At 70.1% G+C, this 112,785-nt stretch carries 103 protein-coding genes and 3 pseudogenes (2 of these 106 only partly in view); 68 read left to right on the forward strand and 38 right to left on the reverse strand.

Features of this window, described 5'->3' with window-relative positions:
* Window positions 1-10 carry the end of a TetR/AcrR family transcriptional regulator gene (locus AB0E02_RS02135; protein WP_362134969.1) on the forward strand. The gene continues 578 nt to the left of window position 1, outside the view, so 10 of the gene's 588 nt are visible here — the last part of the coding sequence; the start codon falls outside the window, past its left edge; the stop codon is at window positions 8-10.
* A gap of 39 nt (window positions 11-49) precedes the next feature.
* Window positions 50-1,207 (forward strand): acetyl-CoA C-acetyltransferase, encoded by a 1,158-nt coding sequence (locus tag AB0E02_RS02140; RefSeq protein ID WP_362134971.1) that lies wholly within the window; start codon window positions 50-52, stop codon window positions 1,205-1,207.
* 12 nt (window positions 1,208-1,219) lie between these two features.
* On the opposite strand, the gene AB0E02_RS02145 is transcribed toward AB0E02_RS02140, so the two are convergent.
* Genes AB0E02_RS02145 through AB0E02_RS02165 form a run of 5 tightly spaced genes read right to left on the reverse strand, consistent with a single transcriptional unit; the run spans window position 1,220 to window position 5,671 of the window.
* On the reverse strand, window positions 1,220-2,155 hold the full coding sequence (locus AB0E02_RS02145; protein WP_362134973.1) for a tyrosine-protein phosphatase: 936 nt from the start codon (window positions 2,153-2,155) through the stop codon (window positions 1,220-1,222).
* 30 nt (window positions 2,156-2,185) lie between these two features.
* Window positions 2,186-3,235: a nitronate monooxygenase gene (locus tag AB0E02_RS02150; RefSeq protein WP_362135553.1), complete on the reverse strand. Its 1,050-nt coding sequence runs from the start codon at window positions 3,233-3,235 to the stop codon at window positions 2,186-2,188.
* Between the two features lie 29 nt (window positions 3,236-3,264).
* Window positions 3,265-4,032, reverse strand: coding sequence for a CoA-transferase (locus AB0E02_RS02155; RefSeq protein WP_362134976.1), 768 nt, complete (start codon window positions 4,030-4,032; stop codon window positions 3,265-3,267).
* Window positions 4,029-4,895: a CoA-transferase gene (locus AB0E02_RS02160; RefSeq protein ID WP_362134978.1), complete on the reverse strand. Its 867-nt coding sequence runs from the start codon at window positions 4,893-4,895 to the stop codon at window positions 4,029-4,031. Before AB0E02_RS02160 ends, AB0E02_RS02155 begins: the two co-directional genes overlap by 4 nt.
* On the reverse strand, window positions 4,892-5,671 hold the full coding sequence (locus AB0E02_RS02165) for an enoyl-CoA hydratase family protein (RefSeq protein ID WP_362134980.1): 780 nt from the start codon (window positions 5,669-5,671) through the stop codon (window positions 4,892-4,894). Before AB0E02_RS02165 ends, AB0E02_RS02160 begins: the two co-directional genes overlap by 4 nt.
* Window positions 5,672-5,749: 78 nt before the next feature.
* Here AB0E02_RS02165 and AB0E02_RS02170 point away from each other — a divergent pair, with 78 nt between their 5' ends.
* The 8 genes from AB0E02_RS02170 to AB0E02_RS02205 all read left to right on the forward strand — a co-directional run bounded on the left by AB0E02_RS02170 (window position 5,750) and on the right by AB0E02_RS02205 (window position 12,786).
* Complete coding sequence (locus AB0E02_RS02170) at window positions 5,750-6,526, forward strand: SDR family oxidoreductase (protein ID WP_362134982.1); 777 nt, start codon at window positions 5,750-5,752, stop codon at window positions 6,524-6,526.
* Between the two features lie 21 nt (window positions 6,527-6,547).
* Window positions 6,548-7,459 (forward strand): SDR family oxidoreductase, encoded by a 912-nt coding sequence (locus AB0E02_RS02175; RefSeq protein ID WP_362134984.1) that lies wholly within the window; start codon window positions 6,548-6,550, stop codon window positions 7,457-7,459.
* 146 nt (window positions 7,460-7,605) lie between these two features.
* On the forward strand, window positions 7,606-8,388 hold the full coding sequence (locus AB0E02_RS02180; protein WP_362134986.1) for a 2-keto-4-pentenoate hydratase: 783 nt from the start codon (window positions 7,606-7,608) through the stop codon (window positions 8,386-8,388).
* 14 nt (window positions 8,389-8,402) lie between these two features.
* Window positions 8,403-9,308 carry an acetaldehyde dehydrogenase (acetylating) gene (locus tag AB0E02_RS02185; protein WP_362134988.1) on the forward strand — a complete coding sequence of 302 codons (906 nt, stop codon included), beginning with the start codon at window positions 8,403-8,405 and terminating at the stop codon, window positions 9,306-9,308.
* Window positions 9,305-10,330, forward strand: coding sequence for a 4-hydroxy-2-oxovalerate aldolase (gene dmpG, locus AB0E02_RS02190; protein ID WP_362134990.1), 1,026 nt, complete (start codon window positions 9,305-9,307; stop codon window positions 10,328-10,330). The genes AB0E02_RS02185 and dmpG overlap by 4 nt, the downstream gene beginning before the upstream one ends.
* Window positions 10,331-10,351: 21 nt before the next feature.
* Complete coding sequence (locus AB0E02_RS02195; protein WP_362134992.1) at window positions 10,352-11,497, forward strand: Rieske 2Fe-2S domain-containing protein; 1,146 nt, start codon at window positions 10,352-10,354, stop codon at window positions 11,495-11,497.
* A gap of 1 nt (window position 11,498) precedes the next feature.
* A complete protein-coding gene (locus AB0E02_RS02200) occupies window positions 11,499-11,726 on the forward strand; it encodes a hypothetical protein (RefSeq protein WP_362134994.1) in 228 nt (75 codons plus the stop codon).
* Window positions 11,719-12,786 (forward strand): ferredoxin--NADP reductase, encoded by a 1,068-nt coding sequence (locus AB0E02_RS02205; RefSeq protein WP_362134996.1) that lies wholly within the window; start codon window positions 11,719-11,721, stop codon window positions 12,784-12,786. The genes AB0E02_RS02200 and AB0E02_RS02205 overlap by 8 nt, the downstream gene beginning before the upstream one ends.
* 22 nt (window positions 12,787-12,808) lie before the next feature.
* Here AB0E02_RS02205 and AB0E02_RS02210 read toward each other — a convergent pair whose 3' ends face one another.
* On the reverse strand, window positions 12,809-13,687 hold the full coding sequence (locus AB0E02_RS02210) for an IclR family transcriptional regulator (protein WP_362134998.1): 879 nt from the start codon (window positions 13,685-13,687) through the stop codon (window positions 12,809-12,811).
* Window positions 13,688-13,856: 169 nt separating this feature from the next.
* Between AB0E02_RS02210 and hsaA (AB0E02_RS02215) the strand changes: the two genes are divergently transcribed.
* The 10 genes and pseudogenes from hsaA (AB0E02_RS02215) to AB0E02_RS02260 all read left to right on the forward strand — a co-directional run bounded on the left by hsaA (AB0E02_RS02215) (window position 13,857) and on the right by AB0E02_RS02260 (window position 25,269).
* Window positions 13,857-15,026 carry a 3-hydroxy-9,10-secoandrosta-1,3,5(10)-triene-9,17-dione monooxygenase oxygenase subunit gene (gene hsaA, locus AB0E02_RS02215; protein WP_362135000.1) on the forward strand — a complete coding sequence of 390 codons (1,170 nt, stop codon included), beginning with the start codon at window positions 13,857-13,859 and terminating at the stop codon, window positions 15,024-15,026.
* Between the two features lie 142 nt (window positions 15,027-15,168).
* Entirely contained in the window at window positions 15,169-16,335 is a 1,167-nt protein-coding gene (gene hsaA / locus AB0E02_RS02220; RefSeq protein WP_362135003.1) for a 3-hydroxy-9,10-secoandrosta-1,3,5(10)-triene-9,17-dione monooxygenase oxygenase subunit, read from the forward strand.
* Window positions 16,336-16,347: 12 nt separating this feature from the next.
* A complete protein-coding gene (gene hsaD, locus AB0E02_RS02225; RefSeq protein WP_362135005.1) occupies window positions 16,348-17,217 on the forward strand; it encodes a 4,5:9,10-diseco-3-hydroxy-5,9,17-trioxoandrosta-1(10),2-diene-4-oate hydrolase in 870 nt (289 codons plus the stop codon).
* 17 nt (window positions 17,218-17,234) lie between these two features.
* Window positions 17,235-18,128, forward strand: coding sequence for a VOC family protein (locus AB0E02_RS02230; protein WP_362135007.1), 894 nt, complete (start codon window positions 17,235-17,237; stop codon window positions 18,126-18,128).
* A complete protein-coding gene (locus AB0E02_RS02235; protein WP_362135009.1) occupies window positions 18,116-18,631 on the forward strand; it encodes a flavin reductase family protein in 516 nt (171 codons plus the stop codon). The genes AB0E02_RS02230 and AB0E02_RS02235 overlap by 13 nt, the downstream gene beginning before the upstream one ends.
* Before the next feature lie 110 nt (window positions 18,632-18,741).
* A complete protein-coding gene (locus AB0E02_RS02240) occupies window positions 18,742-20,403 on the forward strand; it encodes an FAD-dependent oxidoreductase (protein ID WP_362135011.1) in 1,662 nt (553 codons plus the stop codon).
* A 38-nt stretch (window positions 20,404-20,441) separates the two neighbouring features.
* Window positions 20,442-21,224: an SDR family NAD(P)-dependent oxidoreductase gene (locus AB0E02_RS02245; RefSeq protein ID WP_362135013.1), complete on the forward strand. Its 783-nt coding sequence runs from the start codon at window positions 20,442-20,444 to the stop codon at window positions 21,222-21,224.
* 50 nt (window positions 21,225-21,274) lie between these two features.
* Complete coding sequence (locus AB0E02_RS02250; RefSeq protein WP_362135015.1) at window positions 21,275-22,042, forward strand: glucose 1-dehydrogenase; 768 nt, start codon at window positions 21,275-21,277, stop codon at window positions 22,040-22,042.
* A gap of 41 nt (window positions 22,043-22,083) precedes the next feature.
* Window positions 22,084-23,601 (forward strand): annotated as a pseudogene (locus AB0E02_RS02255) (FadD3 family acyl-CoA ligase); the annotation flags it as partial.
* Window positions 23,602-23,688: 87 nt separating this feature from the next.
* Entirely contained in the window at window positions 23,689-25,269 is a 1,581-nt protein-coding gene (locus tag AB0E02_RS02260) for an NAD(P)/FAD-dependent oxidoreductase (RefSeq protein ID WP_362135555.1), read from the forward strand.
* Window positions 25,270-25,357: 88 nt separating this feature from the next.
* On the opposite strand, the gene AB0E02_RS02265 is transcribed toward AB0E02_RS02260, so the two are convergent.
* On the reverse strand, window positions 25,358-26,272 hold the full coding sequence (locus AB0E02_RS02265) for an alpha/beta hydrolase (protein WP_362135017.1): 915 nt from the start codon (window positions 26,270-26,272) through the stop codon (window positions 25,358-25,360).
* Window positions 26,269-27,033: a glucose 1-dehydrogenase gene (locus AB0E02_RS02270; protein ID WP_362135019.1), complete on the reverse strand. Its 765-nt coding sequence runs from the start codon at window positions 27,031-27,033 to the stop codon at window positions 26,269-26,271. Before AB0E02_RS02270 ends, AB0E02_RS02265 begins: the two co-directional genes overlap by 4 nt.
* A 289-nt stretch (window positions 27,034-27,322) precedes the next feature.
* Between AB0E02_RS02270 and AB0E02_RS02275 the strand changes: the two genes are divergently transcribed.
* The gene (locus AB0E02_RS02275; RefSeq protein ID WP_362135021.1) at window positions 27,323-28,687 is read left to right on the forward strand and encodes an alkaline phosphatase; all 1,365 of its coding nucleotides are present in this window, start codon (window positions 27,323-27,325) and stop codon (window positions 28,685-28,687) included.
* A 45-nt stretch (window positions 28,688-28,732) separates the two neighbouring features.
* Here the strand turns inward: AB0E02_RS02275 and AB0E02_RS02280 are convergent, their stop codons facing one another.
* Entirely contained in the window at window positions 28,733-29,410 is a 678-nt protein-coding gene (locus AB0E02_RS02280) for an alpha/beta fold hydrolase (protein ID WP_362135023.1), read from the reverse strand.
* 224 nt (window positions 29,411-29,634) lie between these two features.
* Between AB0E02_RS02280 and AB0E02_RS02285 the strand changes: the two genes are divergently transcribed.
* Both AB0E02_RS02285 and AB0E02_RS02290 read left to right on the forward strand, forming a co-directional pair.
* Window positions 29,635-30,333: an ATP-binding cassette domain-containing protein gene (locus AB0E02_RS02285; RefSeq protein ID WP_362135025.1), complete on the forward strand. Its 699-nt coding sequence runs from the start codon at window positions 29,635-29,637 to the stop codon at window positions 30,331-30,333.
* Window positions 30,330-32,273, forward strand: coding sequence for a YhgE/Pip domain-containing protein (locus AB0E02_RS02290; protein ID WP_362135027.1), 1,944 nt, complete (start codon window positions 30,330-30,332; stop codon window positions 32,271-32,273). Before AB0E02_RS02285 ends, AB0E02_RS02290 begins: the two co-directional genes overlap by 4 nt.
* A 14-nt stretch (window positions 32,274-32,287) precedes the next feature.
* Here AB0E02_RS02290 and AB0E02_RS02295 read toward each other — a convergent pair whose 3' ends face one another.
* Entirely contained in the window at window positions 32,288-33,184 is an 897-nt protein-coding gene (locus AB0E02_RS02295) for a helix-turn-helix transcriptional regulator (protein WP_362135029.1), read from the reverse strand.
* A 216-nt stretch (window positions 33,185-33,400) separates the two neighbouring features.
* On the opposite strand from AB0E02_RS02295, the gene AB0E02_RS02300 reads away from it, so the two are divergent.
* Window positions 33,401-33,814, forward strand: a complete 414-nt coding sequence (locus AB0E02_RS02300) for a cupin domain-containing protein (protein WP_362135031.1) — start codon at window positions 33,401-33,403, stop codon at window positions 33,812-33,814.
* Between the two features lie 104 nt (window positions 33,815-33,918).
* Window positions 33,919-34,953, forward strand: coding sequence for an alcohol dehydrogenase catalytic domain-containing protein (locus AB0E02_RS02305; protein ID WP_362135033.1), 1,035 nt, complete (start codon window positions 33,919-33,921; stop codon window positions 34,951-34,953).
* 69 nt (window positions 34,954-35,022) lie between these two features.
* Here the strand turns inward: AB0E02_RS02305 and AB0E02_RS02310 are convergent, their stop codons facing one another.
* Window positions 35,023-35,907: a sigma-70 family RNA polymerase sigma factor gene (locus tag AB0E02_RS02310; RefSeq protein WP_362135036.1), complete on the reverse strand. Its 885-nt coding sequence runs from the start codon at window positions 35,905-35,907 to the stop codon at window positions 35,023-35,025.
* Between the two features lie 425 nt (window positions 35,908-36,332).
* Between AB0E02_RS02310 and AB0E02_RS02315 the strand changes: the two genes are divergently transcribed.
* From AB0E02_RS02315 to AB0E02_RS02330, 4 genes and pseudogenes are all read left to right on the forward strand, one after another.
* Window positions 36,333-38,753, forward strand: coding sequence for a LuxR C-terminal-related transcriptional regulator (locus AB0E02_RS02315; protein WP_362135038.1), 2,421 nt, complete (start codon window positions 36,333-36,335; stop codon window positions 38,751-38,753).
* A 182-nt stretch (window positions 38,754-38,935) separates the two neighbouring features.
* Entirely contained in the window at window positions 38,936-39,667 is a 732-nt protein-coding gene (locus tag AB0E02_RS02320) for a dioxygenase (protein WP_362135040.1), read from the forward strand.
* 40 nt (window positions 39,668-39,707) lie between these two features.
* Window positions 39,708-40,871, forward strand: a complete 1,164-nt coding sequence (locus tag AB0E02_RS02325; RefSeq protein ID WP_362135042.1) for a hypothetical protein — start codon at window positions 39,708-39,710, stop codon at window positions 40,869-40,871.
* Between the two features lie 118 nt (window positions 40,872-40,989).
* A pseudogene (locus tag AB0E02_RS02330) lies at window positions 40,990-41,239 on the forward strand (lasso peptide biosynthesis B2 protein); the annotation flags it as partial.
* A 30-nt stretch (window positions 41,240-41,269) separates the two neighbouring features.
* Here the strand turns inward: AB0E02_RS02330 and AB0E02_RS02335 are convergent.
* Window positions 41,270-42,454 (reverse strand): DUF6596 domain-containing protein, encoded by a 1,185-nt coding sequence (locus AB0E02_RS02335; protein WP_362135044.1) that lies wholly within the window; start codon window positions 42,452-42,454, stop codon window positions 41,270-41,272.
* 46 nt (window positions 42,455-42,500) lie between these two features.
* Window positions 42,501-42,908 carry a YciI family protein gene (locus AB0E02_RS02340; RefSeq protein WP_362135046.1) on the reverse strand — a complete coding sequence of 136 codons (408 nt, stop codon included), beginning with the start codon at window positions 42,906-42,908 and terminating at the stop codon, window positions 42,501-42,503.
* Window positions 42,909-43,171: 263 nt separating this feature from the next.
* On the opposite strand from AB0E02_RS02340, the gene AB0E02_RS02345 reads away from it, so the two are divergent.
* The 6 genes from AB0E02_RS02345 (at window position 43,172) to AB0E02_RS02370 (ending at window position 49,386) form a co-directional block, all read left to right on the forward strand.
* The gene (locus AB0E02_RS02345; RefSeq protein WP_362135557.1) at window positions 43,172-44,110 is read left to right on the forward strand and encodes an NAD(P)-dependent oxidoreductase; all 939 of its coding nucleotides are present in this window, start codon (window positions 43,172-43,174) and stop codon (window positions 44,108-44,110) included.
* Window positions 44,111-44,118: 8 nt separating this feature from the next.
* The gene (locus AB0E02_RS02350; protein ID WP_362135559.1) at window positions 44,119-45,042 is read left to right on the forward strand and encodes an RNA polymerase sigma-70 factor; all 924 of its coding nucleotides are present in this window, start codon (window positions 44,119-44,121) and stop codon (window positions 45,040-45,042) included.
* A 30-nt stretch (window positions 45,043-45,072) separates the two neighbouring features.
* Complete coding sequence (locus AB0E02_RS02355; protein ID WP_362135048.1) at window positions 45,073-45,651, forward strand: NAD(P)H-dependent oxidoreductase; 579 nt, start codon at window positions 45,073-45,075, stop codon at window positions 45,649-45,651.
* A gap of 22 nt (window positions 45,652-45,673) precedes the next feature.
* Window positions 45,674-46,432 (forward strand): NAD(P)H-binding protein, encoded by a 759-nt coding sequence (locus AB0E02_RS02360; RefSeq protein WP_362135050.1) that lies wholly within the window; start codon window positions 45,674-45,676, stop codon window positions 46,430-46,432.
* Between the two features lie 282 nt (window positions 46,433-46,714).
* Window positions 46,715-48,445, forward strand: a complete 1,731-nt coding sequence (locus AB0E02_RS02365; protein WP_362135052.1) for a mycolysin — start codon at window positions 46,715-46,717, stop codon at window positions 48,443-48,445.
* Window positions 48,446-48,762: 317 nt separating this feature from the next.
* Window positions 48,763-49,386: a hypothetical protein gene (locus tag AB0E02_RS02370; protein ID WP_362135054.1), complete on the forward strand. Its 624-nt coding sequence runs from the start codon at window positions 48,763-48,765 to the stop codon at window positions 49,384-49,386.
* 73 nt (window positions 49,387-49,459) lie between these two features.
* Here the strand turns inward: AB0E02_RS02370 and AB0E02_RS02375 are convergent, their stop codons facing one another.
* Window positions 49,460-50,800, reverse strand: a complete 1,341-nt coding sequence (locus AB0E02_RS02375) for a hydrolase (protein ID WP_362135056.1) — start codon at window positions 50,798-50,800, stop codon at window positions 49,460-49,462.
* Between the two features lie 986 nt (window positions 50,801-51,786).
* Here AB0E02_RS02375 and AB0E02_RS02380 point away from each other — a divergent pair.
* The 5 genes from AB0E02_RS02380 to AB0E02_RS02400 all read left to right on the forward strand — a co-directional run bounded on the left by AB0E02_RS02380 (window position 51,787) and on the right by AB0E02_RS02400 (window position 58,554).
* Window positions 51,787-54,162, forward strand: a complete 2,376-nt coding sequence (locus AB0E02_RS02380; RefSeq protein ID WP_362135058.1) for a HAMP domain-containing protein — start codon at window positions 51,787-51,789, stop codon at window positions 54,160-54,162.
* A gap of 13 nt (window positions 54,163-54,175) precedes the next feature.
* Window positions 54,176-55,513, forward strand: coding sequence for a poly-gamma-glutamate synthase PgsB (pgsB, locus tag AB0E02_RS02385; RefSeq protein ID WP_362135060.1), 1,338 nt, complete (start codon window positions 54,176-54,178; stop codon window positions 55,511-55,513).
* A complete protein-coding gene (locus AB0E02_RS02390; RefSeq protein WP_030410105.1) occupies window positions 55,510-55,992 on the forward strand; it encodes a poly-gamma-glutamate biosynthesis protein PgsC/CapC in 483 nt (160 codons plus the stop codon). Before pgsB ends, AB0E02_RS02390 begins: the two co-directional genes overlap by 4 nt.
* A gap of 76 nt (window positions 55,993-56,068) precedes the next feature.
* Window positions 56,069-57,967 (forward strand): glycosyltransferase family 39 protein, encoded by a 1,899-nt coding sequence (locus tag AB0E02_RS02395; RefSeq protein ID WP_362135063.1) that lies wholly within the window; start codon window positions 56,069-56,071, stop codon window positions 57,965-57,967.
* A 296-nt stretch (window positions 57,968-58,263) separates the two neighbouring features.
* Window positions 58,264-58,554: a hypothetical protein gene (locus AB0E02_RS02400; protein WP_362135065.1), complete on the forward strand. Its 291-nt coding sequence runs from the start codon at window positions 58,264-58,266 to the stop codon at window positions 58,552-58,554.
* A 69-nt stretch (window positions 58,555-58,623) separates the two neighbouring features.
* Here AB0E02_RS02400 and AB0E02_RS02405 read toward each other — a convergent pair whose 3' ends face one another.
* The gene (locus AB0E02_RS02405; protein ID WP_362135067.1) at window positions 58,624-59,808 is read right to left on the reverse strand and encodes a helix-turn-helix domain-containing protein; all 1,185 of its coding nucleotides are present in this window, start codon (window positions 59,806-59,808) and stop codon (window positions 58,624-58,626) included.
* A gap of 257 nt (window positions 59,809-60,065) precedes the next feature.
* On the opposite strand from AB0E02_RS02405, the gene AB0E02_RS02410 reads away from it, so the two are divergent.
* Window positions 60,066-60,731 (forward strand): carboxymuconolactone decarboxylase family protein, encoded by a 666-nt coding sequence (locus AB0E02_RS02410; protein WP_362135069.1) that lies wholly within the window; start codon window positions 60,066-60,068, stop codon window positions 60,729-60,731.
* Window positions 60,732-60,735: 4 nt separating this feature from the next.
* Entirely contained in the window at window positions 60,736-61,545 is an 810-nt protein-coding gene (locus AB0E02_RS02415) for an SDR family oxidoreductase (RefSeq protein ID WP_362135071.1), read from the forward strand.
* Window positions 61,546-61,582: 37 nt separating this feature from the next.
* On the opposite strand, the gene AB0E02_RS02420 is transcribed toward AB0E02_RS02415, so the two are convergent.
* The 3 genes from AB0E02_RS02420 to AB0E02_RS02430 all read right to left on the reverse strand — a co-directional run bounded on the left by AB0E02_RS02420 (window position 61,583) and on the right by AB0E02_RS02430 (window position 63,911).
* Window positions 61,583-62,023, reverse strand: coding sequence for a DUF6086 family protein (locus AB0E02_RS02420; RefSeq protein ID WP_362135073.1), 441 nt, complete (start codon window positions 62,021-62,023; stop codon window positions 61,583-61,585).
* A gap of 139 nt (window positions 62,024-62,162) precedes the next feature.
* Window positions 62,163-62,798 carry a DUF4429 domain-containing protein gene (locus AB0E02_RS02425; protein WP_362135075.1) on the reverse strand — a complete coding sequence of 212 codons (636 nt, stop codon included), beginning with the start codon at window positions 62,796-62,798 and terminating at the stop codon, window positions 62,163-62,165.
* Window positions 62,799-62,870: 72 nt separating this feature from the next.
* On the reverse strand, window positions 62,871-63,911 hold the full coding sequence (locus tag AB0E02_RS02430; protein ID WP_362135077.1) for a hypothetical protein: 1,041 nt from the start codon (window positions 63,909-63,911) through the stop codon (window positions 62,871-62,873).
* A 307-nt stretch (window positions 63,912-64,218) separates the two neighbouring features.
* Between AB0E02_RS02430 and AB0E02_RS02435 the strand changes: the two genes are divergently transcribed.
* Window positions 64,219-65,046 (forward strand): sugar nucleotide-binding protein, encoded by an 828-nt coding sequence (locus AB0E02_RS02435; RefSeq protein ID WP_362135079.1) that lies wholly within the window; start codon window positions 64,219-64,221, stop codon window positions 65,044-65,046.
* Window positions 65,047-65,117: 71 nt separating this feature from the next.
* Here AB0E02_RS02435 and AB0E02_RS02440 read toward each other — a convergent pair whose 3' ends face one another.
* Window positions 65,118-65,726, reverse strand: coding sequence for a helix-turn-helix domain-containing protein (locus tag AB0E02_RS02440; protein WP_362135081.1), 609 nt, complete (start codon window positions 65,724-65,726; stop codon window positions 65,118-65,120).
* Between the two features lie 83 nt (window positions 65,727-65,809).
* Here AB0E02_RS02440 and AB0E02_RS02445 point away from each other — a divergent pair, with 83 nt between their 5' ends.
* A complete protein-coding gene (locus AB0E02_RS02445) occupies window positions 65,810-67,171 on the forward strand; it encodes an FAD-dependent oxidoreductase (protein WP_362135083.1) in 1,362 nt (453 codons plus the stop codon).
* 131 nt (window positions 67,172-67,302) lie between these two features.
* Here the strand turns inward: AB0E02_RS02445 and AB0E02_RS02450 are convergent, their stop codons facing one another.
* On the reverse strand, window positions 67,303-67,920 hold the full coding sequence (locus AB0E02_RS02450) for a VC0807 family protein (RefSeq protein ID WP_362135085.1): 618 nt from the start codon (window positions 67,918-67,920) through the stop codon (window positions 67,303-67,305).
* A 1,030-nt stretch (window positions 67,921-68,950) separates the two neighbouring features.
* Here AB0E02_RS02450 and AB0E02_RS02455 point away from each other — a divergent pair.
* The 5 genes from AB0E02_RS02455 (at window position 68,951) to AB0E02_RS02475 (ending at window position 76,064) form a co-directional block, all read left to right on the forward strand.
* The gene (locus tag AB0E02_RS02455; protein WP_362135087.1) at window positions 68,951-70,795 is read left to right on the forward strand and encodes a multicopper oxidase domain-containing protein; all 1,845 of its coding nucleotides are present in this window, start codon (window positions 68,951-68,953) and stop codon (window positions 70,793-70,795) included.
* A 116-nt stretch (window positions 70,796-70,911) separates the two neighbouring features.
* Entirely contained in the window at window positions 70,912-71,880 is a 969-nt protein-coding gene (locus AB0E02_RS02460) for a LysR family transcriptional regulator (protein WP_362135089.1), read from the forward strand.
* Window positions 71,881-72,141: 261 nt separating this feature from the next.
* Window positions 72,142-73,650, forward strand: coding sequence for an FAD-dependent monooxygenase (locus tag AB0E02_RS02465; RefSeq protein WP_362135091.1), 1,509 nt, complete (start codon window positions 72,142-72,144; stop codon window positions 73,648-73,650).
* Between the two features lie 103 nt (window positions 73,651-73,753).
* Complete coding sequence (locus tag AB0E02_RS02470; protein WP_362135093.1) at window positions 73,754-74,953, forward strand: MFS transporter; 1,200 nt, start codon at window positions 73,754-73,756, stop codon at window positions 74,951-74,953.
* Between the two features lie 376 nt (window positions 74,954-75,329).
* Window positions 75,330-76,064: a carbonic anhydrase gene (locus AB0E02_RS02475; RefSeq protein ID WP_362135095.1), complete on the forward strand. Its 735-nt coding sequence runs from the start codon at window positions 75,330-75,332 to the stop codon at window positions 76,062-76,064.
* A gap of 188 nt (window positions 76,065-76,252) precedes the next feature.
* Here AB0E02_RS02475 and AB0E02_RS02480 read toward each other — a convergent pair whose 3' ends face one another.
* The gene (locus AB0E02_RS02480; RefSeq protein WP_362135097.1) at window positions 76,253-76,549 is read right to left on the reverse strand and encodes an antibiotic biosynthesis monooxygenase; all 297 of its coding nucleotides are present in this window, start codon (window positions 76,547-76,549) and stop codon (window positions 76,253-76,255) included.
* Window positions 76,550-76,755: 206 nt separating this feature from the next.
* Between AB0E02_RS02480 and AB0E02_RS02485 the strand changes: the two genes are divergently transcribed.
* From AB0E02_RS02485 to AB0E02_RS02500, 4 genes are all read left to right on the forward strand, one after another.
* Window positions 76,756-77,844, forward strand: coding sequence for a MerR family transcriptional regulator (locus AB0E02_RS02485; protein ID WP_362135099.1), 1,089 nt, complete (start codon window positions 76,756-76,758; stop codon window positions 77,842-77,844).
* 409 nt (window positions 77,845-78,253) lie between these two features.
* Window positions 78,254-78,406 (forward strand): hypothetical protein, encoded by a 153-nt coding sequence (locus AB0E02_RS02490; RefSeq protein ID WP_362135101.1) that lies wholly within the window; start codon window positions 78,254-78,256, stop codon window positions 78,404-78,406.
* A 265-nt stretch (window positions 78,407-78,671) separates the two neighbouring features.
* Window positions 78,672-79,349, forward strand: a complete 678-nt coding sequence (locus tag AB0E02_RS02495) for an AIM24 family protein (RefSeq protein WP_030410120.1) — start codon at window positions 78,672-78,674, stop codon at window positions 79,347-79,349.
* A 254-nt stretch (window positions 79,350-79,603) separates the two neighbouring features.
* Window positions 79,604-80,644, forward strand: a complete 1,041-nt coding sequence (locus tag AB0E02_RS02500; RefSeq protein ID WP_362135104.1) for a vWA domain-containing protein — start codon at window positions 79,604-79,606, stop codon at window positions 80,642-80,644.
* A 93-nt stretch (window positions 80,645-80,737) separates the two neighbouring features.
* Here AB0E02_RS02500 and AB0E02_RS02505 read toward each other — a convergent pair whose 3' ends face one another.
* From AB0E02_RS02505 to AB0E02_RS02515, 3 genes are all read right to left on the reverse strand, one after another.
* The gene (locus AB0E02_RS02505; protein ID WP_362135106.1) at window positions 80,738-81,313 is read right to left on the reverse strand and encodes a hypothetical protein; all 576 of its coding nucleotides are present in this window, start codon (window positions 81,311-81,313) and stop codon (window positions 80,738-80,740) included.
* A gap of 51 nt (window positions 81,314-81,364) precedes the next feature.
* The gene (locus AB0E02_RS02510) at window positions 81,365-81,616 is read right to left on the reverse strand and encodes a hypothetical protein (RefSeq protein WP_362135108.1); all 252 of its coding nucleotides are present in this window, start codon (window positions 81,614-81,616) and stop codon (window positions 81,365-81,367) included.
* Between the two features lie 97 nt (window positions 81,617-81,713).
* Complete coding sequence (locus AB0E02_RS02515) at window positions 81,714-82,289, reverse strand: hypothetical protein (protein WP_362135110.1); 576 nt, start codon at window positions 82,287-82,289, stop codon at window positions 81,714-81,716.
* Between the two features lie 313 nt (window positions 82,290-82,602).
* On the opposite strand from AB0E02_RS02515, the gene AB0E02_RS02520 reads away from it, so the two are divergent.
* On the forward strand, window positions 82,603-84,627 hold the full coding sequence (locus AB0E02_RS02520; RefSeq protein ID WP_362135112.1) for a phosphocholine-specific phospholipase C: 2,025 nt from the start codon (window positions 82,603-82,605) through the stop codon (window positions 84,625-84,627).
* Window positions 84,628-84,773: 146 nt separating this feature from the next.
* Window positions 84,774-85,427, forward strand: a complete 654-nt coding sequence (locus tag AB0E02_RS02525) for a class I SAM-dependent methyltransferase (RefSeq protein WP_362135114.1) — start codon at window positions 84,774-84,776, stop codon at window positions 85,425-85,427.
* A gap of 59 nt (window positions 85,428-85,486) precedes the next feature.
* Here the strand turns inward: AB0E02_RS02525 and AB0E02_RS02530 are convergent, their stop codons facing one another.
* Both AB0E02_RS02530 and AB0E02_RS02535 read right to left on the reverse strand, forming a co-directional pair.
* Complete coding sequence (locus AB0E02_RS02530) at window positions 85,487-85,966, reverse strand: SRPBCC family protein (RefSeq protein ID WP_362135116.1); 480 nt, start codon at window positions 85,964-85,966, stop codon at window positions 85,487-85,489.
* A gap of 165 nt (window positions 85,967-86,131) precedes the next feature.
* The gene (locus tag AB0E02_RS02535) at window positions 86,132-86,929 is read right to left on the reverse strand and encodes an SDR family oxidoreductase (protein ID WP_362135118.1); all 798 of its coding nucleotides are present in this window, start codon (window positions 86,927-86,929) and stop codon (window positions 86,132-86,134) included.
* A gap of 445 nt (window positions 86,930-87,374) precedes the next feature.
* On the opposite strand from AB0E02_RS02535, the gene AB0E02_RS02540 reads away from it, so the two are divergent.
* From AB0E02_RS02540 to AB0E02_RS02550, 3 genes are all read left to right on the forward strand, one after another.
* The gene (locus AB0E02_RS02540) at window positions 87,375-87,977 is read left to right on the forward strand and encodes a TetR family transcriptional regulator (protein ID WP_362135120.1); all 603 of its coding nucleotides are present in this window, start codon (window positions 87,375-87,377) and stop codon (window positions 87,975-87,977) included.
* Between the two features lie 323 nt (window positions 87,978-88,300).
* Window positions 88,301-89,440, forward strand: a complete 1,140-nt coding sequence (locus tag AB0E02_RS02545) for a serine hydrolase domain-containing protein (RefSeq protein ID WP_362135122.1) — start codon at window positions 88,301-88,303, stop codon at window positions 89,438-89,440.
* A gap of 386 nt (window positions 89,441-89,826) precedes the next feature.
* Window positions 89,827-90,765 (forward strand): L,D-transpeptidase, encoded by a 939-nt coding sequence (locus AB0E02_RS02550; protein ID WP_362135561.1) that lies wholly within the window; start codon window positions 89,827-89,829, stop codon window positions 90,763-90,765.
* A gap of 22 nt (window positions 90,766-90,787) precedes the next feature.
* Here AB0E02_RS02550 and AB0E02_RS02555 read toward each other — a convergent pair whose 3' ends face one another.
* Entirely contained in the window at window positions 90,788-91,024 is a 237-nt protein-coding gene (locus AB0E02_RS02555; protein WP_362135572.1) for a hypothetical protein, read from the reverse strand.
* Here AB0E02_RS02555 and AB0E02_RS02560 point away from each other — a divergent pair.
* Window positions 90,986-91,345: pseudogene (locus tag AB0E02_RS02560) on the forward strand (aminotransferase class III-fold pyridoxal phosphate-dependent enzyme); the annotation flags it as partial. The gene AB0E02_RS02555 and the pseudogene AB0E02_RS02560 overlap by 39 nt on opposite strands.
* Before the next feature lie 49 nt (window positions 91,346-91,394).
* On the opposite strand, the gene AB0E02_RS02565 reads toward AB0E02_RS02560, so the two are convergent.
* Window positions 91,395-92,309: a LysR family transcriptional regulator gene (locus AB0E02_RS02565; RefSeq protein WP_362135124.1), complete on the reverse strand. Its 915-nt coding sequence runs from the start codon at window positions 92,307-92,309 to the stop codon at window positions 91,395-91,397.
* Window positions 92,310-92,502: 193 nt separating this feature from the next.
* Here AB0E02_RS02565 and AB0E02_RS02570 point away from each other — a divergent pair, with 193 nt between their 5' ends.
* Window positions 92,503-93,903, forward strand: a complete 1,401-nt coding sequence (locus tag AB0E02_RS02570) for a M20 family metallopeptidase (RefSeq protein ID WP_362135126.1) — start codon at window positions 92,503-92,505, stop codon at window positions 93,901-93,903.
* A 128-nt stretch (window positions 93,904-94,031) separates the two neighbouring features.
* Window positions 94,032-95,351 carry an MFS transporter gene (locus tag AB0E02_RS02575; RefSeq protein ID WP_362135128.1) on the forward strand — a complete coding sequence of 440 codons (1,320 nt, stop codon included), beginning with the start codon at window positions 94,032-94,034 and terminating at the stop codon, window positions 95,349-95,351.
* A gap of 112 nt (window positions 95,352-95,463) precedes the next feature.
* Here the strand turns inward: AB0E02_RS02575 and AB0E02_RS02580 are convergent, their stop codons facing one another.
* The 4 genes from AB0E02_RS02580 to AB0E02_RS02595 form a co-directional block, all read right to left on the reverse strand.
* Window positions 95,464-96,276, reverse strand: coding sequence for a serine protease (locus tag AB0E02_RS02580; RefSeq protein WP_362135130.1), 813 nt, complete (start codon window positions 96,274-96,276; stop codon window positions 95,464-95,466).
* Window positions 96,277-96,298: 22 nt separating this feature from the next.
* Window positions 96,299-97,102: a serine protease gene (locus AB0E02_RS02585; protein ID WP_362135132.1), complete on the reverse strand. Its 804-nt coding sequence runs from the start codon at window positions 97,100-97,102 to the stop codon at window positions 96,299-96,301.
* Between the two features lie 253 nt (window positions 97,103-97,355).
* On the reverse strand, window positions 97,356-97,757 hold the full coding sequence (locus tag AB0E02_RS02590; protein ID WP_362135134.1) for a hypothetical protein: 402 nt from the start codon (window positions 97,755-97,757) through the stop codon (window positions 97,356-97,358).
* Between the two features lie 102 nt (window positions 97,758-97,859).
* The gene (locus AB0E02_RS02595) at window positions 97,860-98,423 is read right to left on the reverse strand and encodes an RDD family protein (protein WP_362135136.1); all 564 of its coding nucleotides are present in this window, start codon (window positions 98,421-98,423) and stop codon (window positions 97,860-97,862) included.
* 419 nt (window positions 98,424-98,842) lie between these two features.
* Here AB0E02_RS02595 and AB0E02_RS02600 point away from each other — a divergent pair, with 419 nt between their 5' ends.
* The gene (locus tag AB0E02_RS02600; RefSeq protein WP_362135138.1) at window positions 98,843-99,721 is read left to right on the forward strand and encodes a hypothetical protein; all 879 of its coding nucleotides are present in this window, start codon (window positions 98,843-98,845) and stop codon (window positions 99,719-99,721) included.
* A 151-nt stretch (window positions 99,722-99,872) separates the two neighbouring features.
* Here AB0E02_RS02600 and AB0E02_RS02605 read toward each other — a convergent pair whose 3' ends face one another.
* From AB0E02_RS02605 to AB0E02_RS02615, 3 genes are all read right to left on the reverse strand, one after another.
* On the reverse strand, window positions 99,873-101,369 hold the full coding sequence (locus AB0E02_RS02605) for a HAMP domain-containing sensor histidine kinase (protein WP_362135140.1): 1,497 nt from the start codon (window positions 101,367-101,369) through the stop codon (window positions 99,873-99,875).
* A complete protein-coding gene (locus AB0E02_RS02610; protein WP_362135142.1) occupies window positions 101,366-102,028 on the reverse strand; it encodes a response regulator transcription factor in 663 nt (220 codons plus the stop codon). The genes AB0E02_RS02605 and AB0E02_RS02610 overlap by 4 nt, the downstream gene beginning before the upstream one ends.
* Before the next feature lie 400 nt (window positions 102,029-102,428).
* Window positions 102,429-103,691, reverse strand: a complete 1,263-nt coding sequence (locus tag AB0E02_RS02615) for an MFS transporter (protein WP_362135144.1) — start codon at window positions 103,689-103,691, stop codon at window positions 102,429-102,431.
* A 121-nt stretch (window positions 103,692-103,812) separates the two neighbouring features.
* On the opposite strand from AB0E02_RS02615, the gene AB0E02_RS02620 reads away from it, so the two are divergent.
* The 3 genes from AB0E02_RS02620 (at window position 103,813) to AB0E02_RS02630 (ending at window position 107,186) form a co-directional block, all read left to right on the forward strand.
* Window positions 103,813-104,355 carry a helix-turn-helix domain-containing protein gene (locus AB0E02_RS02620; protein WP_362135146.1) on the forward strand — a complete coding sequence of 181 codons (543 nt, stop codon included), beginning with the start codon at window positions 103,813-103,815 and terminating at the stop codon, window positions 104,353-104,355.
* 54 nt (window positions 104,356-104,409) lie between these two features.
* Window positions 104,410-104,994: a GNAT family N-acetyltransferase gene (locus tag AB0E02_RS02625; protein ID WP_362135148.1), complete on the forward strand. Its 585-nt coding sequence runs from the start codon at window positions 104,410-104,412 to the stop codon at window positions 104,992-104,994.
* A gap of 206 nt (window positions 104,995-105,200) precedes the next feature.
* On the forward strand, window positions 105,201-107,186 hold the full coding sequence (locus tag AB0E02_RS02630; RefSeq protein ID WP_362135150.1) for an FAD-dependent oxidoreductase: 1,986 nt from the start codon (window positions 105,201-105,203) through the stop codon (window positions 107,184-107,186).
* Between the two features lie 113 nt (window positions 107,187-107,299).
* Here AB0E02_RS02630 and AB0E02_RS02635 read toward each other — a convergent pair whose 3' ends face one another.
* Complete coding sequence (locus AB0E02_RS02635) at window positions 107,300-107,521, reverse strand: ferredoxin (RefSeq protein WP_362135152.1); 222 nt, start codon at window positions 107,519-107,521, stop codon at window positions 107,300-107,302.
* A complete protein-coding gene (locus AB0E02_RS02640) occupies window positions 107,518-108,717 on the reverse strand; it encodes a cytochrome P450 (RefSeq protein ID WP_362135154.1) in 1,200 nt (399 codons plus the stop codon). The genes AB0E02_RS02635 and AB0E02_RS02640 overlap by 4 nt, the downstream gene beginning before the upstream one ends.
* 409 nt (window positions 108,718-109,126) lie before the next feature.
* Here AB0E02_RS02640 and AB0E02_RS02645 point away from each other — a divergent pair, with 409 nt between their 5' ends.
* Together AB0E02_RS02645 and AB0E02_RS02650 are read left to right on the forward strand one after the other, a co-directional pair.
* Entirely contained in the window at window positions 109,127-109,627 is a 501-nt protein-coding gene (locus tag AB0E02_RS02645) for a hypothetical protein (protein ID WP_362135156.1), read from the forward strand.
* A gap of 589 nt (window positions 109,628-110,216) precedes the next feature.
* Window positions 110,217-111,533, forward strand: a complete 1,317-nt coding sequence (locus AB0E02_RS02650; RefSeq protein ID WP_362135159.1) for an NAD-binding protein — start codon at window positions 110,217-110,219, stop codon at window positions 111,531-111,533.
* Window positions 111,534-111,765: 232 nt separating this feature from the next.
* On the opposite strand, the gene AB0E02_RS02655 is transcribed toward AB0E02_RS02650, so the two are convergent.
* Window positions 111,766-112,191 (reverse strand): nuclear transport factor 2 family protein, encoded by a 426-nt coding sequence (locus AB0E02_RS02655; protein ID WP_362135161.1) that lies wholly within the window; start codon window positions 112,189-112,191, stop codon window positions 111,766-111,768.
* Between the two features lie 87 nt (window positions 112,192-112,278).
* On the opposite strand from AB0E02_RS02655, the gene AB0E02_RS02660 reads away from it, so the two are divergent.
* Window positions 112,279-112,785: the 5' portion of a TetR family transcriptional regulator gene (locus tag AB0E02_RS02660; RefSeq protein WP_362135163.1), read on the forward strand. The gene runs 60 nt beyond the window's last position; only the first 507 of its 567 coding nucleotides appear in the window; the start codon lies at window positions 112,279-112,281; its stop codon lies beyond the right edge, outside the window.

A 112,785-nucleotide genomic window follows, 5' to 3' on the forward strand; every position in this document is an offset into this window, starting at 1 on the left:
CCGGGAATGAGGGACGACCCGAGAACGTAGACAAGAAAGAGGAGTGGCCATGGCCGAGGCATACATCGTCGAAGCGGTCCGCACCCCGGTCGGCAAGCGGAACGGCGGGCTGGCCGCCGTGCACCCGGCCGACCTCGGCGCGCACGTCCTGAAGGCGCTGATGGAGCGCGCCGGAGCCGACCCGGCGGCCGTCGAGGACGTCGTCTTCGGCTGCCTCGACACGGTCGGCCCGCAGGCGGGGGACATAGCCCGCACCTGCTGGCTGGCCGCCGGACTGCCGGAGGAGGTCCCCGGAGTGACCGTGGACCGGCAGTGCGGCTCCTCCCAGCAGGCCCTGCACTTCGCCGCCCAGGGTGTCCTCTCCGGCACCCAGGACCTGGTCGTCGCGGGCGGCGTGCAGAACATGTCCCAGGTGCCGATCGCCTTCGCCAGCCGCCAGGCCGCCGAGCCGCTCGGCCTCACCCAGGGCCCGTACGCCGGCTCCGAGGGATGGCGAGCCCGGTACGGCGACCAGCCCGTGAACCAGTTCCACGGCGCCGAGCTGATCGCGAAGAAATGGGACATCTCCCGCCGCGCCATGGAGGAGTTCGCCCTGCGCTCGCACCAGCGGGCCGTCCGCGCCATCGACGAGGGCCGCTTCCACCGCGAGACCGTCCCGTACGGCGAGGTGACCACCGACGAGGGCCCGCGCCGCGACACCACCCTGGAGAAGATGGCCGGCCTCCAGCCGCTGATCGAGGGCGGCCGGCTCACCGCCGCCGTCTCCTCCCAGGTCTCCGACGGCGCCTCCGCCCTGCTCCTCGCGAGCGAGCGCGCCGTGCGGGAACACGGGCTGACGCCGCGCGCCCGCATCCACCACCTCTCCGTCCGCGGCGAGGACCCGATCCGGATGCTGTCCGCACCCCTGCCCGCCACCGCGTACGCGTTGAAGAAGGCCGGGATGACCCTCGACGACATCGACCTCGTCGAGATCAACGAGGCCTTCGCCCCGGTCGTCCTCGCCTGGCTGAAGGAGACCGGCGCCGACCCGGAGAAGGTCAACGTCAACGGCGGCGCCATCGCCCTCGGCCACCCGCTGGGCGCCACCGGCACCAAGCTGATGACGACCCTGCTGCACGAACTGGAGCGCACGGGCGGCCGATTCGGTCTGCAGACGATGTGTGAGGGCGGCGGCCAGGCCAACGTCACGATCATCGAGCGGCTCTGACCGTCGAATTCCTCACCTCACCAGCTGAACGTGGAGCCTGACCAGGGTCGCGGTGTCCAGGCCGAGGCCCTGGCGCAGATAGCCTTCGAGGCTGCCGTAGTCCTTCTCGGCCTGGTCGAGCGCCGCCCGTAGGTAGTCCTCGCGGACCTCCTGGAGCGGGATGAGAAGGTCGGGGTTCTCCATCAGGCCGGCCTTCTTCAGCGCCTCCCGGGTCGCGCGGTCCGGCTCGGCGCGCAGCTCGTTGGAGAGAAGGTAGTCGCCGGTCGCGGTGCGGTCCGGGACACCGAGGGCGCGCAACAGCAGATAACTCACCCAGCCGGTGCGGTCCTTGCCCGAGGTGCAGTAGTACAGGAGCGGGGACCGCTCGTGGTCCGCGATGTCGCGGAGGGTCTGCGCGAAGCTCTCGCGGTTCTTGTCGTCGGTGACGAAGTTGCGGTAGATCGACCGCATCAGCTCCTCCGCCTTGCCGTCGCCGAGCAGCTCCTGCTGCTTGGCCGGGTCCTTGGTGGCGATGGCCGCCATCGTCTTCGCGTACAGGCCGAGGTCGTCCGCGGGCCGTGCGGTGGCGGACAACCCGGCGGGCAGGCGGTCCGCGCCGTCCTGCCGGACCTCCAGCGGAACGCGGAAGTCCACCACGGTCCGCAGATGCAGCGCGGACAGCTTCGCCACATCGGCGTCGGTCAGCTTGCCGAGCCCGTCGGCCCGGAACACCTGGCCGTAGCGGACGTATCGCCCCAGGCCGGTGCGGTAGCCGCCCAGGTCGCGGACGTTCACCGCGCCCTGCAGCACGATGCGGTGGACGGCTGCGCCGCCCTGCTCGTGCTGCGGGGCGGCGGCGACGGCGACCTGCGCCGGGGCGTCGGCGACGGCGCAGGGCGCAAGGACGCCGAGGGTGACCATGGCGGCGATCGCCACCGGAGGGGCCAGCCGTACAGGGGTAGTGCGCATCACATCAACTCCCTGTGGTGGAGGGGGAATTCAGCTTGCGAGGGGAAGATTGTGGAGGGTGTGCTGTGCCTCGGTCATGACGCGGTGGACGAGCTCGGCGCAGGACGGCAGGTCGTCGATCAGCCCCGCGACCTGGCCCGAGGCCATCACCCCGAGATCGGTGCGGCCCTCGACCATCGAGGCCTTGAGCAGCATCGGGGTGTTGGCCGCCAGCAGCACCTGACTCCACGTCAGGTCCTTGCCGTGCTTCATGGCCAGGCCGTCGCGCACCATCTGCGCCCAGCCCATGCCGGAGTCGCGTCGGAACGCGGCGGCGTGCCGCAGCGCCCGCAGCAGCGCCGCCCCCCGCCCCGAGCGCTCCAGCGTGTCGACCAGCTCGCTGCGCAGCATCCGGTGCGGCAGGCCGTCGACCTTGGTGGTGACGGTGATGTCCTGGACCGTGGCGGCCAGGTATCTGGCCTTGACCGCGTCCGGGACGGTGCTGTCGGAGGTGAGCAGGAAGCGCGTGCCCATGGCGATCCCGGCGGCGCCGTAGGCCAGCGCGGCGACCAGGCCCCGGCCGTCGTGGAAGCCGCCGGCCGCGATCACCGGGATGTCCACGGCATCGACGACCTGGGGGAGGAGGACCGTGGTGGCCACGTTCCCGGTGTGGCCGCCGCCCTCGCCGCCCTGCACCACCACCGCGTCGGCGCCCCACGCGGCGACCTTCTCCGCGTGCCGCCGGGCGCCGATCGACGGGATGACGACCACCCCGGCGCCCTTGAGCCGGGCGATCAGTTCCAGGGAGGGGGCCAGGGCGAACGAGGCGACCTTCACGCCCTCGTCGACGATGATGCGGACGCGTTCGGCGGCGTCGCCCGCGTCCGCCCGCAGATTGACCCCGAACGGCGCGTCCGTGCGGGACGCGACCTCGCGCACGGCCGAACGCAGCTGGTCGGTGGTCATGGTGGCGGAGGCGAGAATGCCCAGCGCGCCCGCGTTGGCGGCGGCCGAGACGAGCCGGGGGCCGGCCACCCACCCCATGCCGGTCTGCACGATCGGGTGCCGCACCCCGACGAGCTTGGTCAGCGGGGTCTCGATCCCCGCGTCCGTCATACGGCGCGCCTCGCTCATGCCGGCACCTCGCGCTCGCGCAGACCCTTCGGGTCCACCACCTCGCGGATCAGCCGCAGCTCCTCGGCGGTGGGCTCGCGGGTGTACGGCACCCCGTCCGGGACGGTGAGCGCGAAACCGGTGGCCTCGGCGACCTGCTCGACCGTGACCCCCGGGTGCAGCGAGCGCAGCCGCATCGTGCGGTCCGGGGTCTCGAAGTCGAAGACGCCGAGGTCGCTGATGACCTCGGGGATGTGGTGGTAGCGGCTCGCGGACGGGCCGGCCGCGGCGGCGCGGTCGTAGCCGACGCCCGACACCATGTCGACCCGCTCGACGAAGACGCGCGGGGAGTGCCGCGGCACCCAGTAACTTGTCGGATTGTTGAGCGTGTTGATCGGCGCCCCGCGGACCCCCAGCAGTTGGCGCTTGGGCCGGGCCCAGTCCCCGATGCAGCTGATGTTCTGGTTGCCGTGCCGGTCCAGTTGACTGGCGCCCATCATCACGTGCCGTCGTCCGGTGGCCACCAGCGCCAGGTGCTGACGGTACGGCAGCCAGCCCTCGACCACCTCGGCCTTGGCGCCCACCGCCGGTACGTCGGCGATGAGCAAGGCTTCGCCGTCCGTCAGCAGCAGGTCGGGGGAGAAGGTGAGCTTCGCCAGCCGGGCGCCGATCATCGGGATCGTGCCCATGGGGCCGGCCAGCACCTCGCCCGCGTCCCGCCAGGCCTCGGCGCAGGCCACCACGCAGTACTCGGCCCGGGTCGCCGTCGTCGTGCCGCCGCTCATGCTTCCTCCTCGTGGAACGCCGCAACGGCGGCCTGGTACGCGGCCTCGTCGCCCGACAGGAACCGCGCGCTGAAGGCCCGCCAGGCCTCGGGGTCGCGGGCGGCCCGGGCGTAGGCGCGCTGGAACGTCTCGTCGCGGTCGTGGTCGGGTGCGCAGGAGGTGAAGTGCGCGCCGTTCGGGGTCTCCACCACGCCGTTCACGAACGCCCGCTTGACCAGCAGTGACTGCGGGCCTTGCGCCTTGAGCAGATCCGCGGTCGCCACGATCTGCTCGCAGGAGAGGTACGCCTGGTCGGCGGCCTGGCAGAACAGATCGTCGAAGTACGGGTCCGGGCCCAGGTACTGGCCGTTGCCGTGCACGTCCGCCCGGTTCAGGTGCACCAGCGCGGCGTCCAGCCGCAGGGCCGGTACGGCGACGAGCTCCTCGCCGTCCTCGTAGGGGGACCGGACCGTCCGCAGCTGTGGGTTGACGGTCATCACGTCCGAGGCGATGCCGGCGCGGATCGGCATGAACGGCAGCCGGTGCGCGGCCGCGGTCAGGCCCCACATGAACATGGCCTCGTCCAGCTCCACCATCTCGAACGCGGCGCGCTGCCGGGCCGCCCCGAAGTGGGGCTCCAGCGGGATCGAGTCCAAGGTGGCGAAGGCGGCGACCAGTTTGCGGATCTTCCCGGCGGCGGCGAGCAGTCCGACGTCGGGTCCGCCGTAACTCACCACGGTCAGATCGGTGAGGTCGGACCGCAGCAGCGCGCGGACCAGTGCCATCGGCTTGCGGCGCGAGCCCCAGCCGCCGATGCCGAGGGTCATGCCGCTCGCCAGCCGGCCGACCACCTCCTCGGCGGTCATCGTCTTGTCCCTGCTCATGGCTGCCGCTCCTTTCCGGTGGGGGTGCCGGTGCCGGCGTCGGTGCCGAACGTGTCGCGGAGCCGGTCGGCGACGCCGCTGAGGTTGGCCTCGAAGGTGAAGCCCTGCTCGAAGCGGTAGCTGCGGCGGACGTCCACCGGGTCGATACCGTTGATAGCGGCCTTGGCGAGGCGGATCAGAAAGCCGTCCTTGGCGGCGATCTCGCGGGCCAACTCCAGTGCCGTGTCAAGGAGTTGTTCGTGGGGCACCACCCGCCACACCGAGCCGTGCCGGTGGAGCTCCTGCGCGGTGGCGGTGCGGGAGGTGTAATACAGCGCCCGCATCAGGTGCTGGGGAACGAGCCGGGCCAGATGGGTTGCCGCGCCGAGCGCGCCCCGGTCCAGCTCGGGCAGGCCGAAGGTGGCGTCCTCGCTCGCCACGATCGCGTCCGCGTTGCCGACCAGCCCGATCCCGCCGCCCAGGCAGAAGCCGTGCACGGCGGCGACCACCGGCACCTCGCAGTCGTAGACGGCGGCGAACGCGACGTAGCAGCCGCGGTTGGCACCGATCAGGGCCTGGTGGCCGTCCGTGCGCTGCATTTCCTTGATGTCGACCCCGGCGTTGAAGCCACGGCCGGCGGCGGTGAGCACCACGCAGCGCACCTTCGGGTCGGTCCCGGCGGCGCGTACGGCGGCGGCGAGGTCGTACCAGCCCTGCACGGGAAGGGCGTTGACCGGAGGGAAATCCACGGTGACGACGGCGACGCCCTCTTCCGGGGCGGAGGTGGAGACACCCATGAGCAGATCAGCTACCTTTCCACCAAACATTTGTTAGGCGCAAGGTAGCAGCGGTCCGCTCGCTGCGGGAGGTGTGCATTGGCAGCGATCCTCGATCTGTCCGGACATGTCGCCGTCGTCACCGGGGGAACCCGGGGCGTCGGCGCGGGAATCACCCGCGCCCTGCTCGCCGCCGGCGCCGAGGTGGTGACCTGCGCACGACGCCCCCCGGACCGTCCCGTCGAAGCGGCCGGGCGCACCGCCCGCTTCCTCCCGCTCGACCTGCGCGACCCGGACGCGGTCGGCGCGTTCTTCGACCGGGTCCGCGACGACCACGGCCGGCTGGACACCCTGGTCAACAACGCCGGCGGCACCCCCTTCCGGCTGCTCGCCGACAGCGACCCGCACCACGCGGCCCGGCTCGTCGCACTCAACCTCGTCGCCCCGCTGACCGCCTCGCTCGCCGCGTACGAGCTGATGCGCGGTCAGGAGCGCGGCGGGTCGATCCTCATGATCGGCAGCGTCAGCGGGACCCGGCCCTCACCCGGCACCGCGGTCTACGGCGCCGCCAAGGCGGGCCTGGACAACCTGGCCCGCTCCATGGCCGTGGAATGGGCGCCCCGCGTACGCGTCAACACCCTCGTCCTCGGCATGGTCCGCACCGAACTGTCGCATCTGCACTACGGCGACGAGGACGGCATCGCCTCCGTCGGCCGCACCGTCCCGCTCGGCCGGCTCGCCGAGCCCACGGAGATCGGCGACGCCTGCGTCTTCCTCGCCTCGGACCGGGCCGCGTACATCAGCGGCGCGAGCCTGCACGTCCACGGGGGCGGGGAGCGGCCGGCGTTCCTCGACGCCGCGACGGTCAACCACTGATCTCCACCGAGAGGATCCACCATGACCGGAATCTGCACCGGACGCGTCGCCGCCGTCACCGGAGCGGGCCGCGGACTGGGCCGCGCGCACGCCCTCGCCCTCGCCGCTGAGGGAGCGAAGGTCGTCGTCAACGACCTCGGCGTCGGCCTCGACGGCACCGGAGGGGCCGCCGGCCCCGCCCAGCAGGTCGTCGACGAGATCCGCACGCGGGGCGGCGAGGCCGTCGCCCACGGCGGTGACATCGCCACCGCCGACGGCGCCGCCTCCCTCGTCGCCACCGCCCTGGAGACCTTCGGCCGCCTGGACACCCTCGTCAACAACGCCGGATTCCTGCGCGACCGCATGCTGGTCAACCTCGACGAGGACGACTGGGACGCCGTCATGCGGGTCCACCTCAAGGGCCACTTCCTGCCCCTCCAGCACGCCGCCGCGCACTGGCGGGCCGAGGCGAAGGCCGGCCGCACGCCCGAGGCCCGGGTGATCAACACCAGCTCCGGGGCCGGTCTGCTGGGCAGCGTCGGCCAGGGCAACTACTCCGCCGCCAAGGCCGGGATCGTCGGCCTGACCCTCGTCGCGGCCGCCGAGCTGGGCCGCTACGGCATCCAGGTCAACGCCATCGCCCCGGCCGCCCGCACCCGGATGACCGAGCAGGCCTTCGCCGACACCATGGCCGCCCCCGAGGGCGACGGCTTCGACGCGATGGCCCCCGAGAACGTCTCCCCGCTCGTCGTCTGGCTGGGGTCCGGCGCCAGTGCCGGGGTGACCGGGCGGGTCTTCGAGGCGGAGGGCGGGCGGATCACCGTCATGGAGGGCTGGCGGCCCGGCCCCACCGCCGACCGGGGCGCCCGCTGGACCCCGGCCGAGGCGGGCGACACCGCCCGCACACTCCTCGCCGGTGCCGAGCCCCCGCAGCCGGTGTACGGAGCGCAGTAGCAGCCGCTGGACCCGCCGCCGCCCGGCCGGGCGGCGGCGTACGGGGTCCCGGCGCACCTTTCCCGGTCAGCGGGATTTCGCGCTCCCCGGGCGGCAGGCACCCCCCATAGCCTCCCGGGACAGCCCGACGCCCCGCAGAGGACCCCATGCTCACGGACCCCCTAAGGCAGCGCGCGGCGGAGATCCTGCGCTGCGCCGAGCACAGCCGCTCGCCGGTCGCCCCGCTGACCGAGACGTTCCCCGGGATCGACACCGACGACGCGTACGAGATCCAGCTCCTCAACATCCGGCACCGCCTCGACGCCGGGGCCGGGGTGCACGGCCACAAGGTCGGCCTGTCGTCCCCCGTCATGCAGCGGATGATGGGGGTGGACGAGCCCGACTACGGTCATCTGCTCGACGACATGGAGCTCACCTCCGGCGTCCCGGTGCCGGTGAACCGCTACTGCTTCCCGCGCGTCGAGGTCGAGGTCGGTTTCGTCCTCGGCGACGACCTGCCGGGCGAGGACTGCACCCCGGCGGACGTGCTCGCGGCCACCGAACGGGTCGTCCCGGCCCTGGAGTTGATCGACAGCAGGATCCGCGACTGGCGGATCTCGATCGCCGACACCATCGCCGACAACGCCTCCTCCGCCGGCTATGTCATCGGCGAGGGCCGCGAGCCGCGCGGGAGGGACCTGACGGCGATCGACGCGCGGCTCTTCAGTGGCGGTGAGCTCCTCGCCGAGGGCCGCAGCGACGCCGTGCTCGGGGACCCGGCCGTCTCCGTCGCGTGGCTGGCCCGCACCGTGGCCCGCTTCGGCGTGCCCCTGAAGAAGGGGCACCTGGTGCTGCCGGGCTCGTGCACCCGGGCCGTCGATGTGACGGCCGGCGCGACCTTCACCGCCGAGTTCACCGGGCTGGGCCCGGTCTCCCTCTCGTTCATCTGAGGTGATGCAAGGAAATGACGCCCCCCAAGACCAAGGCCAGTGCCGCGATCGTCGGATCCGGCAACATCGGCACCGATCTGCTCTACAAGCTGCAACGCTCCGAACTCGTCGAACCCCGCTGGATGATCGGCGTCGACCCGGACAGCGAGGGCCTGGCCCGTGCCCGCCGCGCCGGACTTGAGGCCAGCCACGAGGGCGTCGACTGGCTCCTCGCGCAGGACGAGAAGCCCGACATCGTCTTCGAGGCCACCAGCGCCGCCGTCCACCGGGCCAACGCGCCCCGCTACGCCGCGCTCGGCATCAAGGCGGTCGATCTCACCCCGGCGGCCGTCGGCCCCGCCGTCGTACCGCCCGCCAACCTGGACGGGCACCTCGACCGCCCCAACGTCAACATGATCACCTGCGGCGGTCAGGCCACCATCCCGATGGTGTACGCGGTCTCCCGGGTGGTCCCCGTGGCGTACGCCGAGATCGTCGCCTCGGTGGCCTCCGTGTCGGCCGGGCCCGGAACCCGGGCGAACATCGACGAGTTCACCCGCACCACCTCCCGCGGCATCGAGACCATCGGCGGCGCCGAACGCGGCAAGGCGATCATCATCCTCAACCCGGCCGAGCCACCGGTCATCATGCGCGACACGGTCTTCTGCGCGATCCCCGAAGACGCCGACCGGGCCGCGATCACCCAATCGGTCAAGGAGATCGCCGAGCAGGTCGCCGGCTACGTGCCCGGCTACCGGCTGCGCACCGAGCCGCAGTTCGACGAGGCCCGTCCCGAGAACGGCGGCATGGCGCGCGTCGCGCTCTTCCTGGAGGTGGAGGGCGCGGGCGACTACCTGCCGCCGTACGCCGGAAACCTCGACATCATGACCGCCGCCGCGACCAAGGTCGGCGAGGAGTTCGCGAAGGGCATGCAGGCATGAGGACCTACTCCGACACGCTCGACATCCGCATCACCGACTCCTCGCTGCGCGACGGGTCGCACGCCAAGCGGCACCGGTTCACCGGCGAGGACGTACGGTCCGTCGTCGCGGCCCTCGACGACGCCGGGGTCCCGGTCATCGAGGTCACGCACGGCGACGGACTCGGTGGCTCGTCGTTCACCTACGGCTTCTCCAAGACCCCCGAGCAAGAGCTCATCAAGATCGCGGTGGACACCGCCCGGCGGGCGAAGATCGCCTTCCTGATGCTCCCCGGCCTGGGGGTGAAGGACGACATCCGGGCCGCCCACGCCAACGGCGCGCGCATCTGCCGCATCGCCACCCACTGCACCGAGGCCGACATCTCCGTCCAGCACTTCGGGCTCGCCCGCGAGAGGGGCCTGGAGACCGTCGGGTTCCTGATGATGGCCCACTCGACCACGCCCGAGAAGCTGGCCGAGCAGGGCCGCATCATGGCCGACGCCGGCTGCCAGTGCGTCTACGTGGTCGACTCGGCCGGGGCGATGGTCATGGACGACGTCACCGCCCGGGTCGAGGCCCTGGTGGACGTGCTCGGCGACGACGCCCAGGTCGGCTTCCACGGGCACGAGAACCTCGCCCTCGGCACCGGCAATTCGATCGCGGCCATCAGGGCCGGCGCCCTGCAGATCGACGGCTCCACCCGTCGCCTCGGGGCCGGCGCGGGCAACACAGCCGTCGAGGCGCTGGTCGCCGTCTGCGCCAAGATGGGCATCCGCACCGGCATCGACGTACTGAAGATCATCGACGCGGCCGAGGACGTGGTCCGCCCGGTGATGGACGACGAGTGCCAACTCGACCGGCCGGCCCTGCTGATGGGCCACGCCGGGGTCTACTCCAGCTTCCTCAAGCACGCCTACCGGCAGGCCGAGCGCTACGGCGTCTCCGGCGCCGAGATCCTGCTGCGCGCGGGCGAGCGCCGCCTCGTCGGTGGCCAGGAGGACCAGCTCATCGACATCGCCGTGGAACTCGCCGCACAGAACTGAGCGGCCGGAAGGAGGAACGACATGACTGCTCTCGACGACGAGGTCCGGGTCATCGACGCGGGCCGGCCGCCCACCCGCTTCGCGCGGGGCTGGCACTGCCTGGGCCTGGCCGACGGCTTCAAGGACGGAACGCCGCACGAGATCGAGGCGTTCGGCACCAAGCTGGTGGTCTTCCAAGGCGGGACCGACGGACAGCTGCACGTGCTGAACGCCTACTGTCCGCACATGGGCGGCAACCTCGCCCACGGCACGGTCAAGGGCGATGCCGTCGCCTGTCCGTTCCACGACTGGCGCTGGGCGGGCAACGGCCGCTGCGCCGGGATCCCGTACGCGCGCCGGGTGCCGCCGCGCGCCCGCACCCGCGCGTGGATCACGCTGGAACGCAACAAGCAGCTCTTCGTCTGGAACGACCCGGAGGGCAACCCGCCGCCGGCCGACGTCACCCTCCCCGAGATCGAGGGCATCCACGGCCCGGACGCGGGGGAGTGGAGCGAATGGACCTGGAAGACGCTGCGGGTCGAGGGCTCCCACTGCCGCGAGATCGTGGACAACGTCGTGGACATGGCGCACTTCTTCTACGTCCACTACGCCTTCCCGGAGTACTTCAAGAACGTCTTCGAGGGGCACATCGCCACCCAGTACATGGAGAGCAGTCCGCGCGGTGACATGGACCTGGGCACGCTCAGCTCCGGCCGCCTGCGGTCGGACGCCTCCTATTACGGCCCCTCGTACATGATCGACCACCTCTACAGCGACGTCGGCGGCGGTGTAGAGATGGAGATCGTCCTGATCAACTGCCACTACCCGATCGACGAGAACAGCTTCCAGCTGCAGTACGGGGCGATCGTCAAGAAGCTCCCCGGCATGACGGACGAGCAGGCCGCGGAGGCCGCCCGGCTCACCGCCGAGGGCGCGACCGCCGGCTTCGAGCAGGACGTGGAGATCTGGAAGAACAAGACCCGGATCGACAACCCGCTGCTCACCGAGGAGGACGGCCCGGTCTACCAACTGCGCCGCTGGTACGAGCAGTTCTACGTGGACGCCGCCGACGTCAAGGACGAGATGACGCGTCGGTTCGAGTTCGAGATCGACACCGAGCGGGCCAACAAGGCCTGGCGCTCGGAGGTCGAGGACAACCTGGCCCGCCGGGCGGAGACCGGAGCCTGACATGCAGCCGGTGACGTGCGCGACCTGCGGCAACCAGGTCCACTGCGAGAAATTCAGCCCGGCCCACACCTCCGTGCAGTGGACCGCCGACGCGGCCGTCGTCTGCTTCGAGTTCCGTGACCGGGTGGCCGCCGGCGCGATCAGCGCCCGGATACGCACCTGCCGGGCACTGCGGGCGAGCATCGACGACGCCGTCGAGAACGGCACTCTGGAGGTCCTCGATGCCTGAGCCGACGACCGGGCCGCGCCCCCACCGGCTGCGCGTCCTCGACGTGATCGCCGAGACGGCCGAGGCCCACTCCCTGGTGCTCCAGGCACCGCCGGAGAGCGCCGACCGCTTCGCGTACCGCCCCGGGCAGTTCCTCACCCTGAAACTGCCCGGCGCGGACGGCCGGCCGGCGGCCCGCTGCTACTCCCTCGCCAGCTCACCGCACACCGGTGAACCGATGAAGATCACCGTCAAGCGGGTGGCCGGCGGCCACGGTTCCCACTGGATGTGCGACCACGTCACGGCGGGGCAGGAGCTGGAGGTACTGCCTCCGGCCGGCACCTTCACCCCGCGATCCCTCGACCGGGACCTGCTGCTCGTCGCCGGAGGCAGCGGCATCACCCCGGTACTGTCCATCGCCAAGTCGGCCCTGGCACAAGGACGGGGCCGGGTGGCGCTCCTGTACGCCAACCGCGACGAGCCCTCGGTCATCTTCCGCGACGAGCTGCGGCAACTGACCGAGCGCCACCCGGACCGACTGCTGGTGATCCACTGGCTGGAGTCGCTCCAGGGCCTCCCCGCCGCGGACCGGCTGAGCACCGTGCTCGCGCCGTACGCCGACCGCGAGACCTTCGTCTGCGGGCCGGAGCCGCTGATGGACGCCGTCGAACAGGGCCTGCGCGCCCTCGGCACCCCGGGCGACCGGATCCACCGGGAACGGTTCTTCTCCCTGAGCGGCGACGTCTTCGACACACCGGCCGCGGTGGAGGGTACGACGGCCGGGGCGGACAGTACGACGGTCCGGGACGACAGCACGGCCGAGGTGGTGCTCGACGGCGAAACCCGCACGGTCCGCTGGCCGTCGGGGACACCGCTGCTCGACGTCCTGCTGGCCGCCGGAGTGGACGCCCCGTACTCCTGCCGGGAGGGCGCGTGCAGCGCCTGCACCTGCCGGGTCGTGGCCGGCGAGGTGAAGATGCTCCGCAACGACGTCCTGGACGACCAGGACGTCGCCGAGGGATACGTCCTGGCCTGCCAGGCCGTGCCGCTGACCGGCCAGGTGGGGATCACCTACACCTGACGGTCGGCCCGCGGCGACCGCCTCACATCCATTCGCTGAAGCGCAGCCAGGACATCATGTTGTCCATCGCGGGCTGCGGAACACCGGCCGCGGGCAGGGCCGGGGCCGACTGCGCCCGCTTCTTCGCGCGCTGCCCCGGCCCGAACATCGCCTGCCACACCGACCGGGCGCAGCCGAGCACCGCCGGTGCGATCCGCTCCAACTCCCGGTGCGCGCCGTTGCCGCACACCGAGATCGAGGCGATCGCCCGGCCCGCGCCGCGCAGGGGAGCAGCCACGCAGAAGACCCCCTGGAACCCCTCTTCGTAGTCGAACGCGACCCCACGCTCCCGCACCCGCGCCAGCTCGCCGCGGAAGGACTCGGGGCGGGTGATGGTGCGCGGTGTCCGTGGCCGCAGCCCGTTCCGGATCACCGGCTCGACCAGCCCGTCGTCGCTGAAGGCCAGGATCGCCTTGCCCGCCGCCGTGCAGTACGCCGGCTGCCGCCCGCCCACCCGCGACGGCACGCCGTGGTCGTGCGACCCGCCGATCCGCTCCAGGTAGACCACCTCGGTGCCGTCGAGCACCGTGAGGTGCACCAGATGGCCGGTGGACTCGTGCAGCGCGTGCAGATGAGGCAGCGCCGCCCGGCGCAGCCGGTTGTGGTGCGCGGCCATGGCACCCAGCTCCAACATGCCCATGCCCAGCCGGTAGTCGCGGCCCTCCCGCTCCAGCCAGCGTTGCTGCACCAGCTGGTCGAGGATGCGGTGCGCGGAGGACCGGGGCAGACCGGAGCGCTGCACGACCTCGGTCAGGGTGAGCCGGGGCTGCGCGGTCTGGAACGCGCTCAGTACCTTCGCCGCCTTCTCCAGCAGGGACAGCGGCGGACCTCCGGACTCGACGGCATGCGTCGTCAACGGCACCTCCCACACGGACGGCCGGCAAGCCCCTGGTCGCGGCCGTGATCTGCGGTATTGCTTGGATGGTGCAGTGGATTCCGGCCGGCGGATAGAGGGTGTTCCGTTTCGGAACGGTAAACGCGTAGGTTCCCTCCCGTCACCCCGGGACGACGTGTGGACATGAGGGATACGCATGCGCGACGACCGCGTTCTGGCAGCGGTCCGCGACCTCGTCCCCGCCCTCCGTGAGCGGGCGGCCGAGGCCGAGGCGCTGCGCCGGGTGCCCGCATCCTCCGTCGAGGAGCTGGCCCGGGCCGGCTTCTTCCGGCTGCTCCAGCCCAGCGCGTACGGGGGTCTCGCCGCCGACCCGGCCGTCTTCTACGCCGCGGTGAAGGAGATCGCCAAGGCGTGCGGGGCGACCGGCTGGGTCGCCGCGGTTCTCGGTGTGCATCCGTGGCACGTGGCCCTCTTCGACCCACGGGCGCAGGAGGAGGTGTGGGGCGAGGACCGCTCCGCCCGGATCTGCTCCTCCTACGCCCCGACCGGGACCGTCACCCCGGCCGACGGCGGCTTCCGCCTCTCGGGCCGGTGGCGTTTCTCCTCCGGCTGTGACCACGCCCGGTGGGCCCTGCTCAGTGGCCTCGTCGCGGACGCCGAGGGCCGGCCCGTGGACATGCGCACCTTCCTCGTCCCCCGATCCCAGTACCGCATCGACGACGTGTGGGACACCGTCGGCCTGCGCGGCACCGGCAGCAACGACCTGGTCGTCGAGGACGTCTTCGTGCCCGATCACCGGACCCTCGGCTACGGCCCCATGAGCGCACTGACCTGCCCGGGCCACCGCCGCAACCCCGAGCCGCTGTACCGGCTGCCGTACGCCGTCGTCTTCACGACCACCATCTCGACCGCGATCGTCGGCATCGCCGAGGGCGCCTACGAGGACCACCTCGCGACGGCCCGCGAGCGCTTCGAGGTCTCCCACGGCCAACGGGCCGCCGAGGACCCCTTCGCGCAGGTGCGCATCGCCCGCGCCGCCAGTGACATCGACGCGGCCTGGCTCCAACTGACCCGCAACGTCGACGACCTGTACGCCCTCGCCCGGAGCGGTGCGGAGCTCCCGATGGAGCTGCGCGTCCGCGCCCGCCGGGACCAGGTGAGGGCCACCGAGCGGGCGGTCGCGGCGGTCGACCTGCTGATGGAGAACGCCGGCAGCGGCGCCCTGCGCACCGGCGACCATGTCCTGCAGCGCGCCTGGCGGGACGTGCACACCGGTCGCGGGCAGGCGGCCAACGACGCGGAGCGGGCGCTCGTCCTCTTCGGCCGGCACGCGCTCGGCCTCGATGTCCAGGACCCGATGCTCTGATTTCCCCCCTCTCCCGAAGGAGAGGGACTCCTGCTCCCGCTCAGTGGGAGCAGCGCATTTCGCCGCCGAAGGGCGCAGCGTACGGTCCTGCCACTTCCTCACCGAGAGCTTCCACCACGACGAACCGAGAAGGGGTGCTCCCATGGCCGAAGATGTGCTGGCAGCGATCCGAGCCCTCGCCCCGAGCCTGCGCGAGCGCGCGGCCGAGGCGGAGGAGCTGCGCCGCGTGCCGGACACCTCCGTCAAGGAGCTGGAGGACACCGGCTTCTTCCAGCTGCTGCAGCCCAAGGCCTTCGGCGGCCGGGCGGCCGACCCCCTGGTCTTCTACTCGGCGGTCAAGGAGATCGCCAAGGCGTGCGGCTCCACCGGCTGGGTCGCCTCGGTGGTCGGTGTCCACCCCTGGCACGTCGCCCTGTACGACCCGCGGGCCCAGCAGGAGGTGTGGGGCCGGGACCCCAAGACCCGCATCGCCTCCTCGTACGCCCCCACCGGCAAGGCGACCGCGGTCGACGGCGGCTTCCGGCTGTCCGGCCGGTGGCACTTCTCCTCCGGCTGCGACCACGCCCGGTGGGCCCTGCTCGGCTGCCTGGTCCCGGACGGCGAGGGCCGGCCGGTGGACATGCGCACCTTCCTGGTGCCCCGTTCCGAGTACCGCATCGACGACGTGTGGGACACCGTCGGTCTGCGCGGCACCGGCAGCAACGACGTCGTGGTCGAGGACGTCTTCGTGCCCGATCACCGGGCGCTCAGCTTCGGCCCGGTGACCGCCCTGAAGGTGCCCGGCCACGAGCTCAACCCCGAGCCGCTGTACCGGCTCCCGTACGCCGGCGTGTTCACCACCACGATCTCCACCCCGATCCTCGGTATCGCCGAGGGCGCCTACGAGTCCTATGCCGAGGCCACCCGGCAGCGCTTCCGCGTCTCCTACGGGCAGAAGGTCGCCGAGGACCCCTTCGCGCAGGTGCGCATCGCCCGCGCGGCCAGTGACATCGACGCGGCCTGGCTCCAACTGAGCCGCAACATGGGCGAGATGTACGCCCTCGCTCGGAGCGGTGCGGAGCTCCCGATGGAACTGCGCATCCGCACCCGCCGGGACCAGGTGAGGGCCACCGAGCGGGCGGTCGCGGCGGTCGACCTGCTGATGGAGAACGCCGGCGGCAGCGCCATGCGCACCGCCCCCAACCCGGTCCAGCGCGCCTGGCGGGACGCCCACACCGGCCGCGGCCACGCCGCGAACGACCCGGAGCGGGCGCTGGTGATGTACGGGCAGTGCGCGCTCGGCATCGACACCCAAGACACCATGGCCTGAAAGGCGCCGCAGATGGCAGAGCTGACCTACGAGTCGACCTCCCGCACCGGCAAGGCGGCGGGAATCACCCTCCACCACCACGAGGCCGGGCCGGACGACCGGCCGGACGCACCCGTCGTGATCATGCTGCACGGCGGTGGCCCCGGCGCCTCCGCCTGGAGCAACTTCGGCCGCAACCTCCCCGTCTTCGCCAGGCACTTCCGCACCCTGCTGATCGACCAGCCCTGCTTCGGCCGCTCGGACAAGCCGGAGCTCGACAAGGACTACTTCAGCTACAGCGCGGACGCCGTCGCGGCGCTGATGGACGAACTGGGCATCGACCGCGCGCACTTCGTCGGCAACTCGCTCGGCGGCGGCACCGCCGTCCGCATGGCCCTGAACCACCCGGCCAAGGTCGCCAAGCTGCTGCTGATGGGCCCCGGCGGCGTCTCCGTCAACCTCTTCGCCCCGGACCCGACCGAGGGCATCAAGCGGCTCTTCGAATTCAACACCGCACCGGAACCCACCAAGGAGCAACTGCGCGCCTTCCTCGGCGTCATGGCCTACGACCGGTCGATCGTCACCGACGAACTGGTCGAGGAGCGCTGGGCCTCGGCCACCGACCCCGACACCAGGCTGGGCAGCGCCCGGATGGGGGCCGCCTTCGCCAACCCGGCCTGGGCCGAGGACTGGATGCTGTGGCGGGAGGCCCACCGCATCACCCAGCCGGTGCTGCTCACCTGGGGCCGCGAGGACCGCGTCAATCCCCTCGACGGCGCGCTGGTCGCCCTCAAGACCATCCCGGACGCCCGCCTGCACGTCTTCCCGCACTGCGGCCACTGGGCCCAGGCCGAGCAGGCCGACGAGTTCAACCGCCTCGCCATCGACTTCTTCTCGCACTGACCGACGAAAGGCTGACCATGGACATCCGTGCTCTCGGCTATCTGCGCCTGGAGACCACCAAGCTCGCCGAGTGGCGCACCTACGCGCTCGACATCCTCGGCATGGTGGAGGCCGCCGGCACCACCGAGGACACCCTCTGCCTGCGCATGGACGACCGCTGTCACCGCATCGTCGTCCAGGCGGGCGGGAGCGACCGGCTGCTGGCGGCCGGCTGGGAGGTGGCGAACGCCGCCGCACTCGCCCGGGTCGGCGAGGAGCTCGCGGCGGCGGGCGTCGCCGTCAAGCCCGCCGTCGCCGCCGAACTCGCCGAGCGCCGCGTCCAGGGCATGCTGCACGTGACGGATCCCGGCGGAAACCCGTTGGAGATCTACTGGGGCCAGGCCCAGGACCACACCGCGCTCGGCACCCCGTACGGCAACCGCTTCGTCACCGGTGACCTCGGCCTGGGCCACGTGGTGCTCCCGGTGTCGGACCCCGAGGCGGCGCTGGACTTCTACGAGAACCTGCTCGGCTTCCAGTTGCGCGACTCCATGAAGCTGCCGCCGCAGGCCGTCCCGACGGCCGCCGAGCAGCGGGACTTCCACTGGATGCACTTCCTGAGCCCCAACCGGCGCCATCACAGCCTGGGGTTGTACCCCGGCGCCCTGCCTCCCGGCATCGTGCACTTCATGGTGGAGCTGGAGACCCTCGACGACGTGGGTCGCGGCCTGGACCGCATGAACGCCGCGGGCATCCCCATCGCCTCCACCCTCGGCCGCCACACCAACGACCACATGGTGTCGTTCTACGCCCAGGCTCCCGGCGGCTTCCAGGTCGAGTACGGCTGGGACGGCCTGCTCGTCGACCCGGCCACCTGGGTGGCCAAGGAGATCACCGCCGACAGCTTCTGGGGCCACCAGTGGAACGGCTGACCGACGACCGGGTGACGGCCCGTCAGATCGATGCGGACGGCTTCCGGGACGTCCTCGGCCGCTTCGCCACCGGCATCACGGTCGTGGCGGCACTGGACGGCGCGGAGCCCGTCGGCTTCGCCTGCCAGTCCTTCGCCTCGCTCTCCCTCGACCCGCCGCTGGTCATGCTGGCCGTCGGCAAGTCCTCCACCAGCTGGCCACGGATCGAGCGGGGCGGCCGCTTCTGCGTCAACATCCTCGCCGAGGATCAGCAGGACACCTGCGTCGCACTCGGCCGCAGCGGCACCGACAAGTTCGCGGACGTGCCCTGGCGCACCTCGCCGCACGGCACCGTGCAGATCGACGGCGCCCTGGCCACCGTGGACTGCCGCTTGGCGGCGGTCCACGAAGCCGGCGACCACTCCATCGTCACCGGCGAGGTGATCGACCTCGCCGCCCAGGAGAACGGGCGGCCGCTGCTGTACTTCCGCAGCCGCTACGCCACCGGCACGTTCTCGCGCTGAGTACCCACCGCGTACCGCGGGCGTCCCCGGGACCGGCAACGGGACGAGGGCGGCGACCGCCACCAGCTGACGGCCACGGCCGGACGACCGACACGACGAGGTAGAACGCGATGAACAACACCTGGGACCACACCTACGACGTGGTGGTGGTCGGCTCCGGCGCGGCGGGAATGGCCGCGGCCCTCACCGCCCGCCTGCGCGGACTGACCGCCCTCGTGGTCGAGAAGACCGACGTCTACGGCGGCACCACCGCCCTGTCCGGCGGCGCGGTCTGGGTGCCGAACAACTTCCACCTGGACGCCGCCGGGCTCGGCGACACCCCCGAGAAGGCCCGGGCCTACCTCGACGCCACCGTCGGCGACCGGGTCCCCGCCGACCGCAAGGACGCCTACCTGGAGCACGGACCGCGGATGGTGCGGGAGTTCCACGACCGCACGGCCGTGAAGTTCGTCTACACCCCCGGCTACTCCGACTACTACCCCGAGCGGCTCGGCGGCCACCCGCAGGGCCGCTCCATCGAACCGCGGATCTTCGACCTCAAGAAGCTCCCGCCCGAGCAGCGCACCACCCTGCGCCGGGCCGGGCTGCCCACCTACGGGCTGACCATCACCTCCCAGGACTTCCGCCACCTGAACATGGTCGGGCGTACCTGGGCCGGCAAGCGGACCTCGGCCAAAGTCGGCGCCCGGGCGGTCAAGGCCCTGCTGACCGGACAGAAGCTGCTCGCCCTCGGCGAGGCGCTGATCGCCCGGATGCGGCACTCGCTGGACCTCCTCGGCGGCGACCTGTGGCTGTCCGCACCGCTGACCGGCCTGGTGGAGGAGAACGGCCGGATCACCGGCGTCCGGGTCACCCTCGGCAACCGGGAGCTGGCCGTCCGGGCGACCGGGGGAGTGGTCCTCGCCTCCGGCGGCTTCTCGCACCACCAGCAACTGCGGGAGAAGTACCTGCCCGCGCCCACCTCCACCGAGTGGAGCGCCGCGGCCGAGGGCCAGACCGGAGACGCCCTGGAACTGGGCCTGGCCGCCGGCGCCGCCGTCGACCTGATGGACCGGGTCTGGGGCGCGCCCTCCGTGGTACCGCCCGAGGGCAAGCCGTTCTTCCTCGTCGCCGACCGCGGCGTTCCGGGGATGGTCATCGTCAACTCGGCGGGCGAGCGCTACGCCAACGAGGCCGCTCCATACCACGAGTTCGTCGACGCGATGTACGCCCACGACCGGCCCGAGGCGACCGCCGTGCCGTCCTGGCTGATCCTCGACGCCACCTCGAAGTCCCGCTACCTGTTCATGGGGCTGTTCCCGGGCCAGCCGTTCCCCAGGCCGTGGGTGGCGAGCGGATTCGTCAAGAAGGCCGGTTCGGTCGAGGAGTTGGCGACCCACCTCGGCATCGCCCCGGACCGGCTGCGCGCCACCGTGGACCGCTTCAACGGCTTCGCCCGGGCCGGCCGCGACGAGGACTTCCACCGCGGCGACAGCGTCTACGACCGCTACTACGGCGACCCCACACTGCCCAACCCCAACCTGGCGCCGCTGGAGAAGGGGCCGTACTACGCGATCCCGGTGCACCCGGGCGACATCGGCACCAAGGGCGGTCTGGTCACCGACGCCACGGCCCGGGTGCTGCGGGAGGACGGCACGGTCATCGAGGGCCTGTACGCCTCCGGCAACGTCTCGTCCGCGGTGATGGGCGAGACCTACCCAGGGCCCGGCGCGACCATCGGCCCGGCCATGACCTTCGGCTGGCTCGCGGCCCACCACATCGCCCGCACCTGACCCGTCCCACCCAGCGACAGAAGAGAAGGAGAAGACACATGCCACGCTTCGACGGACGGCGGGTCCTGGTCACCGGCGGTGGCTCCGGCATCGGCCGGGCGACCGTTTCGCGGCTCCTGGACGAAGGCGCGGCCGTCGTGGCCGCCGACGTGTCGGAGTCCGGGCTGAAGGAGACCGCCGCCCTGGTCGCCGGCCACGCCGACCGGCTGACCACCGCCGTGGTGGACATCGCCGACGAGGCGTCCGTACGAGAGGCGGTCGGCGGTGCCACCGCACAGCTCGGCGGTCTCGACGTGCTGGTCAACGCGGCCGGCATCCTGCGCTCCGCACACACCCACGCCACCACGCTGGAGTTCTGGAACACGCTCGTCGGGGTCAACCTCACCGGCACCTTCCTGATGACCCGCGAGGCACTGCCCGCGCTCCTGGCCACCGGCCGGGGCGTGATCGTCAATTTCAGCTCCACCTCGGCCGGCTTCGCCCACCCCTACATGGCGGCGTACGCGGCGACGAAGGGCGGCATCCAGTCCTTCACCCACGCCCTCGCGGCCGAGTACGCCAAGCAGGGGCTGCGGGCGGTGTGCGTGGCTCCGGGCAGCATCGCCAGCGGGATGACCGGCAACCCGGGGCTGCCCGAGGACACCGACCGGGAGCTCCTTGCCAAGCTGCGGCCGGCGCTGGTGGGGGAGGGCTTCGCCGACCCGGAGACCGGCTTCGCCGGACCGGAGGCCGTGGCGGGCGTCGTCGCGATGCTGGCCTCCGAGGACGGCGCCTTCATCACCGGGACCGAGATCCGCATCGACGGCGGCACCCACATGTGACCGCCGACAGACGCGACGACTTCACCGACCCACAAGAGGAGAGGACTTCGATGGCGGATCTGCAGGGCAAGACGGTGATCATCACCGGCGGGGCGCGGGGGCTCGGCGCGGAGACCGGCCGGGTCGCGGTCGCGGCCGGCGCCCGGGTGGTGCTCACCGACGTACTGGAGGAGGAGGGGCGGACCCTCGCCGAGAAGCTCGGCGAGAACGTCCGGTTCCTCCGGCACGACGTCACCTCCGAGGAGGACTGGCGCGAGGTCGTGGACGTCACGGTCGCCGCCTTCGGCCGGGTCGACGGGCTGGTCAACAACGCGGGCATCTCGGGCGGCTCCCACCCGCTGGAGGAGCAGTCGGTCGAGGGCTTCCGCCAGGTGATCGACATCAACCTCACCGGGGTCTTCCTCGGCATGCGGACGGTGATCCCGGTGATGAAGGAGAACGGCGGCGGCTCCCTCGTCAATATGTCCTCCGCGGCCGGACTCATGGGCCTGGCCCTGACCGCCGGGTACGGGGCGGCCAAGTGGGGAGTGCGCGGCCTGACCAAAGTCGGCGCCGTGGAGCTGGGCACCTCCCGGATCCGCGTCAACTCGGTCCACCCCGGCATGGTCCACACCCCGATGACCGCCCAGGTCGGCATAGCCCAGGGCGAGGGCAACTACCCCCAGACCCCCATGGCCAGGGTCGGCGAGCCCCCGGAGATCGCGGAGGCGGTCGCCTTCCTGCTCTCGGACGCCGCCTCCTACATCACCGGCGCCGAACTGGCCGTCGACGGCGGCTGGACCACCGGCCCGACGGTCCAGCAACTCATCGGCCGGTGAGCCGCCGAGGTGGGACGCGGGCCGGTGGGAGGGAAGCATCGATGAGCGACGCACAGACGATCGCCCGGCTCGCGGACTGGGCCGCTGAGCGGTACGGGGACGAGGAGGCCCTCGTCTTCGGCGAGGCCCGCTGGACGTTCGCCGAGCTGCGCGACCGGGTGGCCCGGACGGCACGTGCAGTGATCGCGCAGGGGGTGCGCCCCGGCGACGCGGTCGCCGTGTGGGCGCCCAACAGTGCCCGCTGGGTGGTGGCCGCGCTGGGCGCGGTGGCGGCGGGCGGGGTGCTGGTGCCGGTGAACACCCGCTACAAGGCGGCCGAGGCCGCAGACATCCTGCGCCGCTCCCGCACCCGTCTGCTCTTCACCGAGCACGACTTCCTGGGCACCGACTACCGGGCGTTGCTCGCGGACTCGGGCGAGCAACTCCCCCTGCTGGAACGGACGGTGGCCCTGCACTCCCCGGACTGGTCACGGTTCCTGTCAGGCGCGGAGCGGGTGACCGCACAGGAGCGGCTCGCCCGCACTCACTCCGTCCGCCCGACCGACACCGCCGACATCCTCTTCACCTCCGGCACCACGGGCCGCCCCAAGGGCGCCCCCGCCACCCACGCGCAGAACCTCCGGGTCTACGACGCCTGGGCCCGCGCGGTCACCCTCCGCCGAGGCGACCGCTACCTCCTGGTGAACCCGTTCTTCCACACCTTCGGCTACAAGGCCGGCATCATCGCCTGCCTGCTGCACGGGGCCACGATCGTCCCGGAGCAGGTCTTCGACGCGGGAACGGTCCTCCACCGGATACAGCACGAGCGGATCTCCGTCCTGACCGGCGCCCCCACGGTCTTCACCTCCCTCGTCCGCCACCCCGGGCGCGAGACCTACGACCTGACCTCGATGCGCACGGCGGTCACCGGCGCGGCCAACATTCCCACCGAACTCATCGAGCAGATAAGGGAGTTGCTCGGCGCCCGGAACGTCAGCACGGCGTACGGGCTGACCGAGGCGACGGGCGTGGTGACGATCTGCCCACCGCACGAGTCCCCGGAAACCCTGGCCCGTACCTGCGGGACCGCTCTTGCGGGCACCGAGCTGCGCATCGACGCACCGCCCGGGGAACCCGGCGAGATCCTCACCCGCGGCCACCACGTGATGCCCGGCTACCTCGACGACCCCGAGGCCACCGCCGAGGCCGTCGACGCGGACGGCTGGCTGCACACCGGGGACGTCGGCGTGCTGGACGAGCGCGGCTTCCTGCGGATCACCGACCGGCTCAAGGACATGTTCGTGGTGGGCGGGTTCAACGTGTACCCGGCGGAGGTGGAGCAGGTGCTGCGCGGCCATCCGGCCGTCGCGGACGCGGCGGTCGTGGGCACGCCGGACGGGCGGCTCGGGGAGGTCGGCGCCGCGTACTGCGTGCCGGCGGCCGGAGCCCGGATCGACGCGGCGGAACTGACCGCCTACACGCGTGAGCGCCTCGCCAACTTCAAGGTCCCGCGCGCCTTCCACCGGATGACCGAACTCCCGCACAACGCGGCGGGCAAGGTCGACAAGGACGCTCTGCGACGGCTGGTCCGCTCCGCCGGACGGCCACTGGATGAGGAGGGCACGAACGTGAACGACAGCAACCGCAGCACCGAATCCGTCGACGTCGTGGTCGTCGGAGCGGGCGTCACCGGCCTGTACGCCGTGCACAAGCTGCGCGGTCTCGGCTACCGCGTGCGCGGCTTCGAGCGCGGCGGCGACGTGGGCGGCGTCTGGTACTGGAACCGCTATCCGGGAGCCCGCTGCGACGTGGAGTCCGTCGACTACTCGTACTCCTTCGACGAGGACCTCCAACAGGAGTGGGACTGGAGCGAGAAGTACGCCACCCAGCCCGAGATCATGGACTACCTGCGCCATGTCGCCGACCGCTTCGACCTCCGGCGCAGTTACACCTTCGCCACCTCGGTGACCTCGGCCGAGCTGGACGAGGAGAGCCTGCGCTGGACGGTGCGCACCGACCGCGGCCAGGTGGTCTCGGCCCGGTTCTGCCTGTTCGCCGTCGGCTGCCTCTCCAGCACCCACCTGCCGGACATTCCAGGAGCCGGCGAGTTCACCGGCGCCACGTACCACACCGGTCAATGGCCCCACGACGGCGTGGACTTCACCGGGCTGCGCGTCGGCGTCATAGGCACCGGCTCCTCCGGCATCCAGTCGATCCCGCTGATCGCCGAGCAGGCCGCGCAGCTGACCGTCTTCCAGCGCAGCGCCAACTACAGCATCCCGGCCGGCAACGAGTCCCTGGACGACGAGGCGCGCAGCCAGCAGAAGGCCGGCTACCCCGAGCGGCGGCGGCTGTCCCGGCTCAGCGGTGGCGGCTCACCGCACACGGCACACCCGTCCAGGGCGTTCGAGGTCTCCGAGGAAGAGCGGCGGGCGGCGTTCGAGAAGCGCTGGGAACTGGGGGGCGTCCTGTATGCGAAGACGTTCCCCGACCAACTCTCCGACCTCCGGGCCAACGAGGCGGCCCGCGCGTTCTGGGAGGAGAAGGTCCGTGCCCTCATCGACGACCCGGAGGTCGCCGACCTGCTGGTCCCCACCGACCACCCGATCGGCACCAAGCGGATCGTCACCGACTCGGACTACTACGGGACGTTCAACCGCGACGACGTCCACCTGGTCAGCCTGCGTGAGAACCCGATCGAACGGATCGAGGGCGCCGGGATCGCGCTGGCGGACGGCACCGTGGTGGAGCTGGACGCGATCGTCTTCGCGACCGGCTTCGACGCGATGACCGGCGCGGTCGACCGGATCGACGTACGCGGCCGCGGCGGCCGGAGGCTGAAGGACGTCTGGGGAGAGGGCCCCCGCACCTACCTGGGCCTGGCGGTCGACGGCTTCCCGAACCTGTTCAACCTCACCGGGCCCGGCAGCCCGTCCGTGCTGGCCAACGTGGTCCTGTGTGCCGAACAGCACGGTGACTGGCTCGCCGACTGCCTGCGCCACCTCGACACCCACGGCTACCGCGCGATCGAGGCGCGCGGGGAGGCCGTCGAGCAGTGGGTCACGGAATGCCGCGACCGGGCGGCCGCCACCCTGTACCCCTCGGCGAACTCCTGGTACCTGGGCGCCAACATCCCGGGAAAGCCACGGGTGTTCATGCCGTTCATCGGCGGGCTCGGGGCGTACGGGGAGATCATCGCGGACGTGGCGGCCACCGGGTACCAGGGGTTCGACCTGATCAAGGGCTGACCGGTCCCTGATGCGGCGGCGCGCCCCGGCCCCCACCACAGTCGGTGCGGGCCGGGGCCGCGTCCCTCTGCACCCGACGTCCGCGCGGTCAGTCCACCTCAAGTGCCGTGCCCAGGGCGGCGAATGCGCGCTCGCGGGCCACGGCCGCCTCCGACAGAGCGCCGGCCATGGACAGGAAGCCGTGGAACATCCCGGCATAGTGGTGGGCCTCCACGGGCACCCCGGCCACGGTGAGAGCCTCCGCGTACGCCAGGCCCTCGTCCCGCAGGGGGTCGAGACCGGCGGTGACGACATACGCCGGCGGGAGCCCGGACAGGTCGGCGCAGGCCAGGGGAGCGGCACGGGGGTCGGCCGCGTATGCCGGCTCCGGCAGATACGCCTCCCAGTACCAGCGCAGATGGTCGGAGGTGAGGAAGTAGCCCTGGCCGTTCTCGCGGTGCGAGGGCCGCGAGCGGGTGGGGTCGAGCATCGGATAGTAGAGCGCCTGGAAGGCGATCGGAGGGCCGCCCCGGTCACGGGAGAGCAGGGTGAGGACGGTGGCGAGGTTGGCCCCCGCGCTGTCCCCCGCGACGGCGATCCGGCGGCCCGGGTACCTCGTCGCCGCCCACAGCAGCGCCGTGTACGCGTCCTCCGGGGCGGCGGGGAAGGGGTGCTCGGGGGCGCGGCGGTAGTCCACGGAGACCACGACCGCGCCCGTGGCGTCCGCGAGCGCCCGGCAGAAGCCGTCGTGGCTGTCGAGGTCGCACAGGACGAAGCCGCCACCGTGGCAGAACAGGACCACGGGGGCGCCCTCAGGGGAACCGCCGTGGTAGACGCGCACCGGCACGCCGTCCGCGTCCTCGTCCGACACGTGGGCAACGGCGAGCGGGCGCTCGGCCGGCCGTGGACGGGCGGCGAAGAAGGCCCGCACCTCGCCGATGTCCGTCATCTCCGTCCCCAACGGCGGGAAATGGGCGGTGGCCAGCTCGATCACCGCCCGCACCTCGGGACCGGGCCGGGTCATGAGCCCGCCCCCTCGTGGGGGAAGACCGGCATCCGGCCCGCCGACGCCCCGCCGTCCACCGCGAGTTCGGCACCGGACAGGTACGACGCGTCGTCGGAGGCGAGGAACGCAACGAGCCGGGCGACCTCCTCGGGCTCACCCACCCGCCCGAGCGGAGCGCCCGGATGGTCCTTGGTGCCCAGGTGAGCGGTCATCGCCGTGGCGATGGCCCCCGGGTGGACGGAGTTGACGCGGATGCCGTCCGCGCCCAGCTCCAGCGCCGCCGTCCTGGTCAGGCCGCGCAGCCCCCACTTCGCGGCGCCGTACCCGCCGTGCCCCCACATGCCCTGCAGACCGGCCTGCGAGGAGATGTTGACGATCGACCCGCCACCACCGGCTCCCATCACCCCCGCGGCGGCGCGGATACCGAGGAAGGGCCCGATCAGATTGACCCGCAGCAGCGCCTCCAGGCGGGCCGGGTCCTCCTCGACGATGGGCGAAGTGGTGTAGATCGCCGCGTTGTTGACGAGCACGTCGAGCCGGCCGAAGCCGTCCACGGCGGCGGCCACGGCAGCCTCCCAGGACGTCTCGTCGGTCACGTCATGCCGTACGAAACGGGCGGCGGAGCCGAGGGACGCGGCCGCCGCCTCGCCCTCGTCCTCCCGCAGGTCGGTCAGGACGACCCGCGCCCCGAGAGCGACGAACAGCCGTGCCTCGGCCTCGCCCATGCCGCGTGCCGCGCCGGTGACGAGCGCGACCTTCCCTGTCAGATCGACGGACATCAGCGGTCCTCCTGGTTACGGACGCTCGGAAGAAGCCCCGTGTCCCGCCGACACGGGGCGCCCCGAGCCTGCCCCTACCAGGCCCTTCGGCGGCACCGTCCGTTCCCGCTGAGTGGGATCTCCCCGCCCCGTCGGGCCCTGCCGGCAGGCCCGGGCACCGGCTCACGTCATGACCTGGCAACCACGGCAGCTCCGGAACGTCACACTCGATTCACCCTGGACTGGTGATCTGACTCCGCCCGTTGACACCGCATCCGCTCGTCGGACGCCTCAAGGAGTTGCTGCTTCCATGCACAGACCCGGTCGCCGTCACGTCACCCTCGCCACCGCCCTTGCCGCCGCCACCGCTGCCGCCGTGGTCGTCACCACCACGGCCGGTGCGTCCGGCCCCGAGGAGCAGGCCCGGAACGCCATCAAGAGCGGGAAGGCCAAGAACGTCATCCTGCTGATCGGTGACGGCATGGGCGACTCCGAGATCACCCTCGCCCGCGACTACACGGTCGGCGCGAACGGCCGCCTGAACATGGACAAGTTCCCGCTGACCGGCGCGTACACCACGTACGCCGTGCACGCGGACGGCACTCCGGACTACGTCACCGACTCCGCCGCCAGCGGCAGCGGTTGGGCGACCGGCGTGAAGACGGTCAACGGCCGTATCTCCAAGACGCCCGGCACCGACAAGGCCGTCCCGACCCTGCTGGAACTGGCGCAGAAGAACGGCTACGCCACCGGCAGCGTCACCACCGCCGAACTCACCGACGCCACCCCGGCCGTGCTCGCCTCGCACGCCACCGACCGCTCCTGCCAGGGCCCCGCCGACATGGCCAAGTGCCCGTCCGACACGATCGCCCGGGGCGGTCCGGGTTCCATCGCCGAGCAGTCGGTCAACCACCGGGCCGACGTGCTCCTCGGCGGCGGCAAGCAGCGCTTCGACCAGAAGGTCACCGACGGCGCCTACAAGGGGCTCACCGTCACCGAGCAGGCCCAGAAGCTCGGCTACCAGGTCGTCACCGACAACGCCGGCCTGAAGAACGTCAAGGCAGACAAGCCGGTGCTGGGCCTGTTCGCCTCCGGCAACGTTCCCACCGAATGGACCGGCAAGCCGGCGGCGGTCGGCGGCACGGACCCCCAGCGGTGCGTGACGTCCAACCCCAACCGCCCGGCCGCCACCCCGAGTCTCGCCGACTCCGCGACCAAGGCCATTCAGCTGCTGGCGGCCAAGCAGAAGCAGCGCCACTCCCGGCAGGGCTTCTTCCTGCAGATCGAGGGTGCCTCGATCGACAAGCAGGACCACGCGGCCGACCCGTGCGGTCAGATCGGCGAGACCGCCGCGTTCGACCGTGCCGTCAAGGTGGCCCGCGCCTACGCGGCCGCGCACCCCGACACCCTCGTGGTGACCACCGCCGACCACGGCCACACCAGCCAGATCGTGCCGTTGGAGGCCACTCCGCCCGGTATGTCCGCCACTCTCGTCACCGACGAGGGCCAGCAGCTGAAGGTCAACTACTCGACCAACACCCCGGGCCGGTCCCAGGAACACACCGGCACCCAGGTCCGCATCGCCGCCCAGGGCCCGCAGGCCTACCGCGTCCTCGGCGTCACCAACCAGACCGACCTGTTCACGACCATCCGCGAGGCCCTGCGCCTGCGCTGACCGCAGCAACCCGCACCGGCCGACCGCAACAGCCCGCCCAGGGGCTCACGGCCGGTGGGCGGCGAGCATGGCATGGGTGAGACGGGCGGTGGTGCGGTGCCACCGCCCGGCATCCCGCAGCATGGTGTGCCGGCCCCGGGCCATGGTGAGGAATTGAGCCTGCGCGCCTGCCTGGCGCGCACGTTCGCTGAAGTCGCGGGAGCCCTGGTAGTCGGTGATCCGGTCGCGGGCATCGTGGAGCAGCGCGAGAAGCTTCCCCCGCAGATGGGACACCGGCTCCCCGGGCGGGCACCAGGGCGCCAGCGCGACGACGCCGCGGACCGCCGGATGACCACCGGCGTGCAGCGCTGCCCGCCCGCCCATGGAATGACCGACGAGAACGATCGGCACGCCGGGGCAGTGCGCCACCAGCTCGTCGAGTGCCTGACCGGCGTCACGGGCGGCGTCGGCAGCCTCGCCGTTCCAGCCGCGACAGCGGTAGCGCACGGACGCGAGCAGGATGTCCTTCCCCTCCGCCGCCCGCGCGACGGCCCCCAGGAAGGGCCGCATGCGCAGGGCGGGGAGATTCAGCAGCGGCAGCGGGTCGGTGCTGTCGGCCTGACCACCGTGGAGGAACAGCACGGCGGACCGCGGCGCGGTGGGGCCGCGGTGGATGACGAGCCGCCGGCGCGCGGGATCCCGTCGCGGACTGCCGTCATCCGCAGCGTCGCTGCCGGTGATCATCGGTCGTGATCCTTTGCGTTGTGGGACGAGGGGATGACCGGGGAAGGCGCCCGCCCCGGTGGCCGGCCCCGCCAACTACGCCGCACAGCGTAACGCCATCCCGTAAGGCCATTCCGAGACGCCCTTCGGGGCCCGGGCGGTGGCGTCGCCCGGGCCGACGTGAACATCGTCACAACTGCCGTGTCACAGGGGTGCGTTGGCCACTCGCGGCTAGGACTTGCTGCATGACAGGGGCTGGAGTGGACGTGATCGCCCGTGGGGCGAGTGTGCACGGTCCGAGAGGGCCGGTGTTCGAGGGTGTGGATCTGGATGTGCCGGCGGGCGGGCTGCTGGCCGTGCACGGACCGGCAGGTAGCGGGCGTACGTCGCTGCTGCTCGCCCTGGCCGGGCGGATGCGGTTGTCCGGCGGGGCCGTCCGGGTCGGCGGGTACGTGCTGCCCGCGGAGGGCCGGCGGGTGCGCGCGGCCGTTGCCGTCGCCCGGGCGGCGCCCGCCGTCGCTCTCGAAGGGCGGCTGCGGGTGCAGGAGGTGATGGCCGAGCGGCGCCTCACCGGCGCAGGGGTGACCGAGCGGCGCATCCGCGAGGCGTTCGAGACCGTAGGCATCGGCCCACGCGGGACCGAGCTGGTGGAGGACCTCGACCCGGTCGACGCGCTGCTGCTGGCGACCGCGCTGGCCCTCGCCGAGCGTCCCGGCGCCCTCGTGGTCGACGATGTCGACGACGGCCTGCCGCCCGAGGCGCACGGCCGCGTGTGGCAGGCGCTGGACCAGGTCAGGAACGCCGGCCCCGGGCACACCGTACTGGCCGGGTGCCTTCGCACCCCGCCGCCCACCCCCGGCCTCGTCGCGCTGTCCCTTCCGCGGCGCAGCCGCGACCGCCTCCCGGCCCGGACGGCCGCCACGCGAGAGGACACCGACGCATGAAAGCCGTCAAGCTGGCACTGCTGGAACTCCGGCGTTTCCGCGGCCCGGTTCGCCGTCTGGTCCCGTTACTGCTGTGCCTGGTGCCGCTGCTGTACGGGGCCATGTACCTCTGGGCGAACTGGGACCCGTACGGCAAGACCGACCGGATGCCGGTGGCCGTCGTCAACCACGACCACCTGGCCCACGCCAAGCAGGGCCGCCGGGTGGACGCCGGTGATCAGCTGGTGAAACAGCTCAAGGCGTCCGGCACCTTCGACTGGCACTTCGTCGGCCAGGACGAGGCGCGGGACGGGCTGGAGCACGGCCGCTACTTCTTCACCATCGACATCCCGTCCGACTTCAGCCGCAAGATCGCCACCGGCGCCGACACCCGCCCCCAACAGGCCGGCATCCGGATCGAACTCAACGATGCCAACAACTACATCGCCGGCATCATGACCGAAGTGGTACAGACCAAGTTGCAGGACCAGATCAACTCCGCCACCCATGCCGCCTATGTGCGCAGCATCTACGGCGAACTCTCGGACGTACGCGGCAAGTTGACCACCGCCTCCGACGGCGCGCACCGGCTGGTGGGGGCCACCCGCGTGGCCCAGCAGGGCACGTCCACGATCACCTCGGCCACCGCCACCCTGCACGACGGGGCCGCCGACGTCGCCTCAGGGGCCCAGCAGATCGCCCGGGCCACCGGACAGATCGACGACCTTACGGGCCGTCTGGACCAGGCCGCCGCCGACCGGCTTCCCGGCGCCGCCTCCGCCCTTGTCACCACCGCCCGGCTGACCACCGACGGCCTGGACGCCGTGCACACCGCCACCACCGCCACCCGCAAAGGCACCTCCCGGGCCGTGGCCGACCTCACCGATCTCGCCGACAACCACCCAGAACTTCGCGACGACCCCGTCTACCGCACGGCCCTGAGCCACGCCCGCAGTCTGGACTCGACCGCCACCGCCCTCGACGGACGGGCCGCCGCCGCGGAGAACAACGCCCGCCGGGCCCTCCACGACGCCGAACGCCTCCAGGACGATGTCGGCTCCCTCCGGCGCGACGTGCTGGCCCTGCACACCCCGCTCCGCCTCGTCGACACCGGTTCGCACCGCGCGGCCGACGGCGCACACGGCCTCGTCGAGGGGCTCGCCACCCTGGAAAAGGGCTCCGGTGCCCTGCACACCGCCGCCGAGCAGGCGCACGGCGGCGCCTCGGAAGTCTCCCGCACCGTGGACGACGGACTGCACAAGATCCCCCGCACCAGCCCCGACCAGGTCGCCCACGCCGCCGAAGTGCTGGGCACGCCCGTGCACATCGACCGGACGAACCTGCACCCGGCCGGGGTCTACGGACGAGGGCTCGCACCGTTCTTCTTCGGCATCGCCCTCTGGGTGTTCGGCCTCTTCGCCTACCTGCTGATACGCCCCCTCAACACCCGGGCCCTGGCCGGCCGGGTCAGCGCCTTCACCACCGCCGTCGCGGGATGGCTGCCGGCCGCACTGCTCGGCGCCGTGGGAGCCCTGGTGCTCTACGGCGTCGTCGACCTGACCCTCGGACTGAACCCGCTCCACGGCTTCTGGACGCTCGCGCTCCTGGTCACCGCGGCGGGGGCGTTCGTGGCCGTCGACCACTGCCTGCGCACCGTGTTCGGGGTGCCCGGTGACGTCCTGTCGCTGGTCCTGCTCATCCTGCAGCTCACCGCCTCGGGCGGCCTCTACCCGCTGCCCACCGAACCGGCCTTCTTCCAGGTGCTGAACCCGATGCTCCCGATGACCTACCTCGTCGACGGCCTGCGCGTGACCGTCTCGGGCGGCCTCACCGGCAATCTGCTCCGGGACTTCGCGGTCCTCCTCGCCTGCACCGCCGGTTCCCTCGCCGTGACCGCCCTCGCCGTACGACGGCAACGGGTCTGGACGGTCGGGCGCCTCCATCCCGACGTCTCTCTGTAGAGGGCAGGCGACCCTCAGCGGTGCTGCTGGTGGGGGGAAGCAGGTTGGCCGGTGGGCCGGTCGGCTTCGGTGGCGGCCCAGGCGGCGAGGAGTTGCAAGGCGTCGTGGTCGGGCGTGCCGGGGGCGGCGCTGTAGGCGGTGAGGGTCAGACCGGGTTGGGCGGGCAGTTCCATGGCGTCGAAGTCGAGGGTGAGGACGCCGACGGCGGGGTGACGGAACGACTTGCGGCCGGTGTGGTGCAGGCGCACGTTGTGCTTGGCCCAGGCGGTGCGGAATTCTTCGCTGCGGGTGACGAGTTCGCCGATGAGTCCGGTCAGGTCGGTGTCGTTCGGGGCGCGCCCGGCTTCGGTGCGCAGCAGGGCGACGGTGGTGTTCACCGACTCCTCCCAGTGGGGGAAGAAGTCACGGCCGCCCGGGCTGAGGAACTGGGCGCGGGCGATATTGACGGTCCGGGCGGCGGGGTCGGGGAACAGCGGGGCGTACAGGGCGCGGCCGAGGGCGTTGGTGGCGAGGACGTCCAGGCGGCCGTTGCGGATGAAGGCGGGGCAGTCGGTCATGGAGCGCAGGACGCGCAGGACGCTGTCCGGGAGCGGGCCGCGGGCGCGTGGGGTGCGGCGGGCGGGGCGTTTGGCGGCGGCGCGGGCCAGGTCGTAGAGGTGCGCGCGTTCGGCGTCGTCGAGCTGGAGGGCGTTCGCGAGGGCGTCGAGGACCTCCTCGGAGGCGCCGGAGAGGTGGCCACGTTCGAGGCGGACGTAGTAGTCGATGCTGACCCCGGCGAGCAGGGCGACTTCCTCCCGGCGCAGCCCCGGCACCCGCCGGTTGCCGCCGTACGCGGGCAGCCCGGCCTGCTGCGGGGTGATCTTGGCACGGCGGGACGCCAGGAACTCGCGGATGTCGCTCTCCGTACTCACGCATCCCAGGCTAGGCGGGGCGGCACACATGTGGGGGGTTCTGTCAGTACCTGTACCGGCAGACCCTTCTCCACCAGCTTGACCTGCGGTTTCCTCGACAGCGGCGGCTGACGCTCCCGGAACGGACCGGGATGCGCCGACGAGCGCGGCCCCTGACCAGCAGCGCTGTCGCTCCGGCAGCGCACCGCCGGACCAGTTCGATCAAGGAATCCAGTCGTGGAACACGTCACCGACACCCCCACCGTGAAGGCCCCGGCCGAGCGCTTCACCGGCGATGTCTTTCTCCACCCGATCGCGACGCCCGCCGAGCCGGCCCGGCTGGCTGCGGCGCTGGTGCGTTTCACCCCCAGCGCCCGCACCCACTGGCACTCCCACGCCCTGGGCCAGGTCCTGCACATCACCGACGGGGTCGGCCTGGTCGGCACCCGTGACGGCAACGTCGTGCGCGTGCGCGCCGGCGAGACCGTGACGTGCCCGGCCGGCGAGGAGCACTGGCACGGTGCCACCGACACCACCCTCATGGCCCACCTCGCCATGGTCGTCGGTGACGGAAGCGGTGACGGCACCAGCTGGCTGGAGCAGGTCACCGACGAGCAGTACGCCGCAGCCCTGGCCACCCTCGGCCGGTGACGACCCGCCGGCCGCCACCCCACCTCGTGCACCGTGCCTCTCCCACCGACTGCGTACCGCACCGGTGCACTGCACCCCTCGACGAGCAGAAAGAGCGAAGTCCCATGCGGGCAGCATTCCTGTACAAAGCCGGTGACATCCGTGTCCAGGACGCCCCGGACCCCACCATCGAGCAGCCCACGGACGCCCTCGTGCGGATCGTCCGCACCTGCGTGTGCGGCAGCGACCTGCACCCCTACCACTCCCTGGCCGCCGCCGACGGACCCGTACCCATGGGCCATGAGTTCCTCGGCGTCGTCGAGGAGACCGGCTCCGAGGTCAGCGGACTCAGCCGCGGCGACCTGGTGGTCTCCCCGTTCGCCTTCGCCGACAACACCTGCGAGTTCTGCCGCGAGGGCCTGCACACCTCCTGCCTCCAGGGCGGCTTCTTCGCCGCCGGTGTCGGCGGCGCCCAGGCCGAGGCCGTCCGCGCCCCCCAGGCCCAGGGCACCCTGGTCAAGCTGCCGGGGGACGTCGACGAGAAGCTGCTGCCCTCGCTGCTGACCCTGGCCGATGTGTACGGCACCGGTCACCACGCCGCCAAGCAGGCCCGGGTGAAGCCCGGTGACAGCGTCACCGTCATCGGTGACGGCGCGGTCGGTCTGCTCGCGGTGCTGTCCGCCAAGCAGCTCGGCGCCGAACGCATCATCCTCATGGGCCGGCACCAGGCGCGCACCGACCTCGGCATCGCGTTCGGCGCCACCGACGTCGTCGCCGAGCGCGGCGAGGAGGGCATCGCCAAGGTGCGTGACCTGACCGGCGGCCACGGCACCCGCGCGGTCCTGGAGGCCGTCGGCCATATGCCCGCCTACGACATGGCCGTCGGCGCCGTGCGTCCCGGCGGCGTGATCAGCCGGGTCGGCGTGCCCCAGTACGAGGCGGCCCCGGTCGGCTTCACCAGCCTCTTCGGCCCCAACGTCACCCTCACCGGCGGACCCGCCCCCGTGCGCGCCTACATCGACGAGCTTCTGCCCGCCGTCCTGGACGGCAGCGTCGAACCCGGCCGCGTCTTCGACCGCACCCTCACCCTTGAGCAGGTGCCGGACGCCTACCGGGCCATGGACCAGCGCGAGGCCCTCAAGGTCCTCATCACCCCCTGACCCCCACGGGCCCAGACACCGGCAGGAGGCCGGGCGGCCAGGAAGAGGGGAGGCAAGGCGGTCAGGCGGTCAGGCGGTCAGGCCGAGCGTGGGCAGACGGTCAGGGTCGGTGAGGATGTCGAGGCCGGTGATGCGGCCGTCCCGGATGGTGAACGACATGACGGACAACGGCCGCCCCTCGGCGAAGGAGACAACGCCCGGTGTGCCGTTGACCAGCACCAGACGCGCGTCCGCCGCGAAGCGGGCGAAGGCGATCGCCTGGGACGCCACATCGGCCGCCCCGCGCCGCAGGATGCTCGGGACGAGCGTGCCGCCGTCGGAGCGCGCGACCACCTCGGGATCGAGGACGGCGAGGAGCGCTTCGAAGTCGCCACCGCGGGAGGCGGTCAGGAACGCGTTGACGACGTCGCGCTTGCGGGCGAGGTCCGTGTCCGCCGCCGGGGCGGCGCCCTGAACGCGGCGGCGGGCGCGGCTGGCGAGCTGGCGGGTGGAGACCGTGGTCCGGCCGAGGACGGGGGCGATGTCGTCGAAGGGCACGTCGAACATGTCGTGCAGGACGAAGGCGAGCCGCTCGGCCGGGGAGAGGGTCGCCAGCACGATCATGAGCGCGATGCCCACCGAGTCCGCGATCAGGATCTCCTGCTCGGGATCGACGCGGGCCGGCGCGGTGACCACCGGGTCGGGCAGCCGGACCGATCCGTCCTGCTCGGGCAGCGGATCCTCGCGGCGCGAGGTACGCGAGCGCAGCATGTCCAGGCATATCCGCCCGACGACCGTGGTGAGCCAGGCCCCGAGGTTCCGCACCTCGCCCACGTCGGTGCGGCTGAGCTTGAACCAGGCCTCCTGGACGGCGTCCTCCGCCTCGGCGAGCGATCCCAGCATCCGGTAGGCCACCGCGCGCAGCCCCGGCCGCTCCGCCTCGAAGCGGTCGGCCAGAGAAGAGATGTCGCTCACCTGTCATACCCCCGTGTCCGGATCCGTCGGTCCGGTGAAGACGCTAACGGATCACCAGGTAAGCCTCAGAAGAATGCCGTGATCAGCAGCAGTGCCCGGCTGACGCACCCCGCGCCGGTTCCGAGGCGCATGCCGCCCGGACATCGTCGGGCGTCGGGGTGGCCGGGTGGTCGGTGGCCGGCCCGGGATCCGTTGGGCAGGATGCAGGTGTGGCGAAGTCGTGGGCGTGTGAGGCATGTGGGGTGCGGCTTCCGGGGCGCTCGCGGCCCGGGGCGGACGGCAGGCAGCGAGGAGGCCGGCCGGCGCGGTACTGCTCCGACGCCTGCCGCCAGCGCGCGTTCCGGGAGCGGGCGGCCGCAGCGTCGCGTGCTGCCCCACGCGCCGAGCTGCCGGGCCGCGGACTCCCGGTCTCGCTCGACGCATTCGTGGGCCGCGACCGGGAGTTGGCGCGCTTACGGACGCTGCTGCGGTCGTCGCGACTGCTGACGCTGACCGGGCCCGGCGGAGTGGGCAAGACACGGCTGGCGGTCGAGCTCGCGGGCGGTGTGCGCGGCGGACGCGCGGGCCGTGCCCAGTTGGTGGAGCTGGACGGGCTGCACGACGGTGAGCTGCTGCCGCAGACCGTGGCCGCCGCCCTCGGCGTACGGGAGCGGGCCGGCCGGGCGGGGCAGGAGGCGTTGGTCCACGCCTTGGAGAAGCGCAACACCCTGCTCCTCCTCGACAACTGCGAGCATCTGGCCGAGCCCTGCGCAGCGTTGGCCGCGGCACTCCTCGCCCGCTGTCCCGGCCTGCGGATTCTCGCCACCAGCCGAGAGCCGCTGCGGGTGCCCGGCGAGGTGGTCTTCCGCGTCGGCATCTTGTCGCTGCCGCCGGCCCCGGCAGGCGCCGGCGGGGAGCATCACGGGAACCAGGGCGACCATCATGAGGACCAGGGCATCGACCCGCTGCTCCGGTCGGACGCGGTCAGGCTTTTCCTGGAACGTGCCCGTACCTGTGACGCGGGGTTCGACCCAACCCCCGGTGACGTCCGGACCGTGGCCGAGATCTGCCGGCGGCTGGACGGGCTGCCGCTGGCCATCGAACTCGCGGCGGGCCGTACGGCATCGCTCCGGCCGGCCGGGATCCTGCGCGGGCTGGACGATCAGCTGTCGCTCCTGACCGACGGCAGCAGGACAGGGCCGGGGCGCCACCGCCAGCTCGGGGCCACGATCGACTGGAGCCATCGCCTGCTGGATCCGCTGGAAAGGACGGTTTTCCGGCGGCTGTCGGTGCTCGCGGGCGGGTTCGACGCGGAGAGCGCGGCCGCGGTCTGTGCGGATCGCGGTCCGGCCGTCGACCGTGCCGAGGGCGGCGACCGTTCCGGCGACGGGCGGTGCGGCGTACGACGGAGCCAGGTGTTGCCCGTGCTGTGCGCCCTGGAGGCCAAGTCCTTGATCGTGCGGATGCCCGGGGAGGCGCCGGGGACGGCGAGGTTCCGGCAGCTCGCGGCGATCCGGGCGTACGGGATGGACCGGCTCGCCGAGGCCGGGGAGCTGCCGGCCGTCTGGGACCGGGCGATGGACCGGCTGGCCGGGCAGGCGGTCGAGAGCGCCGCCCTGGTGTTCCCCGACGGCGCCGCCCTGCCGCTGGCCCGGGAACAGGAGAACCTCGCGGCAGCCGTGGCCCGCGCCGCCGAGCGGAGCGACCCCCGGCACACCGCGCTCGCCCTCGCGTTGGCCCGGCTCCACTACCAGCAGGAGCAGTTGACGGCCGCCCGTACGCTGCTGGCCGAGGTGCTGGCTCGGACCGCGTACGGCTCCCCGGACCACGGTGCGGCGCTGGCACTGGCCGCCCGCGCGGCCTGTCAGCAGGCCGACCGCTCGGCAGCGCTCACCTTCGCCCGCGAAGCGGTCGCCGTGGCACGCGCCGGCCCACCGCACCCCGGCCGGCTGGCCAACGCCCTGGACGCCCTGGCGGCCGCGCACCTGTGCCGCGGTGCCCACCACGACGCCGTCGCCGTCTTCGTCGAGTGTCTGGCGGTGGTCCGTACGCTGGACCGCCCGCTGGACATCGCCGTGTGCCGGCACCACCTCGCCTGGGCCCTGCTCCAGACGGGCGACACCGCGCAGGCGGCCGCCGTGATGGAGGAGTGCCTCCCCGCCCTGGAATCCGGCGCTCCGCCGGGGCAGGCAGCGGCTGCCCTGCACACCGCGGGCGCGATCCAGATGGCGCAGGGGAACTGGGACGCCGCCGAGAGCAGGTTCGCCGAGGTGCTGGTGAAGGTGCCGGACGGGGAGAGCCTGCATGCGCTCTATCCGGTGGAGGGCCTGGCCATCGTGGCGGCCGAACGCGGCGCTCCCGAACGGGCGTTACGGCTCTACGCCGCGGCCGACGCGGCGCGGCGACGCACCGACACCGAACCGGAAGCGAGCTGGCGTAGAAAGGTGGAGTCGGCCGCAGCCCGGGCCAGACAGCGGCTCCACCCTGCACGGGCCGACGCGGCGATCACCGCCGGCCGCCGCCTGCGCGGGGAACGGTTGCTGTCCTACGCCGTACCCGGCAACGCAGCAGCCGACTGCTTGACGCACCATGCTGAGCACACCGACATCGCGCGCCGGACCTCGACCGAAGCAAGCAACTTGGCGCCCCAACTACCGCTCACCGCACGCGAACTGACGGTCTCCCAGCTCGTCGCCCAGGGAATGACCAACCAGCAGATCGCCACGCAACTGGGCGTGTCCAAGAGCACGGTCGCCAGTCATCTCGACCGGGTGCGGGACAAGCTGGGTGTCCGCTCCCGTACGCAGATCGCCGTCCGGGTCACCGGACGGGCGGATGGGCCCGGCTCCGGGGACGAGCCTGCGTAGCTCCGGCCAGGATCCGCCGGACAAGCTCTCGGCTCCCCGTGGGGTTTCGTCACGCCCGTAACTGGCCGGTCATTCGACGGATGTGCGCGGTCGACCTGACCACGGAGGCTGGCCTGAGCCGGGGGAGCAGCTCATCTTCCCCGGTGCTCTCCCCGACACCACCCTCCCGCAAAGGAGACGCGATGCGGTACGCCGACGAGACCGGCCCGGACGGTGCTGCACCAGGAAAACAGCGCAGTTCGCGCAGGTCCTTCATCAGGTCGACCTCCGTCGGAGTGACGGCAGTGGCGCTCGGTGCGAGCGTGACTGCCGCTGCCGGCCCGCCGGCCCAAGCAGCAGAGGAGGCAGCCCCGGGAGCCCGGCGCGGCAGCCGTCCGCTCGCCGTCACCCCGGCCTGCTCGGGCCACGAAACACCGGCATCCATCGAGGGCCCGCTGTTCAAGCCCAACTCCCCCGAGCGCAGCGATCTGATCACGCCGGCGATCCAGGGCGTACGGCTCGACCTCAGCGGCGTCGTGTACGACACGTCCTGCAAGCCCCTGCCCGAAACGCTCATCGAGTTCTGGCAGTGCGACCAGAACGGTGACTACGACACCTCGGGCTTCTCCCTGCGCGGCCACCAGTACACCGACAGCAGGGGTGCCTACCGACTCCGCACCATCATCCCCCGTGACTACTGGGGCCGTTGGGGCCAACGGGCCCCCCACATCCACACCCAGCTCCAGGCCTCCGGCGGCCCGGTGCTCATCACCCAGCTGTACTTCCCCGACAACACCCAGGCGTACGGCAGGGACTTCGCCGCGCTCAACGCCGCCGACCGACTCCTCAACCGCGCCTGCACGATCAGCCTCACCGGCCCGGAGGACGGCCGCTACACGGGTGCCTTCGACTTCGTCATCACGACAACGGTCTAGGCACCGTCCACCCACCCCCCCATCCGGACAAGGAATGCGTATGCCCTCGCACAGCCCCTCCGCCCGGCGGCGATCCGTCCGGGTCTCCCTGCTGGCCGCCCTCGCCACCACGGTCGTCACCGGGAGCCTGGTCCTGGCCGGCCAGAGCGGTGATCCGACCACTCCGGCCGCGGCCACCGCTCCCGCGGCGTCCCCCGCCGCCCCGCACACCGGGCAGTGGCAGGCAACCCCGGTGCCCGTCAAGAAGGGCGATCTGACCGCCGTCGCCGCACTGAGCGATCAGCAGGCCTGGGCCGTCGGCTACCGGCTCAAGAGCGCCACCTCGGTGGAGGCGATCGCCCTGCGCTGGGACGGGACCTCGTGGACCCAGGAATCCACCCTCCCCGACAACAGCTTCCCGCAGGCGCTCGCCGTCCGCTCGGCCACCGACATCTGGGCGGTGGGCAGCGCCTCGGCCCATTGGGACGGCACCAAGTGGACCGCGTACCAGCTGGCCAACGACCCCTCCGGCCATGTCGTCCCGGACGCCGTGACCACCACCTCCGACGGGAAGGTGTGGACGGTGGGCCGGGCCATGGGCCGGTCGATCAAGGACGGCGTCCCGGCCATCCAGTCCTGGGACGGCAAGGCCTGGCACCGGCAGCCGCTGCCCGATGTCGGCAAGGGCGAACTCAGCGCCGTCACGGCGGTCGCGCCCGACGACATCTGGGCCGCGGGAGCCGCCTACGCCACCGATGACAAGTCCCCACAGTCGGCGCTGCTGCTGCACTTCGACGGCAGCAGTTGGCGGCGCGTCGCCGCACCCGGCCCGCAATCCACCCACAACTGGCTCGGTGCGATCACTGCCCTCTCGGCGGACGACATCTGGGCGGTGGGCGGGAGCACCACCGGCAGCACGGAGCGGCCGCTCGCGGTGCACTGGAACGGCAGCACCTGGACCACGGCCACCACACCGGACGTGGCCGACGGCCGGCTCCGCGCCGTAGGCAAAACCGGCACCGGCGAGCTGTGGGCCCTCGGCGGCAAGGGGGCAGCCCCCGTTGCCCTGCGCTGGAACGACCAGCGCGACCAGTGGGAGAAGACCACCGCCCCGGACCTCGTCATCCGCAGCTCCACCACCGTGCCCCACAGCGCCGGCCTGTGGGCCACCGGAATCTCCCGCCACGGCGACCTCATTCCGACGATCACCCGCCTCGAGAACTGATCGCGGTCAGCAGGCACAGAAGCGGGTTTCTCCCTGCCCGAGGAAGCCCCTCAGGAAGGCTTCGGCCGAAGGGGAGAAGTGATGTGACGCAACTTCGCTCACAGCAAACCCGGCCCTGGCCGCCCGCGAAGCGGTCGTCTCGGTCAGCCTGCGCTGCGCCGGCCAGGGCTGCCTGCAACGCTCCCTCGCCACCGCCCTGCTCTGCCGCTTGCGCGGTGCCTGGCCGACCTGGTGCACCGGTGCGTACCCATCCCTTCGCCGCCCATGCCTGGGCCGAGGCCGAAGGCCCTCCCGTAGGGGTGCCCCACCCCAAGGGTCACTTCAAACCGCTGATCGCCGTCCCACCCCTCTCGCCGGCAGGGGAGTAGCTGAGCACAGACAGCGAGGCCGCGCCCGCCTCACCGGGGCCGATGCGCGTTGAGCCGGGCGGCCTGGCGCGTCAGGTGGTTGCGCTCGGCGAGGTTGGGTGCCTGGTGGGCCGCCTCGGCGTACAGCCGGGCCGCCGTCGTCAGGTCGCCGGCACGCTCGTGGAGGTACGCCGCCACCGCGGTGTGACGGGGCAGTGAGCCGTCCAGCTCCGCGAGCGCCGCCAGACCGGCGTGTGGTCCGTCGGCCTCGCCGACGGCGACCGCACGGTTGAGCCGGACGACCGGGCTGTCGGTCAGGCGCGTGAGCTCGTCGTACCACTCGACGATCTGCACCCAGTCGGTCTCCTCGGCGGTGGGCGCGTCGGCATGGAGGGCGGCGATGGCGGCCTGGGCCTGGAACTCGCCCAGCCGGTCGCGGGCGAGGGCCGCCTGCAGGATCGCGATGCCCTCGGCGATCGACTGCGTGTCCCACCGGCCGCGGTCCTGCTCGGCGAGCGGCACCAGGCTGCCGTCCGGCGCGGTCCGGGCGGCGCGGCGGGCGTGGTGGAGCAGCATGAGGGCGAGCAGCCCCGCCACCTCGGGGTGGTCGACCTGCGCCGCGAGCTGCCGGGTGAGTCGGATGGCCTCGGCGGCGAGGTCGACGTCGCCGGAGTAGCCCTCGTTGAAGACCAGGTAGAGGACGCGCAGCACGGTGGCGACATCGCCGGGCTGGTCGAGCCGCACGCCGGCCACGGTGCGCTTGGCCCGGCTGATGCGCTGCGCCATGGTCGCCTCGGGCACCAGGTAGGCCTGGGCGATCTGGCGGGTGGTGAGCCCGCCGACGGCACGCAGCGTGAGCGCGACCGCGGACGACGGCGTCAGTGACGGGTGGGCGCACAGGAAGTAGAGCTGGAGCGTGTCGTCCACGGAGGGTGTGGGGCCGGGCGGCGGTTCCTCGTCCACCAGGTCCTCACGCCGGCGGCGGGCGGCGTCCGAGCGGGCCTGGTCGAGGAACTTCCGCCAGGCCACGGTGACCAGCCAACCCTTCGGGTCTTGAATGGGGTCTCCCCTGTTCGAGCGAAGCCGAGAGCTTGGGGAAGGGGCGGCCGGCCAGACGCGGACCGCCTCGACCAGCGCTTCCTGCACGGCGTCCTCGGCCGCCGCGAAGTCGGCTCCGCGGCGGACGAGGATGGCGAGCACGCTCGGTGTGAGGCTCCGGAGCAGGGCCTCGTTCATCGGAGCCACCTAAAAGGCACGTGGGGTGTCTGGGGCACCTGAGAGGTCACTCCGTGATGGTGGGCGGGGCGGCCAGGAACGGGCGCACCTCAAGCCACTCGTGGATCGGCTTCCCGCCCGCCCCGGGGGCGGCCGACAGCTCCCCGGCCAGCTCGACGGCGCGCTCATGGCTGTCGACGTCGATCACCATCCAGCCGGCGATGAGGTCCTTGGTCTCGGCGAACGGGCCGTCGGTGACCGGCGGGCGCCCCGCACCGTCGTACCGGACCCACGACCCCTCGGGGGCGAGCGCCTGACCGTCGACGAACTCGCCGGTCTTCTCGAGCCGGGCCGCGAAGTCCTGCATGTACTGCACGTGCGCCGAGACCTCCTCGGGCGTCCACTGATCCATGGGCACGTCGTTGACCGGAGCCGGAGCGCCGCGGTAGTGCTTGAGCAGCAAGTACTTGGCCATGGTGATTCTCCTCGGTGCTGGTGCGACCCATTGTGGTCGCGTTCACCTCGGGGACGGAGCCGGTCCCGGGATCTCGACATCGCCGTCCAAAAAATTTTTGACCCTTGTGGACGAGCCCGGAGGGAACGTCTCGCGGTGCCCGGCTCCCGGGACGCGGGCAGGGGTGGCACGGAACGGGACCAAGTTCTCTCGCCTCCGATGTCACAGACTGCCGGGCCGTCTTGTCTTGAGTAGCGAAGGCAGATGCTCACGACAGGATGGTGATGGTCATGCGGGTGTTCGTGGCAGGCGGGACCGGGGCACTGGGGCGGCGGCTGGTACCGCAACTCCTGGCCCATGGCCACCAGGTGACGGCCACGACCACGAGTGCGGCCAAGCTGGGCCGGCTGGCGCAGCTGGGCGCGGACGGCGTGGTGATGGACGGGTTGGACGCGGCGTCGGTGGGCGAGGCGGTCGCCAAGGCCCGGCCGGAGGTGCTCGTGCACCAGATGACCGCGATCTCCGTGACCCACGCCGGCAAGCCCGACATCAAGCATCCGGACCGTTGGTTCGCCACCACCAACCGGCTGCGCACCGAGGGGACGGACCATCTGCTTGCGGCGGCCGAGGCGACCGGTGTGTCTCATGTCGTCGCCCAGGGTTACGCCTCGTGGAACGGCATCCGCGAGGGCGGATGGGTGAAGACCGAACAGGACCCGCTGGACCTGCTTGAGGGCACGGCGGCGCACATGGGGTTGAAGGCGTTGGGTCGCGTCGAGGACGTGGTCCTCCGGGCCGGCGGCGCGGTGATGCGCTACGGCGCGTTCTACGGGCCGGGAGCCATCGACGATCAGGTCGAGCTGGTCCGCAAGCGGCAGTATCCGCTGGTGGGGCGGGGTACCGGCTACAGCTCGTGGGTGCATCTCGATGATGCGGCGAGCGCCACCGTCCTGGCCGTGGAGCACAAGGCGACGGGCGTGTTCAACATCGTCGACGACGAACCGGCTCCGGCGAGCGAGTGGCTGCCCCACCTGGCGGTGTGCGCGGGAGCGAAGCGGCCGAGGCGCGTCCCGGTGTGGCTGGCCCGGCTGCTGGCCGGGGACCAGGCGGTGGTGATGATGACCGAGGGGCGCGGTTTCTCCAACGCCAAGGCCAAGCGGGAGCTCGGCTGGCAGCTTCGCCATCCGTCATGGCGCCAGGGCTTCAAGGAGGAACTGGCGTGACCGGAAGCATGGCGAAGGCCGAGGAGTTCGAGGAGTTGCGACCACTGCTGTTCTCGATCGCCTACCGGATCCTGGGCAGCGTGACCGAGGCGGAGGACGCTGTTCAGGAGACCTGGCTGCGCTACGAGACGTCCCCGACATCCCCCGTTTCGGCCAAGGCGTTCCTGTCCGCCGTGGTCACCCGCATTTCGATCAACGTGTTGCACTCGGCCCGCGTCCGGCGCGAAGAATACGTCGGGCCGTGGTTCCCCGAGCCGCTGCTCACCGACCCCTACCAGGACCCCGAGCGCTCGGCGGAACTGGCCGACTCGGTGTCGATGGCGGCCCTGCTCCTGTTGGAGCGGCTCACCCCGCTGGAGCGCGCGGTGTTCGTGCTGCGGGAGGTGTTCGAGTTCGGCTTCCCGGACATTGCCTCGGCGGTGGGCCGCTCCCAGGCCGCGTGCCGCCAGCTGGTGGTACGGGCCCGCCGCCACATGCACGCCGGCCGGCCCCGGTTCGAGGCCGACCGGCGCGAGCGCGAGGAACTCGCGGTGCGGTTCTTCGACGCCTTCACCGAAGGGGACATCGACGGGGTACGCGAACTGCTCTCCGCCGATGTGCAGATGGTCGCGGACAGCGGCGGCAAGGCCCCGCAGTGGGCCGGCGGCTTCTTCGGCGCCGACCAGGTGTCCCGGGTGCTCGCCGCCCTCCTCGCGCCGTTCGTCCACATCGGCGGCGCCGTGGAGCCCCACCAGGTGAACGGCCAGCCGGGCGCGATCTTCCGCGACCGCGACGGCAAGGTCATCCACACCTGGACGCTCGACATCCTCGACGGGCAGATCCAGACGATCCGCACGGTGAGCAACCCCGACAAGCTCGGGCATGTGGGCCCCGTAGCGGATGCCTGGGCGGTCCTGCGCGAAGCGCAGCAGGCCCGCCGGGACGCGGACTGACCGACAACACTCAGAACACGGGAATCGGACATGATCAGGATCGGCATCATCATCGGCAGCACCCGCCCGGGCCGCAACGGCGACCGGGTGGCCCAATGGGTACGGGACCTGGCAGCCGAACATGCGGGCGCCGCAGCAGACTTCGAGGTCGTCGACCTGAACGACTACGCGTTGCCGCTGCTGGACGAAGCCGTCCCGGCGGCCAAGGCGCCCGGCCGGCAGCCGCACACCCGGCGCTGGGCCGAGCGGATCGGCTCGTACGACGCCTATGTCGTCGTCACCCCCGAGTGCAACACCGCCCCGCCCGCCGCGCTGACCAACGCCATCGATTATCTCTACGCGGAGTGGGGCGGCAAGCCGGTCGCTTACGTGGGATACGGCGTCTTCGGCGCGGTCATGGCGGTGCAGAAACTGCGTGCCCAGGCGGGCGTGCTGCGGATGGCCGACATCGGGTCCCAGGTGGCGCTGTCGCTGCGCGAGGATTTCGTGGACTTCGCCGACTTCCGGCCAAGGCAGTTGCACACGGCGGAGCTTCACCGGCTGGTCGACGAGCTGCTGGCGTGGGCGCGGGCACTGGCCCCGCTCCGCACGGTTCCCCGGACGGCCTAGCGATCAGGAAGCAGCAGTTGCCATGCACATCACGATCTTCGGGGCCAATGGTCCCACCGGCCGCCGGCTCACCGGCCAGGCACTCGCCGCCGGACATCGGGTCACCGCAGTCGCCCGGCAGCCGCACGCGTTCCCGCTGCAGCACGACCGGCTCGACACAGTCGGTGCCGATGTGCTCGATCCGGTGGCCGTCGACGCCGTCGTGGCGGAGCGGGATGCGGTGCTCTCCACACTCGGCGTCCCCGCCGGAAAGGAGCCCATCAGCACCTACTCGCGCGGAGTGGCCAATATCATCGCCGCGATGACCCGGCATCAGGTACGTCGGCTCACCGTGGTCAGCTCAAGCGGCGTCGATCCGCACCCGTACTCCGACGGCGGACTGCTGTTCAACCGGGTACTTCTGCCCTACGTGACGCGGGTGCTGGGCAAAACGCTGTACGACGACATGCGGCGGATGGAAGCGCTGGTCCGGGCCAGCGATCTGGACTGGACGATCGTGCGCCCGAGCGGTCTGTTCCACCTGTCGTCGGTCACCGACTACACCCTTCTCGAGAGCCACGCCGACGGCAGGTTCACCGCCCGTGTGGACCTGGCCGCCAGCATGCTGGCCCTGCTGGCCAACGACCGGATCTGCGCACCACCGTCAGCGTCATCACCACGGTCGACAACCCCACGCTGCTCCACTGGATTCGCCACGAAGCACTCTCCAAGAGCTGAGCGGATGCGTGCTGTTGGGTTCGCAGTCGCTATCGCTGCCGCTGCCTTTGCCTCGGGTGCGTAGCTGTGGGAATACGGGGCTCGAGAACTGGTGCCCATCTTCGCCCCGTCCGGGGCGAGTTAGCACCTGATCCACATCTTCTGCCTTAAGCGATGACATGCGCAGGCCGTCGGTATATGGTTCGGCCACTGTCACTCAGGGTGTTGCTCTGGCCAACGGTTAATTCGGTGGCCGAACGCTGTCGTGCCCGGGGTGCAGTGCCCTACCCCCCTCATAGCTCTGCCCGCGTGCACCGGCCCCGGTCGTACCTGACCGGGGCCGTGCGCGCCGCAGAAAGGCATGCTCATGTCCCGAATAAGGGTCACCAGACCCGCCGCTCTGACCGCGCTGGCAGGCGTAGGAGCCTGTCTGGCAGTCGTCGTCGTGCCGTCCGCCTTCGCGGGCACGACCACCCCGGCCGGCAGCAGCTGCACCATCCGCCCCGCGGCGAAAAGCTCCGAGGCACCGCTCAGTTGTCTGGGCGTCACCGCTTCTCTCGACCACCTGCCTGCTGTCGGCGAGCAGGCCACCCTCACCGTGAACGTCCAGGCACAGGCCCAGGTCAAGCACGCCGGACTGGCCCTCCAACTGCCGCCCTCGATCCGGATGACCGGCGCGGAATCCGGCTTCGCCGCACCCACGACGGACACCTTCGGCCAGCGCACCAGCCAGACGCTCGCCCTCACCCCCGGCGCCCATGCCCTCAAGCTCAAGGTCAAGGCGGTCGCCGCCGGTCCCGCCCAGATCCAGGCGGACATCAGCGACATCGACCGTCCCGACCCGCGTCGCGCCGGGCACGACTCGTTGGAACTCACCATCGGGACGGCCAAGGGCTCCTCCGACAAGGGCGTCTCGGTCACCAAGGCCGATGCGGCCCCGTCCCACGCCCGTGGGCCCCGGGCCCGCAAGCCACGCCCGGTCGCGCCCAAGGGTCTTGCTCCTGCCCCTGTCTCCGGCCGTGCCTCGGCTGCCAAGGCCCCGGCCTCCCCGCGCGCCGCCGCCGCGGCCGCCGCCAGCGCCCAGGTCTGCGTCAGCGGCACCTTCCGCAACCGCTTCCAGTCCGCCGAGGGCGGCAGTTGGAACGGCAAGGCCAACCGGGACGAGCCGGTCAGCAACGTCAACATCACCCTGTGGGGCAAGCCGACCGCCAACAGCGGTACGCAGCGGCTCGCCACGGGAATGACCGGCAACGGCGACGGCAGGTTCAACCTCTGCTACACCCCGAGCACCTCCGTCACCTCCCAGGCCTGGGTGGAGTTCCGGACACAGGCCGGCCGCATGTGGTCGGTGGTCGACGGCAACGGCCGCCTCTACTCCACGGCCACGTACTCGCTGAACAACATCTCGGGCAGCACCAGCCTGGGCAACGTGTACGCCAACAACGGACAGAGCCGTGCCTGGCACGCCCTCGACACCCTCAACAAGCTGTGGTGGAACCGCGGTGCCACGACCAACTGCTGGACAAGCAGCCAGCAGGACGGCCACTGCACCCCGATCACCGTCCAGTGGTACCCCGGCTCCACCGACGGCACGTACTGGACCACCAACGAAGACAAGATCCACCTTGCGGACAACGACCCCGACTCCGAGCACACCACCATCCACGAGGCGGGCCACGCCCTGATGGGCAAGCTCTACAAGAACTGGTGGCCGAACGTCAGCAACTGCTCGCCGCATTACGTCAATCGCACCTCCTCCACCAGCTGCGGCTGGACCGAGGGCTTCGCCAACGCGGTGGCGTTCCACACCTTCAACGACACCACGTACTACTGGGGCAACGGCAGCTCCATGAACCTCGCCAATGACCGTTCCACGAACGGCATCGACCCGGGCGACGCCTGCGAGGCCCGCGTTGCCACCTCGCTGGTCGACCTGTGGTCCCAGGTCGACGGCGGCTGGACGAAGAGCAACACCATGATGTCCCGCACCTGGCAGTCCAGCTTCCGCGAGTACTTCGTCAACGACCGGCCCGACTACGGCCTGGACAGCGGCTCGACGGCCCGGAACATCCTCTACCGCCACACCATCCAGTACTGATCCTGACTGTTGTCAGCTGGATGGGTCGATGGACCCATGAACCCATGGACCGGGCCGAACAGTCGGCCCGGTCCATGGTCGTGTTTCCACGAAGTGCCCCATGTACGGGGGAGAGGGACGGTCCAGGCCCAGACACTTCGCGCTTCCCCGCATCGACCTGGCGTACCGTGCCCCCTTCCGCCGTACGGCGGAGGCGCACCGGCCTGTGGTGCGATGTGGTGGTACGGGCGCGGGCGGCACGGTGGTGAGCGGCCGGGAATCCCCGGCCGGCGGACCCGATGAGGGGCCGCCCGACGCCACTTCCGTTGGAGGAAGCCATGCTCCACACCCGCGCCCGCATGCGCCGCCCATTCCTCGTCGCCGCCACGGCCCTCATCGTCGGCGCGGCGACCGCACTGACGCTGGGCACCTCGGGCGCCGCCACCGCGGTCGAAGCCGCCGCCGGAGGCCCCGCCATGACCGGGCACCACGCCGCGCGGCACATCGTCGACGAACCACTGCTCAAGGGGTCGGCCAAGCTCAAGCGCCAGCCGGGCGACAACGTCCACTTCACCATTGACGCCCATGGATTCGCCGACAAGGCACGCGGCACCTTCTACGTGAGCCACCACGTCGGCAAGCAGTGGGGCGGCTACTTCAAGGGGCGCATCGACTGCCTGCTGACCGGCGGCCCGGTCGCCGTCGCCACCGGCATCGTGTCCGAGTCGCACTTCCGGGGCGCACCGGGCATGCCGGAAATCGGCGACCTCAAGGGCAAGCGATTCGGCTTCACCGTGCTGGACGACGGCAAGAAGGACCGGCTTGGCTACAGCTGGGCCGTGGACGGCCTGCCGAAGAACAGCGTCGGCAAGTGCCTGGGCTCCGCCCCCTTCGAGACCCTGGAGAAGGGGAACTACACGGTCCACCATTGGATGCCGCCGCGCGAGCCCGCCAAGCACTGAAGGTGACGTGCAGCCCGGCCATTGACGCTACGCCGGCCTGGCCGGGCCTGCCGCCATGCCACCGGAACGGCCTTCAGCGCACGAAAGAGATTTCCGGGAAACGGCGCGAGGGGCCGTCGAGCAGGTCGCTGTGCTGGTGGCGCAGGTGCTTGTCGAAGAAGGCGGCGACGTAGGTGCGTTGGACCTCGATGGAGCGGTTGGGGTCGATCGTACCGAGTGCCTGCTGCATTACTTCCGGGGTGATCCCGAACGCGCCCGGCGCCTGGGGGAACAGGACCTGGTTGTCGACGAAGGAGTTGTGCCCGGAGCCGCGCAGCTTCAGATCGAGCCGCTCTCCGTGCAGGTTTTCCCAGAGCCTCGCCCAGCTCCCGTCGGTGTTGCGGTTGTGGTGCTCGGAACTGAACAGCATGTAGGGGCGGTCGAGCCGCTGGTGTTCCGACCGGCCGAAGAGCTGGCCGTCCAGGTTTACGCCGGCGTCGATCCTGGAGTCCGCCTGCATGGCAGCGGCCACTGATCCGCCGCCGAGGGAAGCGCCGAACATCCCGATGTGCTTCGTGCTCACGGCCTGGGTGAGCCCGTGGGGGAGCGGCTTGTGTTCCACGTCCGGGTTGTGGCCGCGGGCGATCTCGGCCAGCTGGTTGATGACGAAGTGGGTGTCCGCCGCCCGGACGTCGATCAAGTCGCGCGATTTGGTGCCTGGCGGCAGCATGCTCACCTCATGTCGCCCGCCGGGGAACACCACATCGCCGGTGTCGTGGGTGTGGTCGATGGTGACGACCAAGTAGCCGCGGCTGGCCAGGTCCTGAACCAGTGCCGTGCCCGTCGCGCGGTTCCCACGCCCGCCGGGCGAGTACAGCAGCACCGGCAGCTTGCCGAGTTTGCGGTCGACCGGGGCGCCGGTGTGCCCGGCAGTGGTGGGCAGGGTCACCCCACCCGGCAGCACCTGCTGGCTGTTGGGGAGGAGTGCGGCGGGATAGCGGGAGGTGTGTGTGGCCGGGTACCACAGCGAGACCATCAGCTCGCGCTGCTGTGCGGGCACCCACGGATCCATGCGTTTCGTGTCGCGCAGGTGGAGGTCGACCGTCCCGACGCGATGACGACCGGTCGGGGCGGGGAGGGTCAGCTGGCCCGGAGCCGGCGCCACCTTCAAGGACGCCGCCCGACGCGGGTGTTGCGCCACGTCGCCCAAGTTCACCGCGTGGCCCGGGGCTTGCGCCGCGTCGTCCAAGGCCACGAGCTGGCCCGGGGATTGACCCGCGTCGTCCAGGGCCGTCGCCGTGGTCGTGGCTGCACTGGTGGTCCTCTCCGCGGCGGTGGCCGGTGCCACCGCGGCGCCCAGGGCGAGGGTCAGCAGTCCTGTGGTGCCGGCGACCCGGGTGCGCAACCGGCTGTGGCGCCTTCGTGCGTGCTTCATGGGCGGCCCCCTCCATGGTGGTGATCGACATGTGATCAGCGATCGGCTGGCGGTCATCGTATAGGCAGTTTTGCCATGGCCGTGCCAACCCACCGGATAGGGCGGCAAGTTATCCCCATGGTGGTTGGTGAGATGGGCGTTGCTGACGCGTCCAGAAATGCACGGTGGCGGCTTCGAGCCCCGTCCGTTGCCGGCCTCTGCGACCCGCCTTTTCGCGCGGGCTCGTCTGCGTGGGTAGCGCTCTCTCGGTGCCCGGGAAGTTGCCCTGAGGCGAGCGGCGCCGAGTGCTGATACGGGACGCGCAAGGGAGGAAAGCCCTGGTGTGACCCGGTGGAAGTCGCCAGTTCCCGGCAACTCGGCACCCCCGTGGGCCCATCGCAGCAGCAAAGGTCCGAGCCGGCAGAGGGGCGGCGAGAGCGGCTGTTCCGTCGCCTCGGCGCGGGGGCTTCCGGTGCGTCTTCCCCGGTCAGGCGGCCTCTTCCGGAAGGGCTGATTCACGCCATCGTCGGATGGCGGCCCTTGGGCCCGGAATTGCGACTGCGTTGCCCGCCGTTTTCACTGAGCGTTTTTGTTACGCGTCAGTTCGTGATCGCTGGCCCTCGCCGACCGCCCGCCGTGGGCTCACGGATTCCCCGAGAAGGGGCGGTTTCAGGGATGGTCGGCCATGGATGCGCGACTGTGTGTGACGCGGCGAATGCGGACGGAAAGGTATCGACAATTACCCGGACCGCAGCGGGCGTTGGAAATTGCGCCGCGCCGGGACGAGATCCGAGAGGCATAAGCTACCTTTCCTTACGGTGAGTTGAGCGCAGTTCCGCTGGGCCGGTATACAAGGGCCCAGCACGAAAGGCTTGTGCTTATCCCGTGCTCCCCGTATTGATATTGGGCGAGTTGCCGTACGGCCATCCCCCACGTTCCGAGAGGACGCTGTTCTGCACGCTGTTGCCCGCGCGCCCCGTCCGCACCGCACCCGACGCCGCGCCGACATGCCTCTGCTCGGAGGCGTTCGCCCACCGATCGCCGCATTGCTCTGCGCCCTGCTGGCAGTTGCCGCGTTCACCGCACTCGGTCTCGGTACCGTTCACGAACAGGATGTTCCGCAGGCCTTACGCGACGCCGAACGCCGGATCGCCGAGGATGCCGCCGACTCGGTCGGGACCGCCATCGACACAAGAGCCGCGGCAGTGCGCCACGCTGCGGCGTCCGACGCGCCCGCCGGCAGCCGCACTCCGGCGGCACTGCTGCGGTCCCTTCTCCCGACCGGGCACCCTGCGGGAGGCGGTGTGCTGCTCGACCCGCACACCGGCAGACCGCTGGCGACCAGCGGCGAAACGGTGCCGCTGACCGGCGTGGATGTGCCGGCGCTGATGCGCTCCGGTTCCGCGAAAATCGCCCCCCGACTGGTCCTTTCGAGCCGCGGCGAACCGCGGCTGTTGCTCTTCGCCCGGGTGGCCGCCCCTGCCCCCGGCGCCAAGCAGGACGAGAACAACGACCAGACAGGTGACCAGACCGGTGACCTGAGAGCGGATCGGAACGACGAGGAGAACGAACTCCTCCTCGTCGTCTCGGAAAAGCTCGCTGCGCCGGCGGTGTACGGAGTGGGGCGCACCGGTCAACTGGTGGACCGGGACGGAAAGGTGCTCGCCACCGCCGTCACCCCCGGAACGGCGCCGGCGATCCGAACCGACCACCGTGCTCTGCCGGCCGCCGCGACGAATGCCGCGACCGCCGCGAACGCCGGTCCCCACACCGGCGACGTCTCGGGCAGCGTGGTCGGTGACGGTCACGACGGGCTGCGCGGGGTCACGGGATGGGCATCGGTCGCCGCGGCGGACGGCAAGGGGGACACCTCCGGCCTGGGGCTGACCGTCCTCACGCTCAGGGAGGTGCCCCCGGCGAAGGAGGGAGCCGACCACACGTGGTTCGCCCTCGTCGCCGCGGGTGGGCTGGTGCTGATCGCCGTGCTGGTCACCCTGGTGCTGTGGGGCGGTATGCAGCGTGCGCTGCTGCGGCTGCACCTGTCCGCTGCCCGACTGGCCCGGGCGGCCGGTCACATACCCATGGCCGGCGAGGAGTTGGCGCGGCCGGTGCCGGTCGTCGCGTTCGGCGAGCTCGGCAGGGTCGGCCGGGCACTGGAGTCGATACGTCGCCAACTGCTCGGCGAGACGGGACCGAAACCCGTGCGGCCGGTGCGCCACCGCCCCGGTGTCCGGGCCCTGGTCCTCGTCTGCGCGCTCGTGATCGCCGCGTGGGGGATGCCGCTGCTGTTCCTGCTCAACCGCGTACCGGTGGCCGAGGCCGTACCGCAGGCCACCGTCGCCGACCAGCAGGCACGCACCGAGGCCGCCGCCGACCGGGTGCGGCGGTCCCTCGGCCGTAGCTGCACCGACCTCGCGGCGGCGGCGTCAGCGCTCTCGGGTGCGCCCCGCGAGCGGGCGACGGAGGTGCTGCGGCGCGCACACGCCGACCACCCCACGTTCCGGTCGCTGTACGTCGTGGACCGCACCGGAGCCATCGTGCTCCGGGTGGGCAAGCAGCCCCTGCGTACCCTCGACCACGCACCGTCCGGCGAGGGAATCGCCCAGGTCAACACGTCGGGCCCGATCCCCGCGATCGCCGCCTACGCCCAGGTCCCGGCGGCCCGGAAGGCCAAGGACGCCCAGGGGGCCAGGGACACCAAGGACACCGGGGACGCCGCTCCGGCGGTCGTCGTCGCCGAGATCGGCGTGAACGCGTTGAACTCCCTGGTCGCCCGCGACGGGCTCGGCAGTGTGTGGCTGACCGATGAGCGCCACCGGGTGCTCGCGGCGAGCGTCGGCTTTCAGGCCTTCCAGGCTCTTCCCCACCGGGGCCTCACCCGACTGGTGGCCAGGACCGAGGCGGCACCCGGCAGCACCGGCACCCCGGCAGCGGCCGTACTGCGCGCGGGGGCGGCCCCGGGCGACGGTCCGTCGGTGGCGGCCGCCGCGCCACTGGCACAGAAGGGGCCGATCGCCGGACTCGGCTGGCGGGTGGTCTCCGCCGAGCCCGCCGCAGCGCTCAAACTGGCGGCGTTCCAGCTGCAGGCGCGCACCATGCTGGCCGGTCTGCTCGCGCTGTCCGTGGGGATCGCATGCCTGGGCTGGCTGCACATCGTGGTGGTCAGGCCGCTGCGCGCCGTCACCAGATGCGCGGAGCAACTGGCCGGCGGCGACCGTCGCACCGTGCTGTACCCGGTCCACCACGACGAGTGCGGCTCGGTCACCCGCAGCCTGGAACTGCTCAGGCAGGCGCTGGTGGACCGGGACCGGGGCGGCGGAAGTGCATATGTGGCCACTGTCCCTGCCCCATCATTCCAGCGCGGCGGCCCGCCGCAGCAGTGAAGGATCAACTGACGTGCTTTTCCTCTATGTTGTGCTGCTGTTGAGCTGTGCCGTGCTGCTGGTCGCCGGCGTGCTGGAGCAGCGGCGTCACTACGCCGCGCTGGCGCAAGTACCCACTCGGGTGCTGGTCAACGGCATCCGCGGCAAGAGCTCGATCACCCGGCTGTGCGCGGGCGCGCTGCGCGGCGGCGGACTGGTCACCGTGGCCAAGACCACGGGCACCGCTGCCCGGTTCATCCACCCGGATGCCACCGAGGAGCCGGTGTACCGCAAGTTGGGCATCGCCAACGTCGTCGAGCAGATCGGCATCGTCCGGCGCGCGGCGGCCTACCGGCCGGACGCTCTGGTGATCGAGTGCATGGCGGTGATGCCCGCACTTCAGGAGATCAACCAGGAGAAGCTGATCCGTTCCACCATCGGCGTGCTGTGCAACGTGCGTGAGGACCACCTCGCCGAAATGGGCCCGACATTGGACGATGTGGCGCGTTCCCTGTCCCGGTCGATGCCGGTCGGAGGGGTCTGTGTCACGGCCGAGCAGGAGCGGCTGCACATCCTCCAGGAGGAGGCGGACAAACGGAGCTGCCGCCTGATCGTGGTGGATCCGGAGTCGGTCACGGATGAGGAGCTGCGCGGGTTCAGTTGGTTCACGTTCAAGGAGAACGTCGCCATCGCGCTCGCCGTGGCCCAACTGCTCGGCGTGGACCGGGCCACCGCACTGCGCGGTATGTGGGACGCGCCGCCGGACCCCGGTGTGCTCTCCGTCGAGCGCTACCGCACACCGGACGGCAAACGGCTGCGCTTCGCCAATGTCTTCGCCGCCAACGATCCCGCCTCGACCTTGATGAACGTCCGTCAGCTGGAGGCACTCGGCGCGATCCGCCGCCCGCTGAACGTGGTCATCAACTGCCGGCCGGACCGGATCGAACGCAATGGGCAGATGGGAGCGATCATTCCCGAACTGGACCCGGAGACGGTCCTGCTCATCGGGCATCCGACCAAGAGCGCCCGCGACGGCATCCCGCCGGGCCGGTCGTCGGGGCGCGTGGTGGACCTCGGCGGCGACCGGCGCGACGCACAGGAACTGACCCGCGCCATCCTCGCCGAACTGGGCCCGGATTCCTCGCTGGTGGCCATCGGCAACATCCATGGCCAGGGCGAACTGTTCCTGGAGCACCTCGGCAAGCTGCCCGCTGACGACGCCGACGAGCCGCTTCCGGTCGCGCCCCCGCCCGAGCCGCAGCCGTACCGCTGGGTGGCGTCGCTGAACCGCCCCAGGTCCGGCGCACATCTCCCGAGCCCCGCCGCCGCCCACGCCGACGCCCTGTCCCGGCCGACAAGGAACTCCCTGTGATCCCCGTCAACGTCACCCCGCAGACCATCGCGCTGGGGATAGCCCTCGGACTGGTCTTCTCACTGGTCTGCTATCTGACCACCAACCTCTCTCCCGGCGGCATGATCACCCCCGGCTGGCTGGCGCTGACCCTCGTCACCGATGTCGTCCGGGCCGCCATGGTGATCGGCGTCACCGCGCTCACCTTCCTCGCGACCAAGCTCCTGCAACGCCATGTGATCCTCTACGGGAAGCGGCTGTTCGCCGCCGTGGTGCTGTCCGCGGTGCTGCTCCAGACCACGGTGCTGCTCGCGCTCCAGCACGAGTTCCCGCTCCTTTACACCGCCCAGACCCTGGGCTTCATCGTGCCCGGCCTCATCGCGTATCAGTTGGTCCGCCAACCGCTGGCCGCCACCGTGATCTCCACCACGGCGGTGACCCTCAGCACGTATGTGGTGCTCGTCGCCGGGTTGCTGCTGGGGGCACTGCCCGTCGGCTGAGCTCGCCGTACCGCCACCCGTGCAGCCGACGAACGATCACCGCGCCCCAGCCCGACCTCCCCCTGAGAGACCCGCCATGGCCACCACCGCCCTCCCCCGGCACCCCGCCGGCCGCCGCCGGCGTGCCTCCCGAGGCCGTCAACTGCCTTTTGCCCAGCGTGAGTTGCCCGTCCTCCTGCTCATCCTGGCCACGGCCACGGTGCTCTACGCCTGGGGCATCGACCATGCCGGGGTACACCCGTACTACAGCGCGGCCGCGCGGTCGATGGCGGCGAACTGGCACGCCTTCGTCTTCGGCGGGCTCGACCCGAGCGCTTCGATCACCGTGGACAAGCTCCCCGGTGCGCTGTGGCCGCAGGCCCTGTCCCTCAAGCTCTTCGGCCCGCACAACTGGGCAGTGGTGCTGCCGCAGGTCGTGGAAGGCGTACTGGCCGTCTGGGTGTTGCACAGGATCGTCCGTGCCTGGGCCGGCCCCTGGGCAGGGCTGCTCGCCGCCCTCGTACTCACCCTCACCCCGGTCACCGTCGTACTCGACCGGCACACCATCCCCGACACCCTGCTCGTCCTGCTGCTGCTCCTCGCCGCCGGATCGCTGCAGAAGGCCCTCACCAGCGGGAAGCTGCTGCCGCTGATCGCCTGCGGGACCTGGGTGGGACTGGCCTTCCAGGCCAAGATGCTCCAGGCATGGCTCGTCCTGCCGGTCTTCGCCGCGGTGTACCAGATGGCAGCACCCGGCTCCCGGTGGAACCGGGCCCGGCGGCTGCTGCTCGCCGGGGCCACCGCACTCCTCGTCTCCTGTGCTTGGCTGCTGCTGGTGTGGGCGACCCCCGCACCGAACCGTCCCTACATCGACGGGACCACCAACAACAACCCCTTCACCCTGGTCTTCGGCTACAACGGGCTGAGCCGCTTCGGCCACGACCCGAACGCACTGGGCGCCGTCGCCGGCACCGCGGCCAGCCGCACCACCGACAACACCGGTTGGACCATGCTGGTCAACGAGAGCGTGGGCCCGCAGATCGCCTGGCTCCTGCCGCTCGCCGTACTGGCCTTGGCGCTTGGAGTGTGGTGGCGCCACGGACAACCGCGCACCGACGGGCCGCGGACGGGATTCCTCCTCTGGGGAGGCTGGCTGGCGGTACACGTCGTGGTCTTCAGCAATTCCAACGGCAATCACGGCTACTACACCGCCGTAGTGGCCCCGGCCCTCGCCGCGCTGACCGGTGGCGGAGTCGCCCTCTTCTGGGCCGAGTACCGCGCCGGTGGCCGACGTCGGGTGGCGCTGCCCGTGGCCATCGGGCTCACGGCGCTGTGGGCCGTCGCATTGGAAGGCCCGCACAGCGACTTCGCCCCCTGGCTGCTGCCGATGGTGCTGATGCTCGGTCTGTGCGGGACCGTCGGCCTGTGCACCCGCGGACCACGCACCCCGCGAGGGGCGGTGCACAGTGCCCTGGCGGCGTCCCTCGCGGCCGTACTGCTCGCCCCGGCGGTCTGGGCCACCTCCAGCCTGGACCCGCACTATGCCGGCTCACCGCTGTCGCCGTTGGCCGGACCGGTGGGACCCGACTACCGCGACGGGCCCCACCATCGGGCCACGTTCCGGCGCTACCCCTTGAGCACGCCGTCCGCGCGGGACGCCGCGCTGCTTCAATACCTTGCTGAGCACCATTCCGGGGAGAAGTACCTGCTCGCCACCCAAGCCGCCTACGGCGCCGAGCCCCTGCTGCGCGCCACCTCCCAACCCATCCTGGTCATGGGCGGCTTCACCGGCCTGACGCCCTATCCAGCCGCACGAGAGCTCAGCGCCCTGGTCTCCACCCACCAACTGCGCTACGCCCTGCTGACCACACGCCGCCCGCCCACCCCGGCCTCGGCCTGGGTGAAGAAAAACTGCACCCCCCTCCGCCCCCGCACCTACGGCCGCACCTCGGACGGAAGCTTCACCCTCTACGACTGCGCCCGACAAGCCAACTGAACGCTCCCCGCGGGCCGGCGCCTCGACATGGCATCGCCGCCGACGCGAGGAACAGACTTGTACGGACCCTTACGGACGCTGTCTGCGCCGGCGTGGACAGCGCCCGGCACAAGGCGGCGAGTGCGGGCCCGGAGCCTCTCCGTATGCGCCGGAGGCGTCCGGCGCAGTGCCGCTGACCAGCCCTTTTGCGTCGACCGGCGAACGAGCGCCTTCTGAGGTAGTTTTTTGTTAAATCGCCTTTATCCCGCCTGCCCCGCTCGTCAGCGGGCGGGGAGGCGCGCAAGGAGGTGCGCACCATGCGCACACAACACATCAAGCGCTCACTGGCGGCCGCTGCCGCCGGCGCCCTGCTGGCCGGCGGCGCTGCCATCGGAACGGCCGGCACCGCAACGGCCGCACCGACCGCAGCCCCCACGACCGCGGCGAGCCAGCACGCCAAGTGCGTCTGGCACAAGGGCTACTGGATCAAGCACTGGCAGAAGGGGCACTGGGAGTACCGGTGGCACAACGGGCACTGGAGCAAGTACTGGAAGCCCGGCCACTGGGTGAAGGCCTGGCACAGCGGCTACTACATCTGTAAGCGGTGAGCCGGCCGGCTCACACCTGACCCCTGACGGCGCCGCCCGCGGCGATCTGCGCGAGCGGGCGGCAGGAGGTCAGTCCGACGACGGGTGCGGTGGCACAGCCCCCGACCGCAGCTCGCGTGCCGCCAGCGCCCAGCTGAGCTCAACGGTCGTATCCGGCGAGTCGAGGCGGACGCCGGTCAGTTCCTCGAAGCGCCGGAGACGGTAGCGGACTGTGTTGACATGGACGTGCAAGATCCGCGCGACCTCACCGAAACGCCGCCCCGTCTCCAGGTACAGGCGCACCGACTCCTCGATGAGCGTGCCGAACTCCCCTTCCGCCTCAAGTGGTTGAAGGTAGCGGGCGAGGAGCATTCTGGAGAGTTCCGGCTCGGCGACGACCGCCGCTCGCCAGGACAGATCGCCCAGGTCGTACACGCCGCTCAGGCCGTAGGCACCGGCTGCATCCAGCAAGCGGCCGGCGGTGCGGAACGACCGGTGGGCCTCACCCAGTTCCGCCGGCGGGCCGAGCCCCGCGGTCACCTCCAGTTCGCCGATGACGGGTCTGCCCTCCACGACTCCCGCGATCGTCCCGTCCAGCACGGCGAGCATCGAGGTGCGGCCGTGCGGACGGCACAGCGTCTCCAATGCCTGCTCCAGCCGGTCAAGGCCAAGGCCGCCGCTCGGTACGGCTCGGATGGCCCGGTAGCGCTGCGACGGGTCCAGCCCGTAGATCGCGGCACCGCTGTGGATCTCCACCGTGCTGAGCGTCCCGTAGAGCAGGCCGCGCAGGAAGTCCGCGCGGCGACGGGCGTCGAACCGGGCCGCGGTGACCTCTGCCTGGCGGTGCACCGAGGCGATCTGCAGGCTTTCGGTGTCGGCGAGCTCCCACAGGGCCTTGGTGCGCTCCACGATCAGGAGGGGGTCCACTCCGTGACGGGCCGCTTCCGAGAGGAACAGATCGCGTATCGCTCCCAGGGCCCCTCTGAAGGCGCGCAGTCCGTCGTCGAGCGGCACCCCGCGAGCCGCCCGGTCCCGGGCCACATCCGCCTCGTCGAGGTTCTCGCGCGCGGGCACCCGGCCGTCGCGCAGCACTGCGAGCGCCCGCCTGAAGTGCCGTGCCCACACCTCCTTGAGCAGCTCACGAGGTACGGCGCGGTAGGACGGAATGCGGTCGGTCAGGCTCCTGTGCAACCGATCGCCGACCTCGTCCGCCTGGGCCCGCATGGCGTCGATCACCGTCTCCAGGGCCTCATCGGCGGCCTGCTCTCCAGCCATGGACCTCACCTCTGACCTCGCGCGTGCGTTGTAGCGGCGAACAATATGCCTCCCGTCAGCCTTTGCCGAAGAGCCATCGACAGGACGCCCGCGGGACGCGCACAGTGACGTGACCAGCGGGACGGCGCGTCGGCGGGCGGAGCGTGGTGCCGCAGGCAAAGGAGATGCTGTGGTCGCCACCCAGCAGACGACGGACGAGGTACGCACGATCCGCCGGGAGCGGTCACTTTCCTGAAACCAACAGTATGGAGGTTGCCATGACCACGAAGGACGACTCGTCGCGCGGTGATGCCGGCGGGGCCATACCCCGCCTCGCCCCCCTGGCCGAGAACGACTGGGACTCCCGGACCCGCCAACTGCTCTCCCCGGTCGCACGGGATGCCGGAGGCCGGGTTCCCAACGTCTTCACCACCCTCGTCCGCCACCCCGATCTCTACGAGCGGTTCATGCCCTTCGGCGGCTATCTGCTGCGCAGCGGTCGGCTCCCGGGTCGGGTGCGTGAACTGCTGATCCTGCGTACCGCGTGTCTCACCCGGGCCTCGTACGAATGGGGGCGGCACGTCCCGCTGGCGAAGGCGGCCGGCGTCACCGAGGCCGAGATCGAACGCATTCCGCAAGGCCCGGACGCCGACGGATGGGCGGAACTCGAAATCCACCTGTTGCGCGCCGCCGATGAACTCCACCGCGAAGCCCGGCTCTCCGACACCACCTGGGAAGCCCTCTCCGCCCACTATGACGACGCCGACCTGGTCGAAATCACCATGCTCGTAGGCCAGTACCACATGGTGGCGTTCTTGTTGAACTCGGCCGGCACGGAACTCGATCCGGGTTTCGACCCGGCAGGCTTCCCCCCATCCGCCGATGACACCACAGCGACCTCGACCTCGACCTCGTCCCCGACACGCTCCCCCGAAGGGGCATGAGGACATGAGCGACGTCCAGCAACCACCCACCACTGCCGCCCGCCGCCTGACCGGCCGCAGGGTACTGGTCATCGGCGCGGGCACCCGGCCCAGCGACGACCCGGAAGCTCCCGTGGGCAACGGCCGGGCCATAGCTGTCCTCGCCGCACGCGAGGGCGCGGCCGTCGCCTGCGCCGACATCTCAGCCGACACCGCCGCGGCCACCGCCGGACTCGCCTGCGCGGAGGGCGCCGACGCCCTCACCATCGTGGGTGACGCCACGGACCCGACCCAGGCTTCCACAATGATCGCCGAGGCCCGCCGCCGCCTCGGCGGCCTGGACGCCATCGTGGTCAACGTCGGCATCGGCCTGGGCACCGGTCTGGCGAACACCTCGCCCCAGGACTGGGAACGCGTGATGTCGCTCAACCTGGATGCTCCCTTCCTGGCCGCCAAGTACGGCCTGCCCGAACTCGCCGACGGCGGCGCGCTCGTCCTGATCGGCTCGGTCGCCGGACTGCGTGCGGCCACCGGCTCCCCGGCATACGACAGTTCCAAGGCGGCGCTGTTCGGCCTCGTCCGTCATATCGCCAAGGAAGGCGCACCACGCGCCATCCGCGCCAATCTCGTCGTCCCCGGCCTGATCGACACTCCGATGGGCCGCGGCGCCTCCGCACGACGGCCCTCAAGGACCACCTCGTTCGAACGGATCCCACTTGGACGCCAGGGCACAGCCTGGGAAGTGGCCGAGGCCGTCACCTTCCTGCTCTCCGACCGGGCCTCCTACATCACGGGGCAGAGCTTGGTGGTGGACGGTGGCCTGAGCGCGGTCTGAGGCGGGGGAGTGGGGCGGCCGCCGTTGCAGTCAGGAGTCAGCGAGGCATGTGTTGCCCGAGCTTCCGTGCCTTCTCGCGCAGCCCCGCTCCCCAGGCTCGCCACTCGGCCGGAGCGGACATTCCCGTAACGGCGGAAGCCTGCACATCTACCTGTGCGCCTTCCGGGCCGGAACCCAGCTGCGCCCAGTCCACCCCGATCCCGGCACGCTCTGCAAGAACCAGCACGGTGGCGGTGAAGCCTTCACACAGCGCGAGCACGATGGCATGGCTCGCTCTTCGGTGCTGTCTCAGGAGAGCATTGACGAAGGTCTCGAAGGTTGCCGGGTCGATCTCGCATGCGTCGTCCTCCATCGGCCCGATGCCCGACGATAGTCCTAACTCCGCCTCAAAAACCGCTACGCGTCGTTGAAACATGCGGGAAGCTCCGTTGGAGGGGTTCCACAGGGTTTCATCGCCCAGATCGAAGTACTGGCTCATCGCGGCACCTTTCGGGCGATCGTGTGCAGGTAAGCGCATCCAAGCGCATCCAAGCAGGTCGTGGCCACCGCGGTGGCGTCCTCCTGGACAAGTACCAGGCGTAAGTCCCGCGCGCCTCGCCATTTCGTACCAACCGGCCTTATGCGCACGTTCCACCAGGCCCGCACCCGTGCCCTCGCTTCTGGCAATGCGCCTCTGCGAGGGCAGTTCTGATCGCTGCCACCAGCATGAGCCAGTGCTCGCGAACAGGAAGGCAGGCCATACCGTCGAGGTCTTCCTTGAGATCAGGCAGCGAAGAGTGGGAACGGTCGCGGGGAGGGGCGAGGCGGACGATCCTGAAGGTGCTTTTGACCAAGCCGTACTGGTACTGGACCTCGGCGATATCGGCGAGGGGAATCGTGTTCGTCCTGCCTCGCTTTGCCCGAGGGGCGGTGTCACCGAAGGAGAGTCTCACCTTCTCCCCGTCGAAGGACGCCCAACCATGGGTGCCTTCGGCGACGTACGGTGGCGTGCCGGAGCGAACCAACGCACGGGCACATGCACAGGTCTGTGCGGGGGTCGGTTCGTGGGTCTGTGCCGGAACGCGGGTGCTCGGCGCCTTGCCCGCCGCCTCGATGCACCCGCTGATCTGCTCGGCGACAGCCTCAGCCGGTTTCTGGTCGCCCGGCTTGATGAGCAGGGTGTTCAGGCCCTCCCACTCGGTAGCGGGATCCACCGAAGGCTTGAGAAGGTCAGCCCCTTCACGCACCACCGAGGCGTAGAGATTGTTGCCCAATGGGCGAGGCGAGGTGCAACTCAACTCCTGCCAGGGCCGAATACGGGTAGCTGCGGCTCCCCAGCGCCGCCTTCAGACGTCCCGCCTCCTTACCGCCATACGCGAGCTCCACGCGGTCCTCGTAGGCCGCGAGCTTCCCGTCGAATCCACGGACCACGGCGGGCACCTCAGTGACGGCACCGGTACACGGGTCCGACACGTTGACCGACAGGGGCGCCGGGGAGCCACCGGCAGCATCCTCGGAATCCTCGAAATGACACGACCAGAGGCTGCCGGACGGCCGAGTCGGACCGTCTGCCAGTTCTGCGCGCCAACGGTCGATGACCCGCCGGGCAGGGACGTTTCCAGAGCGGACCTGTGTGACCAGCCCGTCTGGAAGACGAGGGGTTCGAGGCTCGGTGTTCCGGCCGTATCGAAGCGGACCGCCGCCCGGATGGTCCTCCTGTCGTACAGCGACAGCATCGTGGGCCATTCCGGCAGCTCGCTGTGGGGGAATTGACCGCGCAGTCGCGCCCGGAGCCGGAATCTCTCGTAGTGGTGACCGTCCCCGCAGACGACGATCAGCAGCCGCTCCAAGGGCAGGTCCGCCAGTACGTGTGCGTACTCCCAGTCCAACCCGTCCGAGTCGCCGGTGGTGATGACCACGAGCGATGCCCTGTGGATGAGTTCGCCGGCGATCCTCTTCCACCCGCTGTCGCGCCGGCGGTAGTAGATGCGCTGCGCACCGAGCTGGGGAAGCCGGTCCGTGGGGTCGCCGATGGCGAGGACGGGTGCGACCTCGGACAGCGCCCTCACCAGCAGTTCCTCCTCACCCAGCTTCGGCATCCCCAGAACGGTCAACGGTCCGTGCGGCACCATGTCGCGGGTGCGAGGATCCACGTCGAATCCACGCAAGTAGAGGATGAACGGCTCCTGTGGGACAACCAGGTCGGTGGAGTCGGCCAGTTCCGTCACATTCTTGGCACCGGCCAGTTGTCGTCCCCGTTGACGTACCCGGAATCCCACACCCACGAGTGCCGCACAGGGATACGCCATCCAGGCATGGCCCTGGAATCCGTAAACGATGCCCAGCGACGACAACAGCATGACGATCGACCCGACGGCGACGAGCACGCCTGCTCTCATCGGGCACCTCGGGTGCGGAACGTGCCCGCTGCTCCGCGACCCAGCACCGCACGTGCGCGGAAGACCCCCGGCTGCGTGCGGTTGGCGGTCTCGGACCAGGCGCTCTGCTGATTCCAGACCCTTGGCATCACGGACCCGTCGCCCTCGACCACCGTCTGAGTTTGCCCGATTCTCGGTCTCAGGGGCAGAGGGCCACCGGAGCCGTCGAGGAGATCAGGCCATGTCCCGCCATACTGTGGCGGGATGGTGTGGCACACGGGCGCCCGGGCCGCTGGACCGGTTTACCGTACGCATCGTGAGAGTTCTGATCCTCGGCGGTAGTGGCTTCTTGGGCTCTGAGCTGGTCGGGCAGGCGGTAGCAGCAGGGCATATGACGGCCGCGACCTATGCGACCAATCCCGGCCACTCTCGCGAGGTTGCCTGGTACGCCCTCGACCTGCGGGAGCCTGGGCGTATCGACGCGGTCATGGCCGAGGTCGGCCCGGACCTTGTCGTCAACGCGTCGAGTGGCGCAGCCGATTGGGCAGTCACGGCCGAGGGCCCGGTCCGGCTGGCGATGGCCTCGGCGGAGTACGGCAGTCGCTTGGTCCATGTTTCCAGCGACGCGGTGTTCTCCGGCGCTCGCGTCCGCTACGACGAGTCCTGCCTGCCTGATCCCCTCACCCCGTACGGGGCGGCGAAGGCCGCGGCGGAAACCGGGGTCCTCCTCACGCATCCGCAGGCCGTCGTCGCCCGTACCTCGTTGATCATCGGCAGCGGCCAGTCCCTCCACGAACGTGCCGTACACGACCTCGCATCCGGTACCCGCGACGGCGCCCTGTTCACCGATGACATCCGCTGCCCGGTACACGTCGCCGATCTCGCCGCGGCCCTCCTGGAGCTCGCATCGCACGACACCGGCGGCATCCACCATCTCGCAGGCGCCGACGCGTTGAGCCGCCACGAGCTCGGCGTCCTCATCGCCAGGCGGGACGGCCTCGACCCCTCCCGCTTGCCCACGGGTCTGCGGGCCGACAGCACACTTCCCGGCGCCCTCGACGTCCGCCTCGACAGCCGCGCAACCCAGCGCAAGCTGCGCACCCCGCTACGCGGCGCCTACCAGTTCCTCACCGCGAAGGTGTGAACGCCTCACCCATATCGCTGTCCCACGACCGAGGCGGACTGCGTGCCTGGGCCGGGTGTGACCGCAGCCGGTCAGGCCGACGGGGAAGGTGCGTCGATCGCCAGACCGTCCACGAGGTCGCGTACGAGACCTGCCGCCTGAGTTCGGGCCTGGTCAGGGTTGTCGGTTTCGGCGATGGCGAGGGACAGTTCGGTGAGGGCGCCGTAGAACGCTCTGGCGATCAGTTCGGCCGGGTGGGGCCGGATGCGGCCGGCGTCGAGCGCGGTCTGCACGATGTCGAGGACCAGGCCGCCGAGATGGCGCTGGTCCAGTGCGCGCCATTGCTGCCAGCCGAGGGCGATCGGGCCTTGCTGGAGGACGATGTGACGGTAGGTGGGTTCCCTGCAGATGTCGAGGAACTCGTCGACGGCGTGGTCGGCTCGCTCGCGCGGGTCCGAGACGGGGTCGATCGCCGCCGTGATGCGCTGCGTTGCCTGACGCTCCAGGTCTTCGAAGACAGCCTCGAAGAGCCCCAGCTTGCCGTTGAAGTGGTGGTAGAGCGCGCCGCGGGTGAGGCCGGCGGTGCGCACCAGCTCTTCCGCCGACACGCTCGCATACTCACGCTCGCTGAAGAGGCGCCGGGCGGTGTCGAGCAGGATGCGGCGGGTGTTCTCCGCGTACTTCTCTCGCAGTGTTTCCACCCGGCATGGATATCACATACGCTTTGCATGTCAGATTCACTCTGTATGTGAGTTCTGGGTGTGAGGTGGCGATGGATAAATCGGTGAACCTCGTGGATGTCGTGGACGTCGTGGTCGTCGGGGCCGGAGTGGCGGGCCTGGTGGCCGCTCGGGACCTGGTTCAGGGCGGGGCGGAGGTACTGGTGCTGGAGGCGCGTGACCGCGTCGGTGGCCGGCTTCTGAACGATGAGTTACCCGGTGGCGCCCCCATCGAGGTGGGCGGGCAGTGGGTCGGCCCGGGACAGGACCGCGTGCTGGCGCTGATCAAGGAACTGGGCCTGCGCACCTACCCCACCTACGCCGACGGCGAGCACATCGCCGAGATGGGCTCCTACCGCTCCCGGTACACGGGCCGAATACCCCGACTGAACCCGCTGGTGCTGGCCGACATCGGACAGGTCCACTACCGCCTGGACCGGCTCGCGCGTCACGTCGCCGCCACCGATCCGTGGCGGGCACCGCGCGCCGAGGAACTGGACACCCAGACCTTCGGCACCTGGCTTCGCAAAACCGCGTACACCGCAGGTGGCCGCGCTTTCTTCCGGCTGGTCACCGAGGGGGTGTTCTCCGCAGAACCCGAGGACATGTCCGCACTGTGGGCCGCCTTCTACGTCGGCGGTGCCGGCGGCCTCGACGCGCTGATCAACACTGTTGGCGGGGCGCAGCAGGACCGCGTGGTCGGCGGAACGCAGCGCATCGCGCTGAGGCTGGCGGAGGAACTCGGTGACCGGGTCGTCCTCGACGCGCCGGTGACCGACATCGACTGGCAGAGCTCGGGCGTCCGCATCGTCACGCGCAGCGGCCGCACCGTGCGCGCCCGCCGGGCCGTGGTCGCGGTGCCACCCCCGCTCGCCGCGCGCATCCGGTTCACCCCGGGCCTTCCGGGCGACCGCGACCAGCTCGTCCAGCGGATGCCGATGGGCAGGGTCATCAAGGTCAACGTCGCCTACGACGAGCCGTTCTGGCGCCGTGCGGGCCTGAGCGGCCAGGCGAACAGCACCGATCGGGCCCTGGGCACGGTGTTCGACAACACGCCGTTCGACGGCTCTCCCGGCGTGCTTGTCGGCTTCCTCGAAGGCCGGCATGCCGATACCGGCGCGCGTATGGGCTTCGACGAGCGGCGCGCGCAGGTGCTCAAGGACCTCGTCGGCTATTTCGGCCCTCGGGCCCGCAACCCGGTCGCCTACCTCGAACGCGACTGGGCGGAAGAGGAGTACAGCCGCGGGTGCTACGGGGCGTTCGCCGTGCCCGGCACCCTCACCCGCTTCGGTCCGGCCCTGCGCAGGCCGGTCGGCCCGCTGCACTGGGCGGGTACCGAGACCGCCACGAAGTGGGCGGGCTACATGGACGGAGCCGCTGAATCCGGCCACCGCGTCGCGGGCGAGATCCTCCCTGAACTCTCCTGATAAGGCGGTCCCGCACCACGTACGGGGAATGCGGGACCGCCGTTATCTCGGCCCGGGGTTAGGAGGCGTGGACGTTCGCGTTGGCACAGGCGTTGGAGTTCGCGTTGGCGTTGGCGAGGTGCACGAGCTCGTCAGCCGGCAGCCGCAGCGGCGCGTTCCTCACCCCGGCGTCGGGACCGTTTGCCGTACATCGTCGTCCACAGAATGAGGGCGCCGAGCACGCCGTACATGAGAATCGGGCTCAAGACCACCACGGTGTCGGTGGTCAGGACGTAGGCCAGCGCGATTCGGACCGCTGCCTCCAGGCAGTAGGCCACGCCCCAGACCGTCGTCATCGTCCGCGTGGTGTTGCGGAATCCTTCGTACTGCCACATGCCGTTCCACCAGGCGGTGCTCGCTGCGGTGCCGTCGGTGGCGAACTTACGGCCGAAGTAGAACATCAGGGGGCGCGGCGCCACCAAGGTCGCCAGGCACAGCAGTCCGAACAACCCGCTGATGGCGGAGTCCTTGACCAGCAGTGCCTGGGTCGAGTGGGAGCCGATGAGAGACACCACTGCGGTGATCACCAAGAACACCAGGGTTACTACGGCGAATTCGTCGAGACGGCGTCGCCACACGAGGTGGACGGCGCTGTCGAGAACCGGCCAGGCACCGCCTGCCAGCAGTGCCGCGAACTCGCTCCAGCCCTGATCCCGCAAGGCGTTGTACGTGATGATCGGGGCGACCACGTTGAGCGCGATGGTGAGCACCCAGCCACTGATGGCAGCGCCTTGGGACCGGGCGGGTGGCCCCGGGCGTTCAGCCGCTTGCGCCTCCTGTGCCGCTTGCGTATCCGGTGTGCCGGGTCTGTCTGGTCCGGTCGTGTTGTCGTGAGCGAGCACGGTCCCCCCTGGGAGTCATGGTGTGTGCGACCCGGGGCACGCAAAACAGGCGCGCGGCAGGAGACAAGCTCCCCAGACCACACGCCAGGCCCCCCCCGATAGGCCGTGATCATGCATGACTGAAAACCATCTGCGCAACTGGCCCTGAGCACTGTGTCCTTCGTGGTGGGGTGAGACAGGCGTTTGTGGTGGCGCAGGGGTGCCACGAGCGGGAGAAAGGCCAGGTAGTTGCAGATATCTCGTTCCTCGCGGAGCGGAGTCTGCGGTCGCCGGACAGGCAGGGGACGGCGCGTCTGATGAGGCGAGGAGAGCCGTCCTCTCGATGGCTGGTCTCTACCCCCTTGAGCGCAATGCGGATGCCGATGCCGATGGGTACTCGGATGCGGATGCGGATGCGGCCGCCGATACCGAGTGGCTTCCCACGGTGTTATTGCGCGTGAGCTCCTCGCTCGCGATCGCCACGAACGTAGGCGTCCCTGCCCCGTAAACCGCCGCCAGCGACGGTTGCCGAGCTCACGCGGCTGCTCGCGCTCGGCGGCAGCGACCATAGGGACCGTGTGCGGCGGTCTCTTTCTATGGCGACGGCGGAGGCGTGCCGGCGTAGATGATCTTGCCGAGGGTGCCGACCACGGACATCGCGGCGACGGCAGCCTCATCACTCCGTCGGTCGAGAGGAGCTCGTGCGGGAGTGCCATGACGGCGATTCGCGGCCAGGCTGAACGTGACGTGCGGCGCGGGAAGGCTGGAGACGATGGTTGGGCGAAGGAAATTCCTCATAGCCGGTGCCATGGGGAGCGCGGCCATGCTTCCGCGGGGTGGCCTGGGAGCGCAGGCGTATGCCACGGCGCCCGCTCACGGGACAGGGTCTGCGGACGCTCCGGTGCCGCAGACCCCTCCGTTGAAGAAGTACGTTGACCCGCTGCCCAGGCCGTTGACAGCCATCCCGGATCCTTCCGTTTATCCGGGCGCCGACTACTACGAGATCACGATGCGACAGAGCTCGTGGCGCTTCCACCGGGATCTCGGGCCGGCAAAGGTGTGGGGTTACTGGGCCACGAACCCGCACGATCCTCGCAAGGCGATCGGCATGGGCTATCTGGGGCCGACCATCAGCGTGACCAGGGACCACCCGACGGTCGCCAAATACCGCAATGAGCTGCCGACCACTCACCTCTTCCAGTTCGTGATCGACGCCATTCGCCACGGCGACCCCCAGCTCACCCCGACTCCTCCGCCGCCCTACAAGAGCGAAATTCCTTTTCCTCCGAATGTCAACGTGTGGAACGTCGTACACCAGCACGGCGGTTTCACCGCGCCACAGTCCGACGGCATGCCGCTGCAGTCATTCAGCCCGGACGGGAGCCACGCCGAGTCCTACACCACCCTGGACCCGAGCCGGGTCACACGCAACGAAGCGATCTGCGGCTACACCAACCACGACCATTCATGCACGCTCTGGTATCACGATCACGGTATGGGAATGACCAGCCTCAACGTCTATGCGGGCCTTGCCGGTCTCTATCTCATTCGTGACCCCGCCGACGAGCGGCTCGGTCTTCCGCAGGGCGAATTCGAGGTCCCCCTCATCCTGCAGGACCGGACCTTCCACCACGACGGCTCGCTTGCCTACACCATGACCCAGAGGGAGGGCGAGGACACCCCAGTCGTCAACGGGAAGGCATACCCTTTCCTGGCCGTCGAGCCGAGGCGCTACCGGCTGCGCATTCTCAACGGTTCGAACGAGCGTTTCTGGCGTTTGAGGTTCGAGGTTCCCAGGGACGTACTGCCGCAGGCCACACTGCCGTTCTGGCTGATCGGCACCGACGGCGGCTTCCGTGCTCCGTTGCAGATGCTGAACTTCCTGATCTCGCCGGCCGAGCGGTACGACCTGATCGTCGACTTCAGCCAGCTGCCCATGGGCACGAGCGTCGCATTGACGAACTACCACGCTCCGGTCCACTTCCCCGGCATGCCGGGCATGGGACCGGAAATCTCGGAAATCATGCAATTCCAGGTCACCAAACCATTGTCCGGAGGTGCGGACCGGACCACGCCGCCGAAGGAACTCAAGCTGCCGGCGGTCGCACCCATCGAGCCGAAACCGCACACCCGCCGACGCGAATGGGTGGTGTACCAGCACCAGCTCTTCGGCACCATGACATTCAACGCGTTGCCGTTCATGGAGCCGTCCGAGGACTTCATCAAGGCGGGCTCGTCCGAGATCTGGGAGTACATCAATCCCAACCACGACGCCCACCCGATGCATGTCCACCTCGTCAACTTCCAGGTGTTGAACAGGCAGCCGATCGACGCGGCCGCCTACCAGGCGGATTACGAAAAGTGGCTTGACGGCGGCCGGAAACCGGCGGACCGGCCGGTGTTGGCGAACTATCTCACCGGCCCACCGATCCCGCCGGACCCGGACGAAGCCCTGTCCTACAAGGACACGGTCAAGGCCTATCCGGAGACGGTGACCAGAATCATCATTGAGGAATTCACCCCGCCGACGGATCCGATCGCGTCGATTCCGGACAGTGGTACCGAGTTCCCGGCGACCTACGTCCACCACTGTCACCTTCTCGAACACGAAGACGACGACCTGATGCGCCCGTGGACGATCGTCAGCAACGGCGACCACCGTGCCCACAGCGACCACCGGAAAGATAGCCGGAGAAACAGCCGGAAGCAGCCGGAAACAGCCGGAAAGAGTCGGGCCCCCACAGCGCCTTTCTGGGAACGGTGAATACAGCCCGGCTGCAACATCGAAGCGGCATTCCGCCCTAATTCATATCCCTTGTAGACTGAGCCGCCTTCGGGCTTGCCGTCCAGATCAATCGTGATAATCGAAGGTTGCGCCAGATGAAATCCGTGGACCTGAACCTCCTCACCGCACTTGACGCCCTGCTGGAGGAGGGGAGCGTCACCGGGGCCGCGGAACGGTTGCGCACGTCCACACCGACGATGAGCCGGACTCTGGCCCGGTTGCGGCGGGCCTTCGGTGACCCGCTCCTGGTCCGTGCGGGCCGTCAGATGGTGCCGACGCCCCGCGCCCTGGCAGTCCGTGACCAGGTGCGTTCACTGGTCGAGCAGGCCACCGGGATGTTCCTGGCAACTGGTGCGCCGGACCTGGCCTCACTGAAGACGACCTTCACCGTGCAGGCCAACGACATGGTGCTCGGGGCGCTCGCCCAACCCTTGCTGAGCACCATCCACCGCCAGGCGCCCCATGTCACGATGAGGTTCGTACCGGAGGGCTCGGGCGACAACACCCCGATACTGCGCGAGGGTGCCGCCGACATCGTGGTCGGTGCGGCCGACTCCGCCTCCGCGGAGGTCAACAGCGAACGGCTCCTCGTCGACCGGGTGCGGGCCGTGGTGCGTGCCGGACATCCGCTGCTGCGCGGCGAGATGACCCGCGAGCGGTTCGCCGCGGCCCAGCACCTCAGTGTCTCCCGGCGCGGCCGGCTCGCCGGTCCGATCGACGACCACCTCGCCGAGCACGGGCTGCGCCGGCAGGTGGTCTCCGTCGTACCGAGCTGGGCCGCCTCCTGGCACATGCTCGCGCAGAGCGACCTGGTGGGGCTGGCTGCCGAAAAGCTCAGCCGCCAGGCCGTCGCCCTCCTCGATCTGCGCACGGTGAGCATCCCGCTGCAGCTCCCGCCGATAGTCATCGCGCAGTCCTGGCACATCCGGCATCAGGCCGACCCCACCCACACCTGGTTCCGGCACTGCGTCCGCAGCGTCTTCGAGAACTGGCAGCGCGACGGAGACGCCGACGGAAGCCCCCAGGCCCACACTCGGGGCGGCGGTGAACCCGCCTCATCCTGAAGCAGTCTGAACCACTTCTCGTGAAGAATTCTGCACCGCTTCCCATCCATGGATTGCCGTCAGAGGCAATGGTGCGTTATCAGGATTGCATTTTGTGATTTCTGGGCCCCCGGATACCGTTGAACGGACACCTCTTAATTGGTGACTCCCGGTTGGTGCCGGGAGGAGAATTCATCCCTGCGCGGAAATCCGGCCCAGGTGTTCCCTTGCCTGAAACGCGCCGCGCGGATTTCACAACGAGTTGGGCGGCTGGTGCTGGATATGCAGAGCAACGATTACGACGTGCTTATCGCCGGTGGTGGACCGGTCGGCCTGATGCTCGCCGGCGAGCTGCGGATGTATGGGGTGTCCACGCTGGTCGTGGAGCGTCTCAAGCCCGGGGCCCACGAGCCGAGGACACTGACGATCCACGCCCGCACCCTTGAACTCATGGACCGTCGGAATCTGCTCGCCGACTTCATGGCAGCAGAAAAGGGCACGGCCCATCTGGACGAATACCGCCGCCGTCTGGCGAACGACTCCGCGCGCGGACACTTTGCCGGCCTGTTCGTACTGGGCCGTGGTACCGCCACCCCCGAACAACCCCGAGAACTCGCGGTGCCTCGTGAGGCCCTCGAGACCGTTCTCACCCGCCGAGCGACGGAGGTCGGGGCCGTCGTCCGTCACGGGGCCCAAGTCGTGGGGTTCGAGCAGGACGCCGGCGGTGTGTCCGTCACGGTGGAGGAGGCGCAGGGCACGAGCGTGATCCGGGCCGGCTACCTGGTCGGCTGCGACGGCGGACGCAGCACCGTACGCAGGCTCGCCGGCATCGACTTCCCGGGCACCGCACCGCAGTTGGTGAGCTGGATGGGCCTCGGCGTGGTCACCGATGAGGGCCGCCTGCCCATGGGCTGGCAGCGCAACGAGCGCGGCTGGTTCATGCGGATGCCCGACGGCCGGATCTCCACCACCGAGTGGGATCTCCCCCTCCCCGACACCCCGCCCACCGCCCAGGAGTTGATCGACTCCGTCCACCGTGTGACTGGCGAGCGCATCGAGTTCACCGACGTCCGCTTCCTCTCCCGCTTCACCGACAGCACGCGCCTGGCTGCGCAGTACCGCACGGGGCGCGTCCTGCTGGCCGGAGACGCGGCACACGTACACTTCCCCGCGGGTGGGCAGGGAGCCAACCTCGGCATCCAGGACGCGGTGAACCTCGGCTGGAAGCTCGCCGCCGCCTGCCAGGGCCGCCCCGGGTTGCTGGATACGTACGACGCCGAGCGTCGCCCGGTCGCCGAGCGGGTCCTGCACAACACCCGCGCCCAAGTCGCGCTGATGCGCCCCGGCGCCCAAGTCGACGCGCTGCGCGAACTGTTCACCGAACTCATGGGCTTCGACGAGGTCAACGACTACCTGACCGACGGCGTTTACGGCACCGACGTCCACTACGGCGGCAGCGACGACGTGCGCGTGGGCGCCTTCGTCGCCGACCGGGAGCTCAAGACGGACTCCGGGCCCGTACGCCTGGCCGAGCTGCTGCGCGAGGGCCGCCCGCTGCTGCTGGACCTCTCCGGCACCTCCGCGGCCGTCCGCTTCGCCGAGCCCTGGAGTGACCGGGTGCGGGCCGTCGCCGCCCCGGACACCGACGCGGAGGCCGCCGTCCTGCTCATCCGCCCCGACGGCCACCTCGCCTGGGCCGGCGACGAACCCGTCCGTGGCGAAGACCTGCACACCGCCCTGACCGACTGGTTCGGCCCCGCCCGCCCCAGCAACTACCGGAGTACCCCATAACTGGCGGATTCTGTCTGGTCATTGACGTCACCCGGCCGCCCATATCCGGCCGGGCTTCCCGCCCCGCCGCCCACTGTCTGCCCGCTCCTCGCAGGAGGACCCCGTGCCCCTAGCACTGGCCGCACTCACCCTGGCCGCCTTCGGACTCGGCACCACCGAGTTCGTCGTGATGGGTCTGCTGCCGACCATCGCGCACAGCCTGAACGTCTCCATCCCCGATGCCGGATACCTGGTCTCGGCGTACGCCCTCGGGGTGGTCGTCGGCGCCCCGCTGCTCACTCTGGCCGCCCGGCGGCTGCCCGCCAAGACCACGCTGCTGTGGCTGATGGGCCTGTTCACCGTCGGCAACGTCACCACCGCGCTCGCCCCCAACGAGCCGGTCATGCTGGTGACGCGGTTCGTGGCCGGGCTCCCGCACGGGGCCTTCTTCGGCGTGGGCGCCGTCGTCGCCGCGGGCATGGTCCCGGCCGGCCGCACCGCCAAGGCGGTGTCGATGATGTTCCTCGGCCTCGCACTGGCCAACATCGCCGGCGTCCCCCTCGGCACGTATCTCGGCACCACCCTGGGCTGGCGCTCGGCGTTCGTGGTCGTGGCCCTCATCGGCGTGCTCAGCCTGATCGCCATCGCGCTGATGATCCCACGACAGCAGAAAGCAGCCCCGAACGATGTCCGCGCCGAACTCGCCGCGTTTCGCAGCCGGGACGTGTGGTTCGCGCTGGGCCTCGTCACGGTCGGCTTTGCCGGCATCTTCACCGTCTACAGCTATGTGGCCCCGCTGCTGACCGAGGCCACTGGCTTCACCTCCGCCTCGGTCAGCTACCTGTTGGTGCTGCTGGGTGTGGGCATGACGGTGGGCAATGTCCTCGGCGGCCGCGCCGCCGACCGCGAGCTGGTCCCCAGCCTGTACACGGCCCTGGCGTCGCTGACCGTCGTCCTGGTGCTGTTTGCGCTGGCCACGCCGATGAAGGTCACCGCGGCCATCGGGCTCTTCGCCGCCGGCGTCGCCGGATTCAGCCTCGGCCCGATCATGCAGACCTACGTCATGAGCAAGGCCCCCGACCATGCCTCGCTGGTCTCCGCTTCCGTCCAGTCCGCGTTCAACATCGCCAACTCCCTCGGCGCCTACCTCGGCGGCCTCGTCCTCTCCGCCGGCCTCGGTTACACCTCACCGGTCTGGCTCGGCGCCCTGCTCGCCCTGGCCGGACTCGTCCTGGCCGTCGCCATCACCGCGACCACCCGCCGCGGACAGGCCACCGTGACCCAATCCGTACCGCCGCAGCCCCAGCTGAACCATCGGGAATGAACGGAGAGGGCCAGAGGGGCCGGAGCTGTCGGGAGCCACCGGCGCGCGTGACGCTCCCGCGTCTGCCGGGATGGTCTGCGGTAAGGGGGCCTCAGCGGGATCGGATCGACGGTATGCCTTTGACCAGCGGGCAGCGCCCGGGATCGGGTGCCATTCCGACGGCGGCCCGATCCGGTGGTCTGAGCCGGTGGTGTGGCCGGCGGTCCGAGCCGGTGGTGTGGGCCGTTGGTGGCAACGTATCCAACGCTTGCTTGCGCCTGCTGCTGGCGCACCCGCCCACGTCGAACAATGGGCCCGGTCCAGACGCAAGGGTGTGTTTGCGCGGCATCGAGAGGAACGAGCGATGGGCAGAGCCGGACATCCGGATCGTAGGGCGTTGCTTGGCATCGGACTGGCGGGCGCCGCGGCCGCGCTCACGGGGTGCTCTTCGACGAGGACCGCGTCGACGACCAACGCATCGCCCGAAGCACGGGCCGTCCAGACGGCCACCGCATCGCCCCAAGCACGGCCGACCACCCCCGCCGCGGCATTCGCGCGGCTGATGGCAGGTAACGGGCGCTGGGTGAGCGGAGACCTTCACCACCCCGACCGGGACCCGAACCGGCGTCAGCTCGTGGCCCAGACACAGGAGCCGTTTGGGTCGATCCTCTCGTGCATCGACTCCCGAGTACCGCCGGAACTCCTCTTCGACACCGGCCTGGGTGACCTCTACGTGATGCGCACGGGGGGAGAGGCGGTCGACCCGGTGGTCACGGGCTCTGTCGAGTACGGGCCCATGACAAGTGGCACCCCGCTCGTCATGGTCCTCGGGCATCAGCGCTGCGGCGCCATCGAGGCGGCGTACAAGTCCCTTCGGGACGGCAAACCGCTGCCCGGCAACCTGCAGGCGATCGTCAAGGCCCTGCAACCGGCATACGAGCAGGCCGTCCGCGAAGGTGGCGGCGACCCGGTCGAGACCATGGCTCGCGCGCAGGTCAAGCTGACCGCAGCCGATCTACGCTCCAACCAGGATCTGGCCCCGCTCGTGAAAAAGGGCACCCTGGCCGTGGTCGGCGCCTACTACTCACTCGACACCGGCAAGGTGGAAGTCCTGGGCGGCGCACCCTCCTGATCGGCCGGCCAGACATGCGGGCTTGATAGCACTGGGCCGGGCGGTCTTGATGTCCCGTCCCTATGGATCCCAGGCGACCAGGGTGGCTCCAGGTCGGTGAAGGGATTCCCGGCGTAGAAGTCAGCCTCGGTATTGGGGGTTTGGTCGGTGCCGTTGGTGGTGCTGGATGCAGGCGGTAGCGTCAGGTCTCATACCGACGTGACGGGCGTGCTCGGGTGCACCTCACGTTCGATGCGCGGCATGACCTCGGGAACGTAGATGTCCTGGATAGCCGTGCCGGAGCCGTGGGTGTTCCAATGGTCCCGACTCGCCCAGCGCTCGACCAGGACAAATCGCGCGGCATCCTCGTCCGATTGGTACGCCTCCCAGCTGACGCAGCCGTCTTCGGCCAGACACAGCGGACGCATACGGGCCAGAGCGTCCGCAACGTGGGCTATCTCTTCGGCCTTGGGCACGCGGATGATGACGATGAGGTCGAACACCATTGCTCCTCGATCGAGGGCGGACACAGCCCGAGCACCCTATCGCGACTGCCAGCTGACCTGCGGAGACGCCGTGGAACGGGAACCCTGGGCCGCGCCGTCGAAGTTCTGCCGAGGGTGCCGGCGGTACGAGAAGCCAAGCGCTTGACCCTCACGTGGCGTCATGCCTCATTGTCGGTGGCGTGGAAGAGCACCTGACCGTGGGGCATGTGGCCAAGCTGGCCGGCGTGAGCGTCCGCACCCTGCATCACTACGACGGGATCGGCCTCGTGCAGCCGTCCGCGCGGACCGCGGCCGGATACCGGGCCTACTCGGCGGGGGACGTGGAGCGACTACGGGAGGTGCTCGCCTACCGGCGGCTGGGTTTCGGCTTGCGCGAGATCGCGGATCTGGTTGACGACCCCACCACCGACGCAGTCGCGCACCTGTACCGGCTGCGCGGCCTGCTGCTGGAGCAGCGCGACCGCGCTGCTGCGATGGTGACGGCCATAGACAGGGAACTGGAGGCACGGGCGATGGGGATCAGAACGAGCCCGGAGGAACAACTGGGAGCGTTCGGCGCCCAGTTGTACGAAGCCATCGGGTCCGCTTACCCAGCGACGCGACGCACCGAGCCGCGGATCGCCGCGAGGATCTGGGAGGCGCTCGGGGACGCGCGGACGGTACTGAACGTCGGGGCCGGCACCGGCTCCTACGAGCCGCCCGACCGCGACGTCACGGCGGTGGAGCCATCGGCGGTCATGCGGGCACAGCGTCCCGCGGGCGCGGCGCCGTGCGTGGCCGCCAGCGCGGACAGCCTGCCGTTCGAGGACCAGTCCTTCGACGCCGCGATGGCGGTCAGCACCGTTCATCACTGGCCGGACCCGGTCGCCGGGCTGCGGGAGATGCGACGCGTGGCCCGCCGCGTGGTGGTGTTCACGTACGACGCCAGTGCCCCCGGCTGGCGTGAGCGGTTCTGGCTCACCCGCGACTACCTGCCTGAATTCGCTGACGTTCTTACCGGTTGGCCTTCACTGGCCGACCTGACCCGCGCGATCGGGGGCCGCGCGGAGCCGGTCCTCATCCCATGGGACTGCGCTGACGGCTTCTTCGAGGCCTACTGGCGTCGACCCGAGGCGTACCTGGACGACCATGTGCGCCGCGCGGTATCGGTATGGACCAGAGTCGGACCGGAGGCCGAGCAGCGGGCGGTGAACAGCCTCCGCGACGACCTCTCCTCAGGCCGGTGGGCCGAGCGCAACCGCGACCTCGTCGCCCTCGACGCGGCGGAACTCGGCCTCCGCCTCCTCGTAGCCTGAACCACCGTGTGCGAGAACGCCGTTGCCTTCGGGCGTTCTTACGCGGCTGGTGGGTGGCTGACCGGCGGATCACGTGACTGTCTCGGGTTGCCGTTGTTGGCATGCTGCGCGCCGGGTGGCGGTGCTCCAACGCACGTTCTAGCCCGGGGAGTTAGGCCATGGCATTGAACCCGACCCACCCGTCGCCCAGAATGTGGTCGGCCGCCATGGGGGTGGTCCCAGGAACATGGTGGTGCTTGCGATGCCGGCAGTGAATGTGTCGAGGATCGACCGTCGCGTAAGGGGCGAGGTGGCCCGGAGGGGGCTGTTCCTCGTCTCACCGGACCCGGAGCCCTCCCAACGGGATGTTGTTGTCTTCGTATGCACGGACCCGGACCCCGGAGACTGCGGTTTCACCCGGGTGGGACACGTGTCCACAGCGACCGGGGCGAATCACGCGGTCTACGTGATGGACGGCCGTGATCGCAGCGCAGCCGTATCGCTCGCCCAGATCCGAGCCCCCTTCCCGACCTGGGAAGACGGGATCATGGCGGTGCTCGCCGCGTTCGATCGCTGGGGCTGACGCAGGCTGCGGGGCCCGCCGTGTGAGTGGCGATCGCGTCGTCCGGCTGGTGGTGGGTGGGTCACCCGTGTCGACCTGGTCATCCGCGCCGGACGGTGACGGCCCCCGCAGCCGGCTGGGCTCGTGTCACCCGGCCCCGTGCGCCAGCCCGTCGCGGGCCCGGTACGGCCCGGCCGGCGGCGGGTCCGAAATCCCCCCTGCGGACGATGGTGTCTCGGACCTGGGGACGACGGCACGCCGCAGGCGGTCGCCTAGCATCCGGGTCATGAACAGTGAGCTCTTCGCCGCCGAGTACATGGCACAGCCGGCCACCGCGCCGGGCATGACACAGCAGAACGCGAAGTCGATCAAGTACGCGGTGAACGGCGAGTGCTACGCGCGGCAGGGCGCGATGATTGCCTTCCGCGGTGACCTGCACTTCGAGAAGCAGGGCCAGGGGGTCGGCAATTTCCTCAAGCGTGCCGTGACCGGCGAGGGACTGGCGCTGATGACCGTGCGGGGCCAGGGCGAGGTGTGGTTCGCGCACGAGGCGGCCAACTGCTTCATCCTGGACCTGGCGCCCGGCGACAGCATCACGATCAACGGCCGCAATGTGCTGTGCTTCGACCCGTCCCTCTCGTATGAGATCAAGGTGGTCAAGGGCGCTGGTATGGCCGGCGGCGGAATCTTCAACTCCGTCTTCACCGGCCAGGGCAAGCTCGGCGTGATGTGCGAGGGCAACCCCATCGTCATACCCGTCTCCCCGCAGGCCCCGGTCTTTGTCGACACCGATGCGGTGGTCGGCTGGAGCAGCGCCCTGCAGACCTCACTGCACCGTTCCCAGAGCATGGGGTCGATGCTCCGCGGCGGATCCGGCGAGGCGGTCCAATTGCGCCTGGACGGAGAGGGGTTCGTGATCGTACGCCCGAGTGAACTGCGCCCGGAGAAGGCCGCCGGGAACTGATCCGCACGTACGCGGGTGAGGCCGTTGGTCAGGGTGGGGCGCCCCGGGCATAGCGCGGGACGAACGAAACCTTGACCAGCGGGAGCCGCGGCGACCCTCGGCTCGGCGGGCGCAGCGCCTTCCCGGGCCCCGGTGGCTGCGTTGCGGTCGCTGGTCGGCGCACCCGCACCCCTCCCTCCGACTCGTCTCCCAGATCGATTGTCAGTGGTGGGTGAGACGATCGAGGCATCGAGTCGGAACAAGGGGGAGCGGCTATGTCCGGAAACCAGAACTACATCAATCACGTTGCTCTTGTGCTGGATGCCAGTTCGTCGATGTCACACCTGAGCCGCAAGGTCGTCGACGTCGCCGACCAGCAAATCGCTTATCTGGCCCGCCGGTCGCAGGAACTGGACCAGGAAACCCGCGTCACGGTGTACGTCTTCGCCGACACGGTGGAGTGCGTCATCTACGACAAGGACGTGCTGCGGATGCCGTCCCTGAAGCAGCTGTACCGGGTCGGCGGAATGACGGCTCTGCTGGCGGCCACGCTGAAGTCGCAGCGGGAGCTCGCGCAGACAGCTCAACTGTACGGCGACCACAGCTTCCTGACGTTCGTGCTGACTGACGGGCAGGAGAATGCAAGTCATTGCTGTGTGGACGCCCCGGCCAGGGATCCGCATGAACTGATTCGCGCCGTGGCCAAGATGATCGAGACGCAGGAGGACAACTGGACGCTAGCCGTCCTTGTGCCGGACCAGATGGGCAAGCGCGAGGCCACGCAGTGCGGTTTCCCGAAGGACAACATCGCCATCTGGGATGCCACGAGCACACAGGGTCTGGAAGAGGCCGGGCAGGTCATCCAGCAGGCAACCGAAAAGTTTATGGTGGGTCGCAGCCAGGGCATCCGGGGATCGCGGGCGGTGTTCTCCATGGGTGCCGAGGCCGTCAACAAGGACACCATCGAGGCAGCCGGTCTCACCCCGGTGGATCCGTCCGGATACCAGCTGATTCCGGTGGCGCGCGAAGCGGCGATCCGGGAGTGGGTCGTCGAAAGCGGCCACACTTACCGTACCGGTTGTGCGTTCTACCAGCTGAGTAAGTCGGAGAAGATCCAGGCGAAGAAGCAGATCGCGGTGCTGGAGAAGAAGACGGACCGGGTGTACACGGGGCCGGAGGCTCGGGCGCTGCTCGGCCTGCCGGACGTGGAAGTTCGCGTCAAGCCGGACCACAACGACGACTTCACGATCTTTGTGCAGAGCACCAGCGTGAACCGCAAGCTGGTACCGCAGACCCGGCTCCTCCTGATGAGCTGACGCCTCGGGAGCCCCGCCGGTTGACGGGGCTCCCTTTGCGTTGAGCACGCCTTGAGGTGGCCGTACGCGCTGGCCGGCCGTCATGGCCTGATATCAGATTCGGAAACCCAGACGGGCGGTCAGTGCTTGCCTCTGCTCAGGTGTGGCGAGGACCACGATGGTCTCGTAGACGCGGTATCTGTCGCGGTCGAAGTCGACGGTGTGCCATTGGCGGGTGTCGTCGTCGCGGGCGGTGCAGGCGATGGCGTTGCAGGCGGCCTCGTGGTCGTAGTAGTGCTCCGCGAAGTGTTCGGCTTCGATGGAGACGGCTTCTCCGTCCCGTTCGAACTCCAACGTATCGAACCGACCGTCCTCCAACTCCTCTTCGCCCTCGATGAGCCGGACGTTGGAGATCGTGACCGAATGGCCCGCGACCTCGGAGGCTTCTTCCATAAGAGCCTCGTAATCGTCGTATATGGAGCCGATGCCTTCGGCGTGAACCGAGACCGCGACCCCGAAGTGTACGAGTGCCATGGCCGCCTCATATTGGCGCACTTCCTTGTGTGCCCAGTCTGCTGCCTCTTCGAGGCCATGGCGCCACCGTTCCTCGGACACCATGCCGATCTCGTGAAGGGTTTCGCCCACTTGCGCGTAGGTAAACGATGAAGTGAATGACGTGGCGTTCGACATGGCGACGATCTTTCCATGAAGCGGAATCAGTTGGGTTCCACTTCGAAAAGCTCACCTCATGGGCCACGGTTTGAGTCGGAGCGTGCCGTCAATCCTGGCGCCACCACAGAGGAAGTACGTGCCGCCGCTGTGTTTCTTGGCGATCGGGTTCAACGGGGCGCCGGAGGACAGTCGCACCGGTTCCACGTGGCTGAGCGGGCCGAAGGCCGCGACGAGGGTGTCGAATTCGAAGGGTGAATCGGCCAGTTGCGCGGCTTCAGGGTCGACATTGAGACGGTTGAGCAGGGATGCGGAAGTCTGCACGAGTGGTCCCTACAGGGGGCTCTGGCGGGTTGGGCCGGAGGTTGCGGCCGTGCCGGTCACCGCGACACGGCGAACGGTGCTGCTGCGTCACCTGTGGCTACTCGTCGCTGCTCTGGCCTTGCTCCGTAGGTGTGGTGATCCCAAGGTCGATACGCATGACGTGCCGCATTCTCCACAAGGCGTCCCAAAGCCTTCTCGTGTCCTCCCGGGCGGCTGCCACGCTCTCTTCCTGCGCGGCGATGCCTCTGTCGAGCCGTTTCAGTAAGCCGTAGAGATCGCCCAAGCCACGGTTCACCGTACTGGCTGCCGCCAACACCTCGTCAGGCAACACCATTTGGGCCTCGGCGTGGCGCACACGGTGGTCCCGGCGGGCCCGGTCCAGATCCGACCGTAATTCCTCGGTCACCTCACCCGCTTGCAGGGCGTGGAGGAAGTTCGTCGTCACGGTGATGTAGTCGCGGGTACCGGCGTTGAGGGCGGCGTAGCACGTGCGCCGTGCCTGGAGCTGAGCCTGTCGAGCGGCGTACTCGCGTTCCTCGTCCTGGAGCCGCTTGGCATGCGCCAGATCACGTGCCCTGGCCCGGTCAGCGCTGCGCTGTGTGAGCAGTGCTGACGCGAGCGTGCCGCCGATCCCCAGAACTGCGACCGCGAACTCGCTGATTGAGCTACCCATGGCTACCCATGCCGCCCCCGGTTCCGCTTGGCCCGCAGCGACTGTACTGGGAAGCCGGCGTTCGCTGGCGGGCGCACACCTGGATCGGGGCAGCGCCCGGCGGCGAGTTCCGCCGGCCATCGTTGCTTGCGGTCGAGCCGTCGGACGAGCCGGCCAATCGACGCGGTGGCCCGGGCAGCGGACCACCCCGGCGGCCAGATGACAACTCCTCTTTACCTCGGGCTTGCCACTGGGTATGGACCGCGACGACGACTACGGGCACCCTGTCGCGCGACGTGTCACAGAGGCACTCCTGATGACGAGGGCGGAGCGAATGACACCGATCAGCCGAAGAGGCTTCGTGGGACTGGGCGCTTCCGTAGCCGCGGGCGTGACGCTGGGCGCCGGCACGCGCACGGCGGACGCGGTCCAGCGCGCGGCGACCGGCACGATCAAGGACGTGGAGCACGTGGTGATCCTCATGCAGGAGAACCGCAGCTTCGATCACTACTTCGGGCGTCTGAAGGGCGTCCGCGGCTTCGACGACCGCAGCGGCATCACGCTGAGCGGTGGCCACTCGGTCTTCGACCAGCCGAACGGCCTGGGCCGGCAATACCCGTGGAAGCTCAGCTCCACCCCGCCGGCGGGCGGCAAGGACAGCGAGACCCTCGCCCAGTGCAATGGCGACCTGCCCCACTCCTGGTCCTCGCAGCACTCCGCGTGGAACAAGGGCCGCCTCGACAACTGGGTCTGGGGCGTGGGCAACGTCCGCTCGCTCGGCTACCTGGATCGCTCCGACATCCCCCTCCACTACGCGCTCGCCGACAACTACACCATCTGCGACGCCTACTTCTGCTCCACACTCAGCGCGACCGGCCCCAACCGCACCTACCTGTGGAGCGGCAAGGTGGATTCGTCCAGCCACGACGGCGGTGACGAGTCGGGCCTGACCTGGCAGACCTACGCCGAGGCGCTGCAGGCCGCCGGGGTGACCTGGAAGGTCTACCAGAACGCGGCCGACAACTACGGGGACAACGGCTGTGCCTACTTCACACACTTCGCCAACGCCAAGCCCGGCGACCCGCTGTACGACCGCGGCATGTCCTCGGTGCCGAAGGTGGCCGGTTCGACCCCCGACGACATCGCCGCCGCCCTCAAGGCCGACGTACTCGCCGGCACCCTCCCGCAGGTGTCCTGGATCGTCCCCAACCAGGCCTTCTCCGAACACCCCTATGCCCCACCCGGCGACGGCGCCCACTTCGTCAACCTCGTCTACCAAGCCCTCGCGGCAGACGCCGACGTCTTCAACTCCACCGTCCTGTTCCTCAACTACGACGAGAACGACGGCTACTTCGACCACGTACCGCCGCCGATTCCACCCGCCGGCACCGACGGCGAGTACCTCAACGGGCTCCCGTACGGCTTCGGCTTCCGTGTCCCCATGATCGTCATCTCACCCTGGACGCGCGGCGGTTGGGTCTCCTCGGAGGTCTTCGAGCACACCTCGGTGATCCGGTTCCTGGAGACCTGGACGACGGCGCTGGGCAAACCCGCCAACTGCCCCAACATCAGCGCGTGGCGGCGCAAGGTGAGCGGTGACCTGACCGGTGCCTTCAACTTCGCCAAGCCGGTCTACGGGCCCGTCTCGCTCCCCACGACCAGCGTCATCGGCATCAGTACCTGCGCTCCGCTCCCCAATCCGGCGCCGACGAACAACGCCCTGCCCGCCCAGGAGCCCGGCACCAGACCGGCCCGCGCACTGCCGTACCAGCCCAACGGATACCTGGACCGCTTGGAGTTCGGACCGTCCGGCAAGATCCTCGCGTGGTGCACGATGACCAACCAGGGCGGCCCGGCCGCACGGGCGGCCCACTTCTCGATCCATCCCCACGCCTACCGCGACACCACGCCCTGGCAGTACACCGTCGATGCCGGTGGCACGGCGTCCGACTACTTCAACATCGGCTTGGGCTACGGTGACGGCAAGTACGACCTGACCATGGTCGGCCCCAACCGCTTCCTGCGCCGCTTCCAGGGCGACGCCACCAAGGCGGGCAAGTCCGCCGAGGTCAGCACCCGTTACGCCGTGGAACCCGGTACGGGGAAGCTCGCCCTCTACTTCAAGATGACCAACACGGGCTCGTCCCCCATCACGTTCACGATCGCCTCCAACCGCTACCGAGGCGACGGCCCCTGGACCCACACCGTCGCCGCCGGCGCTTCGACGGAGGACTACTTCAACGCCGTCGCGTACCAGAACGGCTGGTACGACTTCACGGTGACCGTCAATGTCGACACGGCCTGGTCGCGCCGTTTCACCGGGCACCTGGAGACGGGTACGGCCAGCGTCAGCGGCTGATCCTGGCGTTACGGGTCGGGTTGCAGGACGCGTTGGAGCCGTCCCTCCACATGTTCCGCTCCAGTGCTTCAGCCCCGGTGTGCAGGCCGGGGTTGAGGCACGGGCAACCAGTACGCGTCGGTCATGCCTGACAGTACTCTTCGGTCATGACTGATCACCTGACTCGCGCCGTGAGCGGTCGCGGCTTGCCACGGGGGACCGCTGGATATGCGGAGGCGGCGGAGAAGCTGGCTGTTCAGTACGAGGAAGTCACCTTCGAGGAAGTCCACCGCGACGTACTGCAATTCGTTCCGGCCGAGCCGGCCCGGATCCTGGAGGTGGGTGCCGGGACGGGGCGCGATGCCGCCGCGTTGGCGGCTCGTGGACACAGCGTCGTGGCGGTCGAGCCGACCACAGAGCTACGGGAACACGCACGGCGGCTGCACGCAGACAGCGACATAGCTTGGGTCGTTGATGCTCTTCCGGACCTGACGCTGAGCCGTCACCCGGGCGAGTTCGATGCGATCTTCGCCACCGCGGTGTGGATGCATCTGGATCCCGAGGAGCGCCGACGTGCGATGACCAGGATCGCCGGGTTGCTCGTTCCCGGCGGCAGGTTCTTCGTCAATCTGCGTCACGGTCCGGTGCCCGCGGGCCGCCATATGTTCAACGTGTCCGCCGCTGAGACAGCCGAGTCGGGCCGTGCGCACGGGCTGCACAGGCTTCATTGCAGTGAGCGTCTCGATCTTCATGGTCGTGACGACGTCCGATGGAGCTGTCTGGTCCTGCAAGCAGACGGGATCAGCGACAGGGCCGACTGACGTCCGCGACCGCCCCGGCCGCTGGCCGTGCGGTCGCGGATGTCGGTCGAAGGCTCCGATCATTCGGCCTCGGGTGGGGTGGTGAAACGCGCGCGCAAGGCTGCCAGGCCGGATGCGTACACCACGTCGCCGAAGAGCCGCTCGACCTCAGGAACGGTTTCGTCCGCGCCGTTGTAGATCGCTGACCAGCGCACCTCCGCACCCTGGTCATGGGCGACGACGGTCAGTGTCGCCTCGTAGTCGGTGATTGGAAGGGGCGTGTCGAAAACCGTGTAGCGGAACGCACGCGCACTGTCGTCCCTGGCGAGTAGGCGTTCGCGGGCGACCACCGCCCCGTCGAGCAAGAACGCCCGTACCGTACCCGGCATTTCAGGGTCGTCCCCCTCCTCCATGACTGAGGGCGGGACCGTCGGATGCCAGTCGGCGAGCCCGGCGAAACGGCCGATGGTGCGCCAGACCGAGTCGGGGTCCATGGGAAGCACGGTGGTGCGGATGAGGCTGTGCCTGCGGAACATGTGGGGTACCGGTGGCTTGGGCATGCGGGGCACCTCGGTCTGTTGTCTGTGATCTGTTGTCTGTGATCTGTGGTTTGTGCGTCCTCGGCGGGGGGCTCGGCGCGGGTGCGCAGCGCGAGGACCGGGCCGCCGCTGCGTGCCTGGGGTGGTGGGCTTGCGGTGGGCTTGTGGTGGGTCCTGGGCTGAGGGTCACCAGGTGCTGTCGCCGCGCAGGGTGGCGTCGGCGCCCCCGTCGAGGAAGATGACCTGGCCGGTGACGTGCGAGTTCTCCGGGGAGGTCAGCCAGGCAAGCAGCGGTGCGACGTGTTCGGGGCGGGCGTGGCCGTGCAACGGCATCGGGACGGTCGCGTCAACGGCTTTCCGTATCTCGGCGTCGGCGAGCATGCCCGCGGTCATCGGGGTGAGGATCGTGCCTGGGGCGACGGCGTTGAGCGGGATGCCGGCGGCCGCCCAGTCATCGGTGACGGCCGCGCGGCGGAGCCAACGTGCGATGGCTGCCTTGGACGAACCGTAGATCGCATACCCCTCCCCCCGGTCGATGGCTGCCTGGGCAGCGGCCACGGTCGCCTCCTCGTCGCCGGAGAGTGCGGCATCGACGATGGCCGGGTCATGCGGATGGATCGAAGCGACGGAGGAAATCAGGACGGCGCGCGGGTCGGTTCCAGCGGCGAGGAGCGGGCGCAGCCCGTCGAGGGTGGCGACCACGCCGAAGTAGTTGACCCGGATGGTGTCTGTGGTGAAGTGAGCGAGGCCGGCACAGGCGATGACGGCATCAAGGCGTCCACCGGTCAACTCGTTGGCCCGGTCGACGAGTTCCCCACGGCCTTCGGGTGTGGCGAGGTCCGCGCTGATGTCGGTGCCTTCAAGGTCAGCGCCGATCACGATGTGGCCTTGCTGGCGGAGGTGGGCGGCGGTGGCTTTGCCTATGCCGGAAGCGGCCCCGGTGATGAGGTAGGTGCGCTCCGAATCGCAGGAGGTACGGGACATGGTCGGCTCCCTTTTGGCAGGTATGGGCGGCCCGCTCGGGGTGACGCGGGTGGCGGGTAGCGATGATGTGGACGACGCCTGGGTGACGTAGATGAGGTAGATGACGGGGTGACGTGTCGCGATGAGGTGGTGAGGGTCCGGCGGCGTGCAGTTGTCGGACTCTCCGGACTCTCCGGACTCTCCGGACTCTCCGGGCGCTCGACCACGTCGACAGTGGCGAGCAGTGGTGAGTAGTGCTGACCGCGCTCACTGTCCTCGCGGCAGCGCCAAACGCCGACCGCTCCGTTTGGCCCCTCAACTGCCCCTTCCAGTGCTGGCGTTGAGGAATTCGTTCAGGCGACGGAGTCAGCGTACCTCTTTTTTGGCATGACGTGCCAACCGGCTTGTCTATGCCAACATGAGGGGAGGTAGACATGGGGACCGGATCGAAGGTGAGGAGAGGCGGATGACAGTAGCGCGAGGCAGACCGTCGCTGACGGAACGGCGGCGGCAGGAGACCCGGCAGGAGATCGCGGAGGCCGCCGCCGTGCTGTTTTCCGAGCAGGGTTACGACGCGACCACGGTCGAGGACATCGCCTCAGCGGCCGGCATCTCGCTGCGCACCTTCTATCGCTACTGCGTGGCGAAGGAGGACGCGCTCACGCCCCTCTTGACCTCCAGCGTCGGCCGGCTTGTCGAAACGCTGGCCACCTTGCCGACCGACGAGCCGCTGACCAGCGCGGTGCAGGCGGCTTTCGGTGCACCGGCTTCGGTCCAGCAGCTCGCGGACATGGAGCGCGCCCGCCGGCTGATCCGCGTCATGGGCAGCGTGCCGGCGATCCGCATGCGGTGGCTGGCCGCCGGGCGGGACATGCAGGACCAGCTGTTGGCGGTGCTCGCGGCCCGCACGGGAGCGTCGCCGGACAGCCTGGAGGTACGGCTGATGGCCACTGCTCTCCTGGACGCGATCAACGTCGCTCTGGAGTACTGGGCCCGGCAGGACGAACCGGAGGACCTCGTCCAACTGACTCGTCGCGCGCTGGACTACCTGCGCATTGACGAGCTGTAGTTGGTGCAGTCCGTGGTCCGTGGTCCGTGGTCCGTGGTCCGTGGTCCGTGGTCCGTGGTCCGTGGTCTGTGATCCGTGGTCGGCGCGATGAGCAGGTGGTGCCGGAGGCTCTGCCGAACCCCGGGGGCTCTCAGAAATGTCTCAGGGGCGCCGGTCAGGGACTGCTCAGGGGCCGGTCAGGGACTGCTCAGGGTTGATCCCTGATGGCATGTGAGGCCATATCAACGAGAGTTGATGGCATCTCAGTGATCCATGGCCAAGCGGCCACCGCCCTTGGGAGCAGCCCGATGCACCTCCGCCCTTCCGCCCTCCGTCGCATTGCCGTGGCCGGCTTCGCCCTCGCCGCGATCACGGCAGGTGCATGCGCTCCCGCCGTGATGGCCGTCGATGCGGTTCCACGGCAGGAGGCGGCCGTTGCAGCCTCGTTCGATCCTGCGCCGATGCGAGGTCTGCTGACCCGTCTGCCCGATCCCGTTGTCGCCGGTGCTCTGGTCAGAGTGGTGGGGGAGCGGCGGGCGATGCCGTGGACCGGAACCGCGGGGGCGGTTTCCCGTGATGTTCACTTCCGTATCGGCAGTGTGACGAAGACCTTCACCAGCACCGTCGTGCTCCAACTGGTCGCCGAGCGCCGTATCGTCCTGGACGCGCCCGTCCGGCGCTATCTGCCCGACCTCATTCCGCCCGCATACGGCGCCGTCACCGTGCATGAGCTGCTGGACCACACCAGCGGCCTACCGGCCCCGGCCGGCATACCCGGGCCTGCCGACGGCCCCGGTTGGTGGCGCAGGAGCGTGTCGCCGCAGGACGTGGTGCGCCGTGCCTTCGCAGCCGCCACATCCCCCAAGCCGGGGAACCAGCCCACACCCGGCAGTGTCCAGCAGTACAACGGCGTCAATACCTTCGTCCTCGGCCTCCTGGTCGAGAAGGTGACCGGCCGAACCTTCACCGAAGAACTCACCCGCCGCATCATCCAGCCACTAGGACTGCGCCACACCAGCCTCCCCTCGTCGGACGACATGTCCATCCCGGCACCCCACGCGCGCGTGTACGTCGGTACGGACGACGTGACCGAGCAGAGCCCCTGGGCGTGGGCCGAGGGCGGCATGGTCTCCACCGCCGCTGATCTGGACCGGTTCATAACCGCTCTGTTTCGCGGCCGTCTGCTCCCGCCCGCCCAGCAGAAGCTGGTCTTCACCGTGCCCCGGGTGGACAGCGCACCGACGAACACCAACTGCATCAACAAGACGAGCTGCTTCAGCGTCGGCGGTCTGATGCGGGTCATCCTCGACAACGGCGTCACCGTGTGGGGCAAAACGGGCTCCCTACCAGGGTGGACCAACGGCGTCTTCACCACCCGTGATCTGAAGCGCCGCGTGGCCTACTCCCTCAATCCGACCGGCACTGCCTCCGAACGCCCCTATGTCATGGCCGTCGTGAACGCCGCATTCCAGAGCGTCGGCTGAACGACGGGGGCGGTCGCCGCCCGGAGCCTCTTCGGCCCGACCAGCACTCACATCAACGGGCGGACCGCCCGCCCCGCAAGGCGCCGGGCTCGCTGTCGCTCTGGTCACCGCCCGGACCACCGACCGCCGGCCCAGAGCGGTGCGGACCAACCCTTGCGTCCTGACGCGCCCCGAAGGGGAGGGGCGACGATGCCGCACCCCTCATCCTCCCCGATCCGCGATGCGCACCGAGTTTTGAAACATATTTTACGTGAAGTACGCAACTTCAGCCCGTACTCTCGCCGTCTGACAGGAAGTCGGGCCCGTCAGGGCCGAAGGGCGAGAGAGTGGGGCAGGTCGTGGGGCGGCGCAAGGGCGGCATAGGGATCGCACTCGTCACGGGGGCGATGCTGGTGGGCGCGAGTGCCTGTGGCGGGGGCGGCGGTGACAAGACGAGTGGGGACGACGGAAAGGCGCCGGGCAAGCCGAGTGCGAGTGCCTCCCCGTCGCCGAAGAAGCCCGCGGGCCCGCCGATGCTGCTGGACACGATCACCCCGCAGACGGGAACCAAGGTCGGCGTGGCCATGCCGATCTCGGTGGTCTTCACGAACCCGGTGTCGGCAAAGGCCCGGGCCACGGTGGAGAAGCACATGAAGGTGAGCGCCTCGCAGCCGGTGGCCGGGGCCTGGCACTGGTTCGGCGACAAGCGCGCCGACTGGCGACCGAAGACGTACTGGCCCTCCGGCACCAAGGTGAAGATCGACGCTGACATGAACGGCGTCAGCAACGGCAACGGACGCTACGGCGTGCGCAACTACACGCACACCTTCACGATCGGCGACGACGTGCGCGCGGAGGTCTCGGTGACCGGCCACACCATGAAGGTGACCCGGAACGGCAAGCCGGTGCGCACCCTGTCGATCAACGCGGGCAGCGCCCAGTATCCGACGTGGAACGGCACCATGGCCGTCATCGACAAGCAGGAGAAGGTCCATATGACCTCCTGCAGCGTCGGCATCAGCTGCGACAAGGGCAGCCCCAACTACTACGACCTGACGCTGCCCTGGGACATCCACCTCACCCAGTCCGGCACCTACGTGCACTACTCGACCGGCGACCCCAATCCGGGCAGCGGCAGCGCCCGCGGCTCGCACGGCTGCGTCCACCTGTCCATGTCGGACGCCAAGTGGTTCTACGGCCAGGTCAAGCAGGGTGACCCGGTCACCATCACCGGTTCGCCCCGCGCCAAGGCCCCGGCCGACAACGGCTACGCCGACTTCAACCTGGGATGGGACCAGTGGCTCGCGGGCAGCGCGTCCGGGGAGGGGAAGACCGCGACGCTGTGATGCGCTGCGGTGGCGGTGTCCGTCAGGAGGCGATGATGACGACCGCGGGGCGGCCCTCGTAGGCCAAGGCGGACGGCGTCCGCACGATCCACAGCGCACGCACCTGGCGCGCGTAACACGGCCACATCGCCGCGCCCGTCGCCGTCTGACCTGCTCTCCGGCCGAGCGCACCACGCGTGCATCGGCAGCGCACGCCGTTCACGAATCCGGGCGACGGATCACCGTCGGCGGCAACCCGCTGGCCGTCGCCGTCGGCCATGCCGTGGTCGAGCTGCTCCGCAGCGGCGAGTACCAGGCACGGGCCGCCGAACTCGGCGAGCGGCTGCGCGGCCGGCTCGACGAGCTCGTCGGGCGCGGCGCGGTCGCCGTCAGGTGCCGCGGCCTCTGGGCCGGCATCGACCTCGACCCCGCGCTGATGACGGGACGCCAGGCATGCCTGCGCCTCCTGGACCGCCGGGTGCTCGCCAAGGACACCCACGGCCACACCATCCGGCTCGACCCGCCATTGGTTGTCGAACCCGGTCAACTGGAGTGGCTGTGCGATCAGTTGGGTGAAGTCCTGAGCCTCCCCGGCAGCTGACACCTGTCCGGCCGGCGAAGTGCTCAGCGCGCGGGACTCCGCGTGCCCCTCATGGCGTCGGTGCTGACGGGCGCAGCAGTGAGACCAGCAGCCCCGTGAACTGGCTTGCCGCCCAGGGGAGCCGTCGGCCGAGCATCGTCTGTACCTGGGCCTCGCGGCGGCGGAAGACGGGGTGGCTGAGGGGTACGTAGACGACACCTTCGGCGGTCGGTTCCGGGTGCAGGTCGCCCAGGTCGCCGACGAGGGCGACGCCGCCACCGGAGCGTACGAACTCGTACTTCGAGGCGATGGCGTCGCATACCAGAGCGGGGTGGACGGCCAGGCCCTCCAGTTGCACGCCGGTGTCGAACAGGTCGCGCTGGGTGGTTCCCGTCGGGGCCAGGGCCAGCGGGTACGCGCACAGTTCGGCCAGGCCGACCCGCTCCCGGCCGGCGAGTTCGTGTCCGGTCGGGACGATGGCGGCCATGGGTACCACGACGGCGCACTCCACCCGCACGTCGTGCCGCGGGCCCATCGCGTAGGTGACGGCGATGTCGGCGATTCCCTCGGCCACCCGCCGGGTCGCCTCCTGGTGGGATACGCGGTCGAGTTGGAAGGTGACGTCCGGGTGGTCGCGTCGGAAGGCCGCCATCGCGTGCGGAACGAGGCGGCGTGCGAAACCCTCCGAGCAGGCCACGGTGATGTTGCGGGCGTCCGCGCCGCTGCCCGTACGCAGTTCGCTGAGGAGCTCGGAGGACTCGGCCTCGCTGCGGCGGGCATGTGCCAGCAGGCGTGACCCGGCGTCGGTCAGGGTCATTCCGCGCGGATGCCGGACGAACAGCGGAACGCCGATTCCGGATTCAAGCTTGGCGATCTGCCTGCTGATCGCCGAAGGGGCGACCCGCAGATTCTGGGCAGCCTCGCTCACCGCTCCCGTACGGGCGACTTCGAGGAAGTACGCCAGGCTCACCGGCATGAGTTGCATCGGACCTCCATGAGGCGAGGCGGCCTACCGCCTGCCGTGTACACCGATGCGACGCGCACACCGGTTTGCCGAGATTAGAACGCGGGGCAGCACAAACGGCAATAGTCAGGGGATGAGAGGCGCCCTTACGCTGCTGAGCCAACACGGCACGTGCCGTGCACCCGCACCTGTGGCATTCCCGGGAGTACCTCCAGTGATCCCTGAAAATCTGGTCCGGCGGGCCGAGGCGTACGTCGACTCGGGCGCCTTCTTCGCCGAACTGAGCGCTATGGTCGGCTATCCGACCGAGAGCGCCCGCCCGCAAAGTCACCTTGCCGTTAAGGCATACCTGGACGAGGTTCTCGTACCCGCGCTGACCGCTCTCGGGTGTTCGGTGGCCGAGTACGCCAACCCGGACCCCCGCGGCGGCCCGTTCCTCGTCGGTACCCGCGTCGAGTCGCCGGATTTGCCGACGCTGCTCTGCTACGGCCACGCCGACGTGGTGGACGGCCACGCCGGCCGGTGGAGCGAGGGCCGCGACCCGTGGACCCTGACCGCCGACGGCGACCGGTGGTACGGCCGCGGGGCGGCCGACAACAAGGGACAGCACCTGGTCAACCTCGCGGCGCTGCGGCTGCTGCTGGAAGAGCAAGGGGCACTCGGGTTCAATCTGACCTTCCTGTTCGAGACCGGTGAGGAGATCGGCTCGCCGGGGCTGGCCGCCTTCGCCGCCGCACACCGCGAGGAGCTGCGGGCCGACGTTCTGATCGCCTCGGACGGGCCGCGCCTGGACGCGACGACGCCGACGCTCTTCCTCGGTGCGCGCGGAGGCGTCAGGCTCCAGCTCGATGTCGACCTGCGCCCGGACGCGTACCACTCCGGCAACTGGGGCGGCATCCTGCGCAACCCCGCCACCACCCTGGCCGGCGCCATCGCGAGCCTGGTCGACGGCCACGGCCGCATCCAGGTCCCCGCGCTCCTCCCGCCCGAGATACCGGATCCGGTGCGCCGGGAGCTCGCAGCTGTCACGGTCGCGGGCAGTCCCGGCGATCCCGCGCCCGACGAGGGATGGGGCGAGCCCGGTCTGACCGCGGCCGAGCGGCTCTACGGCTGGAACACCCTGGAGGTCCTGTCGCTCGGCTCGGCCGACATCGATCACCCGGTCAACGCGATCCCGGGCCGGGCCCGCGCCGTTCTGCAGCTGCGGTACGTCGCCGGTACCGACGTGGGCCGGGTGCGGGAGGTCGTCGCCGGACACCTGGCCGCCCACGGCTATCCGATGGTCGACCTGACCGTCCACAGCAGTTTCCCCGCCAGTCGCACACCGCTCGACGACCCGTGGGTGCGCTGGGCCAAGGCGACGCTGGAGCAGGTCACCGACCGGCCCGTCGCGGTCCTGCCCAACATCGGCGGCTCGCTGCCCCACCACGTCTTCACCGACGTCCTCGGCCTGCCCACCCTGTGGCTGCCGCACTCGTACCCCGGCTGCCTGCAGCACGCACCCGACGAGCACCTGCTCGGCACGATCGCCCGCGAGGGCCTCGTGCTGGCGGCCACGCTCTTCCACGCCCTCGGCCACCCCTCGGCGGGCACACCGCTCCCCCCACGCGGCTGACCCCCACTTCCCCACGCACCGCGGCCAACCCCCATCCTCCCCAGCTCATCGTTCCACCTCCCGCTCTCCGTCCCCCTCCCCGCTCGGCCTGACGACCGTCAGCCGGGCGCCTGCCGGAAGGACCCACGATGACCCGCATCTCCCCTCAACCCACCGAGCCGGGAACGTCCCCGGCCGCACCCCCGGGACGAGCATCCGCCAAGCGCGCGATAGCGGCGGCGACCATCGGCAACGCCCTGGAGTTCTTCGACCTCGCCCTGTACGCCCTGATGGCGACCTACATCGGCAAGACGTTCTTCCCCCACGACAACCCCGGTGTCCAACTCGTCCAGGCCTACGCCGTGTTCGGCATCAGCTATCTCATCCGCCCGATCGGTGGCCTGCTGCTCGGCTCGTACGCCGACCGACAGGGGCGCAAGAAAGCGCTGATGCTGTCGATCCGCCTGATGGTGCTCGGCACCGGACTGATGGCGTTCATGCCCGGCTACGCCACGCTCGGGTTCCTCGCACCGCTGGGCATCGTGCTCGCGCGGCTGGTCCAGGGCTTCGCGGCCGGCGGCGAATTCGGCGCCGCCACCTCCTTCCTGGTCGAGCAGGACAACCGGCGCAAGGGCTTCTTCGGCAGCTTCCAGTTCGCCAGCCAGGGACTGGCCACCGTGGTGGCCGCCGGATTCGCCACCGGCCTGACCGCGGTGCTGTCCGACACCCAGATGACCGCCTGGGGCTGGCGGGTGCCGTTCGTCTTCGGTCTCCTGGTCGGTCCTGCCGGCTATGTCATACGACGCTACGTCGAGGAATCGCCCGCGATGGCGCAGGTACCGGCAGCGGGGGAGAGCGGTGGTACGCCTTCGCCGGTCCGCTCGGTGTTCCGCCGTCACCGGGGCGGCCTCCTGGTCGCCGGCGGGGCGCTGGTGGTCTCCACCGCCCTCAACTACTCCCTGCAGTACCTGCCCACCTTCGCGATCAAGGAACTGGGGTTGGACGACTCGCTGTCCTTCACCGCCCTGCTCATCACCGGCACCATCCTGACCCTCGGAACTCCGGTCGTCGGCCTGCTCGCCGACCGCTTCGGCCGGCTGCGGATCATGATCCCCGCCGCAGCCCTCATCGGCCTGAGCGCCGTCCCGCTGTTCATCTGGCTCACCAACGCACCGTCCTTCCTGGCCCTCGCGTTGTGCATGACGGTCCTCGGACTGCTGAAGGCGGCATACTTCGGCGCGCTGCCGTCGGTGATGGCCGATGCCTTCCCGGCCGAAGCCCGCGCGACCGGGCTCGCGTTCAGCTACAACACCACGGTCGCGCTCTTCGGCGGATTCACCCCCACGATCGCCACGACCCTGGTCACGGCGACCGGCTCGCGGATCTCCCCGAGCTACTACCTGCTGGCCGTCTCCCTCCTGAGCATCGCGGCGCTGGTGGGTGGTTACCGGTTCCGCGGCATCCGCTGACAGAACGGTCGCAAGTGCCGGCAGGGCAGCCGCCTGTGGACAGCTGCCCGTCAACAGCCGCCCGGCCCCTGGGACGCACCGTGGGTGAGGCACCCCGAGGACCGCGGGGCAGCTACCTGCGGAGTTGGGCGGCGATCTCGTGGGAGAAGGCCGCGACGCTGGTGTAGACGCCGGGGGTGGGGGTGGAGTCGCTGCTGTGGGCCAGCCAGCTGACGATGCCGATCAGTTTGCCGTCGGAGACGAGTGGGCCGCCGCTGTCGCCTTCCGCATGATGGGCCCCGGTGACGGCGTCGTTGGCGCAGGTGTGCATTGCGGGGTCGAAGTCCCCGGGGTTGAGCCGCTGGCATGTCCGGTCGGGGAGGACGCGCAGCTTCGCCGAGCGCAGGACGTTCGCCGCGCGGTCCTCGTTGTCCAGCAGGCCCCAGCCGTAGACCCGTGCGCTGGTGCCCGGCCGGTACGGACCGGCGTCGGCGGTGGTGGCGATCGGCAGCGGGGTGTATTTCGCCGGCATGGGCTTGTCGAGCGTCAGGACCGCCACGTCGTTCTCCAGATGCCGGCCGAACCGCGGGTGGATCCAGGCCTTCCGCACCTTCCGCATCGCGCCGTCATGGCGGCGCAGGTCGGTGCGGCCCGCGACCACCCCCACATCGGTGGGCTCTTCGTCGACCACGCAGTGGGCCGCGGTGACGACCTTGGTGGGGGTGACCAGGGTGCCGCCGCAGAACTGGCCCGAGCGGGGATAGCTGTCGGTCTGCCGCCACAGGTTGATCGAGACGGCCCATGGCGCCTGTTCCGTGGTCGACTTCTGCCCGCCGATGATGGCGTGGGCGGTGGCGGCCGGCAGCACGGCGAGGCCGACGCCGACGAGCGCCAGGAGACAGGCCAGGACGGGCAGACGCGCTGCCGTGTGTTGTCGTCGTGTCATCGTCATTCCCTTTGCTGTCCGGCTATCCGGCTATCTGGTCCTGGAGGAGTGCGTAGTAGGAGGCGGTCTTGTTGGCGACGCCCGGGTAGAGGCGGTCGGTGCAGCTGCCGCCGCCACTGATGACCCCGACGAGCCGGCCCTTCACGACCACCGGCCCGCCGCTGTCCCCGTAACAGGCATTGACCCCGCCGGCCGGATAGCCCAGGCACATCGTGTAGCGCTTGTCGTAGCGGCGGCTGCCGTACGCGGTGACGCACCCCCCGTCGCCCCGGTTGGGGAGCAGCGCGGTCTGCAGCGGCGGCACGCGCTTGTCGTCATCGCGGCCCGTGGTGGAACCCCATCCCAGGACCCTGGTGGGCGTGCCCTCCTCGTACAGCTGCTGCTGCGCCGGGGTGGCCAGCGGCAGTGTCCGGTAGGGCAGGGGGGCGTTGAGCGTGAGGACGGCGATGTCGTGCGCGTACTTGGCGCCGCTCCCGTCGGTGACGGCCTTGGGGTGAATCCACGCCTTCACGACCTTGCGGACCGTGCCCGTCCGGGTGTTCCGAAGGTCTTCCCGGCCGCCGACCACCCGGATCTGATCGACGGTGGCCGGGTTCACGCAGTGGGACGCGGTCAGCACCTTGCGGGGTGCGACGAGCGTGCCGGCGCATTCCGGGTTCTTCACGTCGTCCGCCGACGTCAGGGTGACTGCCCAGGGGTACTTCTTGATGTCGGCCCGGTCTCCTCCCACCACCGCGCCGGCCGTCGGGACGGCCGCCACCACCAGGGCCATCCCGGCCAACACCGCACCCACCAGGACACCGTGGCGTGTTCTCGCTGAGTTCATTGCTCCTCCGTGACGATCGAACAATGCCGCCCAGTGAGAGCCCGGGCAGCACCGCACGGTTGTCCACGACACGGTGGCTCTTGCCCATCACGGCCCCCGGGGGCGGCAGTTCGGCCATGCGAACGTCGACCGGGAGGAGCGTCCGGAAGCCGGATCCTCTGGGTGTGTGCGCCTGGCAGCCCGGGTCGCAGCGGCTGGCTGGGGGACGACCGGCCGGATGCCCCTCACCGCCTGCCCCTGACCGCTTGCTGTGTCAGGCACCGCGATGCCTGACGAGCAGTTCCTTCCGGGCGCGGTCCCAGGTCTCCGTGGGGTCGAAGGTGTCCGAGGGCCAGGTGGTCGAGGTCAGGGAGCCCCTTCCCCGGTACGCGCGCATGATCTCGACATGGGGCGGCCAGGCGATGAAACGGTGCAGGGCAGCTTCGTCCCGCCAAACCGCCACGGCACCGCAGCGGCGGGCGACAGGGCGCGCCCACAGCCACATCCCATGCGCCCCCTCCAATGTCGGCCAGCCCACGGCGAGTCGCCTGGCCGCGCGGTAAACGCGCGGCAGATCCCTGACGTGGTCGAGCCGGAAGTCGGTCACGCTGATGAGGACGGGACCGCCCTGGCCGTGGTCCCGCCCGGAGATCCAGGACGATCTCAAGAACTTCATATGCATATGCTTACGATCTGCATTCGCGTACGATCTGTCAACGGGTAAGTGAAGTGCGGTGCCAAGTACGCAAAACCGGGAACGACCAGAGGAAGCGGGGAATCAGAGACGGGGCGCCTGGGGCGGCCGCATCCGGCTGCGGATGACCACGCTGCCTACCGTCTTGTCGTGCAGACACTGCCGGAACGGCCGGTCCCAGAGGCAGAACAGCGCATCGATCTGACCGAGCACCGGCACCATCCCCATGACTGAGTGCGCCAAGTGCCGCCTCAGGGCCTGTCCGTAGGAGAGCCGGCGCCCGTCGGTGAGCCGTACGACGCGCACACCGCAGGTGAGCTTGCCCACCGTGCCTCCGAAAAGGGACGTCATCAGGGGCGAGTAGAGGAAGGACATCGCCAGGGCCGCCATGAGGACGAGGCCGAACGGCGCCTGGCTGGAGATATTGACGAGGCCACAGACGATTGCGATACCTGCCGACGGCAGGGCCAGGAGGACAGCCATGGTCAGCACGTCGATGGCGACGGCGAGCAGCCGCAGGCCCTGATTGCCGACGGTCTGCGCAGATAGGCTCGGCCGCCTCGTCGGGGCGGGTCCGGCTCCGGGGTGCTCGGGAGGCGGCATGTGCGGCCGTACGGAGGACGGACCTGCTGCCTGTGTCGCGTTCATGGTGCCAACTTCCTTGCTTCTTGCGGCCCCCTTGCGCCGAAAGGTGTCCTGGCGGCAGGCGGAAGGGTGCTCGACTCGACTCGTTTCCATCGTGGTCGCGGGGCGGCCTGGATCCGTCGCTCTCAGGTCGTGCATCAGGGGCCTGCCCAAAGGCAGAGTCGCTGGGTGGGCGTACGACTCGTGGCGGACAGGGGCTCTGCCTGGAGGGAGACCCGACAGCCGTCGCTGTTCAGGATGCGTTCAGGCTGTGGCTGGAAGGGTTGGGCGGCGTACGACGTCATCGCTGTGCGCGGTGCCGCGTATCTGACACTTCCCGCCAACGCGCGCACACGGACGCGCCACCGGGCCACCGACAGCGCCATGCGCAGGCCCTACGGCACGACGTGCGGCGGCGCAGACGCCACCCAGGAGGATCCACCTTGCCTGAGCCCGAAGTCCTGACCGATCTGGACGTCGCCGGTACCGACAGGTACGTGATGCGGAAGCTCCCGGAGGTCACGCTCGCCTTCTGGGTCATGAAAATCGCCGCGACCACCCTCGGCGAAACAGCCGGTGACCTCTTCGCCCAGACCCTCAAGCTCGGCTACTTCCTCACCACCATCGCACTGTTCCTGATCTTCGTGGTCACGCTGGTCGTGCAGCTCCGGTCCCGGCGCTACAACCCCTTCTGCTACTGGACGGTCATCCTCTCCACGAGCATGGCGGGCACCACCATGTCCGACTTCATGAACCGTGACGCCAGCGCCAAGTTCCTCACCGACGGTGCGAAGTCGCTCGGCTGGGGACCGCAGGGCCTGGGGCTGGGGTACCCCACCGGCGCAGCCATTCTGATCTCGCTGCTGATCGCCATCTTCGTCATCTGGAAGTTCACCGGTCTGACGTTCGCCATCCGCGACATCGTCTCCTTCCGCGCGGAGGCCCTCTTCTGGGCGGCGATCCTGGTGTCCAACACCCTGGGCACCTCGATGGGGGACTTCCTCTCCGACAGCTCGGGACTCGGGTACGCGGGCGGCGCCCTGCTCGTCACCACTGTGCTCGCCGTACTGGTCGCCCTCATGCGGGTACCGACCGTTCCGAACGTGGTGCTGTTCTGGATCGCCTTCGTCCTCACCCGGCCCCTCGGGGCGACCGCGGGTGACTTCCTGACCAAGCCGCTCGCCAAGGGTGGGTTGGACCTCGGTACGGCGGGCTCATCGGCGGTCCTTCTCGCGGTACTGCTCGGCCTGATGGGCTACGCCCACGTCCAGGAGCGCCGGACCACCGTTTCCGAGGACCGCACCCTCATGGACGTTTCCTGAGGACCGCACCCTGATGGACGTTTCCTGAGCGTGGCGCGGGAGGCAAGCCCCGTTGGCCACCGTTCCCTCCCCGGGGCGGGCGGCCGGCGGGGCCATGTCGTCCGGACGGGCCGTGCCATCCGGATGTGCCGTGTCATCCGGCGGGGCCGTGTCATCCGGCGGGCAGATCGACCACGAAGCGCGCGCCCGCGGTGTGGCCGGCGTCGTGGCTCACTGCACCGCCGGCGGAGTGGGCCAGGCGTCGTGCGAGCGGCAGACCCAGGCCCGCTCCGGTGTGGCCGTCCGCCGGTTCGGCGCGTCGGCCCGGTTGGAAGAGCTGCGTGGTGAAGGTGGCCGGGACACCGGGACCGTCGTCGACGACCGCCACGCGGATGCCGTCGGGCCCAGGCACCACCTGTAGGGCGACCCGCGAGCGGGCGTAGCGCAAGGCGTTGTCGATGAGCGGGGCCACGATGCGCTCCAGCAGCGCGGCGGGCACCCCGGCCAGCACGGTGTCCGGGCCGTCAAGCGTGATGTCGACGCCCGTGATTCCGGCGCGCGTCATCTCGGTCACCCCAGCCCCGGCAACCGTCGTCTCGGCCACCGTGCTCTCGGCAACCGAGATGTTGGCCTTCTCGCGGGGACTTCGCTGATCGGTGAAGCGGCGCAGTACGGCCATGACGTCCGTCGTGCCGGGAACGGTGTGTGCGCCGGCCCGGGCGTCGTCCAGGACGGTCTCGCAGATGGTGCGCATGGAGGCGGCGGCCTCGGCGATGGCGGTGTGGGTGGTGCGGGTCTCGTCGGCGGAGCGGGGCCGGGCTTGCCACCAGTCCAATTCGGCGGTGATCCGCGCCAGGGGATTGCGCAGCTCGTGGGAGAGCTCCCGGGTGAGTTGCTGTTCGTGGCGCAACACGGCACGGATCCGGTCGAGCAGTTCGTCCAGTGAGGCCCCGAGCCGGGAGAGTTCGGCGGGGCGGTCCCCAGTGCCGAAGCGCTCTTGGGAGGCGACCACGCTCCACCGGGTGGCCTGCTCCGTCATGGTCCTGACCGGGCGCAGGGCGCGTCCCACCGCCAGCCGGGTCAGGACGTAGGTGCAGGCCAGGACGGTGGCATCGAATGCGAGGGAGGCGATGAGCAGGGTGTCGGCCGACGCACGGTACGGAGCGAGGTTTATGGCGGTGACGACGGTGGCGACGGCGGCGGTGGGCCTGGCACCCGGCCGGACCCCGCCCACGGGCTCGGCGCACAAACGTATGCGATCTCCGGCCGTCACCTCGTTGCAGCGCTTGACGCCATGAGCGGCGAGACGGGTGGCGGCCCGAGTGATCGTGCCGTCGGCCGCGGCTGAGGCGGGGTGCTCCAGCAGCCGGGTGCCCGCGTAAATCCATACGTTGGTGTCCAAGGCGGCGTCGTGCGGTGTCTCCAGGACGCGTACCGGCTGATGGCGGGTGTCGACGGTCGCGGCCACCGCACTTGCCCGGGTGCGCAGTTCGTCGTCGGCCTGTTGCTGGAGATGCTGGCGGACGATCGCGTTGAACACGACGGTGAGGACCACCATCACCAGCGTGGCGGTGGTCAGCGCCACGAGGGACAGCCGGCCCCGCAGCGTACGGGGGCGGCAACGGCCGGCCAACGCGGAAATGAGGCGTGGGGCAGTGGTCGTGGTCATGAGAGCCGGTGCCCGACTCCCCGCATGGTGCTGATCGTCAGGCTGCTGCCCACCTCCCGGAGCTTGCGACGCAACCGGCTCAGGTACTGGTCGAGGGTGTTGTCGCTGACCTGCGCGCCTTCCGGCCAGCCGGCCCGGACGAGCTCCCGTCTGCCCACCACTGCCCCCAGTCCCGCCATCAAGGCCGCAAGCAGCCGGAATTCGGTGGGTGTCAACGCCACGTCGACGCCCCCTGCAGTCAGGCTGTGGTGCACCGGATCCAGGACCAGGTCCCCAGCGGCCGTAGGCCGGGCCGGCCCGGATCGTTTGAGGGCGGCGCGCAACCTGGCGGTCAGCTCGGCGAGATGGAAAGGCTTGGCGAGGTAGTCGTCACCCCCGGCGGAGAACCCGCTGAGGCGGTCATGGAGCCGGTGGTGCGCGGTCAGGAAGACGACCGGGCTGGCGAACCCCTGCGCCCGCATCGCCTGGCACACGTCCCGCCCGTCCGCGTCCGGCAGTCTGACGTCCAGCACCACCGCGTCCACGCTGTCGCCGGTCAGCCGCAGAGCGGTCGCGCCGTCCTGAGCGGCCAGCGTGCCGAAGTCCTCGTCACGCAGACCGCGTACCAGCACGTCCCGCAGCGCGTGGTCGTCCTCGACGATCAGAACGGTGGGACGCACAGATGATCACCTCACAACAAGTTCGGGAGCCGGGGCCGGGATACCGCATCCGCCCCAACTTCTGGGCAACGCTTCCGGAGACCGGTAGGCCGGCAGGCCGGTAGGTGGCGTGCGGTCGGGACGCAGCGGTGTGGCCGCAGGCGCCTCCTGTACTGCGGTGACCCGTCCGGCAGTGGCCCGGACGTGGTCGTCCCGGCCGATGCAGATGGCGGGGGCACGGCCGGACGACAGCGCCGTCGGGCCGACTACAGACAAGTAGACGGTCTACCGCACTGTAGACGATGACGGCGGGAGGGTTGGTGTTTGTTCGTCGAAAGTGCGCTGTTGGTCGGCTTCTGTCTGCCTGCCGACTCCCTGCTCTTCACGGGGGCTGCCGTCTCTGACACTCGGCAACGAACCATCAGACTGAGGTCAGGCTCATACGGCGGGTCGTTGCCCACAGGAGCAGGGCGGCGAGGCTGAACGACGTGCCGAGGGCGGTCACGGCCGGCCAGCCTGCCGTCGCGTAGGCGAGGGAGGAGCCGAGGGCGCCGAGGCTGCTGCCCGCCGAGTAGAAGACCATGTAGCCGCCGATGATCCTGCTGCCCGCGTCGGGTTGCACGGCGTGGATCAGGGTCTGGTTGGTGACGTGGACCGCCTGCACGGCGAAGTCCAGCAGGACGGCGCCGATCGCCAGCGCCCACAACGATTGCCGGGTCAGGGCGATCGGGAGCCAGGAAAGCGCCAGCAGGGCGAGGCCGATGCCGGTCGTGCGCTGGGCGAGCCCCCGGTCGTTCCAGCGCCCGGCCACTCCGGCGGCGACGGCCCCGGCCGCCCCGGCGAGTCCGAACGCGCCGATCGCGGTGTGCGACAGCGACCACGGCGGAGCGCTCAGGGGCTGCGCCACGCCGCTCCACAGCGTGCTGAAGGCCGCGAACACCAGCAGGGCGAGCGCGCCCCGGATCCGCAGCAGCGGATGGCGGACGAACAGAGTGACGGTGGAGGCCACCAGTCGTCCGTACGACCCCTCGCGCACCCCGGTGGACGGCGAGCCCGGGGGCAGAACACGGCGCAGCAGCAAGGCGAGGACGGCGGTGACGCCCGCGGACACCAGGTAGACCGCCCGCCAGCCGGCGAGGTCGGCGAGGACACCGGCGGCGGCGCGGGCCAGCAGGATTCCGGTGACGATGCCGCCGGTGACCGTTCCGACGGCGCGGCCGCGCCGGGCGGGCGGGGTCAGGGCGGCAGCCGCCGCGACCATCGTCTGGGCGACGACGGCGAGCAGCCCGACCACGGCGAGGGCGCCGAGCAGCGCCGCCACGCCCGGTGCCAGCCCGGCGGCCAGCAGTGCGAGTGCCAGGAGCCCGAGCTGAGCGGTGACCAACCGCCGATGGTCGAGCAGGTCGCCGAGCGGTACGAGCGTCAACAGGCCGGTCGCATAGCCGAGTTGAGTCACGGTGACGATCGCACCGAGCAGCCCTGAGCCGAGCGCGAACCGCTCTCCGAGGGTCACCAGCAGGGGCTGCGCGAAGTAGACGGTGGCCACGGAGCTGCCGCAGGCGAGGGCGAGCAGGGGCACGAGCCGGGCGGGCGGCGAGGGGTCCGGCGCCGACGCCGTGGCATGCGCCTCGTGGCCGCCGGTTCCGCTGCACTCGCCGACCGTACCGGAGCACTGGACCGCCATACCGACACACCTTCCGCTCAACTTGGTTTCATCTTGCTACCGGCGTGACAGTAGCCATCCGAGGTAGCATGTTGCAACCACCCCTGGAAGGGTCCGGGGAGCTGGAGGAGAGGAGCCACGGATGGTCGCCCGCACCCGTTTCGACGCCGACCCCTGTCCCGTCGCCCGGTCGGTGAACGCCATTGGTGACTGGTGGTCGTTGCTGATCGTGCGGGACGCCTTCGACGGCAGCCGCCGGTTCGGCGAGTTCCAGCGCAGCCTCGGCATCGCCAAGAACATCCTGGCGGCGCGGCTGCGTGCGCTGGAGAAGGCCGGGGTGCTGCGCGGCGTGCCCGCTCCGGACGGCGGGTCCCACCGCGAGTACCTCCTCACGGACAAGGGTCGCGCCTTGTTCCCGGTGATCGTCGCCCTGCGCCAGTGGGGAGAGGACCAGTGTTTCACCCCCGGCGAGGACCACTCCCGTCTGCTGGACCGCCGGACCAGCCGCCCGTTGCGCCGTTTGCAGATCCGGGCGGCGGACGGCCGGCCGGTAGGGCCAGAAGACACCGTCGTGGAGAAGCTGCAAGAGACGGAGAGGGCTGAGACGGAGAGGGGAGAGAAGGGGAAGGCCGAGCAGGAGAGGGGCGCGACGGAGGTCTCGGCGGAGGAGGGCGAGGGCTGCTGAGCGGGGCCGTTCTCTCCTACGCTTCCAGCCGGGTCGTGAGACATCATTTCACTCATGAGCTTTGCCATGACGCCCGCCATCCCGGCCGGCACCCTCTCCGCCTCCGCTCAGCCCTCAATTCCGTCGGATGACGGCGAGTTGCTGTTGCGACCCTGGGAGGCGGACGACGCTCCGGTCCTGCAACGTGCCTTCCAGGACCCGTCAATCCGGCGCTGGCACACGCACCATGTGACGTCGCTGCAGGAAGCCCGGGACTGGGTCACAGCCTCCCACCGGTCCTGGCAGCAGGAGCAGGCCGTCCAGTGGGTCATCACCCGGGCCGACGGCGAGGTCGCCGGCCGGATGTCTCTGCGGTGGATGGACCTTCTCCACGGCCTCGCCGAGTGTGCGTACTGGGTCCTGCCCCACGCCCGTGGCACCGGTGTCGCCCCGCGGTCCCTGGCCGCGTTGGCCGGCTGGGCGCTGGACGAGGCCGGCTTCCACCGCCTTGAACTCGCCCACTCGGTCGCCAACGAAGCCTCCTGCCGGGTAGCCACCAAGTCCGGCTTCGCGTTGGAGGGCACTCGGCGCGGCGCGCATCTGCAACGGGACGGCTGGCACGACATGCACCTCCATGCTCGTGTCCAGGGAGATGCTTGAGCGGACCGAGTGGCCGGTGAACGCGGTTCCGCAAGGCGCCGGCAGCCCGGCCGCCAAGGGCCACGGCCCGAACGCCCGCCTTTCGTAAGGTCGTTGACGGTCCACGTCATGTAGCCGCGAGAGTGGTTTACCGTTCCCGTCCGTGTGAAGACGCTGGCTCTACGGCGTTCGTATGCCAAGTGTGATGAGCCATGAATTCACACGACATGAGCACTTCGCGCGTGACTCCGGGTACGGACGACACCAAGGCATCGAGCGAGGCGCAGCCCTCACGGCGCGCCGTGGTCACGGCAACCGGGGCCTCGGCGCTCGCCGCCGGACTCACCGCCGCCGCCATCACGCCCGCGACCGCGCTGAGCCCGGCCACCGCACCCGCGACGGCGCCGGCCGCGGTGCCGCCCGGCGTCGATCCCAAGGCGTTCACCACCGTCGCCCGCGCCATCGCCGTCTACGACGAGCATGACAAGTCCCTCGTGCCGACCTACCTGAAGGCCATCGAAAACGGCCTCCCCACCAGCCGGGCGAAGGCGACGAAGCGGGTCCTGGTCGTCGGGGCCGGCCCGGCCGGTTTGCTCGCCGCCAACCTGCTCCACCGGGCAGGCCACGACGTCGTGGTGATCGAGGCCAACGGCAACCGCGTCGGCGGCCGCATCAAGACGTTCCGCAAGGGCGGTCACGAAAACGGAGAGCAACCCTTCGCCGACCCCAAGCAGTACGCCGAAGCCGGTGCCATGCGACTGCCCGGCAGTCATCCCCTCCTGATGGCGCTGATCAAGAAGTTCGGCCTCACGCTCCAGGAGTTCTACCTGGTGGATGTGGATGTCGACGACCCGACGAAGCAGGCCAACCGCGCCTGGATCCACGTCAATGGCGTCCATATGCGCCGGGCCGACTACGAGAAGAACCCTGAAAAGATCAACGCCACCTTCGGTGTCACGGGCCCCAACCGCACGAAGACCGCATCCGCCATCCTCGCGCAGGCCCTCGAACCCGCACACCGGCTCATCCGAGGCAAGGAAGGAACCGCCCTCGTCAACGGGTGGGCCAAGGTCCTCAAGAAGTACGGCCATTGGTCGATGTACCGGTACCTCACCGAAGTCGCCAAGCTCGACACCAGGACCATCGACCTCATCGGCACCATCCAGAACCTGACCTCACGGCTGCACCTCTCCTTCACGCACAGCTTCCTGTCCAGCGCGCTGATCGACCCCAAGACCAAGTTCTGGGAGATCAAGGGCGGCACCGCGCTGCTCGCCGACGCGTTGTACAAGCCGGTCAAGGGGAAGGTGAGCCTCGACAGGCGCGCCGTACGCATCGAGCGCCACGCCGGAAAGGTCAGGGTGCACACCGTTTCCGAGGCCTGCCAGACCGGCAAGGGCGGTGTCACGGAGGTCTTTGAGGGCGATGAGGCCATCATCACCGTGCCCTTCTCCGGACTGCGCCATGTGACCTTCGACCCTCCGCTGACCTACGGCAAGCGCCGGGCCATCACGGAACTGCACTACGACGCCGCGACCAAGGTGCTGCTGGAGTTCTCGCAGCGCTGGTGGGAGTTCACCGAGGCGCAGTGGAAAGCGGCGCTGAACTCCATCGAGGACAACCTCTACGACAAGTACCAGGCAGGCACGGTCAACCACGGCAGGTACCTCGGCGCGCACAAGTCCGTGCAGGACCTGGGGGTGACGATCCCCGACGAACTCAAGAAGTGCTTCGCGGTCTTCCGGCCCGCCTCGAAGAACGAGCCGAGGGCCACTCACATCCGCGGTGGCGGCAACGTGAGCGACAACGCCAACCGCTTCATGTACTTCGAGCATGCGCACCCCATGGAAGGCAGCGACGGAGGCATCATGCTCGCCTCCTACAGCTGGTCCGACGACGCCCTCAAGTGGGACGCCTTCGCCGACGACGAGCGGTATCTGCGCGCGCTCGCCGGAGTGCAGGCCGTCTTCGGCCGCCGGTGCGAGGTCTTCTTCACCAACAAGTGCAAGACCCAGTCATGGATGCGCGACCACTACGCCTATGGTGAGGCCTCCGTGCTCTTCCCCGGCCAGCACGCAGAGCTGTTCCCTGACGTCCCCACGTCCGAGGGGCCGCTGCATTTCGGTGGGGACCACACCTCCATCAAGCCCGCCTGGATCGAAGGGGCGCTTGAGTCTGCCGTCCGGACGGCGCTGAAGGTCCACACGAGCTGACAGGAGGCACGATCCCCCGGTCCGGCGTCCCGCCCCACGGGACGCCGGACCGGCTCTCCTAGCCGGCCGTCCGCTCCTACCCGGTCGTCCTCCGCTACCCGGTCGTCGCGGCGCTAGGTGCCGTTGGCCTCCGGCTCGTAGAGGGTGATCGCCCCGGAAGGGCAGAGACCGGCGGCCATCTGTGCGGCCTCGCGATGGGCGGTGGGCGGCTCGGCGTGCAGCAGGAGCACGCGGCCGTGGTCGGGATCCTGGTCGAATACCTCGGGGGCGGTCAGCGCGCACATCCCGGCACTGATGCAGCGCTCACGGTCGACGCGCAGGCGCGGAGTCCTCATGACTCCACCTGGTCCCAGGTGACCGGCAGGCTCTTGACCCCGTAGATGTCCGCGGTCTCCGGACGCAGCAGAACCTCTTCGGCCGGTACGGCCAGGCGCAGCGTGGGGAAGCGGTCGACCAGCGCGCGGAACGCGACCCGCATCTCGACGCGGGCCAACTGCTGACCCAGGCACTGGTGGATACCGTGACTGAAGGCCAGGTGCCCGTCGTACGGCCTTCGGAGGTCGAGCACATGGGGATCGGCGAAGCGCTCGGGGTCGCGGTTGGCGGTGTGGTACGACAGGACGACGGTCGTGCCGGCCTCGATGGTCTGGCCGCCCACCTCGACGTCCACCAGCGCCGTCCGCAGGAAACTCTTGGCGACGCTCAGATACCGCAGCAGTTCCTCCACGGCCCCGTCGGTGAGCGCGGGATCGGCGCGCAGCGCCGCCAGTTGGGCCGGGTTCTGCAGCAGCGCGAAGGTGCCGAGGGACAGCATGTTCGCGGTGGTGTCGAACCCGGCCGCCAGCAGGATCAGGCTGATCCCCTTCAGTTCCTCATCGGTCAGATCGCTGTCGGTGAGTTCACTGAGCACGTCGTCGGTGGGGTTCGCGCGCTTGGCGGCCACCAGCTCCGCGAGGTACTCCTGGGTCGCGGTGTAGGCCGCAATCAGCTCTTCGTCGCTCGTCTCCCCGCCCATGAACGTGTCGATCTGCTCCTGGAAGGAGCCCCGGTCCTCGTACGGCACCCCCAGCAGCTCGCAGATCACGATGGTGGGGATGGGCTTGGCGAACGAGGTCACGAGGTCTGCCGGCGGCCCGGCCTTCTCCATGGCGTCCAGACATTCGGCGGTGATCTGCTCGATGCGCTCGGTGAGCAGTCGCATCCGCCGTACGGTGAACTTGCCCACCAGCGGTTTCCGATAGCGCCCGTGCTGCGGCTCGTCCATGAGCAGGAACTCGCCGGGCGGCGCCGGCGGAACCTCGAAGTCCCCCACGTTCAACAGCTCCTTGCGCGAGCTGAATCGCGGGTCCGCCAGGACCGACCTGACCATGTCGTAACCGGTGATCAGCCAGCCGGGCTTGCCGCCGAGATGGGTGTAGTGGCTGATGGGGCCGTGCCGACGGGCGTCGAGCAGCTCGGCCGGCGGGTCGAAGGGGCAGCCCGGCTGACGCGCCGTCGGCTGCGTTGTGACGGTGTGGACGGATTCACTCATGGCCATGCCATTCCTCAGCTCGCGATATGACGTGTTTGACGCGTCCCGAAAGCTACGTTGCGTTCAGAATCCCGTCAATCGACAAAAGGGCATTTCCGCAGGTGTAGGCCGGAAAATTGATGCAATGACGCTGAGGGCGAATGCAATGCTGCGTTGCAATGGCTACCGCCGAAGGCAATGCTGACGGCATGCCAGGAGGACGGTTGTCCCAACTCTTGACCGTGGACGGGGGACCGTGTGCCGGTGCTCGTGCTGGCGCGGGGCACTCGTCCGGTGCCGCGGTCGCCTGTCAGTGGGTCCTGTCATAGTCGACGGGATGATGACGCTGCCGGACCGATGGACGGGACATGAAATCCATACCGAAGGGCCTTCTGGGCGAGCCGGTCGATGAGCGGTTGGCTGTCCTGCGATGACCGACGACTTCCCCGACGGCGAAGCGTCGTTGAGCATGTGGCTGGACGAGATCCTCATCGAACTCGGCAAGCTCGGAGCCCTCCCGCTGCCCGAGGACTTCGCCGACGACTACCGCCCGGAATCCCTACCGGTCCTGGAAGCCGCAGCCCTCACCCACCAGGAGCAGGGCGGAAATGTCGACCTCCTCATCCGCGCCCTGGGCGCCTACCTCGGGGAGGCGATCCTGTACACGGCAGGCGGCCACTGGGAGTGCTCGGGATTCCCGGCAGACGATCCCGCCGTAATCGTCGACCCCGTACTCAAGGCCGGACCCGTCTACGTGTGCGGCGTCGTGCGCCGCGCCCTGGACGAGGCCACCGGCGGCGTGTTCGCCGAGGAGCACGGCTGGATGCGGATCGCCGCGGAGGCGCAGAGGGGAAAGGATCCGGAGTGGCGGCCGGTCAAGGCAGCGGACGGGGTACAGCGGCAGCTACAGCGGCCCCGGGGCCGTAGGTGACCGGCGTGGACGACCGCAGACGCGGCCCTCCCAGTCGCCAAGCATGAGCGCCACGGAGCAGATCGTCGCAGCGCTGGGGCTCTCGCGCAGGCCGGGGCGGCGAGGCGTTTGAGCACGTGTCTGAATCACAGGCGCCGAGAGCGTGGCGTCTGTCCATGGTGCGCAGGACGCGCCGCTCCTACCTTCGGCATACGCGAATCCAGCGCCGGGTGGCCCCGGCATTCCTCGCCGGACCGGCCCTGGCCGGTACTGGCCTGGCGTGCCGCGCCACCATCCGAGGGGAGTAGACCCGTGAACGCTGACGGCAGGCAGCCCGGCCCGTCGCCCACCGGCATCATCCACTCCGGACCGGCCGTGCGCGGCCGGTCCGCCGATCCGAGTCAACTCCGGTGCCACTGCGGCCAGTTGCTCACCCGCTGCCAAGGCTGCCAGTCTCCCCGTTGCCTCGACTGCGACCCCTATCGATCCGATGACTGTGCCTTCGCTCTCTGAGCAAGCCCTCGACGGTGTACGCACCGAGGAGCCGGACACATTGCCGCATTCCTCACGCCGTCCACGACCCCAAGACCAGTCACCGTCCCGGCACTTCGTGGTGATCGGCAGCGATGAGGCCCGCAGGGTCTGCGGCTTCCTGCAGTCGGCCGGACATACGGTGCGCCATCTGGCACAGCCCACGGACGAGGATCTGCGCCGGGCGCTGGACCAGGAGACGACGGGAATCGAGGTCGCGGGGGTCGCGATCCTTTTCGATGACGACGTCGAGTCCCTGCGCTACGCGCTCGCGGTCGAGCACATCTGCCCAGGCGTCCTGCTGGTGGTGACCGTCTTCGACCGGACGGTCGCCGAGCAACTCGTGCGCGTGGTTCCGAACTGCCAGGTCACCTCGCCGGCCGAGGTCGCCGCCCCGGCCCTGCTGGCCGCCTGCCTCCAACCCGACCTGCTGGCCCTCAACCGCACGCCCTCGGGCCACATCGGCGCCCGTTGGGAAAGCGACGGCGTGCGCGTCGAGACGTACCGGCCACCGCGCTCCCTGAGGTGCCGGGCCTGGCTGGGGAAGCTCAGAGGGCAGCTACGGCCCCACGACGGCAGCTCCCGCATCATGCTCACCGGTCTCACCGGACTTCTCGCCGTGCTGCTCGCGGACTGGAGCTGGGCCGTGACCCTCAACCACCGTCCACCAGTGGAAGCCTTCTTCGAGGCAGTACGCACCGTCTCCGCCGTCGGCCCCGCGTCCGCGCACGGGTCGAGCGCCTATCTGCTGTTCGCCGCACTCGCGATGCTCATCACCGTCGTCTTCACGGCCGTCTTCACCGCCGGCATGGTCGACCGCCTCCTGGGCCCCCGCTCGATCGGCATGGTGGGCCCGCGGGCCCTTCCCCGTGCGGGCCACGTGGTGGTCGTCGGGCTCGGGCAGGTGGGGCTGCGGCTGTGCACCCGGTTGCAGGACCTCGGCCTCGGTGTGATCGCGGTCGAACGCGACCCGGCAGCCCCCAACCTCCGGCTGGCCAAGGCCCTCGGCGTACCCGTCGTCATCGCCGACGCCACCGACAGGTTCGTGCTGCGCAAGCTCAGCCTCCACACCGCTCAGGCCATGGCCGCCGTCGCCTCCGACGACCTGGACAACATCGCCGTCGCCGTCGCCGCCCGGGCGGTCGCGCCCGATCTGCGCGTGGTCATCCGGGCAGGTGACCACGAGGCCATCGCCGAGACCCAGTCCCTGTTCAGGATCGGCACCGTCCACGACCTGGGCAGTCTGAGTGCCGCGTACACGACCGCGAGCCTGACCGGACTACGGCCACGCGGAGTGATCGCCCACGGCAGACGGCTGTGGGTGGAGCACGGCAGCGGAAGCTTCACACCGTGGCCACACGCGCTCCGGTGCGATCACCCACAGGACGGGGCGTGAGCGGTGGGATCCGCCGCGCGAACCCACCAACTCGGTGCACCGCTCACAAAAAGCTCCCAGGACGCGCCCGCCTCAGGGCCGGTAGAGGTCGGTCGGTATGTACCTGGGTCCGGACGAGCATCAATAGCGTGGGCAGCGAAGGCAGGATCCGCTGACCGGCACTCGTGAGGCCCCGGAGGAGGGTGGGCGCATTCCTCAGTGTGGGCGCATTCCTCACGCCGGCGTCCGGCGTTCACCCTCTGGCGCTGGCGACCCCCGAGCCGTCCATGTAGTCCCGGACCCGCGTGATCAGTCCGTGGTGGACGTGGAGTATCAGGAGGCCGGGGACGGTGAAGGTGGCGTGTCCGTTCGGCAGTGTTCCCACCACGACATGCTCGGCGATGATCACTTCCGGGTCGGCGGCCTCGTAGACCGCCGTCTTCCTGATCTCCTCCACCTGGGCCGGGCTGGCACCCCAGGCCGCCCGGTATCCCGTACGCACGGCCTCGCGCCCCTCGTAGCGCGGGGGAAAACCGGGCGGAGTGAACGGGAACTCATGCACGGCGTCCGCGGAATAGAGATCGGCGAGATCGTCTGCGGACTTGTCGAGGATGGCCTGGTAGTAGCAGGCCAGCACCTCGCGAGGGGTGCGCACGGCGGATGTCTGCAGGTCCGACACAGGGTCACTCCATTCGTTCAACAGCTGTTGACCCACTCACCGTAGGGGGCGATCGGAAGTTCGGTCAACGACTGTAGAGTGAATTGGGTGACCACTCCTCACCACTCCCGCGCCGAGCGTCGCCAGGCCACCGAGGCGCGCATCCTCGACCACGCACGGGAGTTGTTCGCCGAGAAGGGATTCGACCGCACCACCATTCGTGCTGTGGCGGCCGCGGCGAGCGTCGACCCGGCTCTGGTCATGCGGTACTTCGGCTCGAAGCGCGAGCTGTTCACGCAAGCCGTGCAGGCGCTCCCCGCGCCGCCGACGACCCCTGATGCCGACGCGCTCGTCGATCAGCTGCTGGCCACGCTCGGCCTCAAGCTCGGCGGGCTGCCCGAGGGCACGCTGGCGATGATGCGGTCCATGCTCACCGACCCGGCTGCGGCCGAGCACGTCCGCTCGGCCCTCGGCCGGCAGATCAACGGCATCGGCGCTGCGATGCCCGCAGCCGAGGACCCAGAGCTACGGGCCGCTCTGGTCGTCACCACCTTGCTGGGCGTCACCATCGGCCATCAGCTCCTCAGCCTGGCCCCTCTTCGTGACGCCAGTGCC

This window comes from Streptomyces sp. NPDC048196 (assembly GCF_040652715.1).
GTDB classification, from domain to species: Bacteria; Actinomycetota; Actinomycetes; order Streptomycetales; family Streptomycetaceae; genus Streptomyces; species Streptomyces siderophoricus.

What these genes read in the sequence shown, in the direction of transcription:
- AB0E02_RS02140 (WP_362134971.1), top strand. Translation starts at nt 50, where the DNA reads ATGGCCGAGGCATACATCGTCGAAGCGGTCCGCACCCCGGTCGGCAAG.
- AB0E02_RS02145 (WP_362134973.1), bottom strand. Translation starts at nt 2,155, where the DNA reads ATGCGCACTACCCCTGTACGGCTGGCCCCTCCGGTGGCGATCGCCGCC.
- AB0E02_RS02155 (WP_362134976.1), bottom strand. Translation starts at nt 4,032, where the DNA reads ATGAGCGGCGGCACGACGACGGCGACCCGGGCCGAGTACTGCGTGGTG.
- AB0E02_RS02160 (WP_362134978.1), bottom strand. Translation starts at nt 4,895, where the DNA reads ATGAGCAGGGACAAGACGATGACCGCCGAGGAGGTGGTCGGCCGGCTG.
- AB0E02_RS02165 (WP_362134980.1), bottom strand. Translation starts at nt 5,671, where the DNA reads ATGGGTGTCTCCACCTCCGCCCCGGAAGAGGGCGTCGCCGTCGTCACC.
- AB0E02_RS02175 (WP_362134984.1), top strand. Translation starts at nt 6,548, where the DNA reads ATGACCGGAATCTGCACCGGACGCGTCGCCGCCGTCACCGGAGCGGGC.
- AB0E02_RS02180 (WP_362134986.1), top strand. Translation starts at nt 7,606, where the DNA reads ATGCTCACGGACCCCCTAAGGCAGCGCGCGGCGGAGATCCTGCGCTGC.
- AB0E02_RS02185 (WP_362134988.1), top strand. Translation starts at nt 8,403, where the DNA reads ATGACGCCCCCCAAGACCAAGGCCAGTGCCGCGATCGTCGGATCCGGC.
- dmpG (WP_362134990.1), top strand. Translation starts at nt 9,305, where the DNA reads ATGAGGACCTACTCCGACACGCTCGACATCCGCATCACCGACTCCTCG.
- AB0E02_RS02195 (WP_362134992.1), top strand. Translation starts at nt 10,352, where the DNA reads ATGACTGCTCTCGACGACGAGGTCCGGGTCATCGACGCGGGCCGGCCG.
- AB0E02_RS02200 (WP_362134994.1), top strand. Translation starts at nt 11,499, where the DNA reads ATGCAGCCGGTGACGTGCGCGACCTGCGGCAACCAGGTCCACTGCGAG.
- AB0E02_RS02205 (WP_362134996.1), top strand. Translation starts at nt 11,719, where the DNA reads ATGCCTGAGCCGACGACCGGGCCGCGCCCCCACCGGCTGCGCGTCCTC.
- hsaA (WP_362135000.1), top strand. Translation starts at nt 13,857, where the DNA reads ATGCGCGACGACCGCGTTCTGGCAGCGGTCCGCGACCTCGTCCCCGCC.
- hsaA (WP_362135003.1), top strand. Translation starts at nt 15,169, where the DNA reads ATGGCCGAAGATGTGCTGGCAGCGATCCGAGCCCTCGCCCCGAGCCTG.
- hsaD (WP_362135005.1), top strand. Translation starts at nt 16,348, where the DNA reads ATGGCAGAGCTGACCTACGAGTCGACCTCCCGCACCGGCAAGGCGGCG.
- AB0E02_RS02230 (WP_362135007.1), top strand. Translation starts at nt 17,235, where the DNA reads ATGGACATCCGTGCTCTCGGCTATCTGCGCCTGGAGACCACCAAGCTC.
- AB0E02_RS02240 (WP_362135011.1), top strand. Translation starts at nt 18,742, where the DNA reads ATGAACAACACCTGGGACCACACCTACGACGTGGTGGTGGTCGGCTCC.
- AB0E02_RS02245 (WP_362135013.1), top strand. Translation starts at nt 20,442, where the DNA reads ATGCCACGCTTCGACGGACGGCGGGTCCTGGTCACCGGCGGTGGCTCC.
- AB0E02_RS02250 (WP_362135015.1), top strand. Translation starts at nt 21,275, where the DNA reads ATGGCGGATCTGCAGGGCAAGACGGTGATCATCACCGGCGGGGCGCGG.
- AB0E02_RS02265 (WP_362135017.1), bottom strand. Translation starts at nt 26,272, where the DNA reads ATGACCCGGCCCGGTCCCGAGGTGCGGGCGGTGATCGAGCTGGCCACC.
- AB0E02_RS02270 (WP_362135019.1), bottom strand. Translation starts at nt 27,033, where the DNA reads ATGTCCGTCGATCTGACAGGGAAGGTCGCGCTCGTCACCGGCGCGGCA.
- AB0E02_RS02275 (WP_362135021.1), top strand. Translation starts at nt 27,323, where the DNA reads ATGCACAGACCCGGTCGCCGTCACGTCACCCTCGCCACCGCCCTTGCC.
- AB0E02_RS02280 (WP_362135023.1), bottom strand. Translation starts at nt 29,410, where the DNA reads ATGATCACCGGCAGCGACGCTGCGGATGACGGCAGTCCGCGACGGGAT.
- AB0E02_RS02285 (WP_362135025.1), top strand. Translation starts at nt 29,635, where the DNA reads ATGACAGGGGCTGGAGTGGACGTGATCGCCCGTGGGGCGAGTGTGCAC.
- AB0E02_RS02290 (WP_362135027.1), top strand. Translation starts at nt 30,330, where the DNA reads ATGAAAGCCGTCAAGCTGGCACTGCTGGAACTCCGGCGTTTCCGCGGC.
- AB0E02_RS02305 (WP_362135033.1), top strand. Translation starts at nt 33,919, where the DNA reads ATGCGGGCAGCATTCCTGTACAAAGCCGGTGACATCCGTGTCCAGGAC.
- AB0E02_RS02320 (WP_362135040.1), top strand. Translation starts at nt 38,936, where the DNA reads ATGCGGTACGCCGACGAGACCGGCCCGGACGGTGCTGCACCAGGAAAA.
- AB0E02_RS02325 (WP_362135042.1), top strand. Translation starts at nt 39,708, where the DNA reads ATGCCCTCGCACAGCCCCTCCGCCCGGCGGCGATCCGTCCGGGTCTCC.
- AB0E02_RS02335 (WP_362135044.1), bottom strand. Translation starts at nt 42,454, where the DNA reads ATGAACGAGGCCCTGCTCCGGAGCCTCACACCGAGCGTGCTCGCCATC.
- AB0E02_RS02340 (WP_362135046.1), bottom strand. Translation starts at nt 42,908, where the DNA reads ATGGCCAAGTACTTGCTGCTCAAGCACTACCGCGGCGCTCCGGCTCCG.
- AB0E02_RS02345 (WP_362135557.1), top strand. Translation starts at nt 43,172, where the DNA reads ATGGTCATGCGGGTGTTCGTGGCAGGCGGGACCGGGGCACTGGGGCGG.
- AB0E02_RS02350 (WP_362135559.1), top strand. Translation starts at nt 44,119, where the DNA reads ATGGCGAAGGCCGAGGAGTTCGAGGAGTTGCGACCACTGCTGTTCTCG.
- AB0E02_RS02355 (WP_362135048.1), top strand. Translation starts at nt 45,073, where the DNA reads ATGATCAGGATCGGCATCATCATCGGCAGCACCCGCCCGGGCCGCAAC.
- AB0E02_RS02360 (WP_362135050.1), top strand. Translation starts at nt 45,674, where the DNA reads ATGCACATCACGATCTTCGGGGCCAATGGTCCCACCGGCCGCCGGCTC.
- AB0E02_RS02365 (WP_362135052.1), top strand. Translation starts at nt 46,715, where the DNA reads ATGTCCCGAATAAGGGTCACCAGACCCGCCGCTCTGACCGCGCTGGCA.
- AB0E02_RS02370 (WP_362135054.1), top strand. Translation starts at nt 48,763, where the DNA reads ATGCTCCACACCCGCGCCCGCATGCGCCGCCCATTCCTCGTCGCCGCC.
- AB0E02_RS02375 (WP_362135056.1), bottom strand. Translation starts at nt 50,800, where the DNA reads ATGAAGCACGCACGAAGGCGCCACAGCCGGTTGCGCACCCGGGTCGCC.
- AB0E02_RS02380 (WP_362135058.1), top strand. Translation starts at nt 51,787, where the DNA reads ATGCCTCTGCTCGGAGGCGTTCGCCCACCGATCGCCGCATTGCTCTGC.
- AB0E02_RS02395 (WP_362135063.1), top strand. Translation starts at nt 56,069, where the DNA reads ATGGCCACCACCGCCCTCCCCCGGCACCCCGCCGGCCGCCGCCGGCGT.
- AB0E02_RS02400 (WP_362135065.1), top strand. Translation starts at nt 58,264, where the DNA reads ATGCGCACACAACACATCAAGCGCTCACTGGCGGCCGCTGCCGCCGGC.
- AB0E02_RS02405 (WP_362135067.1), bottom strand. Translation starts at nt 59,808, where the DNA reads ATGGCTGGAGAGCAGGCCGCCGATGAGGCCCTGGAGACGGTGATCGAC.
- AB0E02_RS02410 (WP_362135069.1), top strand. Translation starts at nt 60,066, where the DNA reads ATGACCACGAAGGACGACTCGTCGCGCGGTGATGCCGGCGGGGCCATA.
- AB0E02_RS02415 (WP_362135071.1), top strand. Translation starts at nt 60,736, where the DNA reads ATGAGCGACGTCCAGCAACCACCCACCACTGCCGCCCGCCGCCTGACC.
- AB0E02_RS02420 (WP_362135073.1), bottom strand. Translation starts at nt 62,023, where the DNA reads ATGAGCCAGTACTTCGATCTGGGCGATGAAACCCTGTGGAACCCCTCC.
- AB0E02_RS02460 (WP_362135089.1), top strand. Translation starts at nt 70,912, where the DNA reads ATGAAATCCGTGGACCTGAACCTCCTCACCGCACTTGACGCCCTGCTG.
- AB0E02_RS02465 (WP_362135091.1), top strand. Translation starts at nt 72,142, where the DNA reads ATGCAGAGCAACGATTACGACGTGCTTATCGCCGGTGGTGGACCGGTC.
- AB0E02_RS02480 (WP_362135097.1), bottom strand. Translation starts at nt 76,549, where the DNA reads ATGGTGTTCGACCTCATCGTCATCATCCGCGTGCCCAAGGCCGAAGAG.
- AB0E02_RS02495 (WP_030410120.1), top strand. Translation starts at nt 78,672, where the DNA reads ATGAACAGTGAGCTCTTCGCCGCCGAGTACATGGCACAGCCGGCCACC.
- AB0E02_RS02500 (WP_362135104.1), top strand. Translation starts at nt 79,604, where the DNA reads ATGTCCGGAAACCAGAACTACATCAATCACGTTGCTCTTGTGCTGGAT.
- AB0E02_RS02505 (WP_362135106.1), bottom strand. Translation starts at nt 81,313, where the DNA reads ATGTCGAACGCCACGTCATTCACTTCATCGTTTACCTACGCGCAAGTG.
- AB0E02_RS02515 (WP_362135110.1), bottom strand. Translation starts at nt 82,289, where the DNA reads ATGGGTAGCTCAATCAGCGAGTTCGCGGTCGCAGTTCTGGGGATCGGC.
- AB0E02_RS02520 (WP_362135112.1), top strand. Translation starts at nt 82,603, where the DNA reads ATGACACCGATCAGCCGAAGAGGCTTCGTGGGACTGGGCGCTTCCGTA.
- AB0E02_RS02525 (WP_362135114.1), top strand. Translation starts at nt 84,774, where the DNA reads ATGACTGATCACCTGACTCGCGCCGTGAGCGGTCGCGGCTTGCCACGG.
- AB0E02_RS02530 (WP_362135116.1), bottom strand. Translation starts at nt 85,966, where the DNA reads ATGCCCAAGCCACCGGTACCCCACATGTTCCGCAGGCACAGCCTCATC.
- AB0E02_RS02535 (WP_362135118.1), bottom strand. Translation starts at nt 86,929, where the DNA reads ATGTCCCGTACCTCCTGCGATTCGGAGCGCACCTACCTCATCACCGGG.
- AB0E02_RS02540 (WP_362135120.1), top strand. Translation starts at nt 87,375, where the DNA reads ATGACAGTAGCGCGAGGCAGACCGTCGCTGACGGAACGGCGGCGGCAG.
- AB0E02_RS02550 (WP_362135561.1), top strand. Translation starts at nt 89,827, where the DNA reads ATGCTGGTGGGCGCGAGTGCCTGTGGCGGGGGCGGCGGTGACAAGACG.
- AB0E02_RS02555 (WP_362135572.1), bottom strand. Translation starts at nt 91,024, where the DNA reads ATGGCCGACGGCGACGGCCAGCGGGTTGCCGCCGACGGTGATCCGTCG.
- AB0E02_RS02565 (WP_362135124.1), bottom strand. Translation starts at nt 92,309, where the DNA reads ATGCAACTCATGCCGGTGAGCCTGGCGTACTTCCTCGAAGTCGCCCGT.
- AB0E02_RS02575 (WP_362135128.1), top strand. Translation starts at nt 94,032, where the DNA reads ATGACCCGCATCTCCCCTCAACCCACCGAGCCGGGAACGTCCCCGGCC.
- AB0E02_RS02580 (WP_362135130.1), bottom strand. Translation starts at nt 96,276, where the DNA reads ATGACACGACGACAACACACGGCAGCGCGTCTGCCCGTCCTGGCCTGT.
- AB0E02_RS02585 (WP_362135132.1), bottom strand. Translation starts at nt 97,102, where the DNA reads ATGAACTCAGCGAGAACACGCCACGGTGTCCTGGTGGGTGCGGTGTTG.
- AB0E02_RS02590 (WP_362135134.1), bottom strand. Translation starts at nt 97,757, where the DNA reads ATGAAGTTCTTGAGATCGTCCTGGATCTCCGGGCGGGACCACGGCCAG.
- AB0E02_RS02595 (WP_362135136.1), bottom strand. Translation starts at nt 98,423, where the DNA reads ATGAACGCGACACAGGCAGCAGGTCCGTCCTCCGTACGGCCGCACATG.
- AB0E02_RS02605 (WP_362135140.1), bottom strand. Translation starts at nt 101,369, where the DNA reads ATGACCACGACCACTGCCCCACGCCTCATTTCCGCGTTGGCCGGCCGT.
- AB0E02_RS02615 (WP_362135144.1), bottom strand. Translation starts at nt 103,691, where the DNA reads ATGGCGGTCCAGTGCTCCGGTACGGTCGGCGAGTGCAGCGGAACCGGC.
- AB0E02_RS02620 (WP_362135146.1), top strand. Translation starts at nt 103,813, where the DNA reads ATGGTCGCCCGCACCCGTTTCGACGCCGACCCCTGTCCCGTCGCCCGG.
- AB0E02_RS02625 (WP_362135148.1), top strand. Translation starts at nt 104,410, where the DNA reads ATGAGCTTTGCCATGACGCCCGCCATCCCGGCCGGCACCCTCTCCGCC.
- AB0E02_RS02630 (WP_362135150.1), top strand. Translation starts at nt 105,201, where the DNA reads ATGAGCACTTCGCGCGTGACTCCGGGTACGGACGACACCAAGGCATCG.
- AB0E02_RS02635 (WP_362135152.1), bottom strand. Translation starts at nt 107,521, where the DNA reads ATGAGGACTCCGCGCCTGCGCGTCGACCGTGAGCGCTGCATCAGTGCC.
- AB0E02_RS02640 (WP_362135154.1), bottom strand. Translation starts at nt 108,717, where the DNA reads ATGAGTGAATCCGTCCACACCGTCACAACGCAGCCGACGGCGCGTCAG.
- AB0E02_RS02645 (WP_362135156.1), top strand. Translation starts at nt 109,127, where the DNA reads ATGACCGACGACTTCCCCGACGGCGAAGCGTCGTTGAGCATGTGGCTG.